The organism is Rahnella inusitata (genome assembly GCF_965118895.1).
Lineage (GTDB): Bacteria > Pseudomonadota > Gammaproteobacteria > Enterobacterales > Enterobacteriaceae > Rahnella > Rahnella inusitata_A.
In genome coordinates this window covers 115,344-230,686 of record NZ_CBCPJJ010000014.1, presented here as the reverse complement: position 1 = coordinate 230,686, position 115,343 = coordinate 115,344, and the positions used below count along the sequence as shown (strand labels likewise).

General features: G+C 54.0%; 96 protein-coding genes, 1 tRNA gene, 1 other RNA gene and 1 pseudogene (2 of these 99 cut by a window edge). 52 read left to right on the top strand and 47 right to left on the bottom strand.

The features are described 5' to 3' along the window. A protein-coding gene (gene prlC, locus ACMHLI_RS14490; protein WP_413530075.1) for an oligopeptidase A crosses the window boundary here: on the bottom strand, positions 1-1,591 show its 5' portion. It extends 470 nt beyond the left edge of the window; only the first 1,591 of its 2,061 coding nucleotides appear in the window; it begins with the start codon at positions 1,589-1,591; its stop codon lies beyond the left edge, outside the window. A 181-nt stretch (positions 1,592-1,772) separates the two neighbouring features. Here prlC and ACMHLI_RS14485 point away from each other — a divergent pair, with 181 nt between their 5' ends. Then, positions 1,773-2,615, top strand: a complete 843-nt coding sequence (locus ACMHLI_RS14485) for a 23S rRNA (adenine(2030)-N(6))-methyltransferase RlmJ (RefSeq protein WP_112167494.1) — start codon at positions 1,773-1,775, stop codon at positions 2,613-2,615. A 164-nt stretch (positions 2,616-2,779) separates the two neighbouring features. After that, on the top strand, positions 2,780-4,132 hold the full coding sequence (gene gorA / locus ACMHLI_RS14480; protein WP_413530074.1) for a glutathione-disulfide reductase: 1,353 nt from the start codon (positions 2,780-2,782) through the stop codon (positions 4,130-4,132). A 98-nt stretch (positions 4,133-4,230) separates the two neighbouring features. Here the strand turns inward: gorA and ACMHLI_RS14475 are convergent, their stop codons facing one another. The 3 genes from ACMHLI_RS14475 to ACMHLI_RS14465 form a co-directional block, all read right to left on the bottom strand. Next, complete coding sequence (locus ACMHLI_RS14475) at positions 4,231-4,617, bottom strand: acyl-CoA thioesterase (RefSeq protein ID WP_413530073.1); 387 nt, start codon at positions 4,615-4,617, stop codon at positions 4,231-4,233. Positions 4,618-4,958: 341 nt separating this feature from the next. Next, the gene (cho, locus tag ACMHLI_RS14470; protein WP_413530072.1) at positions 4,959-5,810 is read right to left on the bottom strand and encodes an excinuclease Cho; all 852 of its coding nucleotides are present in this window, start codon (positions 5,808-5,810) and stop codon (positions 4,959-4,961) included. Positions 5,811-6,081: 271 nt separating this feature from the next. Then, positions 6,082-7,014, bottom strand: coding sequence for a sugar-binding transcriptional regulator (locus tag ACMHLI_RS14465; RefSeq protein WP_413530071.1), 933 nt, complete (start codon positions 7,012-7,014; stop codon positions 6,082-6,084). A 233-nt stretch (positions 7,015-7,247) separates the two neighbouring features. On the opposite strand from ACMHLI_RS14465, the gene ACMHLI_RS14460 reads away from it, so the two are divergent. The 6 genes from ACMHLI_RS14460 to ACMHLI_RS14435 all read left to right on the top strand — a co-directional run bounded on the left by ACMHLI_RS14460 (position 7,248) and on the right by ACMHLI_RS14435 (position 11,445). Further along, positions 7,248-8,183: a tagatose-bisphosphate aldolase gene (locus tag ACMHLI_RS14460; RefSeq protein WP_413530070.1), complete on the top strand. Its 936-nt coding sequence runs from the start codon at positions 7,248-7,250 to the stop codon at positions 8,181-8,183. Beyond that, positions 8,176-8,772, top strand: coding sequence for an AAA family ATPase (locus ACMHLI_RS14455; protein ID WP_413530069.1), 597 nt, complete (start codon positions 8,176-8,178; stop codon positions 8,770-8,772). The genes ACMHLI_RS14460 and ACMHLI_RS14455 overlap by 8 nt, the downstream gene beginning before the upstream one ends. Before the next feature lie 208 nt (positions 8,773-8,980). Further along, the gene (locus ACMHLI_RS14450; RefSeq protein WP_413530068.1) at positions 8,981-9,424 is read left to right on the top strand and encodes a PTS sugar transporter subunit IIA; all 444 of its coding nucleotides are present in this window, start codon (positions 8,981-8,983) and stop codon (positions 9,422-9,424) included. Between the two features lie 66 nt (positions 9,425-9,490). Beyond that, on the top strand, positions 9,491-9,796 hold the full coding sequence (locus ACMHLI_RS14445) for a PTS sugar transporter subunit IIB (protein ID WP_413530067.1): 306 nt from the start codon (positions 9,491-9,493) through the stop codon (positions 9,794-9,796). 55 nt (positions 9,797-9,851) lie between these two features. Further along, on the top strand, positions 9,852-11,117 hold the full coding sequence (locus tag ACMHLI_RS14440) for a PTS sugar transporter subunit IIC (protein WP_413530066.1): 1,266 nt from the start codon (positions 9,852-9,854) through the stop codon (positions 11,115-11,117). A gap of 22 nt (positions 11,118-11,139) precedes the next feature. After that, positions 11,140-11,445, top strand: coding sequence for a hypothetical protein (locus tag ACMHLI_RS14435; protein WP_413530065.1), 306 nt, complete (start codon positions 11,140-11,142; stop codon positions 11,443-11,445). Positions 11,446-11,514: 69 nt separating this feature from the next. Here ACMHLI_RS14435 and msrA read toward each other — a convergent pair whose 3' ends face one another. Continuing rightward, on the bottom strand, positions 11,515-12,057 hold the full coding sequence (gene msrA / locus ACMHLI_RS14430) for a peptide-methionine (S)-S-oxide reductase MsrA (RefSeq protein ID WP_413530064.1): 543 nt from the start codon (positions 12,055-12,057) through the stop codon (positions 11,515-11,517). A 219-nt stretch (positions 12,058-12,276) separates the two neighbouring features. Between msrA and ACMHLI_RS14425 the strand changes: the two genes are divergently transcribed. Then, positions 12,277-12,906 carry a carbonic anhydrase gene (locus ACMHLI_RS14425; RefSeq protein WP_413530063.1) on the top strand — a complete coding sequence of 210 codons (630 nt, stop codon included), beginning with the start codon at positions 12,277-12,279 and terminating at the stop codon, positions 12,904-12,906. A 77-nt stretch (positions 12,907-12,983) separates the two neighbouring features. After that, a complete protein-coding gene (locus ACMHLI_RS14420) occupies positions 12,984-14,114 on the top strand; it encodes a GNAT family N-acetyltransferase (protein ID WP_413530062.1) in 1,131 nt (376 codons plus the stop codon). Here the strand turns inward: ACMHLI_RS14420 and ACMHLI_RS14415 are convergent. Beyond that, entirely contained in the window at positions 14,111-15,943 is a 1,833-nt protein-coding gene (locus tag ACMHLI_RS14415) for an ABC transporter ATP-binding protein (RefSeq protein WP_413530061.1), read from the bottom strand. The two genes, ACMHLI_RS14420 and ACMHLI_RS14415, sit on opposite strands and share 4 nt — an antisense overlap. Positions 15,944-16,241: 298 nt before the next feature. Between ACMHLI_RS14415 and ACMHLI_RS14410 the strand changes: the two genes are divergently transcribed. Then, positions 16,242-16,721, top strand: a complete 480-nt coding sequence (locus ACMHLI_RS14410) for an Hcp family type VI secretion system effector (RefSeq protein WP_413530060.1) — start codon at positions 16,242-16,244, stop codon at positions 16,719-16,721. Positions 16,722-16,777: 56 nt separating this feature from the next. Here ACMHLI_RS14410 and ACMHLI_RS14405 read toward each other — a convergent pair whose 3' ends face one another. The 4 genes from ACMHLI_RS14405 to ACMHLI_RS14390 all read right to left on the bottom strand — a co-directional run bounded on the left by ACMHLI_RS14405 (position 16,778) and on the right by ACMHLI_RS14390 (position 20,136). Continuing rightward, positions 16,778-17,167 carry a hypothetical protein gene (locus ACMHLI_RS14405; protein WP_413530059.1) on the bottom strand — a complete coding sequence of 130 codons (390 nt, stop codon included), beginning with the start codon at positions 17,165-17,167 and terminating at the stop codon, positions 16,778-16,780. A gap of 31 nt (positions 17,168-17,198) precedes the next feature. After that, entirely contained in the window at positions 17,199-17,588 is a 390-nt protein-coding gene (locus ACMHLI_RS14400; protein ID WP_413530058.1) for a hypothetical protein, read from the bottom strand. Further along, positions 17,585-18,406 carry a glycoside hydrolase family protein gene (locus ACMHLI_RS14395; RefSeq protein WP_413530057.1) on the bottom strand — a complete coding sequence of 274 codons (822 nt, stop codon included), beginning with the start codon at positions 18,404-18,406 and terminating at the stop codon, positions 17,585-17,587. Before ACMHLI_RS14395 ends, ACMHLI_RS14400 begins: the two co-directional genes overlap by 4 nt. Positions 18,407-18,636: 230 nt before the next feature. Continuing rightward, on the bottom strand, positions 18,637-20,136 hold the full coding sequence (locus ACMHLI_RS14390; RefSeq protein ID WP_413530056.1) for an MDR family MFS transporter: 1,500 nt from the start codon (positions 20,134-20,136) through the stop codon (positions 18,637-18,639). Positions 20,137-20,220: 84 nt separating this feature from the next. On the opposite strand from ACMHLI_RS14390, the gene ACMHLI_RS14385 reads away from it, so the two are divergent. Both ACMHLI_RS14385 and ACMHLI_RS14380 read left to right on the top strand, forming a co-directional pair. Next, on the top strand, positions 20,221-20,922 hold the full coding sequence (locus ACMHLI_RS14385; RefSeq protein ID WP_413530055.1) for a TetR/AcrR family transcriptional regulator: 702 nt from the start codon (positions 20,221-20,223) through the stop codon (positions 20,920-20,922). Positions 20,923-21,047: 125 nt separating this feature from the next. Next, positions 21,048-22,247, top strand: a complete 1,200-nt coding sequence (locus ACMHLI_RS14380; RefSeq protein ID WP_413530054.1) for an MFS transporter — start codon at positions 21,048-21,050, stop codon at positions 22,245-22,247. Positions 22,248-22,320: 73 nt separating this feature from the next. On the opposite strand, the gene ACMHLI_RS14375 is transcribed toward ACMHLI_RS14380, so the two are convergent. From ACMHLI_RS14375 to dcp, 4 genes are all read right to left on the bottom strand, one after another. After that, positions 22,321-22,482: a hypothetical protein gene (locus ACMHLI_RS14375; RefSeq protein WP_413530053.1), complete on the bottom strand. Its 162-nt coding sequence runs from the start codon at positions 22,480-22,482 to the stop codon at positions 22,321-22,323. Beyond that, a complete protein-coding gene (locus ACMHLI_RS14370; RefSeq protein WP_413530052.1) occupies positions 22,479-22,604 on the bottom strand; it encodes a hypothetical protein in 126 nt (41 codons plus the stop codon). The genes ACMHLI_RS14375 and ACMHLI_RS14370 overlap by 4 nt, the downstream gene beginning before the upstream one ends. After that, positions 22,588-23,676 carry a bifunctional transcriptional activator/DNA repair enzyme AdaA gene (locus ACMHLI_RS14365; protein ID WP_413530051.1) on the bottom strand — a complete coding sequence of 363 codons (1,089 nt, stop codon included), beginning with the start codon at positions 23,674-23,676 and terminating at the stop codon, positions 22,588-22,590. Before ACMHLI_RS14365 ends, ACMHLI_RS14370 begins: the two co-directional genes overlap by 17 nt. A gap of 148 nt (positions 23,677-23,824) precedes the next feature. Beyond that, positions 23,825-25,978 (bottom strand): peptidyl-dipeptidase Dcp, encoded by a 2,154-nt coding sequence (dcp, locus tag ACMHLI_RS14360; RefSeq protein WP_413530050.1) that lies wholly within the window; start codon positions 25,976-25,978, stop codon positions 23,825-23,827. A 185-nt stretch (positions 25,979-26,163) separates the two neighbouring features. On the opposite strand from dcp, the gene ACMHLI_RS14355 reads away from it, so the two are divergent. After that, positions 26,164-26,820 carry a Qnr family pentapeptide repeat protein gene (locus ACMHLI_RS14355; RefSeq protein ID WP_413530049.1) on the top strand — a complete coding sequence of 219 codons (657 nt, stop codon included), beginning with the start codon at positions 26,164-26,166 and terminating at the stop codon, positions 26,818-26,820. Between the two features lie 6 nt (positions 26,821-26,826). On the opposite strand, the gene ACMHLI_RS14350 is transcribed toward ACMHLI_RS14355, so the two are convergent. Genes ACMHLI_RS14350 through ACMHLI_RS14320 form a run of 7 tightly spaced genes read right to left on the bottom strand, consistent with a single transcriptional unit; the run spans position 26,827 to position 36,087 of the window. Next, entirely contained in the window at positions 26,827-28,206 is a 1,380-nt protein-coding gene (locus ACMHLI_RS14350; protein WP_413530048.1) for a DUF6880 family protein, read from the bottom strand. A gap of 28 nt (positions 28,207-28,234) precedes the next feature. Further along, positions 28,235-29,014, bottom strand: coding sequence for a M48 family metallopeptidase (locus tag ACMHLI_RS14345; protein WP_413530047.1), 780 nt, complete (start codon positions 29,012-29,014; stop codon positions 28,235-28,237). A gap of 10 nt (positions 29,015-29,024) precedes the next feature. Then, a complete protein-coding gene (locus ACMHLI_RS14340; protein WP_413530046.1) occupies positions 29,025-32,342 on the bottom strand; it encodes a type I restriction endonuclease subunit R in 3,318 nt (1,105 codons plus the stop codon). A gap of 3 nt (positions 32,343-32,345) precedes the next feature. Next, on the bottom strand, positions 32,346-33,344 hold the full coding sequence (rhuM, locus tag ACMHLI_RS14335) for a RhuM family protein (RefSeq protein ID WP_413530045.1): 999 nt from the start codon (positions 33,342-33,344) through the stop codon (positions 32,346-32,348). Then, positions 33,337-33,633, bottom strand: coding sequence for a restriction endonuclease subunit S (locus tag ACMHLI_RS14330; RefSeq protein ID WP_413530145.1), 297 nt, complete (start codon positions 33,631-33,633; stop codon positions 33,337-33,339). Before ACMHLI_RS14330 ends, rhuM begins: the two co-directional genes overlap by 8 nt. Continuing rightward, positions 33,537-34,574: a restriction endonuclease subunit S gene (locus ACMHLI_RS14325; protein WP_413530044.1), complete on the bottom strand. Its 1,038-nt coding sequence runs from the start codon at positions 34,572-34,574 to the stop codon at positions 33,537-33,539. Before ACMHLI_RS14325 ends, ACMHLI_RS14330 begins: the two co-directional genes overlap by 97 nt. Continuing rightward, a complete protein-coding gene (locus ACMHLI_RS14320) occupies positions 34,567-36,087 on the bottom strand; it encodes a type I restriction-modification system subunit M (protein WP_413530043.1) in 1,521 nt (506 codons plus the stop codon). The genes ACMHLI_RS14325 and ACMHLI_RS14320 overlap by 8 nt, the downstream gene beginning before the upstream one ends. Before the next feature lie 178 nt (positions 36,088-36,265). Here ACMHLI_RS14320 and cytX point away from each other — a divergent pair, with 178 nt between their 5' ends. Next, on the top strand, positions 36,266-37,519 hold the full coding sequence (gene cytX / locus ACMHLI_RS14315; RefSeq protein WP_413530042.1) for a putative hydroxymethylpyrimidine transporter CytX: 1,254 nt from the start codon (positions 36,266-36,268) through the stop codon (positions 37,517-37,519). Positions 37,520-37,559: 40 nt separating this feature from the next. On the opposite strand, the gene ygjK is transcribed toward cytX, so the two are convergent. Next, positions 37,560-39,947 carry an alpha-glucosidase gene (gene ygjK / locus ACMHLI_RS14310; protein WP_413530041.1) on the bottom strand — a complete coding sequence of 796 codons (2,388 nt, stop codon included), beginning with the start codon at positions 39,945-39,947 and terminating at the stop codon, positions 37,560-37,562. Further along, a complete protein-coding gene (gene ygjJ / locus ACMHLI_RS14305; RefSeq protein ID WP_413530040.1) occupies positions 39,947-41,029 on the bottom strand; it encodes a protein YgjJ in 1,083 nt (360 codons plus the stop codon). Before ygjJ ends, ygjK begins: the two co-directional genes overlap by 1 nt. 213 nt (positions 41,030-41,242) lie before the next feature. Here ygjJ and ebgR point away from each other — a divergent pair, with 213 nt between their 5' ends. The 4 genes from ebgR (at position 41,243) to ACMHLI_RS14285 (ending at position 47,518) form a co-directional block, all read left to right on the top strand. Further along, the gene (gene ebgR / locus ACMHLI_RS14300) at positions 41,243-42,223 is read left to right on the top strand and encodes a transcriptional regulator EbgR (RefSeq protein ID WP_413530039.1); all 981 of its coding nucleotides are present in this window, start codon (positions 41,243-41,245) and stop codon (positions 42,221-42,223) included. 214 nt (positions 42,224-42,437) lie between these two features. Beyond that, on the top strand, positions 42,438-45,509 hold the full coding sequence (gene ebgA / locus ACMHLI_RS14295; protein WP_413530038.1) for a beta-galactosidase subunit alpha: 3,072 nt from the start codon (positions 42,438-42,440) through the stop codon (positions 45,507-45,509). Continuing rightward, positions 45,509-45,961: a beta-galactosidase subunit beta gene (locus ACMHLI_RS14290; RefSeq protein ID WP_413530037.1), complete on the top strand. Its 453-nt coding sequence runs from the start codon at positions 45,509-45,511 to the stop codon at positions 45,959-45,961. Before ebgA ends, ACMHLI_RS14290 begins: the two co-directional genes overlap by 1 nt. Positions 45,962-46,018: 57 nt before the next feature. After that, complete coding sequence (locus tag ACMHLI_RS14285; RefSeq protein ID WP_413530036.1) at positions 46,019-47,518, top strand: amino acid permease; 1,500 nt, start codon at positions 46,019-46,021, stop codon at positions 47,516-47,518. A gap of 67 nt (positions 47,519-47,585) precedes the next feature. Here the strand turns inward: ACMHLI_RS14285 and mqo (ACMHLI_RS14280) are convergent, their stop codons facing one another. The 5 genes from mqo (ACMHLI_RS14280) to ACMHLI_RS14260 all read right to left on the bottom strand — a co-directional run bounded on the left by mqo (ACMHLI_RS14280) (position 47,586) and on the right by ACMHLI_RS14260 (position 53,443). Next, entirely contained in the window at positions 47,586-49,238 is a 1,653-nt protein-coding gene (mqo, locus tag ACMHLI_RS14280) for a malate dehydrogenase (quinone) (RefSeq protein WP_413530035.1), read from the bottom strand. A 397-nt stretch (positions 49,239-49,635) separates the two neighbouring features. Next, positions 49,636-51,285: a malate dehydrogenase (quinone) gene (gene mqo / locus ACMHLI_RS14275; RefSeq protein WP_413530034.1), complete on the bottom strand. Its 1,650-nt coding sequence runs from the start codon at positions 51,283-51,285 to the stop codon at positions 49,636-49,638. Between the two features lie 313 nt (positions 51,286-51,598). Further along, positions 51,599-52,375 carry an anti-sigma factor family protein gene (locus tag ACMHLI_RS14270; protein ID WP_413530033.1) on the bottom strand — a complete coding sequence of 259 codons (777 nt, stop codon included), beginning with the start codon at positions 52,373-52,375 and terminating at the stop codon, positions 51,599-51,601. Continuing rightward, positions 52,372-52,857 (bottom strand): sigma-70 family RNA polymerase sigma factor, encoded by a 486-nt coding sequence (locus ACMHLI_RS14265; RefSeq protein ID WP_413530144.1) that lies wholly within the window; start codon positions 52,855-52,857, stop codon positions 52,372-52,374. The genes ACMHLI_RS14270 and ACMHLI_RS14265 overlap by 4 nt, the downstream gene beginning before the upstream one ends. 43 nt (positions 52,858-52,900) lie before the next feature. Then, a complete protein-coding gene (locus ACMHLI_RS14260; protein ID WP_413530032.1) occupies positions 52,901-53,443 on the bottom strand; it encodes a tetratricopeptide repeat protein in 543 nt (180 codons plus the stop codon). A 370-nt stretch (positions 53,444-53,813) separates the two neighbouring features. Here ACMHLI_RS14260 and ACMHLI_RS14255 point away from each other — a divergent pair, with 370 nt between their 5' ends. Then, positions 53,814-54,560 carry a flagellar brake protein gene (locus tag ACMHLI_RS14255; RefSeq protein WP_413530031.1) on the top strand — a complete coding sequence of 249 codons (747 nt, stop codon included), beginning with the start codon at positions 53,814-53,816 and terminating at the stop codon, positions 54,558-54,560. An 8-nt stretch (positions 54,561-54,568) separates the two neighbouring features. Here ACMHLI_RS14255 and ACMHLI_RS14250 read toward each other — a convergent pair whose 3' ends face one another. Next, a complete protein-coding gene (locus ACMHLI_RS14250) occupies positions 54,569-55,327 on the bottom strand; it encodes an SDR family NAD(P)-dependent oxidoreductase (RefSeq protein WP_413530030.1) in 759 nt (252 codons plus the stop codon). 126 nt (positions 55,328-55,453) lie between these two features. On the opposite strand from ACMHLI_RS14250, the gene ACMHLI_RS14245 reads away from it, so the two are divergent. From ACMHLI_RS14245 to ACMHLI_RS14230, 4 genes are all read left to right on the top strand, one after another. Next, complete coding sequence (locus tag ACMHLI_RS14245) at positions 55,454-56,353, top strand: LysR family transcriptional regulator (protein ID WP_413530029.1); 900 nt, start codon at positions 55,454-55,456, stop codon at positions 56,351-56,353. 84 nt (positions 56,354-56,437) lie between these two features. Then, complete coding sequence (gene yhjD / locus ACMHLI_RS14240; RefSeq protein ID WP_413530028.1) at positions 56,438-57,577, top strand: inner membrane protein YhjD; 1,140 nt, start codon at positions 56,438-56,440, stop codon at positions 57,575-57,577. A 287-nt stretch (positions 57,578-57,864) separates the two neighbouring features. Then, positions 57,865-59,187 (top strand): MFS transporter, encoded by a 1,323-nt coding sequence (locus tag ACMHLI_RS14235; RefSeq protein WP_413530027.1) that lies wholly within the window; start codon positions 57,865-57,867, stop codon positions 59,185-59,187. 59 nt (positions 59,188-59,246) lie between these two features. After that, on the top strand, positions 59,247-60,011 hold the full coding sequence (locus tag ACMHLI_RS14230) for a CDP-diacylglycerol diphosphatase (protein ID WP_413530026.1): 765 nt from the start codon (positions 59,247-59,249) through the stop codon (positions 60,009-60,011). Here the strand turns inward: ACMHLI_RS14230 and ACMHLI_RS14225 are convergent, their stop codons facing one another. The 4 genes from ACMHLI_RS14225 to pdeH form a co-directional block, all read right to left on the bottom strand. Further along, entirely contained in the window at positions 60,012-60,422 is a 411-nt protein-coding gene (locus ACMHLI_RS14225; protein ID WP_413530025.1) for a helix-turn-helix domain-containing protein, read from the bottom strand. Continuing rightward, positions 60,419-60,730, bottom strand: a complete 312-nt coding sequence (locus ACMHLI_RS14220) for a type II toxin-antitoxin system HigB family toxin (RefSeq protein WP_413530024.1) — start codon at positions 60,728-60,730, stop codon at positions 60,419-60,421. The genes ACMHLI_RS14225 and ACMHLI_RS14220 overlap by 4 nt, the downstream gene beginning before the upstream one ends. A 73-nt stretch (positions 60,731-60,803) precedes the next feature. Further along, complete coding sequence (locus tag ACMHLI_RS14215) at positions 60,804-62,858, bottom strand: AsmA family protein (RefSeq protein WP_413530023.1); 2,055 nt, start codon at positions 62,856-62,858, stop codon at positions 60,804-60,806. Between the two features lie 212 nt (positions 62,859-63,070). Continuing rightward, positions 63,071-63,847: a cyclic-guanylate-specific phosphodiesterase gene (gene pdeH / locus ACMHLI_RS14210; RefSeq protein ID WP_112167452.1), complete on the bottom strand. Its 777-nt coding sequence runs from the start codon at positions 63,845-63,847 to the stop codon at positions 63,071-63,073. A gap of 284 nt (positions 63,848-64,131) precedes the next feature. Between pdeH and ACMHLI_RS14205 the strand changes: the two genes are divergently transcribed. Next, positions 64,132-64,335, top strand: a complete 204-nt coding sequence (locus ACMHLI_RS14205; RefSeq protein WP_112167451.1) for a 2-hydroxymuconate tautomerase family protein — start codon at positions 64,132-64,134, stop codon at positions 64,333-64,335. Between the two features lie 204 nt (positions 64,336-64,539). Then, the gene (locus ACMHLI_RS14200; RefSeq protein ID WP_413530022.1) at positions 64,540-65,478 is read left to right on the top strand and encodes a sugar kinase; all 939 of its coding nucleotides are present in this window, start codon (positions 64,540-64,542) and stop codon (positions 65,476-65,478) included. 144 nt (positions 65,479-65,622) lie between these two features. Here ACMHLI_RS14200 and ACMHLI_RS14195 read toward each other — a convergent pair whose 3' ends face one another. The 3 genes from ACMHLI_RS14195 to hmsP form a co-directional block, all read right to left on the bottom strand. After that, positions 65,623-67,113 carry a M16 family metallopeptidase gene (locus ACMHLI_RS14195; RefSeq protein ID WP_413530021.1) on the bottom strand — a complete coding sequence of 497 codons (1,491 nt, stop codon included), beginning with the start codon at positions 67,111-67,113 and terminating at the stop codon, positions 65,623-65,625. Positions 67,114-67,441: 328 nt separating this feature from the next. Beyond that, a complete protein-coding gene (locus tag ACMHLI_RS14190; protein ID WP_413530020.1) occupies positions 67,442-68,734 on the bottom strand; it encodes a dicarboxylate/amino acid:cation symporter in 1,293 nt (430 codons plus the stop codon). Positions 68,735-68,958: 224 nt separating this feature from the next. Beyond that, positions 68,959-70,941 (bottom strand): biofilm formation regulator HmsP, encoded by a 1,983-nt coding sequence (gene hmsP, locus ACMHLI_RS14185; protein ID WP_413530143.1) that lies wholly within the window; start codon positions 70,939-70,941, stop codon positions 68,959-68,961. Between hmsP and ACMHLI_RS14180 the strand changes: the two genes are divergently transcribed. The 8 genes from ACMHLI_RS14180 to ACMHLI_RS14145 all read left to right on the top strand — a co-directional run bounded on the left by ACMHLI_RS14180 (position 70,856) and on the right by ACMHLI_RS14145 (position 83,266). Further along, positions 70,856-71,116: a hypothetical protein gene (locus tag ACMHLI_RS14180; RefSeq protein ID WP_413530148.1), complete on the top strand. Its 261-nt coding sequence runs from the start codon at positions 70,856-70,858 to the stop codon at positions 71,114-71,116. The two genes, hmsP and ACMHLI_RS14180, sit on opposite strands and share 86 nt — an antisense overlap. 383 nt (positions 71,117-71,499) lie before the next feature. Then, on the top strand, positions 71,500-72,264 hold the full coding sequence (locus ACMHLI_RS14175) for a hypothetical protein (RefSeq protein ID WP_413530019.1): 765 nt from the start codon (positions 71,500-71,502) through the stop codon (positions 72,262-72,264). Next, the gene (gene bcsQ, locus ACMHLI_RS14170) at positions 72,255-73,058 is read left to right on the top strand and encodes a cellulose biosynthesis protein BcsQ (protein WP_413530018.1); all 804 of its coding nucleotides are present in this window, start codon (positions 72,255-72,257) and stop codon (positions 73,056-73,058) included. The genes ACMHLI_RS14175 and bcsQ overlap by 10 nt, the downstream gene beginning before the upstream one ends. Positions 73,059-73,087: 29 nt before the next feature. After that, positions 73,088-75,187, top strand: a complete 2,100-nt coding sequence (bcsA, locus tag ACMHLI_RS14165) for a UDP-forming cellulose synthase catalytic subunit (RefSeq protein WP_413530017.1) — start codon at positions 73,088-73,090, stop codon at positions 75,185-75,187. Further along, positions 75,184-77,703 carry a cellulose biosynthesis cyclic di-GMP-binding regulatory protein BcsB gene (gene bcsB / locus ACMHLI_RS14160; protein ID WP_413530016.1) on the top strand — a complete coding sequence of 840 codons (2,520 nt, stop codon included), beginning with the start codon at positions 75,184-75,186 and terminating at the stop codon, positions 77,701-77,703. The genes bcsA and bcsB overlap by 4 nt, the downstream gene beginning before the upstream one ends. Positions 77,704-77,782: 79 nt before the next feature. Further along, positions 77,783-81,745, top strand: coding sequence for a cellulose synthase subunit BcsC-related outer membrane protein (locus ACMHLI_RS14155; protein WP_413530015.1), 3,963 nt, complete (start codon positions 77,783-77,785; stop codon positions 81,743-81,745). Positions 81,746-81,763: 18 nt separating this feature from the next. Beyond that, positions 81,764-82,243, top strand: a complete 480-nt coding sequence (gene bcsD / locus ACMHLI_RS14150) for a cellulose biosynthesis protein BcsD (protein ID WP_413530014.1) — start codon at positions 81,764-81,766, stop codon at positions 82,241-82,243. Positions 82,244-82,252: 9 nt separating this feature from the next. After that, positions 82,253-83,266 carry a glycosyl hydrolase family 8 gene (locus ACMHLI_RS14145; protein WP_413530013.1) on the top strand — a complete coding sequence of 338 codons (1,014 nt, stop codon included), beginning with the start codon at positions 82,253-82,255 and terminating at the stop codon, positions 83,264-83,266. Positions 83,267-83,329: 63 nt separating this feature from the next. Here the strand turns inward: ACMHLI_RS14145 and dppF are convergent, their stop codons facing one another. The 5 genes from dppF to dppA form a co-directional block, all read right to left on the bottom strand. Continuing rightward, positions 83,330-84,343, bottom strand: a complete 1,014-nt coding sequence (gene dppF, locus ACMHLI_RS14140; RefSeq protein ID WP_413530012.1) for a dipeptide ABC transporter ATP-binding subunit DppF — start codon at positions 84,341-84,343, stop codon at positions 83,330-83,332. Beyond that, positions 84,333-85,358: a dipeptide ABC transporter ATP-binding protein gene (gene dppD, locus ACMHLI_RS14135; RefSeq protein WP_112167439.1), complete on the bottom strand. Its 1,026-nt coding sequence runs from the start codon at positions 85,356-85,358 to the stop codon at positions 84,333-84,335. The genes dppF and dppD overlap by 11 nt, the downstream gene beginning before the upstream one ends. 10 nt (positions 85,359-85,368) lie before the next feature. After that, positions 85,369-86,283, bottom strand: a complete 915-nt coding sequence (gene dppC / locus ACMHLI_RS14130; RefSeq protein ID WP_112167438.1) for a dipeptide ABC transporter permease DppC — start codon at positions 86,281-86,283, stop codon at positions 85,369-85,371. A gap of 10 nt (positions 86,284-86,293) precedes the next feature. Next, positions 86,294-87,313, bottom strand: coding sequence for a dipeptide ABC transporter permease DppB (gene dppB / locus ACMHLI_RS14125; protein ID WP_413530011.1), 1,020 nt, complete (start codon positions 87,311-87,313; stop codon positions 86,294-86,296). Positions 87,314-87,414: 101 nt separating this feature from the next. Continuing rightward, a complete protein-coding gene (gene dppA / locus ACMHLI_RS14120; RefSeq protein ID WP_413530010.1) occupies positions 87,415-89,022 on the bottom strand; it encodes a dipeptide ABC transporter periplasmic-binding protein DppA in 1,608 nt (535 codons plus the stop codon). A gap of 755 nt (positions 89,023-89,777) precedes the next feature. Here dppA and ACMHLI_RS14115 point away from each other — a divergent pair. The 3 genes and pseudogenes from ACMHLI_RS14115 to ACMHLI_RS14105 form a co-directional block, all read left to right on the top strand. Beyond that, positions 89,778-90,032, top strand: a pseudogene (locus tag ACMHLI_RS14115) (LysR family transcriptional regulator); the annotation flags it as partial. Positions 90,033-90,174: 142 nt separating this feature from the next. Beyond that, positions 90,175-90,519 carry a type II toxin-antitoxin system PrlF family antitoxin gene (locus ACMHLI_RS14110; protein ID WP_413530009.1) on the top strand — a complete coding sequence of 115 codons (345 nt, stop codon included), beginning with the start codon at positions 90,175-90,177 and terminating at the stop codon, positions 90,517-90,519. Between the two features lie 6 nt (positions 90,520-90,525). Beyond that, a complete protein-coding gene (locus tag ACMHLI_RS14105; protein ID WP_413530008.1) occupies positions 90,526-91,005 on the top strand; it encodes a type II toxin-antitoxin system YhaV family toxin in 480 nt (159 codons plus the stop codon). A 94-nt stretch (positions 91,006-91,099) separates the two neighbouring features. On the opposite strand, the gene ACMHLI_RS14100 is transcribed toward ACMHLI_RS14105, so the two are convergent. The 6 genes from ACMHLI_RS14100 to ACMHLI_RS14075 form a co-directional block, all read right to left on the bottom strand. Beyond that, a non-coding RNA gene (locus tag ACMHLI_RS14100) (RtT sRNA) lies at positions 91,100-91,229 on the bottom strand. Positions 91,230-91,262: 33 nt separating this feature from the next. Continuing rightward, positions 91,263-91,339: transfer RNA gene (locus ACMHLI_RS14095), tRNA-Pro, on the bottom strand. Between the two features lie 100 nt (positions 91,340-91,439). Next, positions 91,440-93,119 (bottom strand): kdo(2)-lipid A phosphoethanolamine 7''-transferase, encoded by a 1,680-nt coding sequence (eptB, locus tag ACMHLI_RS14090; protein WP_413530007.1) that lies wholly within the window; start codon positions 93,117-93,119, stop codon positions 91,440-91,442. Between the two features lie 252 nt (positions 93,120-93,371). Next, entirely contained in the window at positions 93,372-93,794 is a 423-nt protein-coding gene (locus ACMHLI_RS14085; RefSeq protein ID WP_056775755.1) for an organic hydroperoxide resistance protein, read from the bottom strand. A 195-nt stretch (positions 93,795-93,989) separates the two neighbouring features. Next, a complete protein-coding gene (locus ACMHLI_RS14080) occupies positions 93,990-94,448 on the bottom strand; it encodes a MarR family winged helix-turn-helix transcriptional regulator (protein ID WP_413530006.1) in 459 nt (152 codons plus the stop codon). A 106-nt stretch (positions 94,449-94,554) separates the two neighbouring features. Beyond that, on the bottom strand, positions 94,555-96,000 hold the full coding sequence (locus ACMHLI_RS14075) for an alpha/beta hydrolase (protein WP_413530005.1): 1,446 nt from the start codon (positions 95,998-96,000) through the stop codon (positions 94,555-94,557). Between the two features lie 281 nt (positions 96,001-96,281). Here ACMHLI_RS14075 and atzF point away from each other — a divergent pair, with 281 nt between their 5' ends. The 15 genes from atzF to ACMHLI_RS14000 form a co-directional block, all read left to right on the top strand. Then, a complete protein-coding gene (gene atzF, locus ACMHLI_RS14070) occupies positions 96,282-98,126 on the top strand; it encodes an allophanate hydrolase (RefSeq protein ID WP_413530004.1) in 1,845 nt (614 codons plus the stop codon). A gap of 12 nt (positions 98,127-98,138) precedes the next feature. Beyond that, complete coding sequence (gene uca, locus ACMHLI_RS14065; RefSeq protein ID WP_413530003.1) at positions 98,139-101,771, top strand: urea carboxylase; 3,633 nt, start codon at positions 98,139-98,141, stop codon at positions 101,769-101,771. Between the two features lie 27 nt (positions 101,772-101,798). Next, positions 101,799-102,524 (top strand): GntR family transcriptional regulator, encoded by a 726-nt coding sequence (locus ACMHLI_RS14060; protein ID WP_413530002.1) that lies wholly within the window; start codon positions 101,799-101,801, stop codon positions 102,522-102,524. Between the two features lie 69 nt (positions 102,525-102,593). Beyond that, positions 102,594-103,862: an urea ABC transporter substrate-binding protein gene (gene urtA, locus ACMHLI_RS14055; protein ID WP_413530001.1), complete on the top strand. Its 1,269-nt coding sequence runs from the start codon at positions 102,594-102,596 to the stop codon at positions 103,860-103,862. A gap of 144 nt (positions 103,863-104,006) precedes the next feature. Further along, positions 104,007-105,584, top strand: a complete 1,578-nt coding sequence (urtB, locus tag ACMHLI_RS14050) for an urea ABC transporter permease subunit UrtB (protein WP_413530000.1) — start codon at positions 104,007-104,009, stop codon at positions 105,582-105,584. Continuing rightward, positions 105,584-106,657 carry an urea ABC transporter permease subunit UrtC gene (gene urtC / locus ACMHLI_RS14045; protein ID WP_413529999.1) on the top strand — a complete coding sequence of 358 codons (1,074 nt, stop codon included), beginning with the start codon at positions 105,584-105,586 and terminating at the stop codon, positions 106,655-106,657. Before urtB ends, urtC begins: the two co-directional genes overlap by 1 nt. An 8-nt stretch (positions 106,658-106,665) precedes the next feature. After that, positions 106,666-107,463: an urea ABC transporter ATP-binding protein UrtD gene (urtD, locus tag ACMHLI_RS14040; protein WP_413530142.1), complete on the top strand. Its 798-nt coding sequence runs from the start codon at positions 106,666-106,668 to the stop codon at positions 107,461-107,463. Between the two features lie 10 nt (positions 107,464-107,473). Next, the gene (urtE, locus tag ACMHLI_RS14035; RefSeq protein WP_413529998.1) at positions 107,474-108,172 is read left to right on the top strand and encodes an urea ABC transporter ATP-binding subunit UrtE; all 699 of its coding nucleotides are present in this window, start codon (positions 107,474-107,476) and stop codon (positions 108,170-108,172) included. Positions 108,173-108,403: 231 nt separating this feature from the next. Further along, positions 108,404-109,072, top strand: a complete 669-nt coding sequence (locus tag ACMHLI_RS14030) for a cysteine hydrolase family protein (RefSeq protein WP_413529997.1) — start codon at positions 108,404-108,406, stop codon at positions 109,070-109,072. A 1-nt stretch (position 109,073) separates the two neighbouring features. After that, positions 109,074-109,862 (top strand): DUF2877 domain-containing protein, encoded by a 789-nt coding sequence (locus ACMHLI_RS14025; RefSeq protein ID WP_413529996.1) that lies wholly within the window; start codon positions 109,074-109,076, stop codon positions 109,860-109,862. Between the two features lie 92 nt (positions 109,863-109,954). Continuing rightward, positions 109,955-111,493 (top strand): acyl-CoA synthetase FdrA, encoded by a 1,539-nt coding sequence (fdrA, locus tag ACMHLI_RS14020; RefSeq protein ID WP_413529995.1) that lies wholly within the window; start codon positions 109,955-109,957, stop codon positions 111,491-111,493. Then, positions 111,493-112,902, top strand: coding sequence for a DUF1116 domain-containing protein (locus ACMHLI_RS14015; RefSeq protein WP_413529994.1), 1,410 nt, complete (start codon positions 111,493-111,495; stop codon positions 112,900-112,902). The genes fdrA and ACMHLI_RS14015 overlap by 1 nt, the downstream gene beginning before the upstream one ends. Beyond that, the gene (locus ACMHLI_RS14010; protein ID WP_413529993.1) at positions 112,899-113,861 is read left to right on the top strand and encodes a carbamate kinase; all 963 of its coding nucleotides are present in this window, start codon (positions 112,899-112,901) and stop codon (positions 113,859-113,861) included. Before ACMHLI_RS14015 ends, ACMHLI_RS14010 begins: the two co-directional genes overlap by 4 nt. A 10-nt stretch (positions 113,862-113,871) precedes the next feature. Then, positions 113,872-114,264, top strand: coding sequence for a glutamyl-tRNA amidotransferase (locus ACMHLI_RS14005; RefSeq protein ID WP_413529992.1), 393 nt, complete (start codon positions 113,872-113,874; stop codon positions 114,262-114,264). A gap of 16 nt (positions 114,265-114,280) precedes the next feature. Further along, positions 114,281-115,343, top strand: partial view of a cytosine permease gene (locus ACMHLI_RS14000; protein ID WP_413529991.1) — the 5' portion only. Its footprint extends 158 nt past the window's final position; the window shows 1,063 of its 1,221 coding nt (coding positions 1-1,063); its start codon is at positions 114,281-114,283; the stop codon falls past the right edge of the window.

Here is a 115,343-nt window from a genome sequence, read left to right as displayed (position 1 = left end):
CGGTTTCGAAATGGCCGGAGATGAATGCCAGCGCGTCCGGCTCCCAGCACCAGTTTTCCATAAACTGGCTCGGCAGCTCGACGGCGTCCCACGGCACACCGGCAATACCGGCGACTCCCGGCGTGTCGATGCGGGTCAGCATATGATGCAGGCCGTGACCGAACTCATGGAACAGCGTAGTGACTTCGTTGTGGGTGAACAGCGCCGGTTTATTGCCGACCGGGCCGTTAAAGTTGCAGGTCAGGTACGCGACCGGCTTTTGCAGCTCGCCGTCGGCTTTGCGCATGCTGCCGACGCAGTCGTTCATCCAGGCGCCACCGCGTTTGTGCTCGCGGGCGTAAAGGTCGAGATAGAAACTGCCGCGCAGATCACCGGTCTCATCAAACAAGTCGAAGAACCGCACGTCTTTGTGCCAGGTTTCCACGTCTTTACGTTCTTTAGCGGTGATGCCGTAAATACGTTTTACCACTTCGAACAGCCCTTCCAGCGCGCGCTGTTCAGGGAAATACGGACGCAGTTGCTCGTCGTTGATGGAGAACAGATGCTGTTTCTGTTTTTCGCCGTAGAACGGCAAATCCCAGGCTTCCATCTCATCGACGCCGTAATGTTCTTTGGCGAACGCACGCAGCTGAGCCAGTTCCTGCTCACCTTGCGGACGCGCACGGGTCGCCAGACCGCTCAGGAAGTCGATCACCTGTTTCGGGCTTTCAGCCATTTTCGTCGCCAGCGACATATCCGCGTAAGAATCAAAGCCCAGCAACTGCGCCAGCTCGTGACGCAATGACAAAATCTCCGCCATCACGTCGCTGTTATCCCATTTACCGGCATTCGGGCCCTGATCGGACGCGCGGGTACCGAACGCGCGGTACATTTCTTCACGCAGCGCACGGTTTTCGCCGTAGGTGATGACCGGCAGATAGCTCGGGATATCCAGCGTCAGCAACCAGCCTTCCTGTTCTTTGGATTCGGCCAGCGCTTTCGCCGCCGCCAGTGCGCTTTCCGGTAAACCTTTCAGATCGTTTTCGTCAGTGATGAGCTTGCTCCAACCCATAGTGGCATCGAGCACGTTGTTGCTGTAGGTCGAACCCAGCTCAGACAGACGCGCAGAAATTTCGCCATAGCGCTTTTGCTTTTCCATCGGCAAGCCAATACCGGAAAGCTCGAAATCGCGCAGGGCGTTATCGATGGCTTTTTTCTGCGCCACAGACAGCGCAGTAAAATGATCGCTGGCTTTTAAATCGCAATAGGCCTGATACAAACCGGCGTGCTGACCCGCCCAGGTGCTGAACTCAGACAAAATCGGCAGGCACTGCTCATAGGCTTCGCGCAGCTCCGGGCTGTTTTTCACCGCGTTCAGATGACCGACCGGTGACCAGATGCGCCCGAGACGATCGTCGCTTTCCGCCAACGGCTGGCACAGATTTTCCCACGTATACGGCGCACCTTGTGCAACCACGCGTTCGATGGTCTGACGGCTTTCTTCGATCGCAGACTTCATCGCAGGGACAATATGTTCAGGTTGGATCGCAGAGAAAGGCGGCAGGGAGAACGGTTTTAAGAGCGGATTCGACGCGTTTTGCTGTTCAGTCATAGGGCCAGTCCTTCGTTATAACGTTGGGGGGGATACGCCAGTGGCGCACCACGCCGTGAATTCGGGTCGTCTTAAAGATGACGTAACTTCTAACATGCGGTCAAGGGACGGGGAAATCAATGGGTGGCGGCGGGATAGTCTTTAATGGATAATGCCGCGAAGCCGCAGGAGAAAGCCGCACATGTTGAGTTACCGCCACAGTTTTCACGCCGGCAACCATGCCGACGTACTGAAACACACTGTTCAGAGCCTGATCATTGAGTCTCTGAAAGAAAAAGATAAGCCTTTCCTTTATCTCGACACCCACGCGGGTGCCGGGCGTTACCAGCTGAGCGGCGAGCATGCCGAACGCACGGGCGAATATCTGGAAGGTATCGCACGCATCTGGCAGCGTGACGATATTCCTGAAGAACTGGCGGCTTATATGTCCGTCGTCGGCCACTTCAACCGCAACGAGAATCTGCGTTATTACCCTGGCTCGCCGCTGATTGCGCGTCAGCTGTTGCGGGAAGAAGACAAACTGCAACTGACCGAACTGCACCCGAGCGATTTCCCGCTGCTGCGCAGTGAATTCCAAAAAGATGACCGCACCCGCGTTTCGCGCGCCGATGGCTATCAGCAGCTGAAAGCTCAGTTGCCGCCGCTGTCACGCCGTGGCTTTATTCTGATGGATCCACCATACGAACTGAAAACCGATTATCAGGACGTGGTCAAAGGCATTCAGGAAGGCTACAAGCGTTTTGCTACTGGCACATACGCGCTGTGGTATCCGGTGGTGATGCGTCAGCAGATCAAAAAAATGCTGCGCGATCTGGAAGCCACTGGCATCCGCCGTATCCTGCAAATCGAACTGGGCGTGCGCCCGGACAGCGATCAACGCGGGATGACGGCTTCTGGCATGATTGTCATCAATCCGCCGTGGAAACTTGAGCAGCAGATGAAGAACGTGCTGCCGTGGTTGCTGAAAGTACTGGTACCCTCCGGTACGGGTCACACGACGGTCAAATGGGTCGTGCCTGAGTAATCCCCTTCTGTTCTGCCGGAGCCGGTTTTCAAAGGCTCCGGCTATCAAACCTATCGCAATCATTGATCCAATCTTTTCCACAACCAGCTAAACTCTTGGGCAATTATTTAGATTAGCGACGCCGGTATGGCGTTCTTCATTTTTCACAATTCATGGAAAATCCGATGACCAAACATTATGACTATCTGGCAATTGGCGGCGGCAGCGGCGGTATCGCATCAATCAACCGTGCAGCCATGTATGGGAAAAAATGCGCGCTGATCGAAGCTAAAGAGCTGGGCGGCACATGCGTCAACGTGGGTTGTGTCCCGAAAAAAGTGATGTGGCACGCCGCGCAGATCGCCGAAGCTATCCGCAACTACGGCCCGGACTACGGTTTTGATACCACCGTTAACAGCTTCAACTGGAAAACGCTGGTCGCCAACCGCACCGCGTACATCGACCGTATCCATACCTCTTACGACAACGTGCTGGGCAAAAATAACGTTGATGTGATCAAAGGCTTCGCGCGTTTCGTTGACGATCATACTGTGGAAGTGAACGGCGAGAAGATCACCGCAGATCACATCCTGATCGCCACCGGCGGTCGCCCGAGCCATCCAAACATTCCCGGTGCTGAATACGGCATCGACTCCGACGGTTTCTTCGATCTGACCGAAATGCCGAAACGCGTTGCCGTCGTTGGTGCAGGTTATATCGCGGTTGAAATCGCCGGTGTAATGAACGGGCTGGGCGCCGAAACTCACCTGTTCGTGCGTAAACATGCGCCGCTGCGTACCTTCGATCCGCTGATGGTCGATACGCTGGTAGAAGTCATGGAAGCCGAAGGCCCGGCGCTGCATAAAGAATCCATTCCGAAAGAAGTGGTAAAAAATGCCGACGGCAGCCTGACGCTGAAGCTGGAAAACGGCAAAGAATTTGAAGTCGACAGCCTGGTCTGGGCGATTGGCCGAGAACCGGAAACTGACAACTTCAACCTGAAAGCGACCGGCGTAAAAACCAACGAAAAAGGCTACATCGTCGTCGATAAATTCCAGAATACCAGCGTAAAAGGCATTTATGCCGTGGGCGACAACACCGGTGCAGTCGAACTGACGCCAGTGGCCGTTGCGGCGGGTCGTCGTCTTTCCGAACGCCTGTTCAACAACAAGCCGGACGAGCATCTGGATTACAGCAACATCGCCACCGTCGTCTTCAGCCACCCGCCAATCGGCACGGTCGGCCTCACTGAACCGCAGGCCATTGAGCAGTTCGGCGAAGACAACGTGAAAGTCTACAAATCGCAGTTCACCGCCATGTACACCGCCGTCACGCAGCACCGCCAGCCGTGCCGCATGAAACTGGTGTGCGTCGGTAAAGACGAGAAAATCGTCGGCATCCACGGCATCGGTTACGGCATGGACGAAATGTTGCAGGGCTTTGCGGTCGCACTGAAAATGGGCGCAACCAAGAAAGACTTCGATAACACGGTTGCAATCCATCCGACCGGCGCAGAAGAATTCGTTACCATGCGGTAATGTAGGAAAATCCTGCCAGCACTTTTGTAACGTTAAAAACTGGCCGTAACAGGCCAGTTTTTTTAGCTGTCATCACTTTCCCCCGACGAGCGTCACAGCTATATATCCAACGCGTTCTTCACCGCATCTGGCATCGAAGGACGCCCGTTAGTCAGGCAAGTGGCCACAAAAGTAGCGTCGGCGAAAACAACGCCTTCAACTTTGATCTGTTGAACGAAGTTAACGCGATTACGTTTTTCATTTCTCTCCAGTACGCATGTCACTTCAACCTGATCGCCTTTTTTCAGGCTTTTACGAAAGCGCATTGAGTACTCCAATACCATATACAGGTTGCCCTGAGTAAATTCAGCTTCGATATCAATTCCCAGCGCTTCTCGCATATAGGCGTGGCGCGCCCACTCCATGTAAAACGGATAGTACAAACCATCCACGACACCCTGAAAATCGATATGGGCCTCGTCCACTTCATATTGTTTACTAAACATTTCTTCGCCTTATTCTCACAGTTGCGTAACAAAGCATCAGATATACAGCAGTAATTTCGTTTGGTGTAAACCAACATGTTTCAAGATAATACCAGTGAGAAACTATTTTATTCGGATATAAAAAGACCCGAGATCTAGTGACCTCAGGCCTTTTGGTTTTAATGCCCCGTTATTTCACCGGTAATTCCAACACAACTGCGATGGTTTTAAATTCAGCGAATACATCCGCGATACCTGCCAGCGCGGCGCAGAGACGGCGAACTCCGTAGCCGGCAATTCAAAACCGCCCGTCGCTTTACCGAAGGGAATTCAGGCTGAGTGTGGAATAACCAGTCCAAGCCTCAATCCAGTAAAATAACCTTTGGGCTGTCTGGCGCAAACAGCGGTTTGCAGAGGATTTTGTAGCTGTCACGGTCAAAATGCGGAACGGCGATATCGAACTCTTTTGCGGCCTCCAGCGTTTTCACCGTACCCAGGTAGAACCAGTGATTGATGACGTGATAATCCGTCTGGCCATCCGCTTCCTCGGCGATGGCGATGCGGCCGGGATAAGGCCAGCTGCGGATTTTCAGGGCGCTGAGCGCATTTTTTAGGCGTTCAAAGTGCGCCTCAGGCGTTTCTTTTCCGCAGCACACACCGGCACATTTACCGAGAGAAAACCGGAAACACGCGCGGTTTTTTGCCAGTTTCTCCAGCCCCAGCGCGCCATAACAGAGCTTTTCCTGATCGGCGATATCCCGGATTTTCTCTACCGCAGACATCTTGGTTTTAAACAGCCCGAACAGGTCTTCGCTGTGGGAGAAATCCACTTCATTGCTGAACACAATATTGGCGGTAAATCCCTGAAGCCGGATGGAACACAGTTTGCGGGCGGTACGCAGCCGCTTATTAAACAGCGGACGCCGCGATTTGATCAGATCGGACTCCAGCAGCAATGCGCCGACTTCGCCGATGGTCTGGACATAATCGATGTCGCGCGTCATATGCAGCAATTTTGCTTCAGCAGGATTGCGAAAATGCGACATCACGCGGCTGCGGATATTCACACTTTTGCCGATATACAGCGGAAAAGTCTGGTCATCCCCATAGAAAATATACACACCGCTGCTGCCGGGCAGGTTTTCTAAGGTATGACGAAGATGTTCAGGATACTGATAAAGCTCGGTGAAAAGCTCTTTCTCGGGATTCCACAAATTAGCTGACCTGCTGTTGCCTGATAAAAAACGTATAAAATATATCCGACAAATAATACTGTTTGTTTATACAGCTCGCAACCTCCGAGAAATAAATTACGCGTAAATTTTTCGATTTCCTTTGATATTAGGAATAATTTTATTAGTCATTCATCCCGGCCCGGAGACAAATAATGCGACAAAGCCTTTAAGCGCTGATGATCTTCGACGCATTGGATCGTCAGGGTAGGTTTGCCGCCGCGGCGGCCAGACTGTTTAAAACCGCATCGCGTTACGCCACCGGCAGCTTATCCAGAATCGCCTGCGCGGTGTTCACATCCGTCACTAAGGAATTGATCATCCCTGAACGCACCGCGCCGATAATCCCGGCAGCTTTTTCTGGCGTGGCGGCAACGCCAATGGTCAGCGGCGTTTTACGCAACTGCTCGACGGAGGCTGCGATCATCCGCTCCTCACCTTCCCAGTGTAGCAACTCGCCGGACTCGGTGAAGTAATGGCGCAGCACGTCGCCCGCCGCATCACTCAGCGCCTGCTCACCCGGCGTGGCGGTGGTGGATTCACTCGGTTTCGGCGTGTGCGTCAGACCGATGCCGACAATCGCCGCGTCGAGGCGATCCCACAGCGAGATGATTTCCTGCACGCTGCGATCGGCGAGAAACGCATCGCGCAGCGGTGCAGAAGAAAGATAGGGCGCATGTAAGAAATACGGCGTGCCTTCCATCTGTTCCGCCGCCCGGCGCACAAACTCGGTGATCTGAAAATGAGGCGCAGACTGTTGCATTCCGCCGTTCAGCGCCACGGTCATGATGCCCGGCAATCGCGGCATACCGGCCAGCGTCACTTCGCGCACCGCCCTTCCCCAGCCAATACCGAGCACCGAACCCGATCCAAGCCCGGCCTCCTGCAACAGTGAGGCCAGCGGTGTCGCCAGCGCGCCCAGCACATTTCCCGGCGGGGCATCGACCACGTAGGCATGCTTTAATCCGAGACGTTTGACCAAATCTGACGTCATGTCTTCCGGCGAAGATAATCCCACCACTTCGATGCGCACAATGCCCGCCGCACGGGCCTTGTTAAGCAATCTTGAGATGGTGGCCGTTGAGACATCCAGCTTGCGAGCAATCTCCACCTGAGACATATCAGACTCGTAATGCAGCTTCGCCACTAAATGCATCATGGCACGCGTTGCTGCAATATCTTGCAAAATTGGCTCTTTCAGCTTGAAATTCCTTTCAGTAATGAATTACACTCAAATCGTCGATTGAGGGATTATTGCGCAACACCTGTAAAAATGCAATGTGCCGGATCGGGCTTCAACCCTTGTAAACCGGCAAGTTACGCGATTCTCCACCCCTTTTTGCCTGGGGGTAAAGACAGAACGTCCAGTGTAATCGAGATTTTTTCATCTGTAATAAATTTCACGCAAAGGAGAGTTCCATGTCAAAAATGTCTACTTCAGAATTACGCAGCTATCAGCAGATTTGTGGCAAGAATGGCGCAATGATGGTTATCGCCTGCGACCAGCGCGGGGCCATGCGCAGCCTGCTGGCCAGCGATCCTCAGCAACAATCCGCCATTTCTGAACACGAACTCGGGCTTATCAAAGCCGACATCACCCAATATCTCGCCAGTAAAGCGACGTGTGTGCTGGTCGATCCGGTGTGCGCCGTACCGCAACTGGTGGACGACGGCATTATCGCCCGCGACACCGCCCTGCTGATCGGCCTCGATGCGTCGGGCTGGGATAACTCGCCGGAAGGCTACCGTCTGTCGCGACTGGTCGCCAATGTGGATGCGCGCCGTGTCCGCGAACTGGGCGCGACCGGCGGAAAAATCATGGTGTACCTGCGTTCCGATCAGGAAGAAGCCAACCGCCACAACATTGAAATCCTGCGTCAGTGCATCGACGATTTTGCCCGCGAAGATTTACTGCTGGTGGTGGAGTTTCTGACCTACAAACTCGATAACGAAACCGAGGAAGAATATAAGGAAAAAGTCCCGTCGCTGATTTATGGTGGAACGAAGATCTGTCTGGAATGCGGTGCGAAGGTGCTGAAACTGCCTTATCCGGGCTCCAGACAGGCATGTGCGGATATCACTACACTGGCAGGCGACGTCCCCTGGGCGGTGCTGTCAGCGGGTGTCGATCACACAACGTTCCTCACGCAAGTGGCTGACGCGATGAGCGAAGGGGCATCGGGCGTAATCGCCGGGCGTTCACTGTGGAAAGACTGCATTTCTCTCGACCGGAGCGCGACTAAATCCCGGCTTGAATCGCTCGCCGTGCCGCGTCTGAACGAGCTTCAGGCGGTGATCCAGCAGTATTTCCGCGCACCGGCGCACAACCAAACTGAACAGGTGGAACATGTCTGAAAACAGAAGCGCCTCACGAAATGGCTTTGCCGGAAAACGCGTTGTCCTGGTCAACGGGATCCCCGCATCGGGTAAAAGCCGGCTCGCCGTTGAGCTTTCTGAACACAGCGGCTGGCTGCAACTGTCGCTGGATGGCATCAAAAACCCGTTCCTTCAGCGACTGCAAAATGTCGATCGCCCCTTTAACCGCGTGCTGGGTCTGGCCAGCTATCAGGTAATTTGGGATATCGTTGCCAGTGCGCCACAGGGCAGCACCTTTATTGTCGATGCCTGGTTCGGTTTCCAGCCGAAAGAGGTTTTGCAGGGGTATCTGCAACAGGCGGGAGTGACGCAGGTGGTGGAAATCTGGTGCAAGATTGATGCACAACGCGTGGCCGACCGCTTTTCTTCACGGCTGGGCGAACGGTTACCGGGACATGTCGGGGCAGAATATATTCCCGAATTAAAAATTCTTGCAGCAAATGCGCAGCCCATGGCGCTGGGGCCGGTATATTCTCTCGATCAGAATAATGTCGATGATAATAGACCTGTAAATATTGTTGTTATTCACGAATGGATAATGAATTCATTCCATACACAAACGCAATAAATTAAACGGGGAAATATTACGTTACTGAACAAAGAAACAGACTGATGTGTGTTTTTTGGCTCACGCATTTATTACGACACATCGTTTTACATTCTTATCTTTGATAAATGAAAGTTTAATTAATAGTAAACAGGGTTGGACAGATCACAGTTTTTATTTAATTTAAATATCATACTGAGAAAAGACCCTATTCATATGAAGAGGTATTATGTTAAGCGACTGGATCAATGAAAATAACACCAAGATAATTCCGAAAACTGATGACTGGAAAAGTGCAGTGGCATTAGCAGTGCAGCCATTAATTGATTCCGGTGCGGCAGAAAGCCGTTATCTGCAGGCAATATATGATATGCATCGGGAAATCGGTCCTTATTACGTTTTGGGCGAAGGCATTGCAATGCCTCACGCCCGGCCGGAAGAAGGCGTTAACAGAACGGCGCTGTCGCTGGTGATTGTTTCAGAAGGCGTCGAGTTCGGCAGTGAAGATAACGATCCGGTTTACGTTATTTTCGCGCTGGCCGCTGTCGACAGCCATTCGCACATTGAAATGATCGCCAGTCTTTCTCATCTGTTCTGCGACGACGAGGCAGGAAAAAAATTAAAAGAGAGTAAAAACAAGCAGGAAGCGTTAGAAATCATCCGACAGTTTTAGACGTGAAGTGAAGAGATATGAACATAACTCGTGATTCATCACCTACAAAATGCGTAAGGAATTCTCATGAAAAGATTATCGATTTTAGCCGTCTGCGGCGCAGGTCTGGGCAGCAGCTTCGCCTGTGAAATGAGTATCGAAGCCGCCTTAAAAGATTTAGGCGTCGAAGCGGATTTATCACACTGCGATATCTCCAGCGCCACCTCGACGCGTGCCGATATTATTATGACTGGCGAAAACTTCCGCTCCCAGTTCCAGCATTACACCATCAAAGCCAATATTATTTATCTCAAGCGACTGGTGGATAAAAATGAAATTAAAACCAAGCTGACGCCGGTACTTCAGGAAATGGGTCTTCTTGCCGTCCAATAATAAAAATATTGTTATCCAATAGAACAACTCTACATCTCTACTACAGGGGACGCTTATGTCTTTCCTTCACTTTATTGTTAATGATGTATTAGGCCAGGCATCAATATTAATATCGCTGATTGCGATGATCGGTTTGATCGCATTGAAAAAAAGCCCCGGACAAATCATCACCGGCACATTAAAAACATTGTTGGGGTTTTTAGTCTTACTTTCCGGCGCAAGTATTATTGTGAATGCGCTGACCTTTCTGGGCGAAATATTCCAGAAAGGCTTTCATATGCGCGGCGTCGTTACCGACGTCGGGTCGATTGCAGGGATCGCACAACAAACGCTTGGACGAGAAACAGCATTAATTATGGTGCTGGCGTTTATCGTCAATATCCTGATTGCCCGCCTGACGCGCTTTAAATATATCTTCCTGACCGGCCAGGCCTCCTTATGGATGGCGACTGTTTGTTCAGTCATCGGCTATATGGGCGGCCTGCGTGGTGCGGAGCTGATCATTACCGGCGGCGTGATCGCCGGGGTGATGGCGGTGGGTATGCCGGTACTGGCCCAGCCGATTGTGCGCAAAATTACCGGTTCGGATGATTTTGCGCTCGGCCATTTCTGCACTATCGGCTATATCGTGCAGGCCGGCGTGGCGAAAGTCACCGGTGATGTCAGTAAAAGCACCGAAGACTTTGAGCTGCCACAGGCCTTATCGTTCCTGCAAGATACATACCTGTCGATGATGGTGGTGATGATCCCGATTTACCTCATCCCCGCTATCGCCGCCGGTCCGGACGTGGTTGCACCATTCTCCAATGGTGTTAACTATCTGGTCTACGCCTTCCTGCAATCCGTGCAATTTGTCGTGGGTGTGTATGTGCTGCTTTCCGGCGTACGCCTGCTGCTAGCGGAAATCGTTCCGGCTTTCCGTGGGATCGCCCTGCGTATCGTTCCGAACGCCATTCCGGCGCTCGATTGCCCGGTGCTGTTCCCGTATGCCCCTAACGCGGTAATCATCGGGTTTATTTCCACCACCATCGGCTCCGTCATCGGCATGTTCCTGTTCCCAAGCCTGGGGCTGGCGATGATTTTACCGGGCATGCTGACCAACTTCTTCGCAGGCGGTACGGCGGGCATTTTCGGTAACGCCGTCGGCGGACGTCGTGGCGCAATAATCGGCGGCATCTTCCACGGGCTGTTTATCACCTTATTACCGGCGCTGTTACTGCCGCTGCTCGGTAAATTCGGGTTCTCGAACGTGACGTTCAGTGACTCGGATGTCATCAGCGTCGGGCTGGTGTTCGGCCATATTCTTAACTTCTTCCACTAAGCGAACCTGAGGATTTTCAGAGATGGATATACGCATTGAGCAAATCTTAGCGCAGCAACTGCCCCCGCAGGAGGCGGCCAAAGCGCTCAACGAGCTGGGAAAACAGTATCAGGAACAGCAGGAACTGGACGCCGCCATCGCCTGCTGGGAGCAGAGCATGGTGTGTTACGGCAAGCCCGGCTTTGCGCAGGCACAGCTGATGAAGGCCTACAACGCGCGGCGGCGTGAGTGCTCACAAGCCGGAGATGGCAAGGGCCTGGAAACCTATTCCCAGAAGATTGATGCGCTGATGCAACAAAGTAAGGACGCGATCCGTTACGGTTTCTGAACGGACGGAGAAATGAAAAAAGCCAGAACCTCGTGTTCTGGCTTTGGCTTTTTAAAGATAGCGGGGATATTAAGGATTCAGCGACTTTGTCCGCTGCGCAAAACTCTTACGCAATTTCTGCAATTTCGGTGGGATCACCGCCATGCAATAACGGTTCTGCTGACCCGCGCCGTCCCAGTAATTCTGATGATAGCCTTCGGCCACATAGACTTCGCCGAGCGGCTCGATGCTGGTCACGATCGGCTGACTGTGATCGGGCTGCGCGCGCAGAATGGCGGCTTCCGCCTCGGCCTTTTGCACGTCATCGGCAGGGAAAATCACTGAGCGATATTGCGTGCCGACGTCGTTACCCTGGCGATTAAGCTGAGTCGGATCGTGCGTGACAAAGTGGATATCCAGCAGATCGCCGTAGCTCAGTTTTTCCGGGTCGAAGCCGACGCGTATCGCTTCCGCGTGGCCGGTAGCACCGCTGCAAACCTGCTCATACGTCGGGTTTGGCCGCGCACCGCCGGTATAGACACTTTCTACCGACTCTACGCCGATGACGTCTTTGAATACCGCTTCCGTACACCAGAAGCAGCCGCCGCCGAAAATAGCGTATTCGATTGTCATAAAGACTCCTTCACGTTGAGTACAAGGTAAATATGAGGGCATAAATATAAGGATAAAGGTATCACAACAAAATAAAGCCCACTGGTATTTATCCGGACTGCCAACGTGTCTTTATGGATAAAGTCATTTACCTTAGAAATAATAGTGGTATTGCGTCTGATTGATCTGCTTATTTATTCGTGGCAGTATCATTACCATTGAAATATACGGAATTCCCACATGAAAGACGTTATTGAAGGTTTCCTCAGATTCCAAAAAGAAGCGTTTCCCCAACGCTCTACGCTCTTCAAAAAACTCGCAACAAATCAAAATCCTAAGACACTTTTTATTTCGTGTTCAGACAGCCGTCTGGTACCGGAATTAGTCACCCAGCGCGAACCGGGTGAACTGTTTGTGATCCGCAATGCCGGTAATATCGTGCCGCCATTCGGGCCTGAACCGGGCGGCGTTTCCGCGACCGTCGAGTATGCCGTTAAAGCACTGGGCATTAAGGATATTGTGATTTGCGGGCATTCCAACTGCGGCGCAATGAGCGCAATCGCCAACTGTACCTGTCTGGATCATATGCCTGCGGTCGCGCACTGGCTGCGTTATTCGGATGCGGCAAAAGCCATCAACGAAGCGACTGAACATGAAACACCGGAAGCCCGCGTAAACGGTATGGTGCATCAGAATGTGGTCGCACAGCTCGGTAATCTGCGCACGCATCCTTGTGTGGCGGTCGCTTTAGCTAAAGGCGAAATTACCCTGCACGGCTGGGTTTATGATATTGAATCCGGCTCTATTGAAGCCTATGACGGCAAGACTTTCATCTCGCTCTCCGATAATCCGGAAGTCACCGCCTCATAATATCTCTTTACCGGGAGCTGAATGGCTCCCGGATGTCCGCCTTACCCTGCCCACTTTCTTCCTCACCGGAAAAACTCATGCCGATAAACGCGTTTACCCGTCTGGCCGATTTACCTGCCGCGCAGTGGGACGCGCTGGTGCCTGCGCAGCAACCGTTCCTCAGCCACGCGTTTTTATCCACGCTGGAAGAGAGCGGCAGTTTGGGGCCGAACTCTGGCTGGCAGTCCGAGCACCTGGTATGGCAGGAAAACGGCAAAATCCTCGCCGCCATTCCCGGTTACCGCAAGCGTCATTCATATGGTGAATACGTGTTTGATCAGGGCTGGGCGGATGCGTGTCAGCGTTCGGGCATTGCCTATTACCCGAAATGGCTGGGCGCAGTGCCGTTCAGCCCGGTGACCGGCGCGCGTTTGCTGGGTGATGAAGCTGCAGCAGTCAACTTATTGCAGGCGCTGCCGGAGTATCTGGTAGAAAACGGCCTGACCGGCGCACACATTAATTTCACCGATCCACGCGCCAACCAGCTGATTGGCCGCGAAAAAGTCTGGCAGCACAGGCTCGGCTGCCAGTATCACTGGCAGAACCGGGACTATCGCGATTTTCAGGATTATCTCGACGCCCTCACCTCGCGCAAACGTAAGCAGTTTCGCAAAGAGCGCGAACAGGTCGCGGCGCAGGGCATTGAGTTTGTCTGGCTGAAAGGGGCCGATGTGACCGAAGCGCAGTGGGATTTTGTCTACCGCTGCTACAGCAATACCTACGCAGTACGCGGCCAGTCGCCCTATCTGACCCGTGCTTTTTTCAGCCTGCTGGCACAGCGGATGCCGGAGGCGATCCGTCTGGTCGTCGCGCAGCAAAGTGGTCGCGACGTGGCGATGGCGTTCAGTTTAATCAGCGGGGATACGTTCTATGGCCGCTACTGGGGATGCCTTGCCGAGTTCGACCGGCTGCACTTCGAGACCTGCTTTTATCAGGGGATGGAGTACGCGATTGTCAACGGGCTGGCGCGGTTTGACGCAGGTGCCCAGGGCGAACACAAACTGCTGCGCGGCTTTGAGCCGGTGATCACCGACTCGTGGCACTATTTACGGCATCCGGGGCTGCGCGATGCCGTGGAAGATTTCTTAGTGGAAGAACGTGCCGGCGTGCAGCACTGGGCGGATGAAGCCCGTGCAATGCTGCCCTACCGGCACAGTGCCGAACCTTAATCCATCCCGACAAATCCACCAGTCTGATGCTGCCATAAACGGGCGTAAAGCCCGCCGTGCGCCAGCAGCTCGGCGTGACTCCCCATCTCGACAATCTGCCCTTTCTCCAGCACCACCAGACGATCCATTTTGGCAATCGTCGACAGGCGATGCGCGATGGCGATCACCGTTTTGCCGCCCATCAGCGTCTCCAGACTTTCCTGAATCGCCGCTTCCACTTCGGAATCCAGCGCCGACGTGGCTTCATCCATGATCAGAATCGGTGCGTTTTTCAGTAATACGCGCGCAATCGCAATACGCTGACGCTGCCCGCCCGAGAGTTTCACGCCGCGCTCGCCGACGTGCGCATCCAGCCCGGTTCTGCCCAGTGAATCATAGAGTTGCGGAATGAACTCATCGGCGCGCGCCTGCCGGACTGCCTGCAACAATTCCTCTTCCGTCGCGCCCGGCCGGCCATAAAGCAGGTTATCGCGGATGGAACGGTGCAGCAGCGAGGTGTCCTGCGTGATCATCCCGATTTGCGCGCGCAGGCTTTCCTGCGTGACGTCGGCGATGTTCTGCTCATCAATCAAAATGCGGCCACCGTCGATGTCATACAGGCGCAGCAGCAGGTTCACCAGCGTCGATTTCCCCGCGCCGGAAGGCCCTATCAGACCGATCTTCTCGCCGGGGCGGATCGCCAGATCCAGATCCTGGATCACCCGCGCACCTTTCCCGTAGTTAAAGTTAATATGATCGAAGTGGATCGCCCCGCGATCGACCTTCAGCGCCTCCGCCTGCGGTTTATCCGTGACGGTCAGCGGCTGTGCGATGGTGTGCAGGCCGTCCTGAACCGTGCCGATATTTTCGAAAATCCCGTTAACTACCCACATGATCCAGCCGGACATATTCACAATACGGATGACCAGACCGGTCGCCAGCGCAATCGCGCCGACGGAGATCAGCGATTGCGTCCACAACCACAGCGCCAGCCCGGTACTGGCGACAATCAGCAGGCCGTTCAGCGTGGTAATAGCGAACGCCATACCGGTAAGCAAACGGCCCGCCAGCTGCGTTTTGTACGTCTGTTCGGTGATCGCATCACGGGCGTACTGCTGCTCCAGGTCGCTGTGGGCAAACAGTTTGAGCGTCGCGATATTGGTGTAGCCATCGACGATGCAGCCCATCAGTTTAGAGCGCGCTTCGGAGGATTCGACCGAACGCTGCTTCACGCGCGGCACGAAGAACCACAGGCAAATGGCGTAGCAGAAAATCCAGATAATCAGCGGGATCATCAGCCGCCAGTCAGCTTCGGCAAACAGGAACAGCGCACTCGCGGCGTAGATCACCACGTGCCAGATGGCATCGACCATCTGCACCGCCGAATCCCGCAGCGAGCTGCCGGTCTGCATGATGCGTTGGGCGATACGCCCGGCAAAATCACTCTGAAAGAAGTTCAGGCTTTGCTTGAGCACATACTTATGGTTTTGCCAGCGCACCATGCTGGTCATGCCCGGCGTCAGGGTCTGATGCACCAGTAAATCGTTCAGCCCGAAAAACACCGGCCGCAGAATCATCGCCACCGCCGCCATCCAGATGAGTTCCCCACTATGTTCGGAGAAGAAACTGCCCGGCGGCGTATCTTTTGTGAGATCGATAATCTGGCTGAGATAACTGAACAGCGACACTTCAATCAGCGACGCCACCAGCCCGACCACCAGCAGCACCGCAAAACTCGGCCAGACCTGGCGTAAATAATAGAGATAGAAAGGAAAAACTTTATCCGGCGGCTCCCCGCCCGGCGCCTCACGGAAGATGTCGATCATTCGCTCGAAACGGCGAAACAGCATGGCACACCTCTTAAGTAATTTATCGTCAGGGCTGTCCTGCTCTGATGTTCTGGTTTCATAACGTAACAGAACCTATAAGCGTAGAGTATTTTTTGTGTTCTACCTATTAAAAATATGCATTCTTGTTATTTCGTTATTATTATAAAAAGGTTTGGTATGTATATTAAAACAAACATCAACCCGCTTTGGATCTCATTTTCAATATTCAGTTCATGTTAAAAATAGCTTTATAATAGAAGAGCATGATTCGCTTATTTAGAAATAACACTCTGAAAATTTTCATAAAGGAATATTAAAAATGTCAAACTGCACATATTTAACCATAACAGGAAAGACGCAAGGATTAATATCAGCAGGTTGCTCAACCTACAGTTCCATCGGCAACAGATTTCAGTCCGGTCATGCAGATCAGATACTTGTCTATTCTTCTCAACACGATATCACCCGAGATGAAAATGTTAACCATCATCCCCTCAGGGTAACAAAGCCTCTGGATAAATCGACACCATTATTGCTTGTCGCAATTTCTAATAATGAGAAAATTCAATGCACTCTGGACTACTTCAGAACTTCACAGTACGGCGTACAGGAAAAATACCTCACCCTCAAACTGACAGACGCCACCCTTGAAAGCATTTCATCTACCAATCCCAGTACACTCCCTGGTGGCGACTCTCAACCCTACGAGACGCTTTCATTACGTTACGAAACGATAGATGTCACGCATCATATCGCCGGAACATCAGGCTATAGCTTATGGATTGACAGGGTCATGTAAAAGAAAAGAATGCCATTTGGGGAACTTCAAATGGCATTTTCAAATGAATTTGAAAACTAATGCATGATACCTTGATCAGTAGCGATAATCTTATCATGTAGGGAAACATTCAAATTCCAAATTTGGGATACATCATTTGATGCTCCTGAGTCAGGGCGTAATGTGTAAATATAGTTTCCGTTTTTGAATTCAAACCCCCGAAAATCATGACTATAGTAGTTTGTGAGAATCCGACCCTTCAGATGTAGTCTTGCTCCCGTTTTCTTATTGATTCCATCGTAAATTACATCATCACACTCCATTTCACCCTCTGAACAATTAACCTTAACATCTATATCAAAATGCTGGCCTTCAAAATCAGGTAATCCGGAATGAAGCCTGTAGGTGTTTGCAAAACAGTTTATGCTAAAAATGAAAGCAACCACTATTAATATCGATATTTTCATATATCATTAATTCCATTTTAATTGGTTAATGCTACTGCATAATTCCCTCATCAAATGCGATAACTTTATCTTTATAAAAAACATTTAAGTTCCAAATTTGTACTGACTCAGTCCCCTTTGAATGATTAGGGTTAAGGACGTAACTATAATCACCGTTATCAAATATATACCCCTGAAAATTATAATTATTAGGATTAAACATTACCCGCCCCTTCAGATGCAGCCTGGCTCCTGTTTTCTTATTGATAGAATCATAACTCACGTCCGGACATGTAACTTCTCCCTCTTGACAGTGTTCCTGAATATCAATATCGAAATGCTTGCCCTGAAATGTAGGAGTACCGGGGTGTAATTTGTATCCATCTGCATAAGAATTAGAACAAAATAGAGTAATCAAAGCAAAACCCATCGCTAACCTCATCGTGCGTAAACTCCATTATGGAAAACATTCAACTCAGACCGCCTCCTGTTCATAAGGCCTTTTGAAAAATGATGTTTGTAATACCCCCACCTTAGCCAAGCTTCATCTAAATCGCCCTGAGACAAGCCATTCAAGATTTTTAAAACCTCAGATGTGATAAACCCGGTATCATATTTCACACTTCCATACCCAATATTGAAAGAAAGCATCATGACAGCATCATATTCATTTTGATTCAAATCTGCGTTAACTAATTTTTTTATACTTAATTCGAACTTATTCATATCTAATTGATAGAGCTCATTCGCCTTAATTTCATTAATACCATTTTTATATACTTCAAACTCAGCAGAGTTGTTTATCAAATGGCCATACCCGATTGTTGCCCCATCGACATATTTATCAATTTCATGACCTGAACCATCATAATATGGCTTCAACCTCAAACTCTCATAATTCTTGATTAACGCATGTCCCTGCGGGCTAACAGACAAGTCATTAACATTTTTCCTCACTCCCCCGCCTGCTGGCAGATTACTCGCCGTCGGCACTGGCGTGTCCAGACGTGCGTTACCCTGTGAGAAATGCCCAAACTGCAACCGACGGAGGGTTGCACCATCGGGTTCAACCAGGCCATCAGGCAATGACATAAACCGTTGCTGAAACTTTCTTATGGCGGCCACGGTTTTCGGCCCGCAATTGCCATCTACAATCAGCTCCGAAAATCCAGCACTCTTTAAACGATATTGTACTTCGATAACGTCATGAAATAAGTTGTCGCCAAAGTAGCCGACACTTCGACTTAATGATGAGGACATATCTACATCCTTATTAATATGCAATAACTTGCGGTGATTTATAATTTCATCTTTTAAAAATTTAAGAATTACTCATCTAATAAATACATGGAGCATTGGAATAAATGATTAACTGTGGGTTATTGATTTATAAATACCAGAAATAGGAAAAGGGAGGGAGTTTTTTTACAGAGGAATTTAAAGAATGTGGGCCGAAGCCCACAATATTGAAACGACTCAACGGAACACTTTTATTTCTTCAGCACAGCATCTTTTTGCAACAGCGACAACACGAACGCCAGTACCATCACGCCGGCGGAAATCTGGTACACCGAATGCAGCGCCGAGGCGAACGCCTGTAAATAATCATCGCGGATTGCCGCCGGTAACTGTTGTACTGCCTGCGCGCCCAGCGAGCGCGGAAGCTGCGTGCCTTCGGGGATCAGTTTCTCCAGTTGCGTCCGCAAACCATGGGTGAAAAGGGCGCCGAAAGCCGCCACGCCGATAGACCCCCCGATAGAACGGAACAGCGTCACGCTGGACGTCGCCACGCCGAGTTGTTTCATCGACACCGAGTTTTGCACCGCCAGCACCAGCACCTGCATCACCATCCCTAACCCGAAGCCGAGCACGCCGATATAAAGATAAAGCTGCGGCAGCGTGGTGCTGAGTTTGAGGTTACCCAGCATCAGCATGCCGATAAAACTCAGCAAGGTGCCGAAAATCGGGAACAGGCGATAGCGTCCAACGCGGCTGATAATCCGGCCACTGACAATCGAGCTGACCAGCAGCGCGCCCATCAGCGGCAGCAGTTGCATCCCGGCTTCCGACGGTGACGAGCCTTTCACCACCTGCAAATAGAGCGGCAGGAACGTCATCGAGCCCATCAGCGACATCCCGATAATAAAGCTGATGGCGCAGCTCAGCAGGAACGTACGGTCGCGGAACAATCCAAGCGGAATGATTGGCTCCGCCGCCAGCGTTTCTTCATAAATAAAGCCGCCGAGCGTCACCACGCCAAATGCCAGAATGCACCACAGTTGCGGATCCGACCACTGATAGACCGTGCCGCCTTCGCTGGTAAACAAAATAATGCTGGTCAGCGCCGCCGCCAGATACGCTGCGCCGAGGAAGTCGATTTCGTGACGGATGCGTGCGGTCTGCGATTTCAGCGCCACGCCGATGACCAGCAACGCAAAAATACCCAGCGGCAGGTTGATGTAGAAAATCCAGCGCCATGACATGTGCTCCACCAGAAAACCGCCGATCAGCGGGCCGATGACCGTCGCCAGCCCGAACACGCCGCCGAACAGCCCCTGATATTTTCCGCGTTCAGCGGGCGGGATCACATCCCCCACCGCGGCCATGGTCACTACCATCAACCCGCCGCCGCCCAGCCCCTGTAACGCACGCATGAGGATCAGCTGGGTCATATTCTGTGCCAGACCGCAGAGAACGGAGCCAAGGAGAAATACCACAATCGCCGTCTGCAACACGATTTTTCGGCCCAGCAAATCGCCGAACTTACCGTAAAGCGGCACCACGATGGTCGATGCCAGCAGATATGATGTCACCACCCAGGAGAGCTGATCCAGCCCGCCCAGTTCACCGACAATCGTCGGCAACGCCGTCGAGACAATGGTCTGGTCAAGCGCGGCCAGCAGCATCACCAGTAGCAGCGCGGAGAACAGAAGCTTGATCGAAGGCCTGGCTTCCGTCACCTCACTCTGCGCCGAATTCATAGTTGTCATGAATGCATTCCTGACTTGTAATTAATTAACTGTATAATTAATATTGACGCATCACTTTCATCCGGTCAATGGATCACCCCGCCCATGACAGACAGAAAAATCTCAGAAAAAGCGACGACAGCACAAAAGGTTCAAAAAGATGGCGCGACAATTCCACGCCGTCCGGGTCGCCCGAGCGGGGTTAAAAAAGGTGTGGATAAGCGTGAACTGCTGCTCGATGCCGCCCTGAAACTCTTTGCCCAGTCCGGCATCGCCGAAACGCCGCTGAGCATGATCGCCAAAGAGGCGGGCGTGACCACCGCGATGCTGCATTACTATTTCAACACCCGCGAGCAGTTGCTGGACGTGCTCATCGACGAGCGTTTTCAGCCAGTGCGCGCCGGTTTCAGCGACATCTTTGATATCCACGCCGACGATCCGCTGATGGCCATCACCTCAATGGCGCAGTGCATGATCGATGCGGCAGTAAAATATCCGTGGGTCGCCCCGCTGTGGGTGCGGGAAGTGATCAGCGAAAGCGGCATGCTGAAAAAGCGGATGGAAGAACGCAATGGCGATAAGAACCGGAAAATCGTGCACGACTGCATCACCCGCTGGCAAGCCGAAGGCCGCCTGAATCCGGATCTCGATCCGGCGCTGCTGTTCATCACCCTGTTTGGCCTGACACTGTTCCCGCTCGCCTCGATGAAAATGCGCCAGGGCGCCGCCTCACCGATTTCCCCCGAAGCGCTGCGTAAACACGTTTCAGTGTTGCTCTTTAACGGCGTGGCGCCGCAGAAGTCATAAGCTGAACCCTTACAGCTGCGGTAATCTCTCTTCATTCTCTTATTTTTGTATCGAAAAATACTGCGCAGACTCGACTATTATCACTGGCTAGCCGTCACCATCAATACATAGGGAATGCCTTAAGAATGAAGGGAATGCCGCCGCTGATCCTCGCGCTGCTCACAAGTTCGTTAGTACTTACTATCGGGCGCGGTGTCACACTGCCGTTTATTACGATTTACCTGACCGAGCACTACCATCTGCTGCCAAAAAGCGTCGGGATTATCCTCGGTGCCAGCCTGGCGATCGGCATTCTCAGCGGCCTGTACGCCGGTTATCTGGTCGATAAATTTAATCACCGCACACTCATCACCGTATCCATCAGCTCTTTCGGCCTGAGTTTTTTACTGCTGCCGGTGCTGCCGAACGTCACCGGGGTTCTGCTGGTGCTGGCACTGCTTAATGCCTCTTATGCGCTGCTGAGCATTACGCTCAAAGCCTGTATCGCCAGCTGGTTGCCTGTAGAGAAACGGGTCAAAGCATTTTCGATGAACTACACGCTGGTGAACGTCGGCTGGGCGGTAGGTTCATCCCTCGGTGTCTGGCTGGCGGGATTTAGCCCAATGCTGCCGTTTGTGATTTCCGGCGTACTGGCGCTCGGGACGGTAATTTCTCTCGGCTGGGGATTACGCAATATTCCTCACAAACCGCCGCAGGCCGTGCTGGAACAAAAACCGCTGCCAAAACCCAATCTGCGCCAGACGCTGGGCATTCTCGCCCGCGATCGCCGCCTGATTTACTTCACGCTGGGCAGCACGCTCGGCTCGGTAGTCTTCGGCCAGTTTGCCGGGTATCTCTCGCAATACCTGATACTGGTGTCGAATGCGGAGTTTGCCTATAAAATCATCGGCGCGGTGATGATCACCAACGCCGTGATTGTTATCGCCTTCCAGTACGTTTTAAGCAGCCGGATGAAGCAACAAACGCTGCTGAAATGGCTGTTCCTTGGCACGGTATTCTTTATCGTCGGGCTGATCGGATTTATGACCGCCGGAGAATCCGTACTGTTCTGGATGATTGCGATGGCGATTTTCAGCTTCGGCGAACTGATCGTCATTCCGGTGGAATATATGTTTATCGACTTTATCGCCCCGGAAAACATGAAAGGCAGCTACTACGGTATGCAAAACCTGAGCAATCTCGGCGGCGCAATCAACCCGGTCATGTGCGGTTTTCTACTCAGCTACGCCGCCCCGTCGGTGATGTTTATCGCACTGATCGCCGCTTCGGCTGGCGGATTGGTATTCTTCTGGATGGGACACCGGCTGGCGGCGCGTACGCATTAAACTGCAGCGAACATCTGCTTTTGGAGATGCGCCATCAGCGCAATATATGGGCCTGGGCCGAAGCTTATCCGGCTCACGCCCAGTCCGGCGAGTTGCGCGACCGGGGGAGTGAGGCCAGTATCTGACACTGGTCAGACATGGTATTTAATGCAGGTAATCCCATGAGCTGATCTTCAATGTTAATCCCCACTACGCCCGCCTGCATAATCGCCTTCAGATGCTCGCATTTGTTCACGCCGTCGCCCCTGACTGAGCCACCACCTGCGCACTGCCCGCATCCCAGATGTTGTACAACATCAATGGATTGTGTTTTATGTGCTGCTGTGCAAAATCCCGGGCCCTACTTTGCTGATTCATACTTCGCTCCTGTTGGCAGGCTTAACGCCATTCTTTTTTCATGCTCAATCAGCCAGCGCTTACGCCACAATCCGCCGCCATAACCGGTGAGGGAACCGTCAGCGCCTATCACGCGGTGGCAGGGAATAAGAATCGAAATCTGGTTAGCGCCGTTGGCTCGGGCGACAGCTCTGGAAGCAGATGCCTGGCCTATATCACTCGCCAGCGAGGAGTAACTGCGCAATTCCCCAGATGGAATAGCCCTTAGCGCGTCCCACACTTTACGGGTGAATACCGAGCCGAATTCGGCAAGTGGCGTACTGAACACCCGCGATGTCCCGGCAAAATAAGCAGCGAGTTCACCTTCAACCTGTTCTATCGGCACAGTACGGCCGAAGATGATTTCAGAGGACGTCAGCTGTTTTAGCCGCTCGATTTCATTCGATAATGCAGGTCGGTCCACAAATTCCAGCAAATACAGGGCATCAACGCTCGCAATTGCCAACATCACGCCAATGGGCGTATCCAGCCAGTCAGCTTTCAGAAACTGATGCTTCCTTGCCTGACTGGGATTAAGACCCATTTGGCGGCTGATGGCCGCCCGGAATCCGCTACCGGATTCATAACTGGCATCCAGTTGCGCATCGATCACCTGATGGCCGGTGGACAGAGCATCAACCCCCTTGCCCACTCTGCGCAAACGAGCCATCTCCAAAAACGTGATCCCAAACTGACGCTTGAAAGCGCGACGAACCGTAGACGGATCAACATTCATTGCCTGTACATCCTCTTCGCTCCACCTTTTCTCGGGGTCCGCGTCCAGTGCAGCCAGTAATTTCAGTACCAGCGGGTCTTTTTCACCCCCTTCCATTAGGGGACGGCAACGCTTGCAGGGGCGAAAACCTGCTTCCATCGCGCTCACCATCGACGAATAAAACACCGAGTTCTCGCGTTTGGGCTTACGTGCCGGGCAGGTCAGACGGCAAAAAATACCGGTGCTTTTCACACCTACAAACGCAAAACCGTCATAGGCGGGATCGCGGGCAATCAGCGCGGCATAGAGAACATTATCGTCGGGTAAATCGAATAGCATGATTCAACTCACAGTCTGTGTCGGTGAAAAAAGAATAGGGGATTTTAAAACGTAGATGCGCCGTTTTTCGGGCGTCAATTCTTTAATTATCACGCGAAGGGATGTACAGGAAGAAAAAACGCCCGGCATGATGCCGGGCATTGTGGATTTACTCCTCCAGCCCCCTGTTCTTGAGCATCGGTTCAATAGACGGTGCCTTGCCGCGCCAGGTTTCATAGAGTTTTTCGAGATCTTCGCTGTTACCGCGCGAGAGGATTTGATCGCGGAATTTCTGCCCATTCTCCCGCGTCAGCCCGCCCTGCTCGCTGATACCGGCGAAGGCATCGTCAGCAAGCATTTCGGTCCACAGGTAGGCGTAATAACCGGCGGCGTAGCCGTTACCCCAGATGTGCTGGAAGTAACTGGACCGGTAACGCGGCGGGACATAAGCCAGATTCACTTTGTCCTTCGCCAGTGATTCGGCTTCGAACTTATCGACATCCTGCGCCGGATCGCTCGCGCTCAGACTGTGCCAGTGCATATCCAGCAGCGCGGCGGCCAGCAACTCGGTCATGTCATAGCCTTTGTTAAATTTATTGGCCTTCTCAATTTTGTCCTGCAACGCCTGCGGCATCACTTCACCGGTCTGATAATGTTTGGCGAAGTGAGTAAACACTTTCGGGTCGCTCGCCCAGTGCTCGTTGAACTGTGACGGGAATTCGACAAAATCGCGCGGCGTCGCGGTACCCGACAGGCTCGGATATTGTTGATCGGCGAACAGGCCGTGCAGGGTGTGACCAAACTCATGGAACATCGTGATCACATCATCCCACGACAGCAACGCCGGTTGCCCTGCGGCCGGTTTCTGGAAGTTCGCGACGTTGTAAATCACCGGTTTGGTGCCAAGCAGTTTGGACTGATCGACATAGTTGCTCATCCACGCGCCACCGCCTTTATTCTCGCGCTGGAAGTAATCGGCATAGAACAGCGCCATCGATTTACCGTCTTTATCGAACACTTCAAAAACGCGCACGTCGGGGTTATAAACGGGCAGGTCTTTGCGCTCTTTAAAGGTGACGCCGTACAGCAGGTTCGCCGCATAGAAGACCCCATTTTCCAGCACATTGTTCAGCTCGAAATAGGGTTTTATCTGCGCGTCATCGAGGTCATATTTCTCTTTGCGTACCTGCTGGGCATAAAACTGCCAGTCCCATGCCGCGACTTTAAAATCGCCGTGCTGTTTATCGATCTGCGACTGAATGTCTTTTGCCTCACGCTCTGCCCGGGCGGTCGCTGCCGGAACAATTTTGTGCATGAAATCCAGCGCGGCCTGAGGCGTTTTCGCCATCTGGTCTTCCAGCTTCCACGCGGCATAGCTCGGGAAGCCCAGCACTTTGGCCTGTTCAGCGCGGACTTTGGCCAGTTTCGAAATCAGCTCGCGGGTGTCATTCTTATCACCGTATTCCGCACGCTTAACAGAGGCGTCGTACAGCCCTTTGCGGACATCGCGATCTTTTAGCGACTGCAACAACGGTTGCTGCGTCGTGTTTTGCAGCACCAGCAGCCAGGCGTTATCCAGTTTGCGGTCTTTCGCCGCCTGAGCCGCTACGGCAATCTCGGCATCACTCAGACCGGCCAGCTGATTTTTATCCTTGAGCATCAGCCCGCCATTCTTAGTCGCAGCCAGCAATTTGTTGGTGAATTGCGTACTGAGCGTAGCCGCCTGCTGATTCAGGGCTTTAAGTTTATCTTTATCGGCATCGGACAGATTTGCGCCCGACAGCTCAAAATCTTTGTATGTCACCTCGATCAGTCGTTGGGATTCGGCATCGAGTTTTAGTGACGCGCGCTGGTCGTAGACCGCTTTCAGCCGCGCAAATAACTTGCTGTTAAGATGAATGGTGTCATCCATCGCGGCGAGCTTTGGCGACATGTCTTCATCTATTTTTTGCAGCGTATCGTCGGTATTTGCTCCGGTCATCGCACCGAAGACGTTCTGCACACGCTGCAACATCACTCCGGATTTTTCCAGTGCGACATACGTATTCTCAAACGTCGGCGGGGAAGTGTCGTCGGCTATTTTATCCACTTCAGCCAGTTTCTGACGGATGCCTTCAAGCAGCGCCGGTTCATAATCACTGTCTTTATAGAGAGTAAATTGCGGAGCCTGATACTCAAGCGGGCTGGGTTTTAAAAACGGATTATCGGCATTGATAGCATGATTCATGACGTGCTCCTGCGTGGCGGGCGGTGCGGACTCTGCCGCCATTGCGTGCTGGCTGAACGCCAGACTGGTTGCCATAAAGAGGATGGACAGACGCATTTCAGTCTTCCTTAGCTGATTGAAAGATGTACTCCGTTAAGCCTTTGAGAATAGACGCCTGCCGGCCGATCGGCAAAACGAATACTTAAGTAAATCGTGTTATTACGAGGCAGGTTCCATATTTTCGATCTGTGTTTTCTGTCAGGATAAGGCCCTTCGCGGCGGGAAAAATGACAGGGAACGAGATGATCAAAGACCAGACTTTCAGCGACCAGCGGTTTAGCCAGAAGCAGCTGACGGGCGAAACATTTCATGATTGCCGGTTCCTGCGCTGCCGTTTCGACAGCACCGATCTGTCTGAAATCGCCTTCGTGAACTGTATTTTCTACGATGATGAAACGCAGGCAGGTTGCTCTTTTCAGCATGCCCAGCTGAAAGACGCCAGTTTCAAAAACTGCGATTTAACCATGGCAGATTTCAAGAACATTCAGGCGCTGGGTCTGGAAATCCGCGAATGCAAAGCCACAGGCGCGGATTTCAGCGGTGCCAGCTTTATGAATATGATCACTTCGCGCACCTGGTTTTGCAGCGCATTCATGACCAAAAATAACTTCAGCTACGCGAACTTCAGCAAAGTCATTCTGGAGAAATGTGAGCTGTGGGAAAACCGCTGGACCGGCGCTAATGTGCAAGGCGCGAACCTCAGCGGCTCCGATCTTTCAGGCGGCGAATTCACTGAATTTGACTGGAATAACGTCAACATCACCCACTGTGACCTGACAAATTCCGATCTGGGCGAACTGAACCTGCGCAAGGTGGATCTCGACGGCGTGAAAATCGATGACTGGCAGCAAAGTCATTTGCTGGAGAAATTAGGCGTGATTGTGATTCATTCGAAGTAGGGAATATCACAGCGCATTGTATTGCGGCCAGAAACTTGATTTACGTTTGTGCTTCGCTTTAACCCTCTCCATATAGTCAGTATGGGTGGGTAAAGAAGAATAATTATTCACTTCTTTGTCCAGCTTATCTAACTGGTGCAAATAGCTGGCGGCATGATGATAGGCCTGGTTCCTTCCACCGTCTAAAATATCATCTGCCAGACTGCGCAGAAGAAGAATACGCAGGATATGGCCATGTTCGGGCACCTCATCCAACAACGAAAGCAACTGGGTATAATGCCATTCCGCTATTTCATTGACGCCCTTTATCGCCAGTTTTTCAGCTTTGCTGTATTCATTGAGTTTGAGTAACGGGCCTAACTGATCATCCAGTTCGGATTCTTTAAGCACGGCAACAATCAGTTTCTCACGTAACTGACGGGCGTCCTCTTCAGAAACCAGAGGCTGTATCTTTTGGAAATTCTCAAAAGTGGGTTCCACATCCATCAATTCACTTAATGTGGCCAGGCGTTTTTCTGGCTGATTCAGCCCCTGATAGCAGTCGGCTAATAGTGACAGGCGTATTGCATTAGGCTTCTTCCAGCCGTGATCCCCCCAGTCTTTTTCCAGCCATTTCATGGCCTCATCATAATCGCCGCAGCGGAGGCTAAACTCAACCATGCTTTCCATCTGCATATGATTTGGCGAAGGGCTGACCAATAACGTTGCCTGGATATAGATTGCGGGATTTTTTAGCGCTTTAGCCACACCTTGAAGGTTAACTGACCAGCTAATATCACGGGATTCATCTGTTTTTTTCTTCAATGAAGAGCGTAATCCCTCTTCATAATAAGCCGCCAGTTGGCGTAACTCCTCCTCAGAAAGAAGCAAATTGGCATTGGGTAATAAAAGATCCAGCACGCCATAATCATTTATATCGGCTAACTGTCTGACGACCGGCAACCAGCCTGTCGCAGGCACAGAACTCTGACTGGCGGCTTTTAGCCACAGCAAACAAATATCCTGGTAAACATCACCGACGCTGCCATCAGAATCATCGCATCGGTTCACGCTATTTTCAGCGGTATCCAGCAGTTCGTTAACTAAGTGGAAAGCCTGATCGGGTGAACCTGGTAAGATATTATTCTCGATATCCATCTGGAGCTGACGGACTTCATTAGCTAATTCCCTTGTCTGGTAGTAACTGTAATAATATGTATTTATCCCCAGAGACTTTATCTTTTTCTTAAGCGTTTTAATTAATGTACTGGTGTCATTTTTTAATAATAGCCGCTCTATTCTCGTATCCAAAAATTCATCTTCACCATAAAGTGAGGCAATAAAGCTGGCTAAAACTACGCTATCCAGTAAAGCGAGGTCATCCACCAAACCACGTTGCTTTTTCATTATTTCTCCTTTTTATATAGCAAAAAAATTACGCCGAATGACTGCCATTGAGCAGAACCGCAGCCATATCATCAAGATGGGATTTAATCTTCTCCCAGTGAGGCATTACCTGTTTCATAAGCCGGTAAAATCGTTCGCTGTGGTTGTGCTCTGCCAGATGACACAGCTCGTGCAGAATCACGTAATCGATACTTTCACGCGGCGCTTTAACCAGATGCGGATTCAGGGTAATACGCCCCTGCGGTGAACAGCTTCCCCATTGAGTTTGCATGGTTTGCACGCGAAGCGGTGGTCGCTCACTCACCCATAATGCCTGATCCAGCATCGCCTCGAGCCTGCGCGCGAACACCTCTTTGGCGCGGTCTTTGTACCATTCATTGAGCAGTACACGGATACGCTCGGGGTTTTTCTCCCGCACGGTTATTTCCAGCCTGCCGCGCAGCATCTTAACTCGCTGCTTTTCCTCCGGCTCGACCAGCACTTTTAGCATGTACTGTTTGCCGAGGTAATAATGACTTTCGCCGCTAATGTACTGTCGTTCAGTAATATGTTGCTGCTGGGCACGAAAATCCCGCAGCTGCTGCCAGATCCAGCGCCCACGTTTTTTCACCGCACCGAGCACTTCTTCATCGGAGCTGTTTTCGGGCGCAGCGACCTGTATGCGGCAATCAGGGTGGACCTTGATCAGCACCTTACTTTTCTGGCTACGCCGGGCGCTAATTTCAAAACAAATCTGCTCGTCACCATAGTGGAAACACAGACCAGGCGACGTTTTACGTGGCCGGGGGATCATAATGCGTACGCTCATATCTATCCCATTACACGCCAGATAAGCCAACACGAGTGATTTGCACCACGCTTTCGACAATTATATTCACCTGGTTAATACCTGCGCCCACCCGTTTGCATTCATGAAACAGCATTGTGAGCAGGTTTTTGCGGATCTCCGCTTCAATATTTTGCGTGTTAATCGAGTTTTCAGTCACCGCGCGGTCGACAGCTGTATCAACGATAAAAGCCAGTTCTACCCATTTCTTTTCGATCTGTTGATCCGCACTCGCAAAAACTTGCGGTAACGTTTTTTTGAAGACGCCGTAATAGGCCTGCGCGTGTTTATTACTGCCAAAGACATCGGGGATATCCTGCAATCGGCGGTTTTCGACATCCTGCATAAACTCGGTGTAGAGCAAATATTGTTTCGCCGGATGATCGAACTGTTTTTCCGCTTCTTCGATGGTTTTTAATAACAGAACGGAGAATTTTTCCCGCGCATACGGGTCATCATGCAACTCCTGCTCAATCATTTTCGTCACACGGGTTTTGATAATATCGGTTTCGTTACGCGTTTTATCTTCTGACCAGGATGCGTCTGGGGTTTTAGGCTTTTGCCGCCCCATTTTTGATACGTCATATACCGCCTCAGGTTCCTGGATTTGCACACCGACGACATGTTTATCCAGCAGCTTTTTCACCTGTTCGGCGTATTCGTCATAATCGACTGTTTCACCCGCATCTTCTTTAATCTGCCGGCGTAATTGCGAAAGCTGCCTGACCGTATCTTTATAATGATTTCGGTCAGCATCGGTAAAATCGTTGTCCTCAAAGAACGTCGCTGACTGCAACGCCACTTTCAGGCAACTGGCAAATTCACTGAGTGCCTCATAGAAGTCTTCACGTGCCTTCAGGTGAATATCGACAAACTCGCCGTTGCGCTGCTCCATTTTAGGTACCAGCGCCTGACGCAATTGCTCGGTATCACTCTTATTCACCACGCCATCGAAGATTGCCCACAGCGTTCTGTACAGCAGCGGCAGGCGCTTATATTCACTGCTCATCTGATGATAAAGGCCGTCGATGTCGTTGATGTCATAGCCGCCCTGCGTACGGGAGGCCAGATCCTGATATTTAGCGATGGTCGTGTCCAGCTCAGCCAGTACCCCGCGATAGTCGATCAGCAGCCCTTCTTTCTTTTTATCATGCAGGCGGTTTACACGGGCAATGGCCTGGATCAGATTATGCCCTTTGAGGGATTTATCGATGTACAGCACGGTGTTCAGCGGTTCATCAAAACCGGTCAGTAATTTATCCACCACAATCAGCAGCTTCAGGTTCTCGTCTTTCTCAAAACGGGCAATCAGCTTCTGCGTATATTTGCGTTCGTCCTGACTTCCGACGTTGTCCTTCCACCATTTAGAGACTTCCGGCAGCGTCGCCTCGTCGATAGCCGTATTCCCTTCGCGGGTGTCCGGCGGGCTCATCACCACGGCAGATTCAAATAAACCGGCTTCATCGAGATACTGCTTAAATTTGATGGCGGAGAGTTTGCTGTCACACGCCAGCTGACCTTTCAGGCCCCCGGTAATGTGTTTACTGAAGTGGTTAGCGACGTCCAGCGCAATCAGACGGAGACGGTCATCAGCGCTTTGCACCGCGCCTTTACGGGAATATTTACGCTTCAGGTCAGCACGCTGCGCGTCGCTCAGCCCCAAGGTGATACGGTCAAACCAGCTGTCGACGGCTTTCTCATTCACATTCAGTTCCGGTTTGCGCTCTTCATATAACAGTGGCGTGACGGCTTTATCTTCCACCGCGCGCTGCATGGTATAGGCGTGAACAATCGGGCCGAATTTGTTAGTTGTTTTATCGTCTTTAAGCAGCGGCGTGCCGGTAAAGGCCACGAAAGCCGCGTTCGGCAGCGCCATCTTCATGCGGATGTGATTTTCACCGCCCTGACTGCGGTGGCCTTCGTCGATCAGCACCACGATATTGGCATCGTCGTTGTGGCATTCGGGCAGTTCCGTTGCCGAGGTAAATTTCTGAATCAGCGAGAAGATAATCCGCTGTTTACCCTGGCCGATTTGCTGCGCCAGACGCGCGCCTGACGTTGCCATCGCATGCTTATAATCATTTTTTCCTGCCAGCTCACCGCCCGACACGAAACTTTTGCTGAGCCGACTTTGCAGATCCACGCGGTCGGTGACGACGATGAAACGGCAGGCTTTCAGTGATTCATCCAACAACAGCGCTTTGCTGAACAGGACCATCGTCAGGGATTTGCCCGAACCGGTGGTATGCCAGATAACGCCCCCTTCACGGCCACCGTGGGCGTTTTTGAGTTTGATGCGATCTGTCAGCCGTTTGATGCCAAACACCTGCTGATAGCGGGCAATCACCCGGCCCACTTTCGTGTCGAACAGCGTATACAGGCGGGTCATCTCCAGCAAACGGGCCGGAAGCAGCAGGCTGATGAGCATCTGATCCTGCCCGGTCACCGCCAGCTGACCGCCGGAAATCAGGTTCTGGTACCAGTGTAAATCTTCAGGCTTACGGTGGCTGAACAGGCCGGAGACCTGCTGCGCAGTGAGTTTCCTGTTCTTCACCGCCAGCATTTCGGCGTCGGTGATGTCCTCTTCGCGCCAGCCGCCCCAGAACTTCAGCGGTGTGCCGCAGGTCGCGTAACGCCCGTCGTTGCCATTGATGGAGAGCAGAATCTGGCTGTAAACGAACAGATGCGGAATTTCATCGTGCATCTGATTACGCAGGTTTTGGGAAATACCTTCCTCGATGGTCGGGCCCTTCTTGCCCTGGCTGACCGGGCGTTTAGCCTCGATCACCACCATCGGAATGCCATTCACAAAACCGACGATGTCCGGTTTGCGGCAATCATAATGCGATGAGCCAATTCCGCCGGTGCGGGTCACGCGAAACTCTTCGGTCACCAGAAAGCTGTTATTGGCGATATTTTTCCAGTCGACCAGCTCAACGGTCTGGCTGGTTTTCCTGCCATCGACAAACTCGGTCACTGTGATGCCGTACAGCAAATGGTTGTGCATCCGCTGATTGGCCTGCCGCAGCCCTTCATTGAGCGCCGGGCTGCACACTTCGCTGATGATGTTTTCGATAGATTTTTCAGAAAGCGGATGGTCAGAACCGGCGTAATGGAAACGGCGGGTTTTCAGCACCCGGTGCAGTTCATCACGCAATACCACCTGATCCAGCTTGCCGCCGCGTGCCGCCAGCGCCTGTTCAGGCGAAAGAAACGACCAGCCCATATTGGTCATCAGCGTCAGCGCCGGTAATTTGGCGATGTACTCTTCTTCAAACTTCGGCAGGGGTTGCTGCTCAGGTTGCGACATCGGTTAGTCCTTTTTCTTCTGTAAACGTTTTTCGAGTTGGTCCAGCTGTTCCAACTCAGCCCTGTCAGCTTCCAGTGCATCCTGCTTTTTACGCTGCTGATCAAAAACTTCATAACATTGATGTGCTTTTAACATCATCTGTTCGCGGCTTATTGAACCCGCGCGCTTTAATATTGGCTGATCGTTAAATGCCATAAATTTATCGACGTACTCCTGCCAGTCGCTTAATACCAGATGCTGTTTTCTCTCGGCGCGAAACTCAGCAAATTCGAAGAACATGGAAACCTGTCGGTTAAGACTATCCAGCTCATCGTTATTGAGATAATTCTTCGCCACCACAACATCCGCTTTGCGCACGCGTTGCCCTTTAAAACTAAATAAATTCATATTCGGTTTACCGGGGTCTGCCCTTTGCACAATTAGCTCAGCAGCAGTGAAGCCTGTCACGGCAAAAAATAACTTATTTTGCACTTCAGCAAATAGCAGCGAAGTTTCTTTTTCGTTAGCCCGATAATCTTCAGAAAGCGCCAGTAAATCGCGTATTTTTTGATAGAAACGTAATTCGGAAGAACGAATTTCGCGAATACGTTCGAGGAGTTCATCGAAGTAATCCCACTTGGGATCTTTAAGGCGCTCGTCATCCATCACGACGCCCTTAGACAAATATTCGCCCAGCGTATTGGTCGCCCAGCGTCTGAACTGTGTGCCTCGCGTCGAACGAACCCGATAGCCGACGGCGAGTATCAATGGCAGGGCATAAAGCTGGGTCAGGTACTCTTTTCCATCGCCCGCAGTTGTCAACTTACGGTTGACAACTGCCTCCTCAACCAGCTCCTGCTCTGAGAAAATGCTTTTCACATGCTTACTGATATTTTGCTTACTGGTCTGGTAAAGCTCCGCCATTTCCAACTGAGTCAGCCAAACCTGACCACCCAGCTGACGCAGAGTAAACTGCGCCAAACCATCTTCGCTGGTATACAAAATCACATCATTTTCAGGCATCCATGCACTCCTCTGTAGCGTTAATTTTCACCCGGCGCTTACCGGTCAGTAATTGCTGCATCAGCGCGGTTTTTTCCTGTTTCAGGAATGCCAGTTTCTTTTGCAACAGTTCGATTTCGTTATCGGCAACGGTGAGGATTTGGGCGATTTTTTGTTGTTCTGGGAGTGGGGGAAGATTTGCCGGATACTGTTTCAAATAATCTGTAGTAACGCGTTTCTGTCCTGCGGAACCTTGCATATTGGCTTCTCCACGTACGCGAAACTCATCTGTATTAGTAACGTAATAGATAAATTTTGAATATGTATTTTTTTAGCACGTAAGACATGGAACTCTGTACTACCAAATCCAACGCCATTTTTTAATTTATCTAAATAGGCACCCTTACCGTTTTCAAAACAAGGTGTAATTTTAGCAACTAAAACATCATTATCAGAAAATGAAGTAAATCCTTTCTCAACATCATCATAATTTCTTACTTCTGTTCTAATTAACTTTGCATCTTCCGAAACTGAATCCATCGAGATGAAAGATACTAATCCACCCTCTGGACATGATGCTTTCTTAGGATTGATATAGCAGGCATCTCCTAAGGTAGAGTTAATCAGCTCCCCCTCAAACCCCGGCAACCGTTTCTTCCCCGTCAACAAACTCTGCATCAGCGCTTTTTTCTGCTGCTGGCTGTTGCCGATCAGTTGTTCGGTGGTGGCAATCGCCTTATCCCAGGTTGAGAGGATTTGGGCGATTTTGGTTTGTTCTGGGAGTGGGGGAATCAGTGTCTCAACCTTTCTTAACTCTCCAAGTGAAATTTCTTGAAGAGCTGAGCCTGCGACACGGCTCAATAATTCAGAGCGAAGTATTGGTGATCTTAGAGCCCATAACAAAAATTCCGGATCAATTTTATCTTTTTTTGGCGATATCCGAGCAAGCCCTCTTGTAATATTAGCCCCTACGAGTTCTTCACTAATTAATTTAACAAGGCCGACTACACCACGAAGAGCCATAACAATTTCATCTTTTTCAAGAATTGTTTTCTTATACGAATCATTAATCTCTTTAGACGTAGTAATGACATTCTTTAAAGAAATACTTTGTTGAGTTAAATCTACTACTCGAAGACAAGGAACACCATCGAGAACAGAAAGCCCAGTTTGTACAATTCCATAAGATATAGGCTTTTTACAAATATCTGAGAGAATGGCTTTCTCCCAACCCGCCGGAACCTTACTCATAGCCCAGCTCCTTCAGATAGCCCGCCATTTCCACTTCCAGCACATCCAGCTGAGCCGTTAATTCAAGGCGCTCTTCGCGCACCGCCACCAGATCGATTTCATCTTCTTCTTCGAAGGTATCGACATAGCGCGGAATATTCAGGTTGTAGTCGTTATCCTGAATCTCTTTCAGGCTGGCGATATAGGCGTATTTATCGACAGAGCCGCCTTCGCGGTAGGTGGCGATAATTTTGGTGATATTTTCCGAGCTGAGTTCGTTCTGGTTTTTACCGGATTTATATTCCCGGCTGGCATCGATGAATAAGACGTTTTTGTCGATTTTGTCTTTTTTGAAGATAAGGATCGCCGCCGGAATGCCGGTGCCGTAAAACAGTTTTTCCGGCAGGCCGATTACCGCATCGAGCAGGTTTTCTTCAATCAGCTGCTGGCGAATTTTCCCTTCACTGGATCCACGGAACAACACGCCGTGCGGCACCACCACGCCCATGCGGCCGGTGGCAGGCTTCAGGGTCTGGATCATATGCGAGATAAACGCATAGTCTCCCTTGGTTTTTGGCGGCACACCACGGTGAAAGCGATCAAATTTATCAGATGCCGCATCGTCGTGACCCCATTTATCCAGGCTGAACGGCGGGTTGGCGGTGACGATATCAAACAGCATCAGATCGCCGTTTTTATCCAGCAATTTCGGGTTGCGGATGGTATCGCCCCACTCGATTTTGTGGTTGTCTTCACCGTGCAGGAACATGTTCATTTTCGCCAGCGCCCAGGTGGAGCCAATGGCTTCCTGACCGTACAGCGCATAGTTTTTTGAGCCGTGATTGGTGCGCACGCGGGCACCGCATTTGATCAGCAACGAGGCGGAACCACAGGCGGGGTCACAAATACTGTCGCCCGGCTGCGGGTCTAACAGCTCAGAGATCAAATCCGAGACTTCCGGCGGGGTATAAAACTCACCGGCTTTCTGCCCGCCGCTGGCGGCAAACTTCTTGATCAGATATTCGTAGGCGTTACCGATCACGTCCAGCGTACCAACGCGGCTCGGTTTGAGGTTCAGCTCGGGTTTGTCGAAATGTTCGATCAGCTCGCGCAGAATGCCGTTCTTCTGCTTCTCTTCACCCAGTTTGTCAGTATTGAAAGAGATATCCTGAAACACGCTTTTCCCGGCATCTTTAAGCTTGGTGCCGTTGGCCTCTTCAATGGCGTGCAGCGCCTTATCGATACGCTCGCCGTTGCCCGGCTCATAGCGGCTGGCATAAATGGCGTAATAGCTGGCGTCTTTCGGCAGAACAAAGCGCTCACTTTTCATCAGCGCTTCAATCAGCTCCGGCGAGTCGCCGTGCTCTTTGGCGTAAGTGTCGTAATGATCCTGCCAGACGTCGGAGATGTACTTCAAAAACAGCATGGTGAGGATGAAATCTTTATAGGTATCCGCGCTGATGGTGCCACGGAAAGTGTCACAGGCATCCCAGAGCGCTTTGTTAATATCGTCTTGTTTTACTTTATCGTTCATTCGGGTCCGTCACTCTTAATCGGTTATGGAAAAGCATGGCGGCATTCTACCCTTAACGCCCCCCTGCCAAAACAGCGAAATGGCAAAACCCAAAAGTGCGCCTCTTTCCTCGCCTGTCATCAGAATTCCTGCGCAATATGCTATAACAGACCCTCGCTGTAACTACGAAATTAACCTCATGAAAGATAATAGTATTTATTCCCCAAAGTCTTCGATACCGGAAAAGTCACGGGTATTGGGCTGGTCTGATTTATTCTCGCTGTGGTTTTCTTTAGGCATGGGCCTGATGGTATTGCAGGCTGGAGCGATTCTGGCACCCGGACTCGGGCTGGCGGGGTCGATAGCCGCTATTATGCTGGGTTCGGCGGTTGGCGTTGCGCTGCTGGCGCTGGTTGGGGTGATCGGCGGACAGACGGGAATGTCGTCGATGGCGTCGCTGAAGCTAAGCCTCGGTAAGCGCGGCGTGGCGTTGCCGGTGCTGTTTAATCTGATCCAGCTGATTGGCTGGGGCGCGTTCGAGATCGTCGTCATGCGCGATGCGGCCACTCTTCTGGCAAAACGGGCGTGGGGCGACGGCGGACTCTGGGCCAACCCGACACTCTGGACATTTATCTTCGGCGCAATCGCCACGCTGCTGGCGGCCAGCGGGCCTCTGGCATTTATCCGCGTGGTGCTGCGCCGCTGGGGGATCTGGCTTTTGCTGGCGAGCTGCGCGTGGCTGACCGGTTATCTGTTCCTGCATGCGGATTTATCCACGCTGTGGCATAAAGCGGGAGACGGCTCGATGCCGTTCGCGCTGGCCTGTGACATCGTGGTCTCGATGGCCTTTTCGTGGCTGCCGCTGGTGTCGGATTACACCCGCTTCGGCAAATCGGCGCGGCAAAACTTTTGGGGAACGGCGTGCGGATATTTTCTCGGCAGCGTGTGGATGATGTCGCTCGGCGTGGCCTATACGCTGGCGTTCGTCAGCACATCGACCGACGCTAACGCCCTGCTGCTGGCACTTTCCGGTATCGCGCTGGGTATTCCATTGCTGCTGATTTTGGTGGATGAACACGAAAACGCGTTCGCCGATATCCACTCGGCGGCGGTCTCGGCAGGCACATCGTTGCCTGTGAGCATCGGAAAACTCACGCTGGGGATTGGCTTGCTGTGTACCCTGATCGCATGGGGCGTGCCGCTCACGCAATACGAGAATTTCCTGCTGCTGATTGGCTCAGTGTTTGCGCCCCTGTTCGGCGTGGTGCTCACCCATCATTTTGTCCTGCGCCAAAATACGCAGAAAGACCTGAATGTGCGATCGCTGGCAGCATGGATTATCGGTATCGCGGTCTATCATCTGATGGCCAATCTGCTGCCGGATATCGGCGCGACCCTTCCGTCGCTGGTGGTGGCGGGGCTGGTATGCTGGGGATTGGGGCGAAAATCCTGACCTGCGAAAACCGCCCCGAAGGGCGGTTACGTCTGCTGAATTATTTCAACTTACCCTGCCCGAAAAAATCGTTATACAACATATAAAGATGCGCGGCGCTCCATGAGAAATTCGGGGCGCCCTGCTGCTTACCGTTGAGCGGGTTGTAGTTCTCGCGGATCGGGCCGTCGGTGACCAGGCCATCGGCGTGGTCGAAGAAGGTCTGCGCCATCGCGACGGCATCATCGCGATAACCATATTGCTCCATGCCTTTTAAACCGAAATAGAGCTGATCAACCCACACCAGGCCACGCCAGTAGATGTCTGCGCCGAATGCCGGATTGGTCAGCGCGGCGGTGCCGAGCGGCACGTAGGTGTTGAACTCTTTCGGATCTTTCATGACCTTCACCACCGCGTCGGCGTGGGCCTGCGTCGCTGCACCGTTGAACAGCGGGGACCAGCCTTCCGGGCCTTTGCCGCGTTCGACAATCGGCTTGCCCACGCAGCCGTTGGCCAGCGGTTCATCTTCAATCCGGATGTCATAGAAGAAACCACTCCGGCTGTCGAACATGCAGGTATTGATGTAACCGGCCAGTGTCGCGGCTTTGCTGCGGAAAGCCTCCGCTTCGGATTTCTTATCGAGAATGTCTGACATTTCAGCCAGATATCTATTGTCGCTGAACATATAGCTGGCTTCGTCCACCGACTCCTGCAACAGCGAGTAGCCTAACAGCGTGCCGTCCGCAGCGCGGTTTTCGGCGAAGCTGACCTGCCAGTCCTGTTTTTTACCGCCATTTTTGACGTATTTCGCCAGCTGATCCGCATCGATAAAACCAAAGGCCGCAGCATCGTCACGACCGGATTCCCAGGAAGCCGCAACTTGCGCCGGGATCTCAATGCTGTCGTATTTGCCGGATTTCACCACGCGATCGTAGTTTTTCAGACCCGATTCTGTCTGCTCTTTTTGCCCCTCTTTGACGGTAAACAACATTTTGCCGTCCGCCGTGTTATGCGCTTTATCGCGCGTCGCGCCATATTCCGGCACGCCATTATGGTTATGATCGCGGTTACGCAGCCACCAGTCATGATAAGCGACCAGCTTTGGGTACATCTCGGCCAGCCACGCTTTATCGCCGGTGGTTTTGTAGACTTCCATCACCGACCACGCCGCCAGGCTCGGCTTGGTGTTGCGCTCATTCCAGTTGGTCCCGTCGCCGCCACGTTCTGCGCTCGGGTTGTAGGCAATAAGATCGGGAACAAAACCGGCATCCCACGGGCGTACCGGATCGCCAGGCTGGATCTGAAACGCAAACACCGCGCGAATATTGTCTTTCGCCACGTCCGGGTTGAAATGCGCCATCGCGTACGCCTGTTTCCAGGTGTCCCACGGCCAGGTCTGATTGCCAGAGAACCAGCGGCCCGTCACTGACGGCGTGACAGAATCAAACTTCATCGCACCCGCCGCACCGCGCCAGTTGCCGTTCAGGGTTTCGATGGCTTTCACCGCCACGCGCTCCTGCGCTTGAGTGGCATGCCGATTGGTCAGCCCGGTTTTCAGATACCCTTCCCAGCGTTTTTCCGAAGCGCTGAGATAGGTTTGCGGATGGAGGAGAATATCGGCGATTTTCGGCTGTTCCCGCTGCACTTCGGCGGCAGTCAGCAGATGCGAATAGGTGGTGTAAATCGTAGTAGATCCGGAGATGTCCGCCTTACCGGTAAACTGATGGCCATCGACAATCGTCTGCATCGGCAGAGATTTGTGGATCTGATACTCAGACTCTCCGGACGTCATCAGGCTGGAAGGCGCACGCACTTTACTGAAAGTGACGCGCAGCCCGTCGGCGGTCGGGAGAAGAGTGCGCGTATAGCCGGGATATTCCTGTTCGATGGTTTTATCCGACAGCGGTTTGCCTTCCTGAGCGTGAAGTTTCTCCAGCAGCTGACCGTCCCACACCAGTTCCAGCGGGGAATCGGTGGTGATTTTGGTTTCCAGCAACGAAGTGCGCGAGGTGGCGAAACGCAGCGTCAAATCGATGCGGATGCCGGGCGCGGTCAGCGTCTGGACAAGCGCACCGGGAATGCTGTACGCCGTCATGCTCAGCGCGACTTTCTTCCCGTCTTTGAAGACTGTCAGGCGATCAAAATTCTCCGCCATAAAGTTGATATATTCTTCGGTGAGCAGCGCCGGGCCGGGAAATCCACCCATACTTTCCGCGCCTGCCGGTAATAAATGTCCGTGCCACGCACCGTCATCAAATAACGGATTAAAACGCTGATGCTCATCGAAATCATAATCGAGCATATATTGCGGCGCGCCGGTGCGGTTAATGACGTTTTTATAATTTTCTGCCTGTAATATCTTTGCATTATCGGCCAGTGCAGTGCCGGAAATACATAATGCCGCTGAGATGAAAAGAGTGGCGGGTTTAAGTCTGCTGACGATTTTCATTATGATTTACCCCAATAGAAATATTGCATCAGAAATATCGAATTACTGGCACCGGTATTGTCGTTGCTCATATAAAATTTACTGTCTAATGCCGTCGCAAACCGGCCACCGTAATATTCGTACCAGATCCCGCCCTGTGCATAGGAGGTCGTGGTGTCAGGCGCATTATCTAAATGATGTTCGGCGTAGCTGTATGCGGTGGAGAAATAAAGGCCGGATACGGCTTCGACCATCGCGCTGACCATCATCCCGGATTCGCTGCCCGGATGATTGCCATCGCCCTTGCCGGTGTGATGCCAGACGCGCCCTGCCAGGTTTTTGCCCTGCAAACCGGCGAGCAACAGCTGCCCGGTGCCGTCGGTGAGTTCGAGGCCATTGAGCAGCGTCAGCCCTTCCGCCAGATCATATTGCGTATAACCGTTGACCATCGCGCGATAGGTGTATTTATCTGAATAACGGTCATATTTCCCGAAATGCAGCAGCGCTTTACTTTCGTCGACGCGACTTTCCGGCGCGGCGGTCACGCTGTAGCGGAACTTGCCGGTAAGATTCTGGATTTTCGCCGCCTGCGTTAAATCGCGCGTATTGGGGATGACGTAACCGTATTCCGGCGTAAAATCGCCCCACCATTGCAGGTCATCGAGTGAAGAGTCATTGCGCATACTGAGGATCATCTCGGTGCCGTTATCCGTACGGTAGCCGCCATAAAATCGGTTCAGGCCGCCTTCAAATCCGCCCCAGCTGTGATCCGGCACCCAGGCATTTCCCTGATGATCGGCCTGTACCGTCCAGCCTTCGCCGTAAATAAGCCCGAACCAGTTGCCGTGCTTTATTTCCAGGCCGCCTTCGATATAAGTTCCGTCGCTGTATTTATGCTGGTCTTTACCGTTTAAATAGACGCTGCCGCCGCCGCCCATTTCGCCATAAAAACGGTACGCCGTGGCATCCGGATTTGTTGGTGTTATTTCAGGTGGGGTTAATACATTGTGTTCGGCGGGTACAGCCGGTTCCTGCGCCCCTAAACTCATTGGCGAGGCGAATAATAAAAACATTAATATTTTATTGAGTGATATTTTCTTCATTGTTATGCGCTTCGCTCAGAGTGAAGGGTTTAAGGAGTGAGCCAAAAAGTAAAACGCATAGTAGTAAATATTTTACTAAAATATACTGAAATATCGGTAAAGCGTTAACCTGGTCACAATGCTTTTTTGGGCGTTCACGCAGCCGCAGCGGGTATACATAAGCCGCTGATCACATTAAGCTACGGCTTTGGTTTACCTATTTATGAGACGCTGATGGCTACTTTGAAGGAAATCGCTGAGGCCGCGAACGTATCCGTTGCGACGGTTTCGCGCGTGCTAAATGACGATCCGAGCCTGAGCGTGAAAGCGCAAACCCGGCAGAACATTCTGGAAGCGGCGGAGCGTCTGGAATATAAGCTGTCCTCTTCCAAACGCAACGCTACGCACCGGATGACTTTCGCGGCGCTGTTCACCTACCGCCAGGGGCTGGAAATTGATGATCCTTACTATCTTTCCATGCGCTATGGTGTTGAAACACAATGCGAAAAACTCGGTATCACGCTGATTTCAGGTTACGACTTTACTGGCGATAAACCGCTGCCGTCCGCCGACGGTTTTCTGGTAATCGGCCAGCCGCAGACCGCGCTGCATCAGCAACTCAGTCAGCAATCCTGCCCGGTGGTATTCATAGACGGCGTGATGGAAGACGCACAGTTTGACTGCGTGAATGTCGATCTCTTCAAAATCAGCCAGAAGGTGATCGATTTCTTCATCGGCCAGGGCTATTCGCGGATCGGCTTTATCGGCGGGCGCGATCACCCGGAATTCGCCGACCAGCGTGAGCAGGCGTTTGTGGAATATGGCCGGCTGAAAAACGTCGTGCAGCCGCAGGATATTTATTACGGCGATTTCACCAGCCAGTCCGGCTATCAGTGCGCGAAGAAAATGCTCGCGGGGAGTACCTCCTGGCCACCAGCGCTGCTGATCGCCACCGATTCCATTGCACTGGGCGTGACCCGCGCGCTGCTGGAGCATGGCGTGAAAATCCCCGAGCAAATTGCGCTGATAAGCGTCAACGACATCCCGACCGCCCGCTTTGTTTTCCCTTCTTTATCAACGGTTCGCATTCATTCAGAAACCATGGGCGCGCAGGCAGTTAACCTGCTGACTGAACGCCTGCGCGATGAACGCAGCGTGCCGCTTTCAGTGTTTGTGCCGAGCTCTTTGCAACTGCGCGACACCACGCGCTGCTGATCCTGCGCTTGCGCGAATCACTCTCTGGCACGCGGCTTTTCGATGAAAAGGCGGTGTCAGAGGGATCACTGACGATCGAAAAATTAACCGCATGATCCTCAAACACATTTTTTAATTTGTGTGATCTCTCTGACAATCAGTAAATGTTTTTAGTTATTTTTACTAAATATTTACTATCTTATTTCCCATAGAAACACGTCTCAGGAGAGATCAAGTGAATAATTGGGAAAACATCGACAAGCAGTCAGAAAACCGTTTACCGCCTCGCGCCCGCTTTTTCAGTTATGAAAATGCACAGCAGGCGCTGAGCTTTGACCGCGCCGCCAGCCAGAATTTTCAGCTGCTCAGCGGCCGCTGGCAGTTCCGTTATTTTGCACATCCGGCGTTAGTCCCCGACGAATTCTACTGCCAGCCCGTAAACGACTGGGGCGATATCGCCGTGCCGGGCATGTGGCAGATGGAAGGCCACGGTCAGCTGCAATATACCGACGAGGGTTTTCCCTATCCGATCGACATTCCTTTCGTGCCCGCCAACAACCCGACCGGCGCATATCAGCGCACCTTTTTTCTGGATGCTTCCTGGGCAGGCAAACAAACCCTGATTAAATTCGACGGTGTCGAAACCTACTTTGAAGTTTACGTAAACGGCCATTACGTCGGCTTCAGCAAAGGCAGCCGCCTGTGCGCGGAGTTTGATATCAGCGCCTTCGCGCAGCCGGGCGAAAATCTGCTGTCGGTGCGTGTGATGCAATGGGCGGATTCGACGTATATCGAAGATCAGGATATGTGGTGGATGGCGGGGATTTTCCGCGATGTGTATCTCACCGGCCAGAATCCTGTCCATTTACAAGATTTTTCCGTCGTCACGGCATTCGATGAAAACTACTGCGATGCCACCCTGAAAATTGATGCCGCTCTGCACAACCTTCACCAGCCCGTCAGTGGTTACCGGCTGCACGCGCAGCTGTGGGATGGCGATCGCTGCATTGCGGAGTTATCAACAGGTGACTTGCATATCAGCGACGAAACCCGCTGCCGGCTGGAGATGCCGGTCAGCCAGCCACGCCAGTGGAACGCGGAGCATCCGGCGTTATATCAGCTGCTGCTGACGCTGTATGACGACGCAGGCAAGGTGATTTCCGTGGTGCCGCAACACGTCGGATTTCGTGATATCACCGTGCGCGACGGATTGTTTTACATCAACGGGCGCTACCTCAAACTGCACGGCGTGAACCGGCACGACCACGATCACCGCAAAGGGCGCGCAGTCGATATGGCGCGGATTGAGCGCGATATCATCCTGATGAAACAGCACAACATCAACTCGGTGCGCACCGCACATTACCCCAACGATCCGCGCTTTTACGACCTGTGCGACATCTACGGCTTATTCGTGATGGCGGAAACCGATCTGGAAAGTCACGGTTTCGCCAACGTCGGCGATCTGAGTCGTATCACCGACGATCCGCGCTGGGAACACGCCTATGTTGAACGTATCGAGCGACATGTAATGGCGCAGAGAAATCATCCATCGATCGTGATGTGGTCGCTCGGCAACGAGTCCGGCTATGGCTGCAACATCCGCGCCATGGCGGCGCGCTGTAAGGCGCTCGACCCGACGCGCCTCGTTCATTACGAAGAGGATCGCGACGCCGAGGTCACTGACGTCATCAGCACTATGTATTCCCGCGTGCAAATGATGAATGCGTTCGGCGAATATCCGCACGCTAAACCGCGCATCATTTGTGAGTACGCCCACGCGATGGGTAACGGCCCCGGCGGACTCGCGGAATATCAGGCGGTGATGAACCGTCACGCCAGCCTGCAAGGGCATTACATCTGGGAATGGTGCGACCACGGCCTGCTGGAAACCGCCGAAAACGGGCAAATACGCTACACCTACGGCGGCGATTACGGCGATTATCCGAATAATTACAACTTCTGCATGGACGGCCTGATTTATCCCGACCAGACGCCCGGCCCCGGCCTGCGTGAATATAAGCAGGTGTTATGCCCGGTGGACATCAGCCTTTGTGGCAAAAATCTGCGCGTCAAAAACCGTTACTGGTTCAGTTCACTGGAAGACATCACCCTGTCGCTGACCGTGCAGATTGCCGGTCTCTGCACAGAAACCCGTGAAATCACCCTGCCGCATTTGCAACCCGGAGAATGCGAAGAGATTCCATTGCCGGAATTCGCTGCCAGCGGACAGGAAACGTTCCTTAACGTCAGCATCAGTAAAAACAGTCCGACCGCCTATAGCGAAGCGAATCATCCGCTCGGCCACTATCAGGTACTGTTGCAGGCCGCACAGTCGCTGGCGGCGTTACCCGAACCGGATAACCGGATACCGCTGGTTTGCGACGAGCAGAAGCATGTCATTATCGTCAGCGGTCAGGGCTGGCACCTTGAATTTTCGCGTCTCGACGGTGAACTGAAAAGCTGGCAGGTGGACGGCGAAGAAATCGTCGGCCGCGCACCCACGCTCAACTTCTTCAAACCGGTCATCGACAACCATAAGCCGGAGTTCGAAGGCATTTGGCAGCCAAATCATTTGCAAATCATGCAGCAGCATTTTCGCTCGCTGCATTGTGAACGACAGAACAACGACGTGGTGATTGAAGTCCGCACGGTGATCGCCCCGCCGGTGTTTGATTTCGGTATGCGCTGCGTTTACCGCTGGCGGATATCGCCGCAGGGCGCGGTCAGTCTGGATCTTTCCGGCACGCCTTATGGCGATTTCAGCCACGTCATCCCGAAAATAGGTCTGGATTTTGGCATCAGCCGCCGTTTCGCGCAGGTGGAATATTACGGTCGCGGGCCGGGCGAAAACTATCAGGACAGCCGTCAGGCCAACCTGATCGGCCATTATCAGCAGCCGGTAAGCAGCCTGTTCGAAAACTATCCGATGCCGCAGGACAACGGTAACAGGCAGGATATCCGCTGGCTGAGCCTGCGCGACAAGGCTGGGCACGGGATTTTCATTCAGCCACATCAACCGATCAATTTCAGCCTGTGGCCTTACAGTTCGCAGATGTTGCAGCAGGCGCAGCACATCGACGAGCTCACGCCGGACAGCTGCCTTACGCTCAATCTCGACCACAAAATTATGGGGCTCGGCTCCAACTCCTGGGGCTCGGAAGTGCTCGACAGCTACCGCGTGTATTTTTCTGCATTCAGCTACGGCTTCACGCTGGTGCCGTTCCGTCAGCAGGACACCGACAGCCTGAGTCTCGCAAAACTTTCCTTTCAGCCCCAGTCCTTAGAAACCCCGGAGGCGAACTGATGATTATTCTTAACTCGTTAGCTGAATTTCAGCGGCTGTACGGCACAGGAAAGAAATGGCTGCGCTGCATGGAAGCAGTTAATAACCTTGAAAAAATACGCCCCGGCGTTTTTCACTCCATCGGCGATTCGCTGGTGTACCGGCTGGCGTCCGGCGCTGAGGCGCAGCGGGCAGAATTTGAAGGCCATCGCCGGTATTTCGATGTGCATTATTACCTCGAAGGCGGTGAGGAAATTGAGTTCGCTGCCAAATCAGGGCTTAACATTTTCGCGCCCTACAGCGATGAAACCGATCGTGAACTCTTCACCGGCAGCGGCGAAATAATCACAGCGCGAAAAGGCAACGTCATCATTTTTGAAAATCACGAAGCCAGCCGCTTCCGGCCGGAAAAAGATCTCCGAAAGGCCATCCTGAAAGTGACCATCGAAGAAAGCTATTTCTTAAACAAATAATTTCTTAAACAAATAATAAAAAACTCACCCTACAAATATCGCAGTTGGAGATTCACTATGGCCGGGTCCAGTCGTAATACGATCGGTAAATTTGGATTGTTATCCATGACATTTGCCGCTGTTTTTAGCTTCAATAATGTCATCAATAATAATATTCAGTTGGGCATCGCCTCCGCGCCGGTCTTTCTGGTGGCGACTGTCCTTTATTTCATTCCATTTTGTCTGATCATCGCCGAATTTGTCTCGCTCAATAAAAACTCGGAAGCCGGCGTTTATGCCTGGGTAAAAAGCGCGCTCGGAGGGCGCTGGGCATTTATGACGGCGTACACCTACTGGTTCGTGAATTTATTTTTCTTCACGGCGCTGCTTCCGCGCGTTATTGCTTACGCCTCGTACGCATTTTTAGGGCATGACTATATTTTCACACCGGTCACAACTGCCATCATCAGCATCTGCCTGTTCGCTTTTTCCACGCTTATCTCCAACAGCGGTACGAAATTACTCGGACCGATGACGTCGGTGACCTCCACATTAATGTTACTGCTGACGTTCTCTTATATTGTGCTGGCAGGCGCGGCATTGGCTGGCGGCGTCGAACCGGCAAATCCAATCAACGTCGAAGCCATGACGCCGCATTTTAACTGGGCATTCTTAGGCATTATCGCGTGGATATTTCAGGCAGCGGGCGGTGCGGAATCGGTCGCGGTCTACGTCAATGACGTCAAGGGCGGCAGCCGCGCCTTCGTCAAAGTCATCATCATTTCCGGGCTGGTGATCGGTGTGCTTTATTCCATCGCGTCACTGCTGATTAACGTTTTCGTGGCACAGTCTGCGCTGCATTTCACCGGCGGTACGGTGCAGGTATTTGAAGGATTATCGGCACACTTTGGTTTACCGGCGGTGATGATGAACCGCTTCGTCGGCGTCGTTTCATTTACCGCGATGTTTGGTTCACTGCTGATGTGGACGGCCGCACCGGTCAAAATTTTCTTTACTGAAATTCCTAAGGGGATTTTTGGGGAGAAAACCATTCGTCTGAATAAACACGGCGTGCCGACGCGCGCGGCGTGGATCCAGTTTCTTATCGTCATTCCGCTGATGTTAATTCCGACGCTGGGCTCAAACAGCGTGCAGGAATTAATGAATACGCTGATCAACATGACCGCTGCGGCCTCCATGCTGCCGCCGCTGTTTATTATGCTGGCGTATCTGAATCTGCGGCTGAAATATGACAAGGTTGAGCGCGATTTTAAAATGGGCTCAAGAATGCAGGGGATCACCATCGTCAGTACGCTGATTGTGATTTTTACCGTCGGATTTATCGCCTCGACCTTCCCGACCGGCGCCAGCATTCTGACCATTGTGTTTTATAACGTCGGCGGGCTGGTGCTGTTCCTCGGTTATGCATGGTGGAAATACAATAAATATTCCAAAGGGCTGGATGCGCAAACGCGTTATGACGAAGACACCCCGCTGGCGAGAATTGTGCTGGAATCACAAAACGAAACGGCACGCATAAAAGAAGCGAATATCGCGAAATCGCTGTCCGGCGCGTAATCAAAACTAAAGATATAAAAAAACCGCCTGATACAAAAAGGCGGTTTTATGTTTGCGGAACCAGACGTTACAGCGCGATATCCGCTGGCAGATTGGTTTCTTCCTGAGCCTGTGCGTCGAGCGGACGCAGCTGCACCACCTCGGCGACCGGCGTCGTCTTCATCGACGGCGTCTCGAGTTGCAGAATACGGCTGGTTTCCAGCAGCTCTTTCTCGGTCGCTTCCACATTGCCGTTCAGTTTGGTGCCATACGACGGGATGATCTCGCGGAATTTGGCCTGCCATTGCGGGCTGGCGGCTTTCTCTTTAAACACGGTTTCCAGCAGCTTCATCATGATCGGCGCAGCGGTGGACGCGCCCGGAGAGGCGCCCAGTAACGCGGCGATGCTGCCATCTTTCGCGCTGACCACTTCCGTACCCAGACGCAGTACGCCGCCGTGCTTGCCATCTTTTTTGATGACCTGCACACGCTGCCCGGCCACCCAGCGTTTCCAGTCTTTCTGCTCGGCCTGCGGGAAGAATTCCTTCAGCGCTGCATGACGATCGTTATCGCTGAGCATCACCTGCCCGACCAGATATTTCACCAGATCGAAGTTACCCATGCCGACGTGCGTCATTGGCAGTAAGTTCGAGCTGTTGACACTTCCGAACAGATCCCACAGGGAACCGTTTTTGAGGAATTTGCTGGAGAAGGTCGCGAACGGCCCGAACAGCAGAACCTGTTTACCGTCGATAATACGGGTATCGAGATGCGGAACGGACATCGGCGGCGCGCCCACGGCGGCCTTGCCGTAGACCTTCGCCAGATGGCGTTTCACCACGTCCTGATTTTCAGTCACCAGGAACTCCCCGCCGACCGGGAAACCGCCGTAGTCACGCGCTTCCGGAATACCGGATTTTTGTAACAGGGTCAGCGACGCGCCACCGGCGCCGATGAACACAAATTTCGCGTTCACGACGTGATGTTTATGGCTGTGTTTGAGATCCGTGATGGTCACGCGCCAGCTTCTGTCCGGATTGCGCTGGATATCGCGCACTTCCTGACCGTTAGCCAGCGTGAAATTGGATTTTTTCTGTAGGGCTTCCACCAGCTGACGCGTCACTTCGCCGAAGTTAACGTCGGTGCCCGCCGTGGTGCGGGTTGCCGCCACTTTTTGCGCCGGATCACGGCCATCCATTACCGCCGGGATCCACTGTTTGATTTGTTCCGGGTCTTCCGAATATTCCATCCCGCGAAACAGCGTACTTTCCTGCAGGGCAGCAAAACGTTTGCGCAGGAAATCGATATTTTCATCGCCCCAGACAAAGCTCATGTGCGGCACGCTGTTAATGAACGAGCGTGGATTATTCAGCACACCTTTCTGCACCTGATAGGCCATAAACTGACGGGAAACCTGAAAGGCTTCGTTGATCGCCAAGGCTTTGGTGATATCGACGGAGCCGTCCTGCATCACCGGGGTGTAGTTCATTTCTGCCAGCGCGGAATGGCCTGTCCCGGCGTTATTCCAGCCGTTCGAGCTTTCCTGCGCCACGCCGTCCATGCGTTCGATCATATGGACTGACCAGTCCGGCTCGAGCTCCTGAAGAAAGGTCCCGAGCGTAGCACTCATAATTCCGCCGCCGACCAGCAATACATCAACGGATTTTTCGTCTTCTGCGGCCGCAGGCTCGCTGGCACCCAGTGAGTCACGGTTGAGAAGCATACCAAGTATCTTTCTCATGACGTCTGTTTCTCTAAATGTTCAGTTCTGTTTTGTTATGACGATTTGTTATGACTTCTGTTATCACAATCGAACAAGAAATTAGCAAAAAAACACGCGGGAACGTTACTGAATCTTCATTTTTTCAAATGATGGCAACGAATATAACATTATCACTACATAATTTAAAAAAGGATTTAACCTTTCAAAAAAAGAGGAGATGAGAGCGTCTGACCTTCGCGCAGGCCGCATCCGGACGGGGTTTTCGGGGAGTAATGATGATGTTTTTGACCGATTTGTCGCGTACAAAGAACGCGCAATTCGTGCTAAATCGGGTTTGAGGGAGGAAGAACCTGGAGAAGATTGTTAAAAAGGCGCGGTCTCCCGCGCCTTCCTGATAACGGCTTTAAGATTCAGATTACAGCGCGACGTCTGCCACTTGTTTCTGCTCCTGGCCTTGCTTAGGTGCTGAAGAGTTATCCGCAGCGGGTGCCGGTTCGACCGCTTTTGGCTGTGGATTATCCAGCATCAGAACGCGGCTGGTGTCGCCCAGTTCTTTCTCTGTCGCCGCCACGTTGCCATTCAGCTGGGTGCCGTAAGAAGGGATGATTTCCTTCAGTTTGGCCTGCCACTCTGGTGTCGCGACTTTGTCTTTAAACACTTTTTCCATCAGGTGCAGCATGATCGGCGCAGCGGTAGATGCGCCCGGTGATGCACCCAGCAGCGCGGTGATACTGCCGTCTTTCGAGCTGACCACTTCGGTACCCAGACGCAAAACGCCGCCTTCTTTCTCATCTTTCTTGATGATCTGCACGCGCTGACCGGCTTCCCACAGACGCCAGTCTTCTTTCTTCGCATCCGGGAAGTATTCACGTAATGCATCGAAACGGTCGTCGTCCGAGAGCATCACCTGGCTGACCAGATATTTCACCAGATCGAAGTTGTCGATACCCACGTGGGTCATCGGCATGATGTTAGAGAAGTTGACGCTGCCGAACAGATCCCACAGGGAGCCGTTTTTGAGGAATTTGCTGGAGAAGGTCGCAAACGGCCCGAACAGCAGAACTTGTTTACCATCGAGAATACGGGTGTCGAGGTGCGGAACGGACATCGGCGGCGAGCCAACGGACGCTTTGCCGTACACTTTCGCCAGATGACGTTTCACTACGTCCGGGTTCTCAGTCACCAGGAATTCACCGCCGACCGGGAAGCCGCCGTAGTTATCCGCTTCAGGGATACCGGATTTTTGCAGCAGAGTCAGGGACGCGCCGCCCGCACCGATAAACACGAATTTGGCTTTGATGACGCTTTCTTTGTCGCCATTTTTCAGGTCAGCAACGGTCACATTCCAGGTGTCATCCGGGTTACGTTTGATTTCACGTACTTCATGGCCGAGGCTCAGGGAGAAGTTAGGTTTCTTCTGCAAAGAAGCCACCAGCTGGCGGGTGATCTCGCCGAAGTTCACGTCGGTACCGATCGGAATGCGCGTTGCAGCGACTTTCTGTTTCGGGTCACGACCTTCCATCACCAGCGGGATCCACTGTTTGATTTGCGCCGGGTCTTCAGAGTATTCCATGCCACGGAACAGCGTGCTTTGTTGCAGCGCGGCGTGACGTTTACGCAGGAAGTTGATGTTGTCATCCCCCCAGACAAAACTCATGTGCGGCGTGCTGTTGATGAAAGAACGCGGGTTGTGCAGAACGCCGTTCTCTACCTGATAAGACCAGAACTGGCGGGAAATCTGGAAGGATTCATTGATCTCAACCGCTTTGGAAATATCGATGCTGCCGTCGGGTTTTTCCGGCGTGTAGTTCATTTCTGCCAGCGCAGAGTGACCGGTACCGGCGTTGTTCCAGCCGTTGGAGCTTTCCAGTGCAACACCGTCCAGACGCTCAACCATATTGACTGACCAGTCCGGTTCTAATTCCTGAAGGTACGTCCCCAGCGTCGCGCTCATAATGCCGCCGCCGATCAGTAATACATCGACGGGCTTCTCATCTTCTGCGAACGCTGACTGACTGAAGGCAACCACGTTAAGGCAGAGGATCATGGCGAATATCTTTCTCATGACGTCTGTTTCTCTGAATGTTTAGTTTTAGTTTTGCAGGTGAAAGCTATCCAAATTTCCCTGGATAAACGAAATCAACAACCCGGTGCGGTGGGAAACAAGCGATTGTTTCCACAGAGTATGAAAGGACAATAATGGGGAGTAACGAAAACCGCGGTGACTAACGACAATTCAACCACATAAATGTTACCGATTACTCATATTATCGAGATTTCGTAAACATTTTAACATTGCCGTTACGTGCATTAAAAATAGTTTAATACTTTAAATAATTACATAAGTTAGTTCCGTGACGAAACTATCTGCTAAAAGCTCAGGCGAGTTTTGCCTGCAAAGTGGCCGCATGTTCCGCCAGAATCGCCGCCGGACTGTGGCCTATCAGCATGAAGTTGTAGCCGGATTGCCGCCAGTAAATGACGTTCATTTTCTGCCGAATTTCACTCTCCTGCGCCGTGTCGTCACGCTGTTCGCTCCGGGTAATACACAACGCCATCGGGCCGAAACGTGCGTCCAGATAGGTTATCTGCGCGATGTCATATTCATCGTAATGCAACATTCTGGCATTTTTCAGCGCGGCGCCCTGCACACTCAGCGCCGCCGGCGTTAACACGATCCCAAGCGATTTCTGCACCCGCCACAGCTGGAGCTGCTGCTGTTCAGGGGAATCATTGATGTCCGCCAGCGTCTGCGCAGTGTAGAGCGACATGTAATCCGCCACGCGATCGCGCCAGGTGATTTCGGCATGCAGCATGGTCGAATAACGCCCGGCGAGTAGCCCGACCGCCAGAAAACTCACCGATGCGGCAAGCAGTGCGCGACGGCTAACGCCGCGCGCAGCGGCGACCGGCACATCCGGGATCGCATCCAGTACAGCCTGAAGCCTGCCGACCGGCGCGTCCTGTAACATCGCGCCAAAAGCATCATGAAAAGGTAAATTGCTGCGCGCCATCTGCGCCAGCCGCTCAGCCAGAACATTGTCGTGCGCCAGCTGTTGTTCAAACTGCGCGCGCTGTTGTGCGCTCAGCTGATTATCGAGATAGGCGACTAACACCTCATCGGAAAAAGGAGAAGACAGGATTTCACGGGTCATTTTTTCTCTCCCTGTCGTGATGACGTTCCGCTATTTTTTGCCAGCGTCAGCCGTGCGGATGCCAGACGGCTCATGATGGTGCCAATAGGCACTGACAGCGTCATCGCCGCCTCCTGATAGGTGAAACCTTCGACGTAGACCAGAAAAACCGCGTTGCGCTGCGCTTCCGGCAGGCCATTCACCCTTTGCATCACCTGCGAATGCCAGCGCTGGTCTTCAAATGAAAATGCGTCGGCGGGCGTATCCAGCTCATTCACATCCACAAATCCCTGCCCCTGACGGACGTGCTGTGCCCTGAGTTCATTGACCCAAATAGAGTGCAGAATCGAAAAGAGCCAGCGATCGGTTCCGGCGCTGTCCACCACCTGGGCGCAGCGTTCCAGCGCCCGCACGCAGGTGGATTGCACCAGATCATCCGCCACATCGCGCTTATGCGATAACACCATCGCATAGCGCCAGAGGCGGGCCAGACACTGGCTCAGTTCGTGACGTAATTCTGTCGGTGAAATTTATCGTTCCCCGTACTCAGGATTCCGGATGGCCGTCGATAGCGGCGCTCAGATCACGATATTCCTCGCAGCCGGTGCCGCATAAGCCTTTGATGGTGGCCAGCTGTGCTTTGGCGAGATCGGGGCGTCCTTTAATCATATAAGCTTCGCCGAGATACTCGCGCACTTTGGCGTAATTTGCATCGATGGCGATAGATTTTTGATAATAGCCGATGCCTTCGTCAGTGCGCCCGAGTTTGCGGGTGGCATAGCCGCGATAATTCCATGCCTCTTTGGTGTTCTGATCTTTGAGCGTATTCAGCACCGTCAGGGCTTCCTGATAACGGCCAGTTTTGGCCAGATGGTAGGCGTACTGGGTTTTGTCCTGATCGGAAATCATACTGCCTTTATCCACCATACAGCTTTGGGTTTTGCTGTCGTAGATTTGCCCTTTCGGGCAGTCGGGTGTTTTCTTCGCATCTGAGTTGTCGCCCATTGCGTTCGCACCTGCGCTGAACAACAAAACATTGCCCGCGAAACACACTGCTGCCAGCGCCTGAATCATAGTTTTTGTCTTCATGATGATGTCCTGTAGAGAGGAATCGATAACTTCGCCTGAGTTCCAAGACGACACCGTTAAGACGGTTTGAAGAAGCGCGCCGCGCCCGACAGTGTTCGTTTCAAGGTAAACACCTGAATGCGGCTTTCTATTCGGTTTATTTCGGGGGTGAGAGCAAAAAATCATACTCAGAAGAATGAAATATCGCCTATATATAATTCAGGGCGGTTCAAAGCCGCTCACTGACACCGGAATTTCACTTTGAGCCGGTGAAAATATCAGGGTTAACACAATAAAGATTTGTTCTGAGTGGCCGATAACCGTAGTGGGCGCTTTATACGTCAAAGGCTGCGCCAACATTTTGTGATCATTGCATATAGAGGTGTGGCAGGTGAGCGAAGTACCCAAAGAGTCGTTTGCTAAGCGTAACACGCTGGCGATTTTGTCCGTTTTACGGGATCTGAAAAAAAACCAGACGCTGGTCATGGTCACCCATGCCCGTGGACAATTTATCAGTAAAATTCTGGATGTGAATTCAGACGGACATCAGTTCTTATTCGATCTGGGCAGTTCCGATTACGAGAATGGGCTGGCGATGGAAGCAGAATCGCTGACCTTTGTGGCGGAACCGACCGGGGCAAAAGTCGAGTTCTCGTGCAGCAAAGTCCGTCAGGTGACGTTTGACGGCCTGCCGACATTTATCTGTGATATTCCGCCAGTGCTGTATTTCATCCAACGCCGTGAGTATTTCCGCGTTAATGTGCCCTGGTTGCCGGACTACCGTTGCAGCGGCAAACTCTCCGATGCCACCGAGTTTGCTTTTCGCGTGAGAGACATTTCGCTGGGCGGGCTGGGGCTGGAAATTGAGGGCACCGCGCTGCCGGAAATCACCTCGGGCGAAGTGCTGAAAGATTCGGTTATCCAGCTGGCAGAGCTCGGCACGTTTAAACTGGATCTGCAGTATATCGGCTCGATGCCGCGTAAATCGGTCAGCAACAAAGGCGAGACGGTCAGCTCGCAGCGGCTGAGCTTTAAGTTTCCGCGCTTATCGCCCGCGCAGGAACGCGACCTGCAACGGGCAATTTTCGAGCTGGAAAAACAACAGCATATGAAAGCCCGGCGTTTCCAGCACGATTGACGCTGCGATCAGATAAACATGCCGCCTGATGCTTCGACACGCTGGGCGGTCATCCAGCCTGCTTCATCACTGAGCATTAACGCCACCATATCGCCGATATCATCCGGCAATCCGACACGGCCCAGCGCAGTGTTATCCGCCACCATTTTATTCACCTGCGGATTATCGCGCACCATGCCGCCGCTGAAATCCGTCGCAATCGCGCCGGGTGCCAGCACGTTGGCGGTGATGCCACGCGCGCCCAATTCCCGCGCCTGATAACGGGTCAGCACCTCAATTGCGCCTTTCATGATGGCGTAAGCGGATGAGCCCGGAAGCGCAAAGCGCGCCAGCCCGCTCGACACGTTGAGGATACGGCCACCGTCGGCCATCAGCGGCAGCAGTTTTTGCGTCAGGAAGAACGGACCTTTCAGATGGATGTTCATCATCAGATCGAACTGTTCTTCGGTGGTCTCAGCGAATGCTTCGTGCAGCCCGACACCGGCATTGTTCACCAGAAAATCGAAGTTATCGCGCTGCCAGACTGCTTGCAGCTGCGTTTTCACCTGCGCGACAAACGCATCAAAGCTGCTGCTGTTGCCCGCATCAAGTTTGACCGCTACAGCCTTCCCGCCCGCCGCTTCCACCGATTTCACCACCGCCTGCGCCGCATCCTGCTGGCTGTGGTAGGTCAAAATGATATCCACGCCCTTTTTTGCCAGCTTTTCAACGGCATTCTTACCTAAACCACGGCTTGCGCCGGTCACGATAGCGATTTTTCGACTCATTTCAGACCTCACTAGGGTTATGTCACTTCAGCATCGGATGAAACATAGCCTATTGGATTACCTGCGTGTGATAAATGGTCCATAATGAGTTTCACTGTCTCAATCCAAACAACAATCGGATATTATGTGGATAAAATACAATCAATGCAGGTCTTCGTGCGCGTCGCCGAGCTGAGTAATTTTACCCGCGCCGCCGAAAGTCTGGGATTACCGAAGGGCAGTGTGTCTCGTCTGGTACAACAGCTGGAGACGCGGATGTCCGCCCGCCTGTTGCATCGTTCAACGCGTCGCGTGCAGCTGACGCAGGACGGGCAGGTGTTTTATCAGCGCTGCAAGGAGTTGCTTTCTAACATGGATGAGCTGGAGACGATGTTTCAGTCGAATCCGGCCAATGTCAGCGGGCGGCTGCGGGTGGATATGTCAGTCGGTATGGCGACGCATCTGGTGTTACCGCGTCTGGCGGAATTTCTCAACCGCTACCCGGCGCTGGAAATCGAACTGAGCAGCACCGATCACCGCGTCGACGTGGTGCGCGAAGGATTCGACTGTGTGGTGCGCTCCGGCACGCTGAAAGATTCGGGGCTTATCGCCCGTCCGCTCGGGCATCTCAGCGTGATCAACTGCGCCAGCCCCGGCTATCTGCAACGCTACGGCACCCCGGATCACCCCGACCAGCTGGCCCATCATGCGATGGTGCATTACGAGCAAACGCTCGGCAGCCACACGTCCACGTTCGAATACCTCGACGGCAAGCAGGTGAAAAGTGTTAAAACCGGCGGCGCGGTGACGGTCAACAGCACCGAAACCTACGTCTCTGCCTGTCTGGCCGGACTGGGGATTATTCAGGTGCCGCTGATTGGCGCGCGGGACGCGCTGGCGAGCGGCCAGCTGGTGAGTATTTTGCCGCAATTTCGCGCGCCGCCGATGCCGGTTACGCTGGTTTATCCCCACCGTCTGAACCTGTCGCGACGCGTCAAAGTGTTCATGGACTGGCTGACGGAAATCACCCAAACGTTCATTGCCTGACCGCTTAAGCCTGCACGGCCCCGGCTGCGCCTCACAGGTGTCTATACTTAAGACTGGATACACTTTTAAGGACAACATGGATCAATGCCCCTAATTTCAAAAGAAGACCTTTCAAAACATACGCCGGAAAAGCAGGAAGAACCGACGCCGCTGATTAACATCAAAACCGGCAATCACACGGTAGATAAAAATATCGGCAGATTTTCGCGTCTGGTTGAGCACGTCAAATCCTGGGGATGGGTAGCCCATTTGCTGCGCACCACCGAACGGTTTAACGATCGCCTCGGCAGCCAGTTTGGCGCGGCCATCACCTATTTCTCGTTCCTGTCGCTGATTCCGATTCTGATGGTGTCATTCGCCGCCGTCGGTTTCGTGCTGGCCTCGAATCCGGATTTGCTGGCCGGGATTATCAATAAAATCGTCAATAGTATCAGCGATCCCAATCTGGCGGCGACGCTGAAAAGTACCGTGAATACGGCTATCCAGCAGCGTACGGCGGTCGGTTTATCCGGCTTATTGATTGCGCTCTACTCAGGTATCAGCTGGATGGGTAACTTGCGTGAAGCGATCCGTGCGCAGTCCCGCGATGTGTGGGAGCGTAACCCTCAGGATCAGGAGAAAATTTATCGCCGTTATTTCCGCGATTTTGTCTCCCTCACCGGTCTGGTGCTGGCGCTGATAATCACGCTGTCGCTGACCTCGATTGCCGGTTCGGCGCAGGAAACCATCGTGGATGCGCTGGGGCTGGGCGGTATCGAATGGCTGAGGCCAGTGATGACCAGCATCGCGCTGGCGATTTCCATTGCCGCCAACTATCTGTTGTTCCTGTGGATTTTCTGGATGCTGCCGCGTCACAAGCCGCGTAAAAAAGCCCTGTTCCGTGGCACGCTGCTGGCGGCAATCGGCTTTGAGGTCATCAAGTTTGTGATGACCATGACGCTGCCGCGCCTGGCAACCTCGCCTTCCGGTGCCGCCTTTGGTTCGGTGATCGGCCTGATGGCGTTCTTCTATTTCTTCGCCCGCCTGACACTGTTTGTCGCCGCCTGGATCGCCACCGCGCAGTACAAAGACGATCCGCGTATGCCTGACCCAAAAGAACGGGCCGCGCAGAAGAAGAAGGACGCAATGATAAACGACAGCGAATTCACTCAGGACCACATCATCGTGCCAGATGAAATACATATCGCAGACGTTAATCCTGAAAATGAAATAAGAAAGCAGTGATTATCACTAATTTCATCTCATCCTGACCCCGAAAACCAGAATAACTGACTGAGAGCGGCACTTTAATTTAGCCATTTCCCCGTCAGTTGTTCTGCATTTCATCTTTTCACCGAACTTATGTTTGGTGAAACAGGATGTTAATAAAACAATCACCCGAACCCGCCTGAAACCCGCTTTTCCCGGCTGCCTGATGCGTTGAAATGCCGCCTCGCTCTGCATAAGATGACTTTTCGCTATACATTTATTTACATTAGTTCCCTCTCACTCATTACAAATAAGAAACACTTATGCAAGCCACCATCACTCCTGAATTAGAAGCTGACGCGCACCTGGTGAGTCAGAACTCCCGCGGCAAAGTCATCGTGGCATCGCTGATCGGTACGGCCATCGAGTTCTTCGATTTTTATATCTACGCGACCGCCGCCGTTATTGTGTTCCCGCATATTTTCTTTCCGCAGGGCGATCCGACTGCCGCGACGCTTCAGTCGCTCGCGACCTTCGCCATTGCCTTTATCGCACGCCCGATCGGTTCTGCGCTTTTCGGCCACTTTGGCGACCGCGTCGGACGTAAAGTGACGCTGGTTGCCTCGCTGTTGACCATGGGCGTCTCCACCGTGGTCATCGGCCTGCTGCCGACGTACGCCACCATTGGCGTCTTCGCCCCGCTGCTGCTGGCGCTGGCGCGTTTCGGTCAGGGTCTGGGCCTCGGCGGTGAATGGGGCGGGGCGGCATTGCTCGCCACAGAGAATGCGCCACCGAAAAAACGCGCGCTGTACGGTTCTTTCCCACAGCTCGGCGCACCGATTGGCTTCTTCTTCGCCAACGGCATGTTCCTGCTGCTGTCGTGGCTGCTGACCGACGAACAATTCATCGCCTGGGGCTGGCGCGTGCCGTTCCTGCTTTCCGCCGTACTGGTACTGGTTGGCCTGTATGTGCGTGTGTCCCTGCATGAGACGCCGGTTTTCGCCAAAATCGCCAAAGCGGGCAAACAGGTAAAAGTACCGATCGGCACCCTGTTCACGAAATACAAAAAAGCGACCCTGCTGGGCACCTTCATCATGGTCGCCACTTACACGTTGTTCTACATCATGACGGTTTATTCGCTGGGCTACGGCACGGCGGCGCAGCCTCTCGGGTTAGGCATTCCGCGTAACGAATTCCTGCTGATGCTGATGATTGGCGTGATCGGATTTGGTGTGATGGTGCCGATTGCGGGCCAGCTGGCGGACAAATTTGGCCGTCGCAAAACCATGATCTGCATTACGCTGCTGATGATTGTCTTTGCGCTTAACTTCCCGACGATTCTGGGTTCCGGTTCGCAGGCACTGGTAATGGTCTTCCTGCTGTGCGGATTCATGGTGATGGGCCTGACATTTGGTCCGATGGGCGCGCTGCTGCCGGAGCTGTTCCCGACGGAAGTTCGCTATACCGGCGCCTCCTTCTCCTATAATGTGTCTTCGATACTGGGTGCATCCGTTGCGCCGTACATCGCCACCTGGCTGGCAACCCATTACGGGTTGTTCTATGTGGGCGTTTATCTGGCATCTATGGCAACGCTGACCTTGATAGCGCTGCTGCTGTCCAAAGAAACTGCCCATCAGTCACTGTAACTGACCTGGATACCGTGCCCGGTACGCGCCCGGCACGGTGCCTTCTGCGAAGGTTTCTTATGCGCTTACGACGATTGATCCTGCCTCTCCTGCTCCTGCTTATCGTGATTGCCGCCGCCCTCTGGTATTTTTGGCCTCACAGCTCTAATCCCAACGCCCTGTGGAATATTATCAGCCAAAAATGCCTGCCGAATCAGCGCAGCAATGGCAAACCCGCGCCCTGTGCGCAGGTCGATGAACAGCAGGGATTTGTGGTGCTGAAAGACATGAACGGGCCGCTGCAATATTTGCTGATGCCCACCGCACGCATCACCGGAATGGAAAGCCCGGCGCTGCTGGAGCCAGCCACACCGAACTTCTTTAGTCAGGCCTGGGCCGCACGGCATTATATGGCGGAAAAGTACGGTAAACCGATTGATGACAGCAACGTCTCATTGGCGATCAATTCTCAATACGGGCGTTCACAGAACCAGCTGCACATTCATATTTCGTGCCTGTTGCCGGAGGTGAAAAACCAGCTTATCAAAGACGGCGCGGCGATGGGATATAACTGGCAGCAATTGCCGGACAAGCTGCTCGGTCACACCTATCTGGCGCGCAAAGTCACCCCTGCTGAACTGAATCAGAGAGGCGCTTTCCGCATTCTGGCCGAAGGTGTGCCGGAGGCTGATAAAAAGATGGGGCACTTCGGTATGGCGATGGTCAGCCTGCAAGGCGGCGATTTCCTGCTGCTCGCCAGTGAACGCGACCTGCTAAAACTGAACAACGCTTCCACCGAAGAAATTCAGGACCACAAATGCGCGGTACTGGATCCGGTGCCTTAATTAAATAAACAGCGCGGGCGAAATACCGAAACGGGCTGCAAGCTTGCCAATGTGCTCCACTGTGAGCTTGCGCTCTCCGCGCAAAATACGCGACACCAGCGATTTACTGCCAATTTCATCCGCTAAATCACTTTGCTTGAGACCATGTTGATCCATCAGGGTCATTAAAACGGCGATGCCATCGGGCAGCGCCGCCATTTCTTCACGAAACGCGATAACATCTGGCAGGGTATTTTCATAGACGTTTATTTTATTGCTGACGATATCCAGCAACGGGCTGGTCGGGTTGTTTATCAATAAATACTCAACCAATTCCAGCGCTTCCTGATAATCCTTCTCGCTGGCGTGGTCGCCCAGCAAAGGTACGGCGCTGACCAACGCCTCAGTCGCTTTAATGGCTTCGTTAATCATTTCTTTTTACCCCGGTGCAAATCGGTAAAACGATCGTATTCGGCGTGTGTATACACGCCTTTCACGTAGAACTTTTGGCTTTCGAAAAATATCAGTGCGATGACCCTGACATCATTTCTGGCAATATTGATAACATAATGTTTATCGAGATATTTGAAGTTATCCAGCGAAGGGTAGACCTTCTTAAGAGCTGCCGGAGTGGGGAAATTCCCTTTTTCTATCACCTTACCCAGGCTCAACAATTCCGCTTTATAATGAGGAAATCGTACAGCAGCTTCGGCTAAGGCTCGCATTGTAATCAGATGCATGCTTATTCCATAAGTTGACAACCTGGCAACAGATTAACATCGCCATGCCAGGTTGCCAATATGGCAACTACATTTATTTCGCCTTCATCTGCTGCAATATCGGACCGCACTGATTTTCTGCGCTGTCGCTTGGGGAGATGAGCGCGAGCAGCGCGGCGGCAGGTGCGACAATGGCACCGAGGGCGACGGCTGCTGCGCCACGGGCGATGAGTGGCCCCGGTTTCACACCGGCATCCGGATTTTTATAGGTGCCGCGCACGTACAGCGGCGAGCGCAGGGTCAGGACTCGTAACCCCTTACTTTCCGGGTCGATGGTGAGATCCAAACGCTCGGTCGCCATGTTGGTGCTGCCGGTGATGGTGATCACCGCATTCTCGGTATCGAATACAAACAGACGCGGCGTGACCAGACCGTTTTTGATATTCACGTTGGCGGCAGCGCAGTTGATCGCCACTTCGTCATCGCCGAACAGCTTCCCAACCAGATAATTCCCGACGTTCAGCCCGGCCAGCTCCATCAGGCTGCGGCTAATGACGCCGTCATTAATCAGGATTTTCATGTCACCGTTACTGCTGCCAAGCAGCGCCGCGACAGAGTTCCCGGTGCCGGTGAGCGTCGCATCACCGTTCAGATCGCCCAGACTACGCTCCATTGACTCCATTTTCGGCAGCAGCTGTTTCAGCTTCAGATGACGGGCGTGCAGGTCGGCACGCGCACGCATCGGCGATTTATCCCCTTCCAGACGGATAGTCGAATTAAGGTTTCCGCCCGCGACGCCAAAGCGCAGTGGATCGAGCAGAATTTCACCATTATTCAGTTTCAGATGGGTGCTCAGGTCACTCAGCGGCAGGGATTCGCCGTGCTCGATGCGCTTCGCGCTGAATTTGACGTCCGCATCCATCGCCCCCCAACTTTTGGTGTCGAATTTCTCCACCGGCAGGACTTTGTCCGCAGGCTGACGCGTCGTCTCACCCCGTTTGGCTTTGTCTTTATTGGAATCAGCACCGATAAGCGGCGCCAGATCGGCAAAGCGCAGCTGTTTAGACACCACTTCACCGGTCAGTTTCGGCCGTGGTTTACTGGCCTGATAGGTCAGGGAACCGTGGATGTCACTGTCGCCAATTTCCCCGTTAAAGTTCTGATAACGGTAAATTGCGCCATTTTTATCATGCAACGTCGCCGATAAATGCCCGTCGGTAGAGTACGGCGGGGTTTGCGGCAACAGCACGCCGGTCAGGCCATACAAATCAGACAATGTCTGGCCAGAGAATTTCAGACGTAAATCCAGACCGCCGAGGTTCATCGGATCCTGTAACGTCCCGGCGACGGCCACGCGGGTATTGCCCGAGCGGACGTCAGCCTGCAACGGGAACAGCGCATCGGCGTCTTTCAGCGCTAACATTCCGCCGATTTTTCCGCTGCCCGAGAGCGATTCACCGTTGTATTTACCCTCCACTTTCCAGCCAAACACGAAGGGCGGCGTTTTAGTTTTCGGCGCGTCTTTTTTATCGCCTATGACTTCGGTAAACGGCAGCGGTTTGCCCAGCGGATCAATCACTGCGCGGAAATCGGCTTTCATTTGGGCGTCTTTATAATCAATCTGCCCACGATCAAAAACGATATCGTTAAGCGTGAACGACCAGGCTGACGGCGGCTGCGCCGGGTCTTTCTTGTCGCTGTTGGCGAGATTGAACGTCCAGTTATTTTTGCCGTTGGCTAAACGCAATAGCGAGGCGTCAGGCTGTTTCAGCCAGATGCGCGGGATCAGCACTTCTTTGTGCAGCAGCGCGAGTGGCGCGATACTGGCATCGACGCGCGCCAGTTTCACCATCTGCGCGTCTTTCTCGCCGCCCTGAACGTCGGAGGGGTTACCCAGCACGATGTCTTCGGCATGAATATGCGGCCACGGCACCCACGCGCGCCAGCCAGCCTCATCCTTCTGCCGGGACCAGTCGACGCCCAAATCACCACGGATGGCGAACGTCCGGTTCAGCTCAGTGCTGACTTTTTGGTTGATAGTGGGTTTGAGGCGATTCCAGTCGAACATCGCAATGAAAATGACGATGGCGACCAGCAGAATGATAATCACGCCTGCAATCCACGAGATCACTTTACCTGTGCGCGTCATAAACGGGTTCCTTTCAGACAGTTAACGAATTCCAGAGTTTAAACATAGTTGAATTCGACCTGTCTTGCCTGAAACGACGCAGAGACAACGGAGTTATGGGGAGGGGGCAAATGAGTATAAATCAAGTAAAATCAAGGTGATGAGAATGTATCACACCAGTGCAACTCACCCGGCATTTTGAGACGTGCCTGAGCTAAGTTTGGTGTGATTCATTATCCTTCGAAATGTATTGGCAAGTTATCGAGGCCGTCAAACGTCGCCGGGCGCGCCAGATAATATCCCTGAGCGGCTAACGCGTCAGATTTACACACCATCGCCCACTCTGCGGCGGTTTCCACGCCTTCAATAATCACGCCTTTACTGTAGCGGTTCATGAGCGTCACCAGCGTGTAGAACAGGCGCGAGCCCTCTTCGCTCTGACACAGCAGAATAAACAGGTCACGGGCAATTTTGATGTACTCATAATGCCAGGTCGTGAACGAGGAGAAGTTCGCAATGCCCTGACCAAAATCATCCAGCCACAGGCGGTCGGACTGTTCAATTTGCGAAAGCGGAATACTCAGCGCATTTTCGGCACTTTCGACCAGTTCAAACCGGACGTAAGGCATTGCGCTGATTTGCGCGCGCAGCGACGATTCAGACTGCAACATCTCCAGCACCTGACCGTCGACGTTAATCGACGCCAGCAGGCCATTATCGATAAACAACCGCTGCCAGCGCTGCAAAAGGTCGAGCTGTTCCTGCACGATTTGCAGGCGTTTACCCACGGCTATCGCGACAAAATAATGCTCAGGCGAAATAAATTTCTGCGGTTCGCCGGGATGGAAAACGCCGGTCAGTAATTCAATGCCCAGCAATTTTCCAGTGGTACGGTAAATGGGCTGAAAACGGTACACTCTCTGACATTGACGCCAGTAAGACTGTGCTTTTACGCGCTCTAGAGCAGTAAAAGAAGGCGTAATCAGCCCTAACATCATCTTAGTTATCATATTTTTCTGCCGTCATGAATAAGAGTCAGATAATCAAGGACATGCGGCAACATGTCTTCCGTGACTACAATGAATGACGTGCCGACAAAGTAGTTCGATTTCCTGGCTTTCTTTTGTAGAGATATCTATCGGCGCAGCGCGCAGAAACTTTAATCACTCCTCATCTCCCTGCGACGTTTCCGCACGAAAAACCGTAAACCGGTGCTGGAAGTTCTTTTGTGCAGGCTCTACATTGGAAGCTTTGCAACACTTCATTAACCGCACGTCCCGATTCGGAGAGAAAAATGCCTTACGTCAATATCAAAATCACCCGCGATGGCGCGACCGCCGAACAGAAGAAAGCGCTGATCGCAGGCGTGACACAATTACTGGTCGATACACTGGGCAAAAATCCAGCGACCACCACGGTAATCATCGATGAAATCGACACGGATAACTGGGGACTGGGCGGGCGTCCGGTGACGGAACTGCGTAAAGAAAGCAAATAACGCGCTTTTCTGTTTGTCCGATGTGGAAGCCGCGCGGCTTCCCTTTTTTCATTCCTTACACGCCTTTTTTCGATCTTCCTCGTAAAAAATAAAACCTCGTTTTAATTTTATTGACTGACCGCATTCTTATGAAGAGACTAGAGCGTAATAATGACTGACTTTTCTTCTCTTTCGTTTTAATGCTTCAGACATAGGCCAGGTACAATGACTCGCAAAAACATTGCCGTTATCGGCGAATGCATGATCGAATTGTCACAAAAAGGCGACGCTTTAAACCGGGGTTTTGGTGGCGATACGCTGAACACGTCAGTTTATATTGCCCGCCAGGTGTCGCCCGACGCGCTGAATGTGCATTACGTCACCGCCCTCGGCACTGACAGTTTCAGCAATGAAATGGTGCAGGCGTGGCAAAAGGAAGGGGTTAAAACCGATCTGACCCAGCGTCTTGATAACAAACTGCCAGGCCTGTACGTGATTGAAACGGATGACACTGGCGAGCGCACTTTCTATTACTGGCGCAACGACGCCGCCGCGCGTTACTGGCTCGACAGCCCGCATTCTGAAGAAATCTGTCAGAAGCTGGCGCAATTCGATTATCTATACCTGAGCGGCATTAGCCTGGCTATCCTGACCGAAGAAAGCCGCGACCGCCTGATGACCCTGCTGAAAGCCTGCCGTTCACGCGGTGGCAAAGTGATTTTCGATAACAACTACCGCCCGCGTCTGTGGGCGAGCAAAGAGCAGACGCAATCCGCCTACAACGCCATGCTTTCCTGCACCGATATCGCCTTCCTGACACTCGACGACGAAGACATGCTGTGGGGCCAGAAGCCCTGCGAGGAAGTGATCGCCCGTACGCACGCGCTTGGGGTGAGTGAAGTGGTAGTGAAGCGCGGCGCTGACAGCTGCATCGTCTCCAGCGCCGAAGGCGAGCTGCATGATGTGCCTGCGGTGAAACTGCCGAAAGAGAAAGTCGTCGATACCACCGCCGCCGGAGATTCTTTCAGCGCGGGATATCTGGCGGTGAGGCTCACCGGCGGAAGCGCGGTGGAAGCAGCAGTGCGTGGGCACGAAACGGCGAGCACGGTGATCCAGCATCGCGGGGCGATCATTCCGGTGGAGTTTATGCCGAAACGGGCATAAGGCGGCAGCTTTGCTCCTGCCCCTGGAAGAGGGGAAAGGCTTTTTCCCTCTTCCAGGGGCAGGAGCAGAAAGTCATGTGATAACGGCTGCTGAAAAACCGAAATACTCTCGATCAGATTAAAAAGGGATTTAAAAGAAAACCCCTTATTGCACCGCTGCCGTCGGTGCGGCTTCGACAGCCGGGCTGGCTTCAGCTGGCGCCATAATCTTATCGTATATCGCTCTCAACTCCCCGGCATTGACCTCGGGTTCGCCTTTCGGCTGAGCCACCAGCAACGCCGGCTCACGCGACAGTTGCTGTTTCAGCTCCTGATTCAATACCGGTAAGGTCAGCGTTGAAAGGAACTGCTGACGCAATTGCTGATACTGCTCCGGCGCGATGTCCACGACGCCATTTTGCTGTGAACGCAGACGCTGACTCATCAGCACGTCGGTGTCTGTACGGGCATAGGTCGCGAACAACTTGCTTAACTGGTCGTTTTTCTGGGCAATCAGCGCATCGAATTCAGCCTGTGAAATGCCTTTGTCACGTACCACCAGCAGTTCTTCAGAAAGACGTTTTAACAGCTCAGCCAGTCTGGCCTGTGGCGCTTCGATACGGATAGCACACTGGGCGCGCTGGAACTGCACGTTACAGTCGAAACCTAAGCCTGCGGCAGGCGTTGTGGCGTCTTTCTTGTTTTCAAACGTAGTTTTCAGCGCTTCCTGTAAATGCCAGAACAAGGCTTCACGGGCTAAATCACCACGCCAGTATGTGGCCAGCGCCTGTGAATCCTGAATCGGCTGCCACGCGCTGTCCCACATTAATGACAAACGATCCTGCGTCAGGTTGTCGTCCATCAGCGTCATGGATTTTGTCGTGAGTTCTGAAAGCGTCGGCATCGTTTGCGGTGTCTGACGGTTTCCCTTCAGCGGTGAGAAGGTGCGGTTGATTTGTTCGCTTAACGCGCGACCATCCACATTGCCCACCACGAATAACGTCATCGCGTCTGGCGTATACCACTGATGATAAAACTTAATAAGGGCGTCGATGTTGACGGGTTTCGTCGGCAGCTGGTCAGGATTATGCCCCACCAGCGTTGAGCCGGTAATACGCGCACGCCAGAAAGCGTCCTGGGGATTTTGTGGCAACGACCCCACCGGATCCTGCGATTCCTGACGGGCGGCGCTCACCAAAGCAGGCGTCACCGAGATTTTCCCCGCCGTGTTCGCCAGCCAGTTCAGGGCGTCTTTCAGCAGATCCGGTCGGTTGTTCGGCAGGCTCAGGTTATACATGGTGAAATCATACGAATTGACCGCGGGCGGCAATGGCCGTTGCGGATTGATACCCTGCTGCCAGAGAGACTGGAGCTGAGCGGTGCTGAATCCTTCGCTGTGCATTAACGCCAGACGAGGGAGGAAATGGGTATAACCAGACTGTTGGGCAGACTCTGCCAGCGAGCCGGTGCGTACCACCAGGCGTAATTCAATGCGATCGCTCGGACGTTGTGGTGTGGTCAGAAGCTGCCAGGTGAACCCGTTATCTAACTTTCCCTGCTGCCAGGCCGGGTCGGGTTGTAATGTTTCTGCCTGCACATGACTTGCTGCTGCCAGCAGCAATCCACCAATGAGTAAACGGATTTTGGTGCCCTGCATGTGAACCCCTACGTAATGACAATCCAATTTTCAGAGTGCTGTCCTGCCGGTGTCTTACGACGCGCCCACAGGAACTGAATGCGTAAAATAAAGGCCGAAAAATTACGGCTCTTCGTTAGACCTCGGGTTCTGCGCAATGTCGCGCACCCGACGAAAATATTCTGGGAAATACCGCCGCAAGCGGTGTTTGAGAGGCATATTATGAAGATAATCCACCGGTTACATCAAGTAAACGGTGGATTTTAGGGGGGATTGAGGCTAATTAAATGCGTTTTTTGGAACCTTAAGCGGGTTTTATGCACAGATATCACCCGCTGTTTGGAAAGGTTTAAGCGCCTGCAGCTGACTTCTCTGCTTCCGTCAGGCCTTTCTGGCCGTTCAAGGTCGCTTTAAGCTGGCCTTCATCAAGCTGACCGCACCACTTCGCGACCACAATAGTTGCCACGCCGTTACCCACAAGATTGGTCAGCGCACGTGCTTCTGACATGAAGCGGTCGATGCCCAAAATCAGTGCCAGACCCGCTACCGGTAAATGCCCGACTGCTGACAATGTCGCCGCCAGTACGATAAACCCGCTGCCGGTCACGCCCGCCGCACCTTTTGAGGAGAGCAGCAATACCACAATCAGGGTGATCTGATGCCAGATATCCATGTGGGTATTGGTGGCCTGCGCAATAAAGACCGCCGCCATTGTCAGGTAAATTGAGGTACCGTCGAGGTTGAAGGAATACCCCGTTGGGATCACCAGCCCGACCACCGACTTTTTACAGCCCAGACGCTCCATTTTATCCAGCATCCGTGGCAGCGCCGACTCAGAAGAGGATGTCCCCAGTACGATCAGCAGTTCTTCTTTGATGTAGTTAACAAACTTGAAGATGCTGAAACCGGTGAAGCGCGCGATAAGCCCGAGTACGACCACCACGAACAGCACGCAGGTAAGGTAGAAGCACAGGATCAGCTGGCCGAGCTGCACCAGAGAACCCACGCCGTATTTACCGATGGTGAAGGCCATTGCACCAAAGGCTCCCAACGGTGCCAGACGCATGATCATATTAATGATGCCAAAAATGACCTGCGAGAAGCTGTCGATCACGTTGAAAATCAGCTGGCCTTTGTGGCCAAGGCGGTGCAGCGCAAAGCCAAACAGCACGGCGAACAGTAAGACCTGCAGGATATTTCCGCTGGCGAAGGCACCGATTACGCTGGAAGGAATGACATCCAGCAGGAACGAAATGATGCCCTGGCTTTGTGCCTGTTCGGCGTAGATTGCCACCGCTTTAGCATCCAGCGCCGCCGGATCAACGTTCATCCCGGCACCTGGCTGGACGATATTGACGATCACCAGCCCGATAATCAGTGCCAGCGTGCTGACAATCTCGAAATACAGCAGCGCGATGGCGCCCGTACGTCCGACCGCTTTCATGCTTTCCATGCCGGCGATACCGGTGACGACCGTACAGAAGATAACTGGCGCGATAATCATTTTGATTAATTTAACAAAACCGTCACCTAACGGTTTCATTTGCGCACCGAGTTCAGGGTAGAAATGTCCCAGCAGGACACCCAGGGTTATTGCCAGAAGCACCTGGAAATACAGGCTTTTGAAGAGTGATATTTTCATGACTAGCCATCCTGATGTGTGAGTATCGCCCTCTGTTTTGTAGGGGTACGGATAATGGGCGACTGCCGAAAAGTAACACCATCACAACATCATGGAAATATTTTGTTTCCTCCCGAAAAAACGGGTCATGAAAAAACAGAACTGAAAGCATTCAGCAGACGAAGAGTAAGTAAAAAAAGTACGAAAAGTGACGGGCTGGAGGGGAATTCCTGCCCTGGGGCAGGTTATTCAGCGGGGCAAAACTTTTGTTCGAAGGCGTCTTTTGACAGCGGCGCAGAGAATAAATAGCCCTGGCCTAAGAGAATATTCTCTTCAAGCAGCCACTGGCGTTGCGCTTCGGTTTCGACACCTTCGGCCACTAACTGGATGTTCATCGCACGGGCGATGGAGGCCACAATGTTGACCATGACGTCGTCCTGCGGCAGAACGCCGACAAAGCTGCGATCGATTTTGATGACATCGATCGGCAGCGAGCGCAGGCGGTTCAGGTATTCCAGACCAGAATATCCCAGGCCAAAATCATCCAGTTCGATCGACACGCCCACGGCGCGCAATTCACCCAGCAGCAGCAGCGCGCGATCTAAATCATCAATGCGCGCAGTTTCGGTGATTTCCAGCACCAGCTGCCCCGGATTGATTTTATAACGGCTCAGCAGACTGCGAAGTTCCGGCAGGAAATTGCGCTGCTGTACCTGAACGCCGGACAGATTCACCGAGAGTGGTAAATTGATGCCGCGGCTCTGCCAGTCCGCGAGGATCCCGCAGCCCAGTTCAAGAATCTTGTAGCCCAGCATACTCATGACGCCGATTTCTTCCGCCAGCACGATGAAATCACTTTCCAGCCCGTAGCTGCCGTCGGGCATTTTCCGACGCAACAGTGCTTCAGCACCGACCACCGCGCCGGTGCGCATATTCACCTGCGGCTGGATAAACAGTGTGAAATCATTTTGTTCCATCGCGTGCAGAATGTCGTTTTCCTGCAACAAGCGCTTTTGAATCTTTTCCGTTAATTCCGGCTCGAAGAACAGGATTTGATTTTTACCCTGCTGATAAGCTGAAACGCGCGCGGCGCGGGCATTGACCATCAGCTGCTGCGCGGTCGCCGGGAATTCGCCGGTATGCTGCACTATCCCGATACTGCCGGTCGGATGCAGAGACATATTGCCTGCATCGCTTTCCTGCGGGGCATTGATGCGTTCCATGATTTGTCGGGCGAGACGCATCGCCATAAACGGCCGGGTGATGTCCCCCGCCAGCAAAGCAAATTCGTTATAGCTCAGGCGCGCCAGTAAGCAGTGTTCAGGGAGCGCTTCAATGATAGAAGACACCAGCGGGCAATCCACATGCCCGTCATCGCGCAGGCTTTCAATACCGATAAGCAACAGATGAAAGCCTTTTTCAGGCTCGGTGGACTGCAACCTGTGTTGCAGCCGAGCCATGAACTGTTCTTCATTACTGACACAATTTTGCGCGAGCGGCGGTGTATCACTGATGTGTTGCTGTATTTTCTGTAACTGTTGCTGATTGCGGTTGTAGCTGCGCACCAGCATTCCAATTTCATCATCTTCATGCAGCAAAGGCATCGTCAGCTGATGAAAGGGCACGTCGCTTTCCGGCAGGGACTCCAGCTCGCGGGCGATAGTGCGCAGCGGTTTGACGATGAGACGGTTGATGACCCAGCTCAGTGAAATGGTAAGGATCAGTGCCAGCAACAGATAAGTGGTGAGCATGGTCGAGAGCGCGCTGACGATAAACTGATACATCCGGTAGGAGTCAGCCTGCAGTACCAGATAGGCCAGCGGTTTCGGATCTTTAGGGCTGGCGGCAGCAGAATAAAGAGGAACAGAAATGGTTACCGGCAGATTAAACCCGCGGGAGATCCAGGGCGGAACCGGGCGGCCCGCAGGAAAATTCGTGTGCAACGCGGCGATTTGGTTAGGCATCACGACATTCGCACGGCTGAGAATACCGACCGGTTGCAGCGTGTTCAGGATGTCCTGGGTTTCTTCCAGATCCACATCCAGCACCGCCTGCGACAGCGGCTCCCTGACGGAATGTGCTATGTTTTCAAGCTGCTGGGCGTAATCATCCCTCCGTTGTTGCACAAAGTGAAACAACTGGATGACGATAAAAAAACAAATAGTTATCGCAGCCACGCTCGATACGGCTGCCATCTGTTTGATTGTTAACGAACGCCTGACGCGCAACATAGTTCTCCATCAACTGCCAACCTGTTTTGCTCCATGTACCTTATCAGGAACAGTAATTGTGCGCAGTATACCTTATATCGCGTTATTTCGAGGTGAAACAGGGGCTTTTGGTTATAAAAAACAACGTGTTTGCCGGGTAACGTTCATCACTAAAATACTTTATGTGTTTTGACTGACAGAAAACCTACACTCCGCATTAACCTGATGATTAGTGATGTCATTAAAATTCTGAGTTAAACGCTTCTGATTGAATCAATGTGCTGTACATCACACTCAAAACAATGGTTTCATCTCACATAACGGAAAATTTCAGCTCAATTAAATAAAAAACCTTTTCTGACAGCGGGTTATAGGCGTAATGTTTTCTATGGTGCAATTCCTAATTTTTGTAAAAAGTGCTCTATGCTGTAAAAGAACTGATATATTAAGATTATTCTTATCCCGAAAAAAAACGCTAAAAAATTAAACCTTTTACACTTTTGTTAGCGGTTCTCGTGTGGCCGTTTTGACGTCCAGATAATCCCCACACAAATATAATCCTACCGGGCGGGATATATGAATAAATATGACGACATTAAGCGTTTTATGGATAAGACCAACCTTAAAGAGCTTGATTATAAAGAGCTTAATGATAAATCCACCGGCGAATCAATTACCGGTTCGATGAATCAATGGACATTAATAAAACAGGTTTCTGCCAGCCAGACACCCGGCGGTCCTTTAGACAGCGGGCGCTCCACGCAGCCCACGCCGCAGTCCATTTCTGCTGATGAGTTCTCGCCGTCTTCGGCACAGGAAGCGCTGCACGCTCAGCATTCTTCCCCCTTTACCGACGCCTCGCATACGCACGATGAACCCCGGTCTTCGGAAGTTTCTCCTCCGGCGGCGGGCTTTGGTTTGCTTGATGCTCTGCGTGAGACACTGCCGCCCGCGCCTGCCCATCCGGCCCCCGCGCCAGCGCCGCAGCCACAGCCAGTTCACTCGACGCCGTCGTTGCACGCCCAGTCTGTGGTGCCAGACAGCGGTTCGGGTTTGCTTGATTCACTGCGAAAAGCCATGCCCGAAACCGTGCGTCAGCCGCCTGTCACCCCGGCCGCTCCCGCACAACCTGCTGCGCCGGTCTATACCGCACCTGTTCACCCGGCAGCACCGGCGTCCCGTTCAGCCCCAGTACAAACTCCGGCTCCCGTGGCGCCAGCGGATACCGAACAGCGCTTTAAACAAATGTTTAAACAGCGAGCTCCGCAGCCTGTCAGCGCTTATTTGCATCGCGACACACCGCTTCAACCTTTGTTAGAGATGATTGCCTCATGCCGTTAGTTTGCGTTTGTTCACCGAAAGGTGGAGTAGGAAAAACCACGGTGGCCTCCAACCTGGCCTACTCGCTTGCCCGTAGCGGCAGCAAAGTATTGGTCATCGACTTTGATGTGCAGAATGCCCTGCGCCTTCATTTCGGTGTGCCGATTTCAGATACCCGCGGTTTTGTTGCCGGTTCAGGCAATGAGTCCGACTGGAGCCAGTTCATTCTCAAAGCCGGTTCCAACACCTTCGTTCTGCCGTACGGTGAAGTGAGCGAAGATCAGCGGCTGGAATTTGAACATCAGTTAGCCACCGATCCGCATTTTTTACAGCGCGGATTAAATACCGTTCTAAATTATCCGGGTTTAATTATTATTGCGGATTTTCCTCCCGGCCCGAGTCCGGCATTAAAAGCCGTGCAAAGCATTGCGGATTTGCACGTGGTGGTGATGCTGGCGGATACGGCATCGTTATCTTTATTGCCGTTAATGGAAAAGAACAAATTAATTGGTACTCCTCTGAATAATAAAAAAGGGGAATATTACGTCGTGAATCAAAGTGACACCCGCCGGACATTAAGCCGCGACGTCACCCAATTCTTCGAACAACGTTTGAATGAAAGATTATTAGGCACAATCCACAGGGATGAATGTGTGCCAGAGGCTAATGCCTCGCAGCGCTCTATTATTGATTTCAGTCCGGTATCCGCGTCCGCGTTTGATATTGAACTGATCAGCAAAAAAGTCGCCGCCATTTTAGGGATTAAAGTCGGTGATGGAGAGTTACACGCCGCGCCTAAAACCGGCAGTTATTAACTGTCACTGATAACAGCGATCCCAAAGCGATGAATAAATTCCTGTTTTCCCTGCTTGTGCTCCTGCTGCTGCCGGTGGCAGCAGTTATCGTCATTACGCCAATGGACAGCCAGAAGCAGTACATCTTCGGGCTGATAAGCATTGGCCTCTTATTTTTACTGGGCATCAGCAAAAGCCGCCGTATTAGCGTGGTGATGGTCATCATGTCCATCATGATGTCGACGCGCTATATTTACTGGCGCGCCACGGAAACGCTGCATTTCAATTCCACCATTGAAGCCATTTTAGGCATCGGGTTATTCCTCGCCGAACTTTACGTCTGGCTTATTCTGTTACTCGGTTATCTGCAAACCACCTGGCCGCTGAAACGCACCATCGAACCCTTGCCGGATGACACCACGCTGTGGCCCACCGTCGATGTGTATATTCCGTCTTATAACGAAAGTCTGGACGTGGTGCGTGATACCGTTCTGGCGGCGCAATGTATCGATTATCCCAAAGATAAAATCAAAATATACGTGCTCGATGACGGCAAGCGCGACGAATTTGCCGTGTTCTCCGCCGATGCGGGCGTGGGATATATCACCCGTGATAATAATGCCCACGCGAAAGCCGGTAATCTGAATCACGCGATGAAACTCACCAAAGGCGAGCTGATTTGCGTCTTCGACTGCGACCACGTCGCCACCCGCGCATTTTTACAGGCGACCGTCGGCAGCTTCCTGAAAGATCCACGTCTGGCGCTCATTCAGACGCCGCACTACTTCTATTCACCGGATCCGTTTGAACGCAATCTCTCCGCTGGCCGCACCATGCCCAACGAAGGCGCACTGTTCTACGGCCCGGTTCAGCAAGGTAACGATAACTGGAACGCAACGTTCTTCTGCGGCTCCTGTGCGGTTATCCGCCGCGTGGCGCTGGAAGAAGTTGGCGGTTTTGCAGTGGAAACCGTGACCGAAGACGCCCACTCTGCGCTGAAAATGCAGCGCCGTGGCTGGAATACCGCGTTTCTGGATATCCCGCTGGCGGCCGGTCTGGCGACAGAACGTCTCGGTCTGCACGTCATTCAGCGTACCCGCTGGGCACGCGGCATGACGCAGATTTTCCGCGTCGATAATCCGTTATTTGGCCGTGGTCTGAAATGGCAGCAACGCCTGTGCTATCTCAACGCCATGCTGCACTTCCAGTTCGGCCTGCCGCGCGTGGTGTTCCTGACCGCACCGCTGGCCTTCCTGCTGTTCAATCTGAACATCATCTCCTCGTCCGCCAGCCTGATTTTTGCTTATGCGCTGCCGCATCTGGTGATGTCGCTGTACATCAACTCCCGCATGAATGGCCGCTTCCGCTATACGTTCTGGGGTGAAATCTACGAAACCGTGATGGCCTTCCACCTGATCCTGCCGACGATTGTCACCCTGCTTGCGCCAAAACGCGGCAAGTTTAACGTGACCGACAAAGGCGGCCTGCTGGACGTGGGCTTCTTTGACTTCAACATCGTCAAGCCGCACCTGATCGTCGCCATTCTGATGATTATCGGTATCGGTTACGGCTTAGTGCGCGCGGTCTTCCATAACTACTTTGCCATCGACCCAAGCGTGATCGCGCTGAACGTGGCATGGGGCAGCTTCAGTGTGCTGATCCTGCTGGCGGCCATTGCCGTGGCGAAAGAAACCCGCCAGGTGCGTAAAACCATCCGTATCGATGTGGCGATCCCGGCCATCATTCATTACGCCAACGGCATTTCCCTGCGCACCACCACCATTGATATGTCGATGGGCGGCGTGCAGCTGGTGACGCCGGACGTGCGTTATCTGGACGAAGAAATTGAAGAAGTGGAGATTCAGCTGTCCTCGGGCGCGGAAAGTTTCCCGGTGACGCAAATCAGTGGCAACAAGGAGCGCATCCGTCTGCAATTTGAAAACCTGCCGTTGTCGAAACGCCGTGAACTGGTCCGCGTCGTTCTGTGCCGTGCGGATGCCTGGATCGGTGAAGAATACCCGCCGGACAATCCGTTCCGCTCGCTGCTCAGCATCATCCGCTGCGTATTTGAGTTGTTCTACAACACATGGAAAGAACGCCGCGGCAAAAATACCCCCGCTGAGACCACCAGCAAGAGTGAAGCAGTATGAAGCGACCACGTAAATCGATGATAAATCGCCGTTTATTTACTGTGCCGGGTGCGTCCCTGCTCAGGAAAATCACCACCGGCCTGCTGCTGACCTTCAGCAGCCTGCCGTTTACGCAGGCGGAAGAAGCCCCTGCCCCGGCGGTCGATCCGGCCACCAGTCTGCCTGCGGCACCGTCATGGCTGCCGCCAACGCCAGCGATGCCGGAAGAAACCGCACCCGCTGACACCGCAGCGCCGGTCACATCACAGCCGGTGCCGTCAGAATATATTCCTCAGGCGGATACCACGCCGGTCAACAACAGCGATTCGGCCAATGCGGCAACCCCAGCCACGCCGGTGGCCGATCCCGCTGCGGTGCCTGCGCCGGTGATCCCGCTGGTTCAGCCGGTCACCAGTAATATTACCGTCGCCGAAATGGGCCAGCCCAACGGCCTGACCCTCAGCGGCGGCCAGTTGCAGTCTGGTATTCTCTTCACCCTGCCGGCAGATGAAGTGGTCACCAATGCCCATCTCTCGCTGGCGCTGAAAATTTCTCCGGCGCTGATCGCCCGCGATACCACGCTGGAGCTGATGCTCAACGGCCAGCCGCTGGGCAACCTGCCGCTGAACCAGACCAGCAACGGCGGCGATGTCTACGAGCTGGATATTCCGTCGGCGATGGTGGTCTCGAGCAACAACCTGAGCTTTCGCGTGCATGACAGCAACACCATGACCTGCGAGAAAGATCAGTCGGACAAATATTGGGTCACCATTTTGCCGACTACCAGCATTGGTCTGGAAGGTCAGCAACTGAATATTGGCCGCAATCTGGGTAACTTCCCGCGTCCGTTCTTCGACAGCCTGCAAATGCAGGAGTCCAAAATCACCATGGCTTTCCCGGCATCAATGAAACCTGGAGATGTCAGCGCCGCAGCGATGGTCTCTTCTTATCTCGGCATGTTGTCCGATTATCGCGACGTAGACTTTCCGGTTATTCTGAATGATTTGCCCGATCAGAACGGGATTCTGTTCGGTAAACCCGGCGATAAAATCGGCTCTCTGACGCTGCCTGCCAGCAACGGCGCATCGATTCAAATTATTGATAACCCGATCAATCCGGTCTACAAACTGCTGCTGGTTCTGGGTAACGATGACAACCAGCTGCGTCAGGCGGCTTACCGGCTGATAAGCGCCGGAATGCCGAACAACACCGATCATCTGGATGTCGCGCAGCAAACCATTCCGTCGAGCAAGCCGTATGATGCACCGCGCTGGATTGACACCTCGCGCCCGGTCACGCTGGGCGAACTGGCGGGCAAAGATCCGGATTCACTGATTTCCAACGGTATTTATCACGATGGCATTCAGGTGGCGTTCCGCGCCGCGCCGGATCTGTTCATGTGGGATGGGCACAATATTCCGGTACGCATTGATTACCGTTTCCCGACCGAAAACTGGATTGATGAAGATAACTCGCGCCTGAATGTCTCCATCAACAGCAATTTCCTGCGCAGCCTGACGGTGAACAAAGTCGGTCTGGTGGAAAACATCTGGCGTCGCCTCGGCGGTGACAGCCGTCAGGAACGCTACACGATGCAGCTCGCGCCGTACCTGATTTACGGCGACAACCAGTTGCAGTTCTATTTCGACATCAAACCGAAAAAAGACGCGCCGTGCAGCATTCTGACCAGCGATAACATCAAAAGCCGTATCGATCCGAAATCCTTCATCGACCTGAGCGGAAGCTACCATTTCGCGCAGTTGCCGAACCTGTCGTATTTCGTCGGTGCGTCCTATCCGTACTCCAAGCTGGCCGACTTCTCCGACACGCTGATGCTGCTGCCGCCGGAACCGACGGCTGATGAAATCCACACCTTGCTGAACCTGACCGCCCGCGCGGGCAAAGCCACCGGCGTGCCGGTAAGTCACGTGCAGATTGCCTTTGGTCTGAAGGGTGACGAGCAGGGAAACCCGCTGTTTGACCGCGATATTCTGGCAGTCACCACGCTGGGCGATTCCGCCTTTAATCAGCAGTTACTGGCAGATTCGCCGTTTGGCCTGAACGCCAATTCGATGGGCGTGAAAACGCCGACCGAAGTACAGCGCATCGTGGCGTGGCTGACCGGCGACTGGTATCGCCAGCCGGTAGATGCCGACCGCTATCTGTCCTCGACCGGTGCATGGCGCGGGTTTGTCAGCTATCGCTCGCGCTGGTCCAACGATCACGTGGTCGTCGTGGCCACCGGTACTGACGATCAGCAGTTGCTGAAAATTCACAGCGATTTGAAATTGCCTCAAATCAACGCCAACGTCCGCGGCGATCTGGCGATCATTACTGATGAGAACGGCATCCGCAGCTTCTCCGTCGGGCAGCAATTCCCTACCGGACAAATGCCGTGGTACATGATGGTGCTCTGGTACGCCAGCACGCACATCGTGATCCTGTCGCTTATCGCCACGCTGGTATCGCTGGTGGTGGGCCTGAGCCTGTTCGTCGTCCTGCGTCGCCATGCGGCTAAACGTCTGGGCCACAAATGAAAAGCCTCAAAACAAAAAGAACAACAATGAAGGTAGCCTTTACTCCCGGCTATAACCTGGCGATTACCGGAGCTGGAAAATGAAAAAACATAAACTGTCCCTGGCGGTGATCAGGGCTATTTATCTGGTAGGGATCGCCGGAGTGGTGAGTTTTAGTGCCTCAACGTTTGCCGCGGATACGACCAATCCGGCGATGAAAGCTCTGTTCGATCAGGCGGCTTACTGGCACGAACGCGCCCATGACGATCTGGCAAAAGACGCCTTGCAGAAAGTGCTGCTGGTTGAGCCGGACAATGCCCAGGCGCTGTATCTGATGTCGCTGTACTCGATGCAAAGCGGCGACAAAACCGCGGCTAACCAGTGGCGCGAAAAGCTGTCTGCCGCCTCGCCCGACGATCCACGTTTAGCTTCACTAAATAGCGCCAAAGCCATGCAGTCGATTCCCCCGGCGCAGCTGGCCTCTGCCCGTCAGATGGCTGCGCAGGGTAACGTCAGCGGTTCGCTTTCGGCCTACCGCACCATCTTTAACGGCAATCAGCCGCTCGACAGTCTGGCAACCGAATATTACCTGACCATGGCGGGTGACAAATCGCTCCAGCCGCAGGCGATTGCAGGTTTGCAGCAGCGCGTGGCTTCCCGCCCGGACGATACGCAGGCGCGTCTGGCGCTGGGCAAAGTGCTGACCTATCAGGAATCTTCCCGCCGTGACGGTATCAAACTGCTGAGCACAATGGCAGGCAGCAACAGCGACGCAGACCGCTCGCTGCGTCAGGCGTTGTTATGGATGGCACCGCAGGAAAGCGATCGCGACTTGTATCAGGGCTATCAGGCGCGTCATCCGAATGACACCGGTGTGATGGCCTATTTCCAGAAAAATATCGGCGGCGCGGCGAAAGGTCAGGGCTTTACCGCGCTGAACAGCGGGAACGTCACCGACGCCAAAGCCAAGTTTGAAAGCGTGCTGGCGGGCGATCCAAACGATGCCGATGCACTGGCTGGTTTAGGTTACATCGCGCAGCGCAGTGGCAATTTCGAAGCCGCCTCGCAATATCTGAGCAAAGCCGCCGCACAGGGCGGGCCGAACAGCGCACAGCTGAGCAATCAGGCGCAGGATTCTGCGTTCTACGCTCAGTTGGCGAAAGCCAAAGAAGCCGCCGGTGCTGGCAGCTACGATGCCGCGCTGGCCGCCGTCACGCCGCTGACCCAGGTCGGCGGGGAGAAAGGTCAGTCTGCCGGATTGCTGCGCGCCGACATTCTGCGCCGCAAAGGCGATCTGCCCGGTGCCGAGCAGCAATTCAGCGCACTTGGCGATAACGCCGACGCCCGTGCAGGATTGTTCTACGTACTGCGTCAGCAGAACAAAACCGCCGAAGCCAGTCAGGTTCTAAAAACGCTGCCGGCTGATATTCAGACCAAGATGAATCCGCCAAAAGTGGCCGACGTCATCGAGCCGTTGCGCCGTCAGGCTGCACAGGCGGTGGCGAACAACGATCCACAGCGCGCGCTGAATTTACTTCAGCAGGCCCAGGAACGTCAGCCGTCCAACGTCTGGGTGAAGCTGGACATGGCGCGCATCCTGCAATCGCAAGGGCAAACTGCGCAGGCGCAGTCGATCATGGCGCCGTCCGCGCGTCCGGGTGCCTCATCTGCCGATCTTTACGCCGCGGCCTTGTTCGCGTCGGAAACCAAAAACTGGTCAACCGCCAGCGCCCTGCTCTCGCGCATTCCGCGCGGCAGCCAGAATCAGGGCATGCGTGAACTGGCGCAGCGCGCCAACTTCAATGCGCAAATGGCCGATGCCGAAAACTATCTGCAACAGGGTAACAGTGCGGCCGCCGCAAATACCTTACGCGCGCTGGCGCAGAACCCGCCCACCGCGCCTGCTGACGTTGGTGCGCTGGCGAAGAATCTGGCTGCCACCGGGCAGCTTCCGCTGGCGGTACAGCTGGTGCGCCAGAACATGCGCAACGGCGTGAAAGGTAACGCCGGAGATTACGCGGATCAGGTCACCGTGCTGAATCAGGCGGGGCTTGGCAACGAGGCGCAGGCATTCCTGCAAAATCCGGAAATTCAGTCGGGCACATCGCCGACGGCGCTGGCCAATCTGCGTAACGGTTTCGTTATCACGCAGGCCGATCAGCTGCGCGAACAGGGTCAGTACGCGGCGGCTTACGACAAGCTGGTCGTCGCGCTGCAAGCCGATCCGCAAAACCGCGACCTGATGCTGGCGATGGCGCGCCTGTATCAGTCCGGCAAACTCAATAAACAGGCCGGTCAGGTTTATAACTACCTGATGACCAACGACACACCAACGCAGGATGCCCGCGTCGGGGCGATCAATATTGCGCTGGGCGAAGGCGATACGCAGCGTGCGCAGCAGCTTATGAACGGTCTGACCGGTCCGCGCACGCCGGACCGCCTGTTACTGGCGGCACGCGTTGCCGAGGCACAGGGCGATCATCAGCAGGCGATGGCGCTTTTGCGTTCGGCGAAGGGCAAGATGATCGGGCTGGAAGGCGCAGACGGTTCGGCGCAGGTCGCCGGATTGCAGCTGAGCGACAACCCGTTCATCAACCGTTCAACGCGCACCACGGCTTCACGCCCGACAACGCAATCCTCTTACGGCGCCGTCATGCCATGGCAGGTCTCCGATCAGGTTTCCACGCCGGGGAATATTCCGGCAGCCAGCGCAGAGCCGACGGCTGTCACGCAGCGTAATGCGACAGAAAAACAGATCGACGACATGCTCGACGATTTGCAGGGCAAAACCGCCACCTGGGCGCAGGGCGAAATGTCGATTCGCGGCCGTGACGGCGAAAGCGGGCTCAGTCAGCTGACCGAAGCTAAAGCGCCGATGACGTTCGCCTTCGTGCCGTTTGACACCTCGCGCCTGAGCATCGGCGTGACGCCGGTTTCCCTCAGCGCAGGCAGCCCGTCTGGTACGGCCAACAGCCGCTTTGGGCAGGGCGCGCTGGCTCAGGCGCAGTCTGCACAGAAAGATGTCGCAGCAGCGGCGTCGGCGGCAGGTCTGAACATTGCCGATTACAGCACTTTCGCCAAACTGCAGGCGGCCGCTTCCACCAATTCCAGCGCAAACTGTAGCTCGACCAACGCGGCCTCGGCGCAGTGCGTGGCCTACAACACCATCACGGGTACCGATCCGACTACCTATTCCGCCCCGGATGCCGGTAATCAGAAAGCCACCGGCGTGGAAGTCAACGCCGCGCTGACCGGCGACAGCTACAAAGCCGATGTGGGCAGTACGCCACTCGGGCAGGATTTGAGTTCGCTGGTCGGTGGCGTGCAGTGGGCACCGAAACTGACCGACTTCACCACGCTGACCGTGACCGCAGAACGTCGCGCGATCACCGACAGTATTTTGTCCTACGTCGGCACCAAAGATAACTACAGCGGCAAAGAGTGGGGCCAGGTCACCAAAAACGGCGGCAGCGTTAACCTTTCTTACGATGATGGTGACGCCGGCTTCTACGCCGGTGCAGGTTACTACAGCTATCTCGGTAATAACGTGAAGAGTAACCAGTCGGTCAATGCCAACGCCGGACTGTACGTCCGTCCGTACCGTTATGACGATCGCGAACTGAAAACCGGGGTCAACGTCGGCTACATGAACTTCGACAAAAACCTCAGTTACTACAGCTACGGTCAGGGCGGTTACTTCAGCCCGCAGAACTACGTCAGCGTCTCCTTCCCGGTGGAATATACCCAGAAGTATGACGACTGGGATATGAAACTCTCGGCATCCGTCGGTTATCAGTCCTATTCTCAGGATAAGAGTGCCTACTTCCCGAATAACCCGGACTTGCAAAAACAGCTGGAAGATCTGGTGGCGGCGGGCTACGGCACCGAGGCTTACTATTCCGGTAAAACCGAAAATGGTATCGGCTGGAATGCGGGCGTCGGCGGCAATTATCATCTGAACAAGAACATGCAGATTGGCGGTCAGGTGGGCTACGATACTTTCGGCGATTACAACGAAAGCAAAGCGCAGGTCTACTTCCGCTATCTGATGGGCCAAAATTAATCCCGGTGGAATAAAACCATGCAAGAACAGAACTATACTCAGGTCGCGCAGGAATATTACCGCCAGCGGCACACCACACCGGGCTGGCAAAGTCTGGTGCAGGTGCTATTTTCAGGTATTCTGGCCTCCGCCGAAGACGAAGACGGTCGCCGTTTTCTCACGCTGATGGGCGGTAATCTGGCGCGTCAGCATGCGCTGCCGGTCTGCGCCACGCTCGGTGAACTGGAAGACAACATCAACCATATTCTCAGTCGTTTTGACTGGGGCGTGGTGAAAATTGAAGCCACCCAGCAGCAACTCGCGCTGGTACACATCGCCTGGCCGGTTTCACCGCAGGGTGAAGACGACGAACTGTGGCGCATCGCGCTGATTTCGCTGTTTGAAGGGCTGTATGCCCAATGGTTGCAGGCGCAAGGCGGGCAGCCTTACGTTCCCCTGCGCTGGCAGGAAAGCACACCGGAAGGCGCATTCGTCTTCCGCTATCAAAATGGTTTGTAAGGAATTTTTATGTTGGCATTTCGACGCTATGGCCTGGTGCTGTGGTTCGGTCTGGTTTTCTCGTTTTTCACCACCGCAGTAATGGCGCAGGATCAGGGCTGGTCAGCCTACAAAAGCCGCTTTCTGATGCCTGACGGCCGGATCATTGATACCGCCAATAAAAACGTCAGTCACACCGAAGGTCAGGGTTTCAGCATGCTGCTGGCGGTCTTCAATGACGATCAGGCCACTTTCGATAAGTTGTGGCAGTGGGCAAACACCACTCTTTATCGTAAAGACATCGGCCTCTATTCATGGCGTTACGACCCGAACAACAGCGTTCACGTTGCCGATAAAAATAACGCCTCTGACGGCGACCAGCTGATGGCATGGGCGCTGCTGCTGGCGGGCGATAAATGGCAGGACACGCGTTACACCAAAGCGTCGGAGAAATTACAGACGGCGCTGATCAAATACAACGTGATTGATTACGCCGGTTACAAAGTGATGCTGCCGGGCGTGACCGGGTTTAATCAGACCAGCAACGTGACCGTTAACGCCTCCTACTTCCTCTTCCCGGCGTGGAAAGCGTTTTACGCCCACAGCCACCTGAAAGTGTGGAAGGATCTCGATGAAAGCGGCACCGCGATGCTCAGCAAAATGGCGTTCGGTGAATTCCGCCTGCCGACTGACTGGGTGGACATGCAGGCCGACGGCAGCATGAAACCCGCCAGCCGCTGGCCAACGCGTTTTAGCTACGACGCCGTGCGTATCCCGCTGTACCTCGGCTGGGCGCATCCGGGCAGCCCGCAGCTGGCACCGTTTATTCTCTGGTGGCAGAAGTCGCCACGCACCGCGACACCGGCCTGGATCGACGTGATGACCGGCACCAAAGCGGGCTATAACATGTCGCCGGGCTTAGTGGCCATTCGTGATTTCACCATGGCCAACACCGGTGCCATCAGTCCGAACCTCGCACCGAAAGACGATTATTACTCGTCAACGCTGCAACTTTTGAGCTGGTGGGCGAGTAAGCAAGGATAATATTCTCCGCTGAATAAAAAAGGCCGCTTTCGCGGCCTTTATCATCTTCGCACTTCAACTGATTTACGCCACAGTCTGCGTAGTCCCGTTCTCGTCCTGATCCACGGCGAAACAGGCAACTAGCTGATCGCCGTACTGTTTCAGCTGTGGCTGGAACTGTTTGCAGGTGCCGAACGCACGACGGCAGCGGGCATTGAAGGCGCAACCGGCTGGCGGGTTCAGCGGGCTTGGCAGCTCGCCGGTCAGCTTGATGCGTTCACGGCGCTCGTCCGGGTTCAGACGCGGCGTTGCGGACAGCAAAGCCTGCGTGTACGGATGGCGCGGATTGTTGAAGATGGCGTCTTTCGAGCCCTTCTCCACGCAGCGACCAAGGTACATCACCATCACTTCGTCGGCGATATGTTCAACCACCGACAAATCGTGCGAAATGAACACGTAGGACAGCCCCAGATCCTGCTGCAAATCCATCATCAGGTTCAGAACCTGCGCACGCACGGAAACGTCGAGCGCGGAAACCGGTTCATCGGCGATCACCACGTCCGGATCCAGCATCAGACCACGGGCGATAGCAATACGCTGACGCTGACCGCCGGAGAACATGTGCGGATAACGGTCGTAATGCTCGGTTTTCAGGCCGACTTTCGCCATCATCGCCAGCGCTTTTTCACGACGCTCCGCGCTGCTGAGTTTGGTGTTGATCAGCAACGGCTCTTCGAGGATCTGCCCGACTTTCTTACGCGGGTTCAGCGATCCGTAAGGATTCTGGAACACGATTTGGATCTTCTGACGGCGCAGCTTTTCCGCTGTCGCATCGGGTTTCAGCAAATCCTGCCCGCGGTAATACAGCTCACCGCCAGTCGGGACTTCGATCATTGTCAGCAGACGGCCCAGCGTGGATTTCCCACAGCCGGATTCCCCCACCACCGCCAGCGTTTTGCCGCGTTCAAGCGTGAATGACACGCCGTCGAGGGCCTTAACTGTACGTTCCGGGGCGAACATCCCTTTCTTCACCGGGTAATGCTTTTTCAGATCAATCGCATGCAACAGCGGCTGCGATGCGGTGTTATCAGGACTCATAAGTAGGTCTCCCGGCATCATCGAGCGGATAATGACACTTCGACTGACGCCCGTTCGCGAGATCGCGCAGCGCCGGTTCTTCTTTACGGCAAAGATCGGTGGCATACGGGCAACGCGGGTTGAGCAGACAACCGTTCGGACGGTCATATTTGCCCGGCACGACACCCGGCAATGACTGCAAACGTGCTTTGTCAGCGGCAAATTCCGGTAAGGATCGCAGCAGCGCCTGGGTGTACGGATGGCGCGGCGCACGGAAAATCTCCGTGGCTCGTGCCGATTCCACCACCTGACCGGCATACATCACGATGATATGCTGTGCGGCTTCGGCCACCAGTGCGAGGTCATGGGTGATCAGCATCAGCGCCATGTTCTCTTGCTGTTGCAGCTCGAGCAGTAGTTCGATGATCTGCGCCTGAATGGTCACGTCGAGTGCGGTCGTCGGTTCATCGGCGATCAGCAGTTTTGGACGGCAGGCGATCGCCATCGCGATCATGACACGCTGACTCATCCCGCCTGAGAGCTGATGCGGATACACGTCGAGACGCGAAGCCGGATCGGGGATTCCGACCAGATTCAGCAGATCGATGGTGCGCTGACGACGGGTCTTTTTGTTGCCCCCCTGATGCACCTTGATGGCTTCCATAATCTGGAAACCAACGGTGTAGCACGGGTTAAGGCTGGTCATCGGATCCTGGAAAATCATCGCGACTTCGGCACCGACAATCTGGCGGCGCTCTTTTTCGCTCATGCCTTGCAGGTCACGGCCACCGAACTCGAGCTTTTCGGCCATCACTTTGCCGGGGAAATCGATAAGCCCCATCAGCGCCAGTGAACTGACCGATTTACCGGAGCCGGATTCGCCGACAATCCCGACCACTTCGCCCTGTTTTACACTGTAGCTGATACGATCTACGGCGCGAAACGGCGTGCCTTCGTCGCCAAAATGCACGGAAAGCTTATCTACAGTCAGCAGCGTTTTGCCGACCGGTACGTCTTGAATTAATGTGGTTTCCATCTCTCGTCCCCTACTGCTTGAGTTTAGGGTCAAGGGCGTCGCGCAGGCCGTCACCCATCAGGTTAAATGCCAGAACCGTCAGCAGAATGATCACACCAGGGAAGGTCACGACCCACCAGGCGCTCTGAGCAAACTGTAAGACGTCGGACAGCATCGTGCCCCACTCCGGCGTTGGCGGTTGCGCGCCCATGCCGAGGAAGCCGAGAGCCGCCATATCGAGGATGGCGTTGGAGAAACCGAGCGATGCCTGAACGATCAGCGGCGCTAAGCAGTTAGGTAAAATATTGATGAACATCTGACGCGTCGCACCGGCACCCGCCACGCGCGAAGCGGTCACGTAGTCGCGGTTCACTTCCACCAGCACCGCCGCACGGGTAAGTCGCACGTAGTGTGGCAGGGCGACGAACGTCAGCGCCAGTGAGGCGTTCACTATCGACGGACCGAAAATCGCCACCAGCACCAGCGCCAGCAACAGACTCGGCAAAGCCAGCATGATATCAACCACGCGCATGATGATAGCGTCGATGACACCGCCATAATATCCGGCAAACAGACCGAAAATCACGCCGAGGATCAAGGAGAGCACCACCACCAGACAACCCACCAGCAGCGATAACCGCGCACCGTACATTAGCCGCGACAGAATATCGCGGCCCACGTCATCGGTACCCAACAGGAATTTCCAGCTTCCGCCTTCCATCCAGACAGGTGGACGCAGCAGGGCATCACGGAACTGCTCAGCCGGGGCGTGTGGCGCTATCACATTCGCCCCAATCGCAATCACCAGCATGATGATGATATAAGCCAGGCCTGTAACGGCCCCTTTATTACGCTTGAAGTAATGCCAGAATTCCCGCAATGGCGGCATCGGCACTGGCGCAGCCGTCACGATTTCATTCGCAACGGGCTCTGTAACCTGAGACATTTTGCGCCCCTTATTTTCTGTGGCGAATACGCGGGTTGACCACGCCGTAGAGCACGTCTACCAGCAGGTTAACCACGATGATCAAAGTAGCGACCAGCAAAACTCCGCCCTGCACGACCGGATAGTCGCGGCGCTGGAGTGCATCGATCAGCCACCGGCCGAGTCCCGGCCAGGAGAAGATGGTTTCCGTCAGAATGGCGCCGCCCAGCAGCGTCCCGACCTGCAAACCAATGATGGTCACCACCGGCAGCAGCGCATTGCGCAGTGCGTGGACGACAATCACCCGCATACGGCTGACGCCCTTGGCTCGCGCGGTACGGATATAATCTTCACCCAACACTTCCAGCATGGAAGAACGGGTCATACGCACGATAACCGCCAGAGGAATGGTGCCGAGCACCAGCGCAGGCAAAATCATGTGCATCACGGCGTCTTTGAAGTCGCCCGGCTCGCCCCAGATGAGGGAGTCGATCAACATAAAGCCGGTCAGCGGCATGCTGTCATCAAGGAAAACGGTATCGCTTATTCGCCCCGATACGGGCGTGAGGTTGAGCTGCACCGAGACCAGCATCACCAGCATGATCCCCCACCAGAATATCGGCATGGAATAGCCGGTCAAAGAGATGCCCACTGCCGTGTGATCGAATATCGATCCGCGTTTGACCGCCGCCAGCACGCCCACCGGAATACCGACAATAATCGCGAAAATCATCGCGCAGATGCCCAGTTCAAGCGTCGCTTTGAAGCGCGGGACAAACTCCTGCCAGACAGGGGTTCGGCTTTTTAAGGAAGTGCCCAGGTCGCCGTGCAGCACCCCGTTCACATAGTGGAAGTATTGCTGATAAAGAGGCTTATCGAGCCCCATATCTGCCATTAACTGGGCGTGACGTTCGGGGGAAACACCGCGTTCGCCTGCCATGATGGTGACCGGGTCGCCTGGTATCATATGTACGAAGGCAAAAGTCAGCAAAGTTATGCCGATAAACGTTGGGATAACTAACCCCAAACGTCGGAGTATGAACTGAAACATATCCCGTACTCTCTGTATAAAATGCCCGGAGAACCGTAGCTCGCCGGGCTTATTAGTAGCTCACAAAACTCTTAACTGCCGGATTCAATAGCGGGACGCTATTACTCCATGCTTACGTTTTCGAAGTGGTGTTTGCCTAACGGATCAACGACATAGCCTTTGACTTCTTTACGAACAGGTTCGTACACGGTGGAGTGAGCGATGATCAGCGCAGGTGCCTGGTCATGCATCACAACCTGTGCCTGCTGGTACAGTGCAGCACGTTTGGCGTGATCGGATTCAGCACGGGCTGGCTGGATCAAATCTTCGAACGGCTTGTAGCACCAGCGGGAATAGTTGGAACCGTCTTTCGCTGCGGTACAGCTGAACAGGGTAGCGAAGAAGTTGTCCGGGTCCCCATTGTCCCCGGTCCAGCCCATCATCACAGACTGATGCTCACCGGCTTTAGCACGCTTGAGGTATTCGCCCCACTCGTAAGTGACGATGTTGGCTTTCACGCCCACTTTCGCCCAGTCAGCCTGGATCATTTCAGCCATACGGCGCGCGTTCGGGTTGTACGGACGCTGTACCGGCATTGCCCACAGATCGATAGTGAAACCGTCTGCGTGACCTGCTTCTTTCAGCAGTTCTTTGGCTTTTTCAGGGTTGTAATCGTAATCCACGACGTCTTTGTTGTAGCCCCACATAGTCGGTGGGATCAGGTTTTTAGCCGGCTGGCCAGCACCCTGATAAACCGCATCGATGATGGCTTTTTTGTTCACAGCCATGGTCAGTGCCTGACGCACTTTCACTTCATCCAGAGGTTTTTTCTCAACGTTGAAGGACAGATAACCGACGTTCAGACCTGGCTGTTGCATCAGGTTGATGGTTTTATCTTTCTTCATTGCCGCGATGTCAGCCGGGTTCGGGTACGGCATCACCTGGCATTCGTTTTTCTGCAATTTCGCGTAACGCACGGAAGCGTCAGGCGTAATGGAGAAGACTAAACGGTCAATCTGCGGCTTGGTGCCCCAGAAACCAGGGAAAGCTTTGTAGAGGATGCGTGAATCTTTCTGGTATTGCACAAGCTGGAACGGACCGGTACCGATCGGATCCAAATCGACTTTCTCAGGTGTTTTCGCTTTCAGCATGTTATCCGCGTATTCCGCAGACAGGATGGAAGCGAAGTCCATCGCCAGGTCAGCCAGGAATGGTGACTCCGGGCGGTTGAGCACGAACTGGACGGTGTTGTCGTCGACTTTAACAATCTTGTTGATCAGATCGCCCATACCCATGCCTTCGAAGTATTCGTAGCTGCCGCCCGAAACGCCGTGGTAGGGATTATTTTTGTCGAGCTGACGTTCGAAGGAATACACCACGTCATCCGCATTGAAATCACGGGTTGGTTTGAATTCCTTGTTGTCCTGCCATTTCACGCCTTTGCGCAGATGGAAGGTGTAGGTTTTGCCGTCTGCCGACACGTCCCACTTCTCAGCCAGACCCGGCTGAATTTCTGTGGTCCCGATCTTGAACTCAACCAAACGGTTGTAGATAGGCACGGAGCTGGCGTCATACGTGGTGCCTGAGGTGAACAGCTGAGGGTTGAAGCCTTCAGGTGAACCTTCAGAGCAATACACTAACGTTTTTGCCTGCACGCTTGCCGCAACGGTCAGCGCAATCAGGCCCATACTGAATTTCAGTAGCCCCGACTTACCTAAGGAGATTGTCATCGCTTCTGCTCCATTGATTAATGGTGATGTGGATGTGTGTGTTGTGTTTGCAGCTCACGCCACCCTTTATTTTTATTTGCGGGTGACTGTGTTGGTGTGCGCTGCATTAAGTCCAACCAGAGCATGGTGAACTGCCATTTTTTTTCCTTCGAACTGTAAAGCGGGCTTTACGGATCTTTACCGGAAATAATCACTGGTCTTCCTTGGGGCTATCAATTTGGCAACTCCTATCCCTGACGTCAATATAACCATCAGGCATTTACACAGACTGTGAGTAACAGCAAACAAACATAAAAAAACATTCTGTTAACTAAATCAGGATGAATGTTCAGTTTTTGAACCTTAAACCCACACAATCAACTTTGTAAAAGAATATTCCTGGGGGTTTTGCACATATTAAATCCCTAAAAATTTCTCGCTAAATGATGAATATCTGAACGGTTATTTTTGAGATAGGGGTGGAAACCAGCTGAAAATGCTGAGAAGAGCAGCTGATGACACGTGACTGTCACAAAATGGATTCCCGCACTGACCCCCTCAAACACCCCAAAAAGGCGCAGATGCCCGATGATGGTGCAGCCTGCAGCGCGGATATGTTTCGTGTGTTTTTTCACCGAAAGGCGGTATGCGGGCTGAAATACCTCGAAACCAAACTGATCGTAGAATCAGAAGACTGGCGCGTTTTTTGCTTAAATCAAGGGTATCTGGATTTATGGCAGCAGGTTTTCTGTATATCACCGGCCAGAGGTTTTGTGATGGAACTTAAGTGGTTTGAAGATTTTCTCAGCGTATCTCATTGCTACAGCTTCACGCGCGCCGCCAGCGAACGAAACATCACCCAGTCCGCACTCAGCCGCCGCATCCGCCAGCTGGAAGAATGGCTCGGCGTGGCGCTGTTTGACCGCAAAACTTACCCGATCCGCCTGACCCCGGAAGGCGAAGAATTCTTGCACGTCGCCCACGAAACGGTATTTTCCATGACACGGTTACGCCGGAGTTTGCGCGCCAAAGCGCATGAGACGGATGTAACGGTGTGATATTCCCGCTGCTGTATGTATAAGTAATCGCTTAAAAACAATGCAATTGCATTGGCAATGCATTTGCATTACGCTGAGCTCATCGCTCATTTATGCATCACAGGGAGTCTCGTTTATGTCAGCCTCAGCTACATGGGGAATCAAACTTGAAGCGGAATCAAAAGTGACTCGCCGTTTTCAGACCACCATCCCCGCAGCCATTCGCAAAGCACTCAATCTCACCGAAAACGATCGAATCCAGTACAAAGTGCTGCCTGACGGACAGGTGGTTATTTCGAGGCAGCTCGAAGAACACAGCGATCCCGTTATCAATGCCTTTCTGGATTTTGTTGAGGCAGATATGCTCAACCATCCGGAGAATTTGCAGCCGTTAACCCTGGCAATGCATGAAAAAATCAATGTCCTGACCGCAGGCATCGATATCGACCTGGACAGTCCGCTTTCTGACGATGATGAGTAATGGATTATGCATAATCAGGCAATGGAGGTTAATGGATGGACCCTGCTTTCCCACCCACTGATCCAGCAGCAAATACAAAAATTAATGGAACAGGTGAGTGAGTTACGCCGTAAAGATCCGACCGGATATAAAAATAAAAATGCGACTAAAAGGCTGATAGCGATCAACAGGCTGATGTACGAAGTCATCCCGCAAAATCCGGCAAGAGCCGAATATCGTCAGGGAGATACGTTAGGTGCTGAGTTTACTCATTGGTTCAGAGCGAAATTCTTTCAGCAATATCGCCTGTTTTTCCGCTACAACCTCAGAACGCGAATCATCATTTTTGTGTGGGTAAATGATGATAAAGAATTACGAGCCTATGAGAGCAAAACGGACGCGTACCGTGTCTTTCGAAAAATGCTGAAAGGCGGCGAGCCACCGGATAGCTGGGCAGCATTACTGAATGCCGCGAATGGGGTAAGTCTGAGGGAAGAAACTCTCTGATTTTTCTTCGTACAAAACAACAAGTCAGCAACCATAAGGCTGCGGGTTTTTATGGACGAAAAAAAACCTGCTTTAAAAGCAGGTTTTTCAAATGTGGTCGGCGAGAGAGGATTACGCGCATCTTCGATGCTTGCCCTGCGGGCCGTTGCTAAAGCAACGTGGTCTCGCTTCGCTCGGCTCAAACCTCCTTCGGAGGTTCTCATCCTCTTAAACTACAGGCGAAAAAAAACCTGCTTTAAAAGCAGGTTTTTCAAATGTGGTCGGCGAGAGAGGATTCGAACCTCCGACCCACTGGTCCCAAACCAGTTGCGCTACCAAGCTGCGCTACTCGCCGAATGGGGCGCATCTTACTGCGGTGGTTTCAGAGCGTCAACGGCTTTTTCATCCATATTCACCGACTGCCCAGAAATCATCCGATACGCCGCCAATTTAACCTATAACTTCTGTTCTGCCTGAGGTTTAGCACACCAGTTATTCGCCGGATTGATTCCGCCGTTCGGTGAGGTGTAACCCAGACAACCCAGAATCGAGTCGAATAGCTCGACGTGGCGCTTCTTCGCCCCGACCCGCTGCTGCGCCTGTAACTGCTCAAACGCCTCTTTATGATCCGGCTGTTCGAGGAAACTGTCAGAAGCCCACACCATCATCGGCACACGGAACTGCTCAGGTGGCGCCATCTCGCGCGGCGTACCGTGCAGATGCGAGTTCTCATCAATCGACTCACCGTGATCGGAGGCATAAAACACCAGCGCCTTCTTGTCGCGCAGCTGATCGATCACGCTGTCGATGAAGGTGTCGGTGTAAAGCACGCTGTTATCGAAGGCATTGATCAGCTCTTCTTTCGTACAGTTGGTCCTCTTACATTCCGGCGTATAACGCGCGTAGCTGCGCGGATAACGCTGAGAATAGAGATAATGCGAGCCTTTGGTGTGCAGGATCACCAGATGTTTCCCTTTCGGGTAGTTCTTCAGAGACTGCTGCAATTCATTCACCAGCAACATATCGTCCACCGGTTTGCCGTCATTACGCTTTTCAGACGCGATGATTTCACGGAAGGAGAAATTGTTGGTGTCAGCGTTGTTGTAGAACCACAGCTCGCTTTGCATCGCGAAGAGTTCAGAAGTGAAACCCAAAGATTTCATCACCGCAAAGATGTTCTGCTCTTTCAGCGTCCGCTGCGGATTATCTTCCGTTCCGCCTTCGCGCACGAACATGCAGCGCAGCGAGAGCTTAGTGGCGGTATCGCAGGAAGTCCCGCGGAAGGCCACCAGATTCTTCTCTTTCGACAGCCGCGGCGTGGTATCACGCTCGTAGCCGAGAATCCCCATGTGATCCCAGCGGGTGGTTTCCCCGATGATAAACACCACGTAGGTGTCATCAATATCCGCCGGCGGCACGTAGGTAAACTCTTTCCCCGGGTCAAAATAATGGCTGGCATCCTGACCTTCATCAATCTGGGTGTACGCATACAACCCGAGGGCCGCCAGCCAGTTAGACGGTAAATAAGAGTGCGCAACAACGCCGCCGTAGCTCGGTAAATCGACGTTAGTTTTCTTCTCGTTCACGCTTTGTTCGTGATCAAGATAGCGCAGCGGCAGCCAGACCAGCAGCACCGCGGCCAACAGAACGATCAGCGGCAACGCGCGTTGCCCCGGCGTTTTCATCTGTTCAATCAGCGTCAGACGCAGATTATTTTTCCAGATCACAAACAGCGGTATGGCACTGACCAGCGCCATCCAGATAAACAGTTGCGGGCCAATAACCTCTTTGCTGAGATCGATATCCGTCGTCATCACCGACACCACGATGCCGTAGCCGATCACCACGTTGAACATCACCATGTAATAACTGGCGGCAACGGAAATCAGAACCAGCAGACTGGCGACGATGCGGAAAAACAGCCGTCCACCCAGCGACAACAAGCGCAGCACGAAAAAGGTAAACAGGACGATCGCACACACTTCTGTGACGGCCTGCAGGAGTTCGGTGGAAGTGAAATGATTAATCAAGGCGGCAAAGCGGCGCTGAAACACGGAGACATTAAGGAAAATGCCAATATAAATCGCTAACAATAATGAAATATTTTGCTGCGATAGAGTCTTCACTCTATTCATGTAATGTGATTTTCCGGAGGATTTTGAAAGATTCTGAATCATTGTGACATGTTTATGTCTGGCGAGTTCACAGATTATACCGAGATTACGTATATATACATACTTCCGGAATGTTCCGTGCCGAAGCGGCTTACCGGCGAGGTGACGGACAGGTGGGAGCTTTATCAGAGATAAATTCAGACATGAAAAAGGAGGCCGAAGCCTCCTGGGTATTTCTTAAAACGCCCCTGGTGAAGGCGGTACTTCTAAAAATCATTTAATATTCAATGTCACATCGATGTTGCCGCGTGTGGCATTGGAGTACGGACAAACCTGATGAGCTTTGGCAACCAGCGCTTCTGCGTCGCTGCGCTCAAAGCCAGGCAGAGTGATATCAAGCTGAACTTCGATACCGTAACCGCCGGGAATGGCACCTATGCCTACCGCGCCTTCAATTTTCGCGTCAGCAGGGATCTTAATTTTTTCCTGCGCGGCCACGGCTTTCAGTGCGCCGAGGAAGCAGGCGGAGTAACCGGCAGCAAACAGCTGCTCAGGGTTGGTACCGCCGCCCATGCCACCCATTTCTTTCGGCACGCCCAGTTTGATATCTAAGACGCCGTCGTCAGAAACAGCACGGCCATCACGACCACCGGTAGCAGATGCATGAGCACGATACACAACTTTTTCGATAGACATATTTGGTTCCTTTTCGGGTCAGATGACTGAGAATAAGAGCTAACGTAACTGGAAATTGTTTACACGATTTAATCGTGCACTATGTATTTAATACTAGCAGACAAACTCGAAAGCGCACTCCGGATTTGTCTGTTTGCTGCGATAGGTTTAATCAATCATTCGCTGAACGGCGAACGCATCTTTTTACTTTGCAATTCAGGCTTTATCTTTCAAGTTAGCGCGAAGGGATTCCAGCTGCTGCTTGAGTGTCACCATTTCACTGAGCTCACACTCGGTCGCACACAAAATCGCTTCGGGGATCCCTTTGGCTTTTTCACGCAGCTGCTTACCGGTGTCGGTCAGGGTGATAATCACCTGACGCTCGTCCGCTTTGGCGCGGCGGCGCAGCAGAAAACCGGCGGTCTCCAGCCGTTTTAACAGCGGCGTCAGGGTCGCGGAATCCAGAAAAAGCTTGTCGCCTATCTCAGAGACGGTCACTTCATCACGCTGCCAGAGAACCAGCATCACCAGATACTGCGGATAGGTCAGATCAAGCTGGCCGAGAAACTTGCGGTAAACCTTATGCAATGCAAGATTCGCCGAGTAGAGCGCGAAACACATCTGCTGATCCAGATGCAACATGCTGTTGGGCGTTGATTCGGTGTCTGTTTTCATGTTCATGCCGCCAATGTATATAGCGCGCGATATAATCGCAAGCGCTTTCGGGTGAGTGTATTAACACTGTGGAATGCTTTCACGCCCTTAATTCTGATGCAAACCGTCAGAATCCTCTCATTCTCTGCAACATATAAGGATAAAACGGATTCGATGATACGCGCATCAGTTGATCCATGCTCACCACCAGCGCGCCATTCTCACCGCGTGCGGCGAGCGTGCCCAGACGAATACCAAACTGCGCCGCACCCTGCGGCGTGCGGCCATATAGCGAGTCATCGGTCGGGAACGGCAGCGCAACGTGTGAGAGCGAGAAGAATTCGGAAGGATAATCCAGCCCCAGCGGCGTCGCGATCCCGGCACTCTGCCCTGCCGCGGTGATCAGCGCGACGGTTGCCGCCTGATCGGGGCCGGCATTGGTGATCACCGTCGTCTGATAGTGCCTTGGCGCAGGCGGTAATAAGCGTTCGACTGCGGTTTCTGACGACGGACGCAATAACGGCCCGACGTAGGCGCTGCGGTTGATATCAATTAACACCAGCTGGCTACCATTGGCGGGCAACTGATTAAACAAAGCGGTGACTACCGCGCGGGTGCTGACGGTGGAATCCACTACCGACTGGAAGGCCAGCAAAGGCGGAAGTTGCGCCAGCCTGCCGGATTTCGCTTCTTTAATAATCTGCTGTTGCAGGACATCGGTCAGCAGATAGGACTGACGCGCCGCTTTCACCGGGAATGAATTGTATTTAAACGGATTGAACTCCGGCATCAGATTCAGCCATGCGGTTTTAGCGAACGCCGGGAAGATAGCTGGCCAGCCCGCATAACCGGCGAAGCGGGCAAAGCGGGTGACGCCAATCATCGGGGAAATCAGCACCACGCGGGAGGGCCGAATCAGGGACGCGTCGTCGAGGGTATCGAGTGTGTATTTCATTGCCAGCGCGCCGCCGTTAGAAAAGCCGACCATCTGCAACGGCACCTCTGCACCGGCGGCACGACGGGCTTCACGCACGGCCAGCCGCGTCGCCGCCATCCACTGTTCCCAGTCCACATTAGTCAGACCGCCCGGTACCGTGCCGTGTCCCGGCAGACGGATCCCCACCGCCACGAACCCGCGCTGGCGGTAATCCTCGGCGATATGGCGCAGGCTGTAAGGGGAATCCGTCAGCCCGTGCAGCAACACGACCGCACCGACGGGTTTGCCCGCAGGCATCAGCTCATAAGAACGGTTCCAGTCCTGCGCAAAATGTTCGGGATAAATCGGGCTGCGGTCGTAATAGCGGTTCAGCGGGATGCGCTCTTCAGCGTCCAGCTTATCAGTGACTTCCTGCTTCACTTCGACAAACGCCTGCTGTTCAGCGCGTAAATACGCCGCCCAGTCGCTGTTATCCAGCTGCTCCGCGCTCAGCTCATCCGGCACCAGTTTGTGCCACGGCTCAAGCGGCGGCCCCTGTAGGGCATCATACGTCCGCACGGACAGCAGCGTGATGACCACCAGAACAAGCGCCAGTAAAAGCTTTTTCAGTCGGTTAAAGAGAGTGCGAAGTGGCATCAATTGCATTTTCCTAAAATCGTCAAAGCGATATCAATATCTTAAAGATATGCCGTTCTTGCTCATTGTGGGCCAGATGATAATGCATTTAAGTTGAACGACGACTGCACGAAGTGCAAATCTTCGCCCCATTTTTGTTCAGTTGCATTGCTTGCATGGTGCAACAAACGTACAACACATTCATAAGCCGAATAATAAATCATTTGAAATCAATAGATAGTGATGTGGCACAGGGCTTGCTTAGGTGAATTCAATCTTGTGTACCAGATGGAATTCAACCTATGACCCACGCTTCACATTCTACAAATTCGCCGTATTGCGGTTTTACCCTGCGCGAATGGCAGGAGCACTACCGCACGGCACCGGGCAGTTTGCGTACCACGCTTTCGATGGTGCTGGGCAGTCTGAGTCATACCGATAACGCCTGGATTTATCGTGCTACGGCCAATCAGCTGGAAGACCAGATTGCCCATCTCGAAAGCCTGCGTCAAAAGGCCGAAGGCTCGATTACTACCCTGCCGCTGTTTGGCGTGCCGTTTGCAGTCAAAGACAATATTGATATCGCAGGCTGGCCGACCAGCGCCGCCTGCCCGGCGTTTACTTACACCGCCCAGGCCGATGCCACCGTCGTCGCCAATCTGAAAGCCAAAGGCGCGATTGTCATTGGCAAAACCAATCTCGACCAGTTCGCCACCGGTCTGGTCGGCACCCGCTCGCCGTTCGGTGCGGTGCGCAATACGTTCAATCCGGATTACGTCAGCGGCGGCTCAAGTTCGGGTTCCGCCTCAGTACTGGCGCGCGGTTTAGTCGCTTTTTCGCTGGGCACCGACACCGCCGGTTCCGGCCGCGTACCCGCCGGATTCAATAACATCGTTGGCCTGAAGCCCACCAAAGGCTGGTTGTCGAACAAAGGCGTGGTACCCGCCTGCCGCCTGAATGACTCAGTTTCCATCTTTGCCCTGACCGTCGCCGATGCCCAGACCGTCGCCCACGCGGCAGGCGGCTATGACGCCGCCGATGCCTATTCCCGCCCGAATCCGCGTACGGCGCCGGTGGCGATTTCCGCCCATCCGCGCTTTGCGGTACCTGACAGCCTGGAATTTTTTGGCGATGCGCAGGCCGAATTTGAATTCGATCAGGCGCTGGATCGTCTGAGCAGCAGCGGCGTCACGCTGGTACCGATCGATTTCACGCCGTTCCGCGAACTGGCGGAACAGCTGTATTACGGCGCATGGGTGGCAGAACGGACAGTTGCGGTCGGTCAGATTTTCGAAGAAAGCCCGGAAGTGATGGATCCGGTGGTGCGCGGCATTGTGGCGAACGGCCTGAACTACAGCGCCTGTGACGCCTGGCGGGCGGAATATTTGCGCGCGGAGCTGTCGCGCAAAATCAATCTGGCGCTGGAAGGGTTTGATGCACTGGTAGTGCCCACTTCGCCGACTATCCGCACGCAGGAAGAAATGGTGCAGGAGCCGGTGCTCTACAACTCGCAGTTCGGGATTTACACCAACTTCACCAATCTGGCGGATTTGTCCGCGCTGGCGCTGCCCTCCACTATTCGTGCTGACGGCCTGCCCGCCGGTATCACGCTGGTCGCACCCGCCTGGCACGACGATGCCTTAGCCAGCTTTGGTCGCCAGTGGCAGCGCAGCCTGACCCTGCCGCTCGGCGCGACCGGCATTACGCTTAAGCCGGAAGAATACATGACGTCCACGCCGCTCACCGCCAGCGTGCGCGTCGCGGTTGTCGGTGCGCATCTCACCGGTATGCCGCTGAATTTCCAGCTCACCAGCCGCAATGCGGTGCGCGTCGAGCAAACCACCACCGCCGCCACCTACAAACTCTTCGCCCTTGCCAACACCACGCCGCCTAAACCGGGGCTGGTACGGGCAGAAACCGGCAGCGCGATTATCGTCGAACTGTGGGACATCCCGTTGGCGCGCTTTGGCGAGTTCGTCGCTGAAATCCCGGCACCGCTCGGCATCGGCTCTCTGGAACTGGCCGACGGCCGCACGGTGAAAGGCTTTATCTGCGAGCCGTGGGCGATCCCCGACGCCACCGACATCACCCATTTTGGCGGCTGGAGGAGTTACATCTCCCACCTCGCCTCCCTGAAAAACGCCTGAGGAGCCACACCTATGTTCACGACTGTTCTGGTCGCCAACCGTGGCGAAATCGCCTGCCGCGCCATCCGCACGCTCAAACGCCTTGGGGTGACCAGCGTGGCCGTGTATTCCGACGCCGACCGTAACGCGCCGCACGTCGCCGATGCCGATATCGCCATTGCGCTGGGCGGCGAAAAGGCCGGCGAAAGCTATCTGATGATCGACAAAATTCTGGCCGCCGCGAAAGAAACCGGTGCGCAGGCAATTTATCCCGGCTACGGCTTTTTATCCGAAAGCGCCGAATTTGCCGATGCCTGCGAAGCGGCAGGGATTGCCTTTATCGGCCCGACCGCCGGACAAATCCGTGAATTCGGCCTCAAGCACCGCGCCCGCGAATTAGCCGCAGCCGCCAGTGTGCCGATGACGCCGGGCACCGGTTTGCTGGAAAATATTGAAGAGGCCGTGACCGCTGCGGCCAAAATTGGTTATCCGATCATGCTCAAAAGCACCGCAGGCGGCGGAGGCATTGGCCTGACGCGCTGCGACGACGAAGACGGATTGCGCGCCGCGTGGGACAGCGTGAAGCGCCTCGGCGAACAGTTTTTCCGCGATGCAGGGGTGTTTCTGGAGCGGTTTGTGGATCGCGCCCGCCACGTCGAAGTACAGATTTTTGGCGACGGTAAAGGCCGCGTGGTGGCGCTCGGCGAACGCGACTGTTCCCTGCAACGCCGCAACCAGAAAGTGGTAGAAGAAACCCCTGCGCCGAATCTGCCACAAGCCACTCGTGAAGCCCTGCATCGCGCCGCTGTGCAACTGGGCGAATCAGTGAATTATCGCAGTGCCGGTACTGTCGAATTTATTTATGACGCCGCGCGCGATGCGTTTTATTTCCTCGAAGTGAATACCCGTTTGCAGGTCGAGCATCCGGTCACTGAAATGGTTACCGGGTTGGATCTGATTGAATGCATGCTGCGCGTCGCAGCCGGTGAACCGCCCGACTGGCCTGCAATGGAAAAAGCGCCGCAGGGCGTGTCGATAGAAGTGCGCATTTACGCCGAAGATCCGCTGAAAAACTTCCAGCCGAGCCCCGGCGTGCTAACCGAAGTCTTTTTCCCGCAGGATGTCCGCGTCGATAGCTGGGTATCTACCGGCAGCGAAGTTTCGGCGTTTTACGACCCGATGATCGCCAAGCTGATCGTTCACGGCACCGACCGTCAGGATGCGCTGGCGAAAATGTCCGCCGCGCTGGCCGCGACCCGTCTACACGGCATCGCCACCAATATCGACTATCTGCGTCAGGTGGTTGCCACGCCGGTGTTCCGCGACGGCAACATGTGGACGCGGATGCTCGACAGTTTTGCCTACGCGCCGATGGCTATCGAAGTGATCGCTCCCGGCACCTATAGCAGCGTGCAGGATTATCCGGGCCGTCTCGGTTACTGGGACATCGGCGTGCCGCCGTCCGGTCCGATGGATGATTTTGCGTTCCGCCTGGCCAACCGCATTGTCGGCAACCACCTGGACGCCGCCGGTCTGGAATTCACTTTACAGGGCCCGACGCTGCGTTTTCACTGCGATGCCACTATTGCGCTGACCGGTGCGCGTTGTCCGGCGGATCTCGATGGCGAGACGGTGGATTACTGGCAGCCGGTGGCGGTCAAAGCCGGCCAGACGCTGACCCTTGGCCGCGCAACGCAGGGCTGCCGTACCTATCTTGCGGTGCGTAACGGTTTGGACGTGCCGGTCTATCTCGGCAGCCGTTCGACCTTCGCCCTCGGGCAATTCGGCGGTCATGCCGGTCGCACGCTGCGCGTCGCCGATATGCTGACGGTTTCCCAGCCCGAACTCGCCGCCTGCACCACGCCAGCGCCGGTTGGTCTGCCGCAGCCTGCGGCCGAACATATCGTGCCTAAGTATGGCGATCTGTGGAATATCGGCGTGCTGTATGGCCCGCACGGCGCACCGGATTTCTTTACCAAAGAATCGATCGATACCTTCTTCGCCGCCGACTGGCAGGTGCATTACAACTCCAACCGCCTCGGCGTGCGTCTGGTCGGCCCGAAACCGCAGTGGGCACGGCAGGACGGCGGTGAAGCCGGTCTGCATCCATCGAACGTGCATGACTGCGAATACGCCATTGGCGCCATCAACTTTACCGGCGATTTCCCGGTGATCCTGACCCGTGACGGGCCAAGCCTCGGCGGTTTTGTCTGCCCGGTGACCATCGCCAAAGCCGAACTGTGGAAAGTCGGACAGGTAAAACCGGGCGATAAAATCCGCTTCCATCCGATCAGTTTCGAACAGGCACAGGCGCTGGAACTGGCGCAGCAAGGCACCCTCGATTCGCTGATGCCGGTGAACGCCATGGCACTCCCGGTACCGTCGCTGCTGCCAGACGCCACCACGTCCGCCACCATTCTCGCGGCGTTACCGGCCACGGCGCAGCGCCCGTCGGTGGAATACCGGCAGGCGGGCGACGGCTACGTGCTGATTGAGTACGGCGACAACGTGCTGGATCTGGCGGTGCGGATGCGCATTTATCTGCTGATGAACGCCATCCGCGCGGCCGGTCAGGAGGGCATCGAAGAGCTCTCGCCGGGCGTACGGTCTCTGCAAATCCGTTATGACAGCTGCGTGCTGCATCAGGGCGCGCTGCTTGAACATTTACTGGCGCTCGAACAAAGCCTGACGGATGTCAGCCAGCTCAAAATTCCGACCCGCATCGTGCATATGCCGATGGCGTTTGAAGATTCCGCCACGCTTGGCGCGGTGGAACGCTATCAGCAAACCGTGCGCGCCGATGCGCCGTGGCTGCCCAATAACGTCGATTTCATCCAGCGCACCAACGGGCTGGCAAGCCGCGAAGAAGTCAAAAATATCATTTTCGACGCCAGCTATTTAATTCTCGGGCTGGGCGATGTGTACCTCGGCGCGCCCTGTGCGGTGCCGGTCGATCCACGCCATCGCCTGCTCAGCTCCAAATACAATCCGGCACGCACCTACACCGCCGAAGGCACCGTCGGCATCGGCGGGATGTATATGTGCATCTATGGCATGGATTCGCCGGGCGGCTATCAGCTGGTTGGCCGCACGTTGCCGATCTGGAACAAATTCCTGAAAAACCAACAGTTCAGGAACGGCGAGCCGTGGCTGCTGCACTTCTTCGATCAGGTGCGCTTCTATGAAGTGACCGAAGCGGAGCTCGACGCCCAGCGCGACGCCTTCCGTGAAGGCCGTGCGCAGGTGCGCATCGAAGAGACTGAGTTCGATTTTGCGCAATATACCCAATTCCTTGCCGACAACGCCGCCGATATCGCTGACTTTCGCACAAAACAGGCCGACGCCTTCACCAGAGAGGTGGCGCACTGGCATGAAGCGGAAAGCGCGGCGGTGGAAGCGGCTGCCAACGCCGTCCAGTTAGTGGAGGACGATGCGGATCAGGACGGGCATCTGGTCAGCGCCGATCTCAACGGCAATATCTGGAAAATCCTGGTCGAGCCGGGCCAGCAGGTGGTGGAAGGCCAGCCGCTGATCGTCGTCGAGGCCATGAAAATGGAGCTGTCGGTCAACGCGCCGTGCGCAGGAAAGGTATTAAAAATCAGCTGCCAGCAGGGCCGTCCGGTCGGGCCAGGTGATGCGCTGCTGTGGCTGGATTTAGCGGTTTAAGCAGGTGAAAACCACAAGGGACTTTTTATGCAACTGACAGGCGCCAAATCGACACGTACGAAAAGCAACCGTCCTGAGGGGCTGGCGGAACGTATTTATCAGCAGCTGAAGGCCGATATTTTCAGCTTCCGCCTGCTGCCAGGCGACCGTTTTAGCGAGAACGACATCGCCGATCGCATGGAAGTTAGCCGCACACCGGTGCGTCAGGCGCTGTTCTGGCTCGAGCGCGAAGGTTACGTCGAAGTCTTTTTCCGCAGCGGCTGGCAGGTGCGCCCGTTCGATTTCGACTTCTTCGAGCAGCTCTACGACCTGCGCATTGTGCTGGAACTGGAAGCGGTAAAACGCCTGTGCGCCTGCCCGCCCGAAGCACAACCCTTACAACTGGCCGAGCTGAAAGATTTCTGGATAGACCAGCCACGCCTCGAAGACGGCCAGACGGTATCGCGTTTCGACGAAGAATTTCACATGACGCTGGTCTCCGCCGCCGGTAACGCCGAAATGGCGCGTATTCACCGCGAGCTGACCGAGAAAATCCGCATCATCCGCCGGCTGGATTTCACCAAAGACGAACGGGTTAACGCCACCTATCAAGAACACGCGGGCATTTTGCTCGCCATCATCGGGCAACGCACTGAGGAGGCACAACGCCAGCTACACGACCATATTGCCGTCAGCAAAGCCGAGGTGCGCAAAATTACACTGCATATGCTGCATCAGGCCCGGGCGGAGAATGACGGAAGCCTTCCGTCATGACTTTTTTAAATGTGTTTTCGACTTTCACCATAACAGCGTTCTCTTCACTCATTCTCAGAGGGTACATCTATGCAACGTCGACGTTTTATTAAAGCCTTTGCTCTGTCCGCCACCGTAGTCAGCATGGGATTAGCCTGGAGCGCACAGGCTGCCGAGACCATCAAGGTCGGTATCATGCACTCCCTTTCCGGCACCATGGCGATTTCTGAAACGCCGCTGAAAGACATCGCGCTGATGACCATTGATGACATCAATGCCAAAGGCGGCGTGCTGGGCAAAAAGCTGGAACCGGTGGTGGTCGATCCGGCCTCTAACTGGCCGCTGTTCGCCGAAAAAGCCCGCCAGTTACTGACGCAGGATAAAGTCGCCGTAGTATTTGGCTGCTGGACGTCGGTCTCGCGCAAATCGGTGCTGCCGGTCTTCGAAGAGCTGAACGGTTTGCTGTTCTACCCGGTGCAATATGAAGGCGAAGAGATGTCACCGAACGTGTTCTACACCGGCGCTGCGCCTAACCAGCAGGCGATCCCGGCGGTGGAATATCTGATGAGTGAAGACGGCGGCGCGGCGAAACGCTTCTTCCTGCTCGGCACGGATTATGTCTATCCGCGCACCACCAACAAAATTCTGCGCGCCTTCCTGCATTCCAAAGGCGTGAAGGACAGCGATATCGAAGAGGTCTACACGCCGTTCGGTTACAGCGATTATCAGACTATCGTCTCTAACATTAAGAAATTCTCGGCGGGCGGCAAAACGGCCGTGATCTCCACCATCAACGGCGATTCCAACGTCCCGTTCTACAAAGAGCTGGCGAATCAGGGCGTGAAAGCGACCGATGTGCCGGTGGTGGCGTTCTCGGTGGGCGAAGAGGAGTTGCGCGGCATCGACACCAAACCGCTGGTGGGTGATCTCGCGGCGTGGAACTACTTCCAGTCCGTCGATAACCCGACCAACAAGAAATTCGTCGCCGAATGGAAGGCTTACGCCAAAGCCCACAAACTGCCGAACGCCGACTCTGCGGTGACCAACGACCCGATGGAAGCGACCTACGTCGGCATCCATATGTGGGCGCAGGCGGTGGAAAAAGCCGGAACAACTGACGTGGATAAAGTTCGCGCCGCAATGGCCGGGCAGACCTTCGCCGCTCCTTCCGGTTTCACGCTGACGATGGATGCCACCAACCATCACCTGCACAAACCGGTGATGATCGGGGAAATCGAATCCAACGGGCAGTTCAATGTGGTCTGGCAGACCGACAAACCGATCCGCGCCCAGCCGTGGAGCCCGTATATCGCGGGTAACGATAAAAAGCCAGACACTCCGGTGAAAACGACGAACTGATAACTCATGAGTCGCCATTAATACCCCACCCCAGCCCTCCCCTTCGCAGGGGAGGGCGCAGATCGGCGCTTTTCACTCCTCCCCCTGCGAAGGGGGAGACTGGGAGGGGGTTTAGCAACGAACTCCGGGCAACAGGAAAACATCATGACGCATTTTTTATCTCACTTCAGGCCACTGCTTTTCCTGCTTTGTTGCCTTCCGTTGCTGGCGCAGGCCGGGGCGGCGAATGACTTTGCTGCCGCCAGCCGCAGCCAGCAGGCCGTGCTATTACAACAATGGGCGGCGGATCCGCAGCCGGAAAGGCTGCCGCTGCTCGAGGCGCTGAAGCAGGAAAACGTCGTTATCGACGAATCTAAGCACGCCTTCACTCAAAACGGCGACCAGCTTACGCCGCTGGAAGGGGATGCCAGACCGCAGGGCGACATCAAAAAAGTCTGGCTGAACAACCGTCTGCGCATTTTCATCGCCAACGCCCTTTCCGCCCACCGTTTAGTCAGTACCGACAGCGCCGTGCGTTTGCAGGCGGCAAAATCCTTACAGCGTGAAGCGCAGGCCGATCAGCTGCCGTTGCTCACCCGTCGCTTTGAACTGGAAAAAGACAGCACGGTGCATGACGCGCTGGCCATCGCGCTGGCGAATTTACAGCTGGCGGACGCAGATCCGCAGGTGCGCCTGAAAGCCGTCGAGCTGCTCGGCACCTCCGGCGATCCGGATACACAAGGCCGTCTGCAAAGCCTGACCGATCCAAAAACCGAAGCCGACGCCACCGTGCGTGCCGCCGCCGCTGTCAGCCTGAAAGCCGTGCAACACCGCCTGCTGATAGGCGATCTGCTCGGCCAGGCGTTTACCGGTTTATCGCTGGGCTCGATTCTGCTGCTCGCCGCACTGGGGCTGGCGATCACCTACGGTCTGCTGGGCGTGATTAACATGGCGCACGGCGAAATGTTAATGCTCGGCTCGTATTCGACATACATGGTGCAGTCGCTGTTTCAGCACTACGCGCCGGGGCTGCTGGCGATTTATCCGCTGGTTGCGCTGCCGGTGGCGTTTTTCATCACCGCCGGGATCGGTATGGCGCTGGAGCGCACGGTGATCCGCCATTTATATGGCCGCCCGCTGGAAACGCTGCTGGCCACCTGGGGCATCAGCCTGATCCTTATCCAGGGCGTGCGCGTACTGTTTGGCGCGCAGAACCTTGAGGTCGCTAACCCCGGCTGGCTCTCCGGCGGCATTCAGCTGCTGCCAAATCTGGTGCTGCCGTACAACCGCATCGCGGTGATCATTTTCGTCCTGCTGGTGCTCGCGCTGACGTGGCTGCTGCTCAATAAAACGCGCCTCGGCATGAACGTGCGCGCCGTAACGCAAAACCGTGCGATGGCCGCCTGCTGCGGTGTGCCGACCGGCCGCGTCGATATGCTGGCGTTCGGCCTTGGTTCCGGCATCGCAGGCTTGGGCGGCGTGGCGCTCTCGCAGCTCGGTAACGTCGGCCCCGAACTCGGTCAGGGATACATCATTGACTCCTTCCTGGTCGTGGTGCTCGGCGGCGTGGGGCAACTGGCGGGAACGGTGGTCGCGGCCTTTGGTCTGGGCATTGTGAACAAAATTCTTGAGCCGGAAATCGGCGCGGTTCTGGGGAAAATCCTGATCCTCGCGCTGATCATCCTGTTTATTCAGAAACGTCCGCAGGGACTCTTCGCCTTCAAAGGCCGGGTGATTGACTGATGAGCCAACCTTTAACCCTGACCGGCGTACAAAAAGCGCCGAAGATTGCGATTTCCGCAGGCGCGGTGGTGTTAATCGCGCTGATCGTCATGCCTTTTCTGGCGTTGCTGCCGGCGGAGAATCCGCTTTCGATCTCCACGTACACTCTGACGCTGGTCGGTAAGATCCTCTGCTATGCGATCGTCGCGATCGCCCTCGATCTGGTGTGGGGCTACGCCGGTCTGCTGTCTCTCGGCCACGGGTTGTTTTTCGCCCTCGGCGGTTACGCGATGGGCATGTACCTGATGCGCCAGGCGGCGGGCAGCGGCCTGCCTGATTTTATGTCCTTTCTCTCGTGGACCGAGCTGCCGTGGTTCTGGGCAGGCACTCAGTATTTCGCATGGGCGCTGTGCCTGATCGTGCTGGTGCCCGGTGCGCTGGCGTTTGTGTTCGGCTACTTTGCCTTTCGCTCGAAAATCAAAGGCGTCTATTTTTCGATCATGACCCAGGCGCTGACCTACGCCGGTATGCTGCTGTTTTTCCGCAATGAGACTGGTTTTGGCGGCAATAACGGCTTCACCGGTTTCACCACCCTGCTCGGTTTTCAGGTCACCGCCACCGGCACCCGCGTCGGATTATTTTTGATGACCGTATTCGTGCTGGTCGCCAGTCTGGCGCTGGGCTTTGCGCTGGCGCGCAGTAAATATGGTCGGGTGCTGACCGCGGTGCGCGACGCTGAAAACCGGCTGATTTTCTGCGGCTACGATCCGAAAGGGTTCAAGCTGTTCGTCTGGACGGTTTCCGCCATGCTGTGCGGGCTGGCGGGCGCGCTGTACGTGCCGCAGGTCGGCATCATCAATCCAGGCGAAATGTCGCCAACCAACTCCATCGAAGCCGCCATCTGGGTAGCGCTCGGCGGGCGCGGCACGCTGATCGGCCCGATTCTGGGCGCTGGCATCGTCAACGGCGCGAAGAGCTGGTTCACCGTCGCCATCCCTGAATACTGGCAGTTTGTCCTTGGCGGCATGTTCATTGTCGTGACGCTGTTCCTGCCGCACGGCGTGATTGGCCTGCTGCGTAAGAGGAAATCCTGATGAGCCCGATGACCATGACCGAAGATTTGTTTACCCAGCCGCATCTGGCGGACAGGCACCGCGAACAGACCGATCCGATTTTGCAGCTGGAAAATATCAACGTCAGTTTTGATGGTTTTAAGGCGCTGACCAACTTGTCGCTCAACATCGGCGTCGGCGAACTGCGCTGCGTGATAGGCCCTAACGGCGCGGGGAAAACCACGCTGATGGACGTCATTACCGGTAAAACCAAACCACAGAGCGGAAGGGTGTTTTACGATCAGCGCACCGATCTGACCAAACTCGATCCGGTGCGCATCGCGCAGTCCGGCATTGGTCGCAAATTCCAGAAGCCGACGGTCTTCGAGGCGCTGACCGTATTTGAAAATCTGGAGATCGCGCAGAAAACCAATAAATCGGTCTGGGCGTGCCTGCGCGCCAAAATGAACAGCGAACAGCGCGACCGCATCGATGAAATGCTCGGCACGCTGAGGCTGACGAACGAACGACATCGTCCGGCGGGCTTGCTGTCGCACGGTCAGAAACAGTTTCTGGAAATCGGCATGCTGCTGGTGCAGGAGCCACATTTGCTGCTGCTCGACGAACCTGCCGCAGGCATGACCGACGCCGAAACCGAATACACCGCCGAGCTGTTTAAACAGCTGGCGGGCAAGCATTCGCTGATGGTGGTCGAACACGATATGGGATTTGTCGAAAGCATCGCCGACCACGTCACCGTGCTACATCAGGGGCAGGTGCTGGCGGAAGGCTCGCTGAAACAGGTGCAGGCCAACGAACAGGTTATCGACGTTTATTTAGGACGCTGAGGAAAGAGTTATGTTGCAAGTCAATGAACTTAATCAGTTTTACGGCGGAAGCCATATTCTGCGTGGCCTGTCGTTCGACGCCAAAATCGGCGAAGTCACCTGCCTGCTCGGGCGCAACGGCGTGGGCAAAACCACGCTGCTCAAATGCCTGATGGGGCTGATCCCGGCGAAATCCGGCACTATCCGCTGGCAGGATCAGGTGATCAATACCCGCAGACCACATCAGCGCGTCCAGGCAGGCATCGCCTACGTCCCGCAGGGTCGCGAGATTTTTCCGCGTCTGACGGTGGAAGAAAATCTGCTGATGGGGTTGTCGCGCTTTTCAGGCAGCGATGCGAAACAGGTGCCGGACGAAATCTACCACCTGTTCCCGATCCTGCTGGAAATGAAGCATCGCCGCGGCGGTGATTTGTCCGGCGGCCAGCAGCAACAGCTGGCGATTGGCCGGGCGCTGGCCTGCAAACCCAGCCTGCTGATCCTCGACGAACCCACCGAAGGCATTCAGCCGTCCGTTATCAAAGAGATCGGCACGGTCATCAAACAACTGGCCGCCAGAGGCGATATGGCGATCCTGCTGGTCGAGCAATTCTACGACTTCGCCGCCGATCTGGCCGACAGCTACCTGGTGATGTCCCGCGGCAGCATCGTCAAACGCGGACGCGGGGAAGACATGGAAGCAGAAAATGTGCGGGGGCTGGTGGCGATTTAATCCTTATCACACTCCTTCAACAAAATTTCCCTCACCGGCGGCGTGCCAGCATCAAATTATTTGCTGCTCGCCGTTAGCATTTGCGGTGCTTCACACTTATTTCTGTCGAAAAATCCCGCTGCAAAATATTCGGCGCTGGCCGAGAAATCATTTCGCTGTCGTCGGCAGCACGCCTCCTTATACTTATCTCAGATACTTATTTCCCCACATTGGATGTTCAGGAGATTGACGATGACTACACATAAATTCCAGGCCGAACCTTTCGCGTTACCTTTTGATCCACAAACCACCGCGCTGGTCATGATCGACATGCAGCGCGATTTTGTTGAGCCAGGCGGGTTTGGCGAGGCGCTGGGCAATGACGTGTCCTTAGTGCGCACTGCAATTGCACCATGTAAAAAAGTGCTGGATGCCGCGCGTGCCCACAAAATACTGGTCATTCACACCCGCGAAGGTCATCGCGCCGATTTGAGCGATTGTCCTCCGGCCAAATTGACCCGTGGCGGTCAGACGTTCATCGGCACCGACGGTCCGATGGGACGCATCCTGGTACGTGGCGAAGCCGGTCACGATATCATCCCTGAACTCTATCCAGTCGCCGGTGAACCGGTTATTGATAAACCGGGCAAAGGCGCGTTTTATCAGACCGACCTGCATCTGGTGCTGCAAAACCACGGCATCAGAACCCTTATCGTCTGCGGCGTGACCACCGAAGTGTGCGTCACCACCACCGTGCGTGAAGCCAATGACCGCGGCTTTGAATGTATTATCCCGCAAGATTGCGTCGGTTCGTATTTCCCTGAATTTCAGAAATCCGCATTGGAGATGATCAAAGCTCAGGGCGCGATTTTTGGCTGGGTCAGCGATGCCAACGCCATCGTTAGCGGCCTAAAGGCATAACGTGAACCTGCCTGTTGTCTCGCTTGGGTATTTAGCCAGGCTACGGCTCGCGCAGCCGCTGAAAGTGCACAGCCGCTTTCAGCATGCGATGAACCTGATGGCGGACGACGGACACCTGTTGACACTGCTCGATGCCAGTTGCTATCCGAATCAGCCGGATGCCGTGCGCATTCAGCTGCCGCATGGGTGGGACTGGCGTCAAATGACCGGTGAGATGACCGGGCTGGATAGTGCAGACATCTGGCAGCCGGAAATTACGCTGGTGCCATCCGGTCAGCGACCGCGGCATTACGCCATTCTTGCAGAAGAGCTGAGCAGACAGTCGGTGGAAAGCGAACTGATGCTGCTTCCCGGCGGTGACAGCGCGAAGCGCCAGCCACAGATTTGCGCACAAGACAGCGCAGAAAAGCTGACGTTTCAGGTGTCACGGCTGATCGGATTCGGCCGCGGGCTGACGCCGGACGGCGACGATTATCTGATCGGGTATCTGGCCGCCCTGTGGCGGTGGCAGAACGCACCGCGTATCGCCGGACATTACCGGCTGATGCAGGAGATCATCGCCAGCCAGCTGACGTACACCAACGATATCAGTGCGCATTATCTGGGCCGCACGCTGCACGGGCATTTCTCTGAGCCACTTTGCGATCTGCTGATGTTGCTGACCACTCCGGCCAGCAACGGGCAAATCTGCCGCGCCGCTCAGAAGGTGATGCAGTTCGGTGCCAGCTCAGGAGCGGACTGTCTGGCGGGACTACTGCACGGAATACGCACGCTACAGACCACGTTGTAATTCATTCTTTTTTCTTCATGCCGGACAGCCTTTGCGCGCTGGCAGGGGATCCCCTTGCCTGTAAAAACAGGCAGTAAGCACAGGTAATTGTTATGAGTGTCATATCTCAGGTTTTCAGCAATATGTATCAAGACTCGGTTTCGCTGATGCAAATCTCCGCCAAAATCAGCAAACAGCCGGGCATCGAACAGGCGTCGGTGGTGATGGGCACCCAAACCAATCTGGCACAGCTGGCAGATGCCGGTCTGGGTCAGGATATCAAAGCCGGACCTAATGATCTGATTATTGCCGTCAAAGGTGTTGAAGCGGCCTGCAAAGAGGCGATGGCGCTGGCGCGTGAACTGCTCAGCAGCAAACCGCAGGAATCTGCCACCGACGGCGTTTTCGCGCCCACTCTGGTGAGTCTCGATATGGCACTGGAACGCCATCCGCAGATCAATCTGGCGCTGATTTCCGTGCCGGGTGATTACGCCGCCGCCGAGGCGATTAAGGCGCTGCAGCTGGATATGAACGTGATGCTGTTCAGCGATAACGTCAGTCTGGTGTTGGAAAAACAGATCAAGACGCTGGCTCGCGAAAAGAACCGGCTGGTGATGGGGCCCGACTGTGGGACCGCAATCATCAATGGTATGCCGCTGGGCTTCGCTAACGTAGTGACACGTGGCACAGTCGGTGTGGTTGGCGCATCCGGCACCGGCGTGCAGGAAGTCACCTGTCGCGTGGATCACCTCGGCGCAGGCATTTCACAGGCGCTCGGCACCGGTGGCCACGATCTGCATGAAGAGATTGGTGGTATTTCCATGTTGTACGGCCTGGAGATGCTGGCAAACGATCCGCAAACAAAAGTCATCGTACTGATTTCCAAACCGCCTGCCCGTGCCGTGGCAGAACGCATTCTTGAACAGGCCAGCACCTGCGGCAAACCGGTGGTGGTGAATTTCCTCGGTGCACAACCGGCTGATATCACCCATGAGCGCGTTTTTGCAGCAACCACACTGGCAGAAGCGGCCGACATGGCGGTCGCGCTGCTTAACGGCAAACCGTCGGTGACGAAATTGGGTGAAATCATCAATCCAGAGCAATGCCACGCATTACCGGCAACGCGCACCGATATTCGCGGCGTCTTTGCCGGCGGCACCTTCTGCTTTGAAAGCCAGCTGATTTGCCAGCAACAGGGCTTTAGTGCCGCTTCCAATACACCGGTTTCAGGCAACAAGAAACTCGCTGATTTGTGGCGCAGCAGCGGCCATACACTAATCGACATGGGCGATGACGATTTCACTCGTGGTAAACCACACCCGATGATCGACCCGACGCTGCGCAATCAACGCATCGCGGCGGAAATCAGCGACGCCCATACCGCCGTCCTGTTGTTTGACTTAGTGCTCGGCTATGGCGCAGCCGCTGAACCGGCGGCTGAGTTGCTGGAGATCCTCGCACAACATCCGCGTAAAAACTGTCCGCTGTTGGTCGCTCACGTCTGCGGCACCGAAGCCGACCCACAACAACGTTCCCGTCAGATTCAGGCGCTGCGTAACGCCGGTGTATTGGTCGCCGAATGCAACGCGCAGGCGGCACTGTGGGCCAGCCAGATTGCCCGCATTCAGGCAGATAAGAAGGAGGCAAAATAATGAATACATTACTCAATCAGCCACTGTCCGTGGTCAATGCTGGACTTAACAGCTTTGCTGAAAATCTGAAAACCGCCGGTTGCGAGGTAGTACCGCTTAGCTGGCAGCCGCCTGCCCTCGGCGATATCGATGCCGGTCTGAGTCTGGCGCAGTTACTGCGCCATCCGCTGGTCGAAAAAGCCAATGAAGTGGCGTTTGCCCGATATCTGAGCGCGCAACCGGCGTTGGTTGACGTGCTGTCTGCACGCGAAGCGATTCCGGCGATGGCCGCACGTAAATTGATCCTGCACTCCGGCCCGCCGATTGCGTGGCAGGACATGTGCGGCCCGGTCAAAGGCGCGATTATTGGCGCGGTGATGTATGAAGGTTGGGCAACCGGTCATCAGAATGCGGAACAGCTGATTGCGTCCGGGGAAATCGACCTCGAGCCTTGTCATCACTATCACGCCGTCGGCCCGATGGCAGGGATCATCAGTCCGTCGATGCCGCTGTGGGTAATTGAGAACAAAACTAACGGCAGGCGGGCGTTCAGTAATTTCAACGAGGGACTGGGCAAGGTTTTACGCTTTGGCGCGAACAGTGCCGACGTGCTGGAACGCCTGCATTGGATGGCGAAAACGCTGGCTCCGGCGATGAAAGCCGCGGTTAAACACATCGGCGAACTGGAGCTGAAACCACTGATGGCGCAGGCGTTGCACATGGGCGATGAAGTCCACAACCGCAACGCGGCGGCGACCGGTTTACTGATCAAACGTCTGATGCCTGCGCTGCTCGAATGCCAGCTGCCGCTGCAGCAGCTTCAGGGCTGCGTGGCGTTTATTACCGGCAACGATCACTTTTTCCTCAACCTGTCGATGGCCGCCTGCAAAGCCATGATAGATGCCGCCGCCGACGTGCCTTATAGCTCAATGGTCACCGTGATGGCGCGTAACGGCGTCAATTTCGGTATTCGCCTCTCCGGCACCGGCGACCGCTGGTATCAGGCACCGGCGAATCCGGTGGAAGGCCTGTTCTTCCCCGGCTACGGTGTGGAAGATGCCGCCGCCGATCTGGGGGACAGCGCCATCACCGAAACCGCAGGAGTCGGTGGCTTTGCGATGGCGTCGTCTCCGGCCATCGTAAAATTTGTCGGCGGAACGCCAGCCGATGCCTCCAATAACAGCCGGAAAATGCAGTTGATTACGCTCGGCGGCAATCCTGCCTTTACCCTGCCTGCGCTAAATTTCGCCCCGACGGCGGCGGGCATCGACGCCCGTAAAGTCGCCGATCGCGCCATCTTGCCGATCATCAATACCGGCATCGCCCATAAACAGGCGGGCGTCGGGCAGATAGGTGCCGGGATCACCACCGCACCGATGTCTTGCTTTGTCGATGCCCTTCAGGCGCTGGCTCAGGAGATTTCAGCATGAAAAAACCTTTAGCGGTCGTGGCCGTCGGCGGTAACGCGCTGATCGTCAATGAACGGAAAAACAGTATCCCGGATCAATACCAGGCGGTGATCGACAGCGTGCGTCCGGTGGTCGATATGATTGAAGCGGGCTGGGACGTGGTGCTTACCCACGGCAACGGGCCGCAGGTCGGTTTTATCCTGCGCCGCTCGGAGCTGGCGGCCAGCGAAGTTTCACAGGTGCCGCTCGATTACGCGGTTGGCGATACGCAGGGCGCCATCGGTTATATGTTCCAGAAGGCGCTGTTAAACGAGCTGCAACAGCGCGGGATTTCTCGCCCGGTGGTGGCCGTCGTGACGCAGACATTGGTCAGCGCTGAAGACCCGGCGTTCCGGAACCCGAGCAAACCGGTCGGTGCTTTTATGGATCATGCTACAGCGCTGCAACGCCAGCAGGAACTCGGCTGGAGCATTGCCGAAGACGCCGGACGCGGCTGGCGCAGGACAGTACCTTCACCGCTGCCGCTGGATATTCTCGAGCGCGAAACTATCAGCACGCTGCTGGCGCAGGGCTGCATTGCGATTGCCTGCGGCGGCGGCGGTATTCCGGTAGTACGTAATTCCCACCAGCAGCTCGAAGGCGTGGAAGCGGTGATCGATAAAGATCTGGCATCAGCACTTCTGGCCGAACAGCTCAGCGCCGATCTGCTACTGATCCCAACCGGCGTGGAACAGGTCGCCGTGAATTTTGGTACGCCGCAACAGCAGTGGCTGAGCAATCTGAGCGTGGAACAGGCCGAAACGTTCATCCGCGAAGGGCAATTTGGCGCGGGCAGTATGCAGCCGAAAGTCGAAGCCATCGTGAAATTTATCAACAACAGCCAGCAACAGGGAAAAAGTGCCAAAGGGTTGATCACTACCCCGGACGCGATTAAAGCGGCACTCAATCACCACACCGGCACCTGGATTTCTAACATTTAAGGATAAAACGATGGAAAACAATGTACTGCTCGCCGTAAACGGCACACTGATGCGCGGCCTGGAACTGAACCCAAACATGACCAAAGTCGGCGGCGTGTTCGTGCGTGAAGACAGCACCGATGCGCATTACCGTTTATGGACGATTAACGATCGCCATCCGGGCATGATCCGCGTTTCGCAGGGCGGAAATAACGTTAGTCTGGAAATCTGGTCGCTGCCACCGGCGTCGTTCGCCACATTATTAAGCAGTGAACCCGCTGGGCTCTCTATCGGCAAAGTAAAATTACAAAACGGCAGCGAAATGCTCGGCGTACTGGCTGAACCTTGGCTGGTTGAAGGGCAGACTGAGATCACTGGGACCGGCGGCTGGCGTCAATATACCGGGCATCATCACACCGCCTGAATAGGGAAATATAAATATGCGTAAAACAGAAAATACTCCGACTACGGCGTCGGGATTACGTATTGCGATGATTTTACTCGGCATTGCCGTGACGCCGGTCTTGCTATCGTCTTCAAGCCTGGGTAATCAGCTGTCAGGTTCGCAGTTGGTCACGGTGGTCGCACTGGGCGGGATTATCCTGACCCTGCTGGCCGCCATTACTATCTGCGTGGGCGAAAAAGCCCGCCTGCCCACCTACGGCATTGTGAAATATGCCTTCGGCGAGAAAGGCGCGGTGGCGATTAACATTCTGATGGCGGTCAGCCTGTTAGGCTGGATTGCGGTCACCGCCAACATGTTCGGCCACTCAGTACATGATTTGCTGGCGCAGCATGGCCTGGAATTACCGACTTCAATCCTGGTGGCTCTGGGCTGCTGTCTGTTTGTCGCCTCGACGGCATTTGGTTTCGCCGTTCTCGGCAAAATCGCACAGGTGGCGGTGCCGGTAATTGCGCTGGTGCTGTGCTACATCCTGTATGTCGCCACCCACGGAACGGCGCCGGTAATGGAGAGCGTCAGCCAAATGAACACCGGCGTTGCGGTTTCTACCGTGGTCGGCACTATCATCGTTTTAGTCGCAACGCTGCCCGATTTCGGCAGTTTCGTGCATAACCGCAAACATGCCCTGATTGCGGCAGCGGCAGCGTTTCTGGTGGCCTATCCGTTGCTGTACTGGGCGGGGGCGATGCCGAGCGCGCTGAGCGGTCAGGGGTCTTTATTAGGTGCCATGGCCACCTTTGGCGCGGTATTACCAGCTGCCCTGCTGCTGATTTTCGCCTGCATCACCGGTAATGCGGGGAATATGTTCCAGGGTACGCTGGTGGTTTCCACCCTGCTGACCCGCTTCCCAAAATGGCAGATCACCCTGGCGCTTGGCGTACTGTCAGCGATTGTCGGCAGCATGGACATCATGGCGTGGTTCATTCCGTTCCTGCTGTTTTTAGGGGTTGCCACTCCGCCGGTTGCCGGGATTTATATCGCTGATTTCTTCCTGTATCGCCGCAACGGCTATCAGGCAGAAGTTCTGATCCGTGAGCCAC

Excerpts from the sequence above, each read along its gene's own strand:
- rhuM (WP_413530045.1), bottom strand. The coding sequence starts at position 33,344 with ATGCCTGAAAATGATGTGATTTTGTATACCAGCGAAGATGGTTTGGCG.
- ACMHLI_RS14370 (WP_413530052.1), bottom strand. The coding sequence starts at position 22,604 with ATGAATCAGCAAAGTAGGGCCCGGGATTTTGCACAGCAGCACATAAAA.
- ACMHLI_RS14285 (WP_413530036.1), top strand. The coding sequence starts at position 46,019 with ATGGCCGGGTCCAGTCGTAATACGATCGGTAAATTTGGATTGTTATCC.
- ACMHLI_RS14340 (WP_413530046.1), bottom strand. The coding sequence starts at position 32,342 with ATGTCGCAACCTGAGCAGCAACCCCTGCCGAAGTTTGAAGAAGAGTAC.
- ACMHLI_RS14270 (WP_413530033.1), bottom strand. The coding sequence starts at position 52,375 with ATGACCCGTGAAATCCTGTCTTCTCCTTTTTCCGATGAGGTGTTAGTC.
- ACMHLI_RS14105 (WP_413530008.1), top strand. The coding sequence starts at position 90,526 with ATGCATAATCAGGCAATGGAGGTTAATGGATGGACCCTGCTTTCCCAC.
- ACMHLI_RS14390 (WP_413530056.1), bottom strand. The coding sequence starts at position 20,136 with ATGACAACTATGAATTCGGCGCAGAGTGAGGTGACGGAAGCCAGGCCT.
- ACMHLI_RS14445 (WP_413530067.1), top strand. The coding sequence starts at position 9,491 with ATGAAAAGATTATCGATTTTAGCCGTCTGCGGCGCAGGTCTGGGCAGC.
- ACMHLI_RS14180 (WP_413530148.1), top strand. The coding sequence starts at position 70,856 with ATGACGATAAAAAAACAAATAGTTATCGCAGCCACGCTCGATACGGCT.
- uca (WP_413530003.1), top strand. The coding sequence starts at position 98,139 with ATGTTCACGACTGTTCTGGTCGCCAACCGTGGCGAAATCGCCTGCCGC.
- ACMHLI_RS14080 (WP_413530006.1), bottom strand. The coding sequence starts at position 94,448 with ATGAAAACAGACACCGAATCAACGCCCAACAGCATGTTGCATCTGGAT.
- ACMHLI_RS14440 (WP_413530066.1), top strand. The coding sequence starts at position 9,852 with ATGTCTTTCCTTCACTTTATTGTTAATGATGTATTAGGCCAGGCATCA.
- ACMHLI_RS14405 (WP_413530059.1), bottom strand. The coding sequence starts at position 17,167 with ATGAAAATATCGATATTAATAGTGGTTGCTTTCATTTTTAGCATAAAC.
- ACMHLI_RS14015 (WP_413529994.1), top strand. The coding sequence starts at position 111,493 with ATGAATACATTACTCAATCAGCCACTGTCCGTGGTCAATGCTGGACTT.
- ACMHLI_RS14195 (WP_413530021.1), bottom strand. The coding sequence starts at position 67,113 with ATGCAGGGCACCAAAATCCGTTTACTCATTGGTGGATTGCTGCTGGCA.
- dcp (WP_413530050.1), bottom strand. The coding sequence starts at position 25,978 with ATGCGTCTGTCCATCCTCTTTATGGCAACCAGTCTGGCGTTCAGCCAG.
- ACMHLI_RS14420 (WP_413530062.1), top strand. The coding sequence starts at position 12,984 with ATGCCGATAAACGCGTTTACCCGTCTGGCCGATTTACCTGCCGCGCAG.
- ACMHLI_RS14410 (WP_413530060.1), top strand. The coding sequence starts at position 16,242 with ATGTCAAACTGCACATATTTAACCATAACAGGAAAGACGCAAGGATTA.
- eptB (WP_413530007.1), bottom strand. The coding sequence starts at position 93,119 with ATGAATAGAGTGAAGACTCTATCGCAGCAAAATATTTCATTATTGTTA.
- ygjK (WP_413530041.1), bottom strand. The coding sequence starts at position 39,947 with ATGAAAATCGTCAGCAGACTTAAACCCGCCACTCTTTTCATCTCAGCG.
- ACMHLI_RS14030 (WP_413529997.1), top strand. The coding sequence starts at position 108,404 with ATGACTACACATAAATTCCAGGCCGAACCTTTCGCGTTACCTTTTGAT.
- yhjD (WP_413530028.1), top strand. The coding sequence starts at position 56,438 with ATGCCCCTAATTTCAAAAGAAGACCTTTCAAAACATACGCCGGAAAAG.
- ACMHLI_RS14060 (WP_413530002.1), top strand. The coding sequence starts at position 101,799 with ATGCAACTGACAGGCGCCAAATCGACACGTACGAAAAGCAACCGTCCT.
- bcsQ (WP_413530018.1), top strand. The coding sequence starts at position 72,255 with ATGCCGTTAGTTTGCGTTTGTTCACCGAAAGGTGGAGTAGGAAAAACC.
- dppC (WP_112167438.1), bottom strand. The coding sequence starts at position 86,283 with ATGTCTCAGGTTACAGAGCCCGTTGCGAATGAAATCGTGACGGCTGCG.
- urtD (WP_413530142.1), top strand. The coding sequence starts at position 106,666 with ATGACCATGACCGAAGATTTGTTTACCCAGCCGCATCTGGCGGACAGG.
- urtA (WP_413530001.1), top strand. The coding sequence starts at position 102,594 with ATGCAACGTCGACGTTTTATTAAAGCCTTTGCTCTGTCCGCCACCGTA.
- ACMHLI_RS14290 (WP_413530037.1), top strand. The coding sequence starts at position 45,509 with ATGATTATTCTTAACTCGTTAGCTGAATTTCAGCGGCTGTACGGCACA.
- ACMHLI_RS14190 (WP_413530020.1), bottom strand. The coding sequence starts at position 68,734 with ATGAAAATATCACTCTTCAAAAGCCTGTATTTCCAGGTGCTTCTGGCA.
- ACMHLI_RS14385 (WP_413530055.1), top strand. The coding sequence starts at position 20,221 with ATGACAGACAGAAAAATCTCAGAAAAAGCGACGACAGCACAAAAGGTT.
- ACMHLI_RS14145 (WP_413530013.1), top strand. The coding sequence starts at position 82,253 with ATGTTGGCATTTCGACGCTATGGCCTGGTGCTGTGGTTCGGTCTGGTT.
- ACMHLI_RS14075 (WP_413530005.1), bottom strand. The coding sequence starts at position 96,000 with ATGCCACTTCGCACTCTCTTTAACCGACTGAAAAAGCTTTTACTGGCG.
- ACMHLI_RS14010 (WP_413529993.1), top strand. The coding sequence starts at position 112,899 with ATGAAAAAACCTTTAGCGGTCGTGGCCGTCGGCGGTAACGCGCTGATC.
- ACMHLI_RS14380 (WP_413530054.1), top strand. The coding sequence starts at position 21,048 with ATGAAGGGAATGCCGCCGCTGATCCTCGCGCTGCTCACAAGTTCGTTA.
- ACMHLI_RS14435 (WP_413530065.1), top strand. The coding sequence starts at position 11,140 with ATGGATATACGCATTGAGCAAATCTTAGCGCAGCAACTGCCCCCGCAG.
- msrA (WP_413530064.1), bottom strand. The coding sequence starts at position 12,057 with ATGACAATCGAATACGCTATTTTCGGCGGCGGCTGCTTCTGGTGTACG.
- ACMHLI_RS14175 (WP_413530019.1), top strand. The coding sequence starts at position 71,500 with ATGAATAAATATGACGACATTAAGCGTTTTATGGATAAGACCAACCTT.
- ACMHLI_RS14085 (WP_056775755.1), bottom strand. The coding sequence starts at position 93,794 with ATGTCTATCGAAAAAGTTGTGTATCGTGCTCATGCATCTGCTACCGGT.
- dppA (WP_413530010.1), bottom strand. The coding sequence starts at position 89,022 with ATGACAATCTCCTTAGGTAAGTCGGGGCTACTGAAATTCAGTATGGGC.
- bcsD (WP_413530014.1), top strand. The coding sequence starts at position 81,764 with ATGCAAGAACAGAACTATACTCAGGTCGCGCAGGAATATTACCGCCAG.
- ACMHLI_RS14365 (WP_413530051.1), bottom strand. The coding sequence starts at position 23,676 with ATGCTATTCGATTTACCCGACGATAATGTTCTCTATGCCGCGCTGATT.
- fdrA (WP_413529995.1), top strand. The coding sequence starts at position 109,955 with ATGAGTGTCATATCTCAGGTTTTCAGCAATATGTATCAAGACTCGGTT.
- ACMHLI_RS14400 (WP_413530058.1), bottom strand. The coding sequence starts at position 17,588 with ATGAGGTTAGCGATGGGTTTTGCTTTGATTACTCTATTTTGTTCTAAT.
- ACMHLI_RS14155 (WP_413530015.1), top strand. The coding sequence starts at position 77,783 with ATGAAAAAACATAAACTGTCCCTGGCGGTGATCAGGGCTATTTATCTG.
- ACMHLI_RS14235 (WP_413530027.1), top strand. The coding sequence starts at position 57,865 with ATGCAAGCCACCATCACTCCTGAATTAGAAGCTGACGCGCACCTGGTG.
- mqo (WP_413530034.1), bottom strand. The coding sequence starts at position 51,285 with ATGAGAAAGATATTCGCCATGATCCTCTGCCTTAACGTGGTTGCCTTC.
- gorA (WP_413530074.1), top strand. The coding sequence starts at position 2,780 with ATGACCAAACATTATGACTATCTGGCAATTGGCGGCGGCAGCGGCGGT.
- ACMHLI_RS14345 (WP_413530047.1), bottom strand. The coding sequence starts at position 29,014 with ATGAGCGTACGCATTATGATCCCCCGGCCACGTAAAACGTCGCCTGGT.
- ACMHLI_RS14455 (WP_413530069.1), top strand. The coding sequence starts at position 8,176 with ATGTCTGAAAACAGAAGCGCCTCACGAAATGGCTTTGCCGGAAAACGC.
- ACMHLI_RS14225 (WP_413530025.1), bottom strand. The coding sequence starts at position 60,422 with ATGATTAACGAAGCCATTAAAGCGACTGAGGCGTTGGTCAGCGCCGTA.
- dppD (WP_112167439.1), bottom strand. The coding sequence starts at position 85,358 with ATGGAAACCACATTAATTCAAGACGTACCGGTCGGCAAAACGCTGCTG.
- ygjJ (WP_413530040.1), bottom strand. The coding sequence starts at position 41,029 with ATGAAGAAAATATCACTCAATAAAATATTAATGTTTTTATTATTCGCC.
- ACMHLI_RS14250 (WP_413530030.1), bottom strand. The coding sequence starts at position 55,327 with ATGAGTCGAAAAATCGCTATCGTGACCGGCGCAAGCCGTGGTTTAGGT.
- ACMHLI_RS14450 (WP_413530068.1), top strand. The coding sequence starts at position 8,981 with ATGTTAAGCGACTGGATCAATGAAAATAACACCAAGATAATTCCGAAA.
- ACMHLI_RS14350 (WP_413530048.1), bottom strand. The coding sequence starts at position 28,206 with ATGAAAAAGCAACGTGGTTTGGTGGATGACCTCGCTTTACTGGATAGC.
- ACMHLI_RS14325 (WP_413530044.1), bottom strand. The coding sequence starts at position 34,574 with ATGAGTAAGGTTCCGGCGGGTTGGGAGAAAGCCATTCTCTCAGATATT.
- ACMHLI_RS14475 (WP_413530073.1), bottom strand. The coding sequence starts at position 4,617 with ATGTTTAGTAAACAATATGAAGTGGACGAGGCCCATATCGATTTTCAG.
- bcsA (WP_413530017.1), top strand. The coding sequence starts at position 73,088 with ATGAATAAATTCCTGTTTTCCCTGCTTGTGCTCCTGCTGCTGCCGGTG.
- ACMHLI_RS14355 (WP_413530049.1), top strand. The coding sequence starts at position 26,164 with ATGATCAAAGACCAGACTTTCAGCGACCAGCGGTTTAGCCAGAAGCAG.
- ACMHLI_RS14205 (WP_112167451.1), top strand. The coding sequence starts at position 64,132 with ATGCCTTACGTCAATATCAAAATCACCCGCGATGGCGCGACCGCCGAA.
- ACMHLI_RS14260 (WP_413530032.1), bottom strand. The coding sequence starts at position 53,443 with ATGAAGACAAAAACTATGATTCAGGCGCTGGCAGCAGTGTGTTTCGCG.
- ACMHLI_RS14485 (WP_112167494.1), top strand. The coding sequence starts at position 1,773 with ATGTTGAGTTACCGCCACAGTTTTCACGCCGGCAACCATGCCGACGTA.
- ACMHLI_RS14220 (WP_413530024.1), bottom strand. The coding sequence starts at position 60,730 with ATGCATCTGATTACAATGCGAGCCTTAGCCGAAGCTGCTGTACGATTT.
- ACMHLI_RS14200 (WP_413530022.1), top strand. The coding sequence starts at position 64,540 with ATGACTCGCAAAAACATTGCCGTTATCGGCGAATGCATGATCGAATTG.
- dppF (WP_413530012.1), bottom strand. The coding sequence starts at position 84,343 with ATGAGTCCTGATAACACCGCATCGCAGCCGCTGTTGCATGCGATTGAT.
- ACMHLI_RS14215 (WP_413530023.1), bottom strand. The coding sequence starts at position 62,858 with ATGACGCGCACAGGTAAAGTGATCTCGTGGATTGCAGGCGTGATTATC.
- urtB (WP_413530000.1), top strand. The coding sequence starts at position 104,007 with ATGACGCATTTTTTATCTCACTTCAGGCCACTGCTTTTCCTGCTTTGT.
- urtC (WP_413529999.1), top strand. The coding sequence starts at position 105,584 with ATGAGCCAACCTTTAACCCTGACCGGCGTACAAAAAGCGCCGAAGATT.
- ACMHLI_RS14005 (WP_413529992.1), top strand. The coding sequence starts at position 113,872 with ATGGAAAACAATGTACTGCTCGCCGTAAACGGCACACTGATGCGCGGC.
- ACMHLI_RS14395 (WP_413530057.1), bottom strand. The coding sequence starts at position 18,406 with ATGTCCTCATCATTAAGTCGAAGTGTCGGCTACTTTGGCGACAACTTA.
- mqo (WP_413530035.1), bottom strand. The coding sequence starts at position 49,238 with ATGAGAAAGATACTTGGTATGCTTCTCAACCGTGACTCACTGGGTGCC.
- atzF (WP_413530004.1), top strand. The coding sequence starts at position 96,282 with ATGACCCACGCTTCACATTCTACAAATTCGCCGTATTGCGGTTTTACC.
- urtE (WP_413529998.1), top strand. The coding sequence starts at position 107,474 with ATGTTGCAAGTCAATGAACTTAATCAGTTTTACGGCGGAAGCCATATT.
- ACMHLI_RS14110 (WP_413530009.1), top strand. The coding sequence starts at position 90,175 with ATGTCAGCCTCAGCTACATGGGGAATCAAACTTGAAGCGGAATCAAAA.
- ACMHLI_RS14230 (WP_413530026.1), top strand. The coding sequence starts at position 59,247 with ATGCGCTTACGACGATTGATCCTGCCTCTCCTGCTCCTGCTTATCGTG.
- pdeH (WP_112167452.1), bottom strand. The coding sequence starts at position 63,847 with ATGATAACTAAGATGATGTTAGGGCTGATTACGCCTTCTTTTACTGCT.
- ACMHLI_RS14320 (WP_413530043.1), bottom strand. The coding sequence starts at position 36,087 with ATGAACGATAAAGTAAAACAAGACGATATTAACAAAGCGCTCTGGGAT.
- dppB (WP_413530011.1), bottom strand. The coding sequence starts at position 87,313 with ATGTTTCAGTTCATACTCCGACGTTTGGGGTTAGTTATCCCAACGTTT.
- ebgR (WP_413530039.1), top strand. The coding sequence starts at position 41,243 with ATGGCTACTTTGAAGGAAATCGCTGAGGCCGCGAACGTATCCGTTGCG.
- cytX (WP_413530042.1), top strand. The coding sequence starts at position 36,266 with ATGAAAGATAATAGTATTTATTCCCCAAAGTCTTCGATACCGGAAAAG.
- ACMHLI_RS14415 (WP_413530061.1), bottom strand. The coding sequence starts at position 15,943 with ATGCTGTTTCGCCGTTTCGAGCGAATGATCGACATCTTCCGTGAGGCG.
- ACMHLI_RS14460 (WP_413530070.1), top strand. The coding sequence starts at position 7,248 with ATGTCAAAAATGTCTACTTCAGAATTACGCAGCTATCAGCAGATTTGT.
- bcsB (WP_413530016.1), top strand. The coding sequence starts at position 75,184 with ATGAAGCGACCACGTAAATCGATGATAAATCGCCGTTTATTTACTGTG.
- ACMHLI_RS14425 (WP_413530063.1), top strand. The coding sequence starts at position 12,277 with ATGAAAGACGTTATTGAAGGTTTCCTCAGATTCCAAAAAGAAGCGTTT.